This is a genomic window from Allomuricauda sp. ARW1Y1 (assembly GCF_013407935.1).
Classification (GTDB): Bacteria; Bacteroidota; Bacteroidia; order Flavobacteriales; family Flavobacteriaceae; genus Flagellimonas.
In genome coordinates, this window is sequence record NZ_JACBZU010000001.1 from 115,343 (window position 1) to 230,685 (window position 115,343).

Consider the following 115,343-nt stretch of genomic DNA (forward strand, 5'->3'; position numbering starts at 1 on the left):
TTGGGCAACCTGCCCGCAGGACCACCGGACTTTGCGAAAGTGAGTGAAATCTGCGGTCGATATGGTATATCATTCATATCCTAAGCAAAAAGCCATCTTTAAAGATGGCTTTTAATTTATTCACCCACTACCAACACAAAGTAATTTTTTTTGCCTCGTTGTAACAGCACAAATTTATCATTGATCAAATCGGCCGAAGTAATCAAATAATCTTCCTTTACTTTTTCTTTGTTGACCGATATGGAATTTTGTTTCAACTCTCGTCTGGCCTCGCCATTAGAACCCAAAAATCCAGTTTTGGCGGATAATGCCCCTATCATATCCAAACCGGGTTCAAGCTCTTTCTTGGAAATAGTAGCTTGAGGAACACCATCAAAAACATCTAAAAAAGTCTTCTCATTCAATTTTTTTAAATCTTCAGAGGTGGATTTACCAAAAAGAATATCGCTGGCCTTAATAGCATTTTCCAAATCCTCTTCAGAATGTACCATAGTGGTAACTTCTTCCGCCAATTTCTTTTGAAGTGCCCTTTGATGTGGTGCCTCTTTATGCTGTTCCACAAGGTCTTCAATCTCATCTTTGGTCAAAAACGTGAAGATTTTGATGTATTTTTCGGCATCCTCATCCGAAGTATTCAACCAATACTGATAAAATTTATAGGGCGAGGTACGTTCCGCATCCAGCCAGATATTTCCTCCTTCGGTTTTTCCGAACTTAGTCCCATCGGCCTTTGTAATCAACGGGCAGGTTAGGGCAAAGCCTTTCCCACCGCCAATTCGTCTGATCAATTCCGTTCCCGTGGTGATGTTGCCCCATTGGTCGCTACCGCCCATCTGAAGGGTACAATCGTGGTTCTGGTAGAGATACAAAAAATCGTAGCCCTGAACCAACTGATAGGTAAACTCGGTGAAGGACATCCCTTCCTTTGCATCGGAGGACAACCGCTTTTTCACGGAATCCTTCGCCATCATATAATTGACCGTTATATGTTTTCCCACATCGCGGATAAAGGCCAAGAACGAAAAGTTTTTCATCCAATCGTAATTGTTCACCAGAACCGCGGCGTTGGGTGCACCACTCTCAAAGTCCAAAAAACGGCTCAATTGACCTTTAAGGGCCTCTTCATTATGGCGAAGTGTTTTTTCATCCAAAAGATTCCGCTCCGCGGATTTTCCGGAAGGATCACCGATCATCCCAGTCGCTCCGCCCACGAGTGCATAAGGCTTATGGCCTGCCAATTGAAAATGCTTGAGCATCATTACACCCACCAAATGTCCAATGTGCAACGAATCGGCAGTTGGGTCGATACCCACGTATGCGGCCCTCATTTCTTCCATTAGGTGTTCCTCGGCTCCTGGCATCACATCGTGTACCATTCCCCTCCATTGCAGTTCTTGAACAAAATTCTTCGTCATGATCGGTTTTTTGGAATAGCTGCAAATATAAAATGAAGTTGGCATTTTGCTCCATATTTCCGCAACAAATAGGTACTTTTACCTTATGATTTTGGTTACAGGAGGTACTGGACTTATCGGTTCCCACTTGCTTTTCCATCTGCTGAAAAATGGGAACAAGGTGAGAAGCAACTTCAGGACAAAAGAGTCCATCGACAAGGTTCGCAAGGTTTTTGGATATTATTCGGGCAATGCGTCCCAACTCGTTGATCAAATTGATTGGGTCAAGGGAGACATTACTGCTTTGGGCGGTTTGGACGCCCTATTTGAAGGTGTTGAGCAGGTATACCACTGTGCCGCCCTAATTTCTTTTGATCCGAAGGATTACAAACTTCTGAAACAGACCAATGTTCAAGGCACGGCCCATATGGTAAACCTATCCCTAAAATATGGTGTAAAAAAACTGTGCTATGTGAGCTCCATCGCGGCTATTGGTCCCAGTCTGAAACAAGCTAAGGCCACCGAGGATACCGAGTGGAACGATGCCAACGCTACGGTATACGGTATCACCAAATATGATGCTGAACTGGAAGTGTGGCGGGGATCACAGGAAGGGCTCTCCGTGGTGATCGTGAATCCCGGAGTCGTAATCGGGCCCGGCTTTTGGAAATCGGGAAGTGGCAGCTTTTTTTCCTATGCCTCCAAAGGAAAAAAATATGTTATCCCTGGCGGAACTGGTTTTGTAACGGTAAACGACGTTATCAAGGCCATGACGCGTTTGATGGACTCCAACATACAAACGGAGCGTTTTATTTTGGTCGACCAACATATGAGCTACGCGACCCTCTTAAAGAAAATCGCGCCCCAATTGGGAGTGGAGCCCCCTCAAAAAGTAATTCCTAAGTTTTGGTTGGAACTCTTTTGGCGCTGGGATTGGGTCCGAAGCACCATTTTTGGCAAAAGAAGACGCTTGTCGAAAGCGGTGGCAAAGGGACTGTATCAGGAGGAATACTACAGCAACGAAAAAATCAAATCCCAACTCAATTTTACCTTTGAAGATATGGACGAGTCCATCGCGTTCTGCTGTCAAATGTTCACAGGGAATCGGTAACGACCTTTTTTTTGCCCACTCTTTTTTCCTTGACGGACTGCAAAGAATCACGCCGTTGTAGCCCAGCCTCTCGAATACTGTCATTCAAACGCTTGCTGATGGCTTCCAACGTATCTTGTTTCTGTTTCAGCATCGCTTCAACATTTTGATAGATCTTTTGGTATTCAGAGGGCAAAGAAGCGTAGTACAGGTCACTCTCAGCAAATTGGGTGCTATCGATACTGTACTTGTTATAGATAAATCCCATGACATCGATATGTGCATCATCAAATTTTCTTTTGGCCCCGGATTTGGCCGCATTCAATATGGACAGATCATATAATATTTCGATCATTTGATCTTGGGGTATGAGGTTTTCCGGTTCCTCCACTACTTTCTCGGCACAGGAAACCAAAACCATCAAACTTAAATAGACAAGTACCGCCTTCTTCATTATTTACCTGTTAAAGGTCAATCTTTTCGCATGTTTTTTGTCACTGAAGGTACCATTGTCGTACGCCAAATGCCCATTCACAAAAGTACGTTTCACTTCAGATTCAAAAGTAACACCTTCAAAGGGTGACCAACCACATTTATAGAAAAGATTGGCTTTTGTTACCTCATTTTTAACGTTTCGGCCTACTTGGACCAAATCGGCAAAGTACCCCTCCCGGATATATCCCCTGCGGTCAATATCAAAGAGTTTTGCAGGGTTATGGCACATCTTTTCTACCATTTTTTCCAAGCTGATGATTCCTTCCTTTTCTTTTTGCAGCATGGCCAAAAGCGCATGTTGGACCAAAGGTCCACCCGATGGGGCACTGGTATAGGGATTATCTTTTTCTTCCAAGGTATGGGGCGCATGGTCGGTCGCAATCACATCAATGCGGTCGTCCAAAAGAGCTTGCCAAAGTTGCTCCCTATCCGTCTTGGTCTTCACGGCGGGGTTCCATTTAATATGGGTTCCTTTGGTCGCATAATCCTCGTCGGAAAACCAAAGATGGTGAATGCACACCTCAGCCGTAATCTGTTTCTTTTCCAAAGGTATTTCGTTGGTGAACAGATCGGTCTCAATTCCTGTGGATAAATGGAACACGTGCAATCTGGCGCCTGTTTTTTTCGCCAAGGCAATAGCTTTGGATGAAGAGAGATAGCAGGCTTCGGCACTTCGGATGATGGGATGCAGTTCTATGGGAATATCATCCCCGTACATGGCCTGGTACTTTTCCATATTGGCCCTAATGGTACCTTCGTCTTCGCAATGTGTGGAAATGACCATCTCGGTATTACTGAAAATCTTTTCCAACACCTCCTCATTATCTACCAACATATTTCCTGTGGAAGACCCTAAAAACAACTTTACCCCGGAACAGGCGTTTCGGTCCAGTCGCTTTAATTCCTCCAAATTGTCGTTGGTTCCCCCAAACAAAAAGGAATAGTTGGCCGAAGCATCTTTGGCCGCCATGGCAAATTTTTCCTCCAATTTTTCTATGGTCGTGGTCTGTGGATTGGTGTTGGGCTGTTCCATGAACGTAGTTATGCCCCCAGCAATGGCCGCTCGGCTCTCCGTGGCGATGGTGCCCTTATGGGTAAGCCCGGGCTCCCTAAAATGGACCTGATCATCGATGACGCCTGGCAATAAAAGGTCGCCTTCCAAATCGATGACCTGGGCATTGGCATCTGAAATATCGGAATCTATTCGAGAAATAAAGTCCCCATCCAACAACACATCGGATTCGAAAATGCGGTTTTCATTGACAATCTTTGCATTTTTCAGCAGGATTCTTGACATAACTAAAAGCTCTTTTTAAAAAATATACTTCTGAATTTCATGGCGATGACCCCAAAAACGGCCTCGCGGATAATGGCGGAGTTCATTTTTGACTTTCCGTTTACCCGATCGGTAAAAATAATCGAAACCTCTTCAATTTTGAATTTTTTGAGGTAGGCCCTGTACTTCATCTCTATCTGGAAGGCATATCCGATAAACCGCACATGGTCCAAATTGATGGTCTCCAAAACCTTTCTTCGGTAACAAACGAATCCCGCTGTAGGATCGTGGACCTTCATCCCAGTAATCAGTTTTACATAGAACGAAGCACCGTAGGAGAGCAAAATACGCGCCAAGGGCCAGTTGACCACGTTTACCCCTTTTTTATAACGGGAACCCACGGCCACATCGGCCCCGTTCAAACAGGCGCGGTGCAGTCTTGACAGGTCGGCAGGGCGATGCGAAAAATCGGCATCCATCTCAAAAATGTACTCATACCCTTTTTCCAAGGCCCATTTAAATCCATGGATATAGGCCGTGCCCAATCCTGATTTCTCCTTGCGCACCTCCAAAAATAGCTGGTCTGAAAACTCCTCTTGTAATTTACGAACAGCATCTGCGGTACCATCTGGAGAGTTATCATCCACTACAAGTACATGAAAATCCTTTTTTAGGTCGAAAACCGTTCTTACAATGGCCTCGATGTTTTCAATTTCGTTGAATGTGGGTATAATGACCAAGCCGTCTGCCATTCGCGCTAGATTAGAAATTCAAAAATACGGTTTTCTATCTTGCCCGCACAAGTTCCAGTTCACATGCTTGCTCGGAACAAACCCAATATTTGTAACTTTGCCGCTTAAAACTCACTTGAATGTCGCAAAAGTTTCCCAGACTTTTTTATGTGCTCTTAGCGGTCCTTTTGGTACTTAACTTGATTCAAGCATCCGTAACAGAGCTCATTTATGATGAAGCTTATTATTGGTATTATGCCCAAGAGTTGGCGTGGGGCTACTTTGACCATCCTTCCATGGTGGCTTTTTTGATCAGATTGAGCAGCTTATTTTTCGACGGTGAACTTGGCGTAAGGCTAATGAGTTGCATACTATCGGCAGGCACTTATGTATTGCTCTGGTTGATGGTGGACAACCCCAAAAAGAAGGAATATGTCATCCATTTTTTTCTATTGGTATTCTCCTTCACTTTAATGAACGCTTATGGGTTCTTGACGCTTCCCGATACCTCCCTCTTGTTTTTTACCGCCCTGTTCCTTTGGTTGTACAAACGTTTTTTGGCCAACGAGAGCATTGCAACAGCGCTTCTATTGGGAGTGGTTATGGCGGCACTTATGTACAGCAAGTACCATGCGGTTTTGGTCATCTTTTTCGTGCTGCTGTCCAATTACAAACTGGTCCTCAATAAAAAAGCTTGGTTGGCAGTGGGTATTGCACTGGCGTGTTATCTTCCTCACTTTGTGTGGCTCTACCAAAATGATTTTGTATCTATCACCTTTCATTTATATGAGCGTCCCAACCAACCCTATTCGTTTGACGAGTTTACCTTGGGCTACTTTTTAAACATCATCGTGATTATAGGCCTATTGTTTTACTGGGTCTATGGTGCCTTGTTCAAATTTAGGGCCACGGATAAGTTTTCCAAAGCCTTGGTGTATTTGATTTATGGGGTTTTGATTTTCTTCTTTATCTCCAGCTTCAACCGTAGGGTACAGGCACAATGGGCCATTGTTATCTCCATACCATTGGCCATCATTGCCTTCAATCATCTATTGACGCATGCCAAAAGCCGAAAATGGATGTATCGTGTAGGTTTGGTGAGTTTGGTGCTCTTGCTGTATGCCCGGGCATGGATGGTGTATTATCCCTTGTTTCCCATGTTTTTTGAAACCCATGGCAACAAGGAATGGACCAGTGAACTCAAAACAAAGTCCGGTGGAGTGCCCATTATTTTTGAGAATTCCTATCGTCGCGCCTCGATGTACGAGTTTTATGCCGATGTTCCTGCCATTTCCCTTAACAATTTTATGTACCGAAAAAATCAGTATTCCATTGATGGTTCGGAAGAGCGGGTAAGGGGCAAAAAGGTTCTGTATGTTTCCAAATACCTTAAAAAAGGTGAGGTGAGTTATATGCATTTGGACAGTACTATCTTTTATGGAAATTTTATCGATGATTTTCAATCCTATCGAAGGTTGGAATGTATAGTTGAAAAACCAAGCGCAGGCATCGGGTACGCATTAAAAGTGTACAATCCCTATCCTTTTGATGTTCCCTTGGAGCAATTAAAGTTTACCATTTCATACTCGAACGAGCACAAACAGGTGAAACAAACACAGCGATTAAAAGTTAAGAGCAGCGAGCCACCACAGGTGCTCCTTAAATCCAAGGATACGCTCCACTATACGTTTCAGTTGCCGCTGTCGTCCATGGAAAATCCGTCGTACTTTAGGATTGGGATTTCGGAGAACAACCTTCCCGCTGGTCTCAACGGCAAACCGATTAAGATTGAATAATGGAACCCATAGAAAAAACAATCATTTCGTTGGATTGGATGACGTTAACACTGTTTGTCGGTCTGGTTGTTTTGGCACTTGGCAAATATCTTTTCCACAAAAAGTTCCTCAATTTCATCATTCTTCCCTTCAACGATAAGTATATCCTACTCCATAATAAAAAGGGACAGTTCTCCCATTGGTTCCATTTGCTCTTGACACTATTCCAGCTCATCAATATATCACTCTTCCTATTTCTTATTTTACAAACTTTTGAGCTTGCCCCGGTTCCAAATTCGTTTCTCTCCTACCTCATTGTTTTAGGGTTTTTGGCCCTGTTCGAATTGGTTAAATTTCTGGTTCAAATGTTTACTGGATTTGTGTTCAATAACCTAGGGCTCTTTGGAAGTGTGGTCTTCAGTAAAATCTCATATCTCAATTATAGCGGCATCATCATCGCTGTTGCCAATATTTTATTGATTTACATTACTCCCCTTTCAAAAACCACTATTTATGTGGTTTTGGCACTTGTTTTCTTGATTAATGGCATCGGTATCACAAAGCTGCTGAAGAACCATCAAAAAGCACTCTTCCCGTTTTTTGTGTATTTTATTTTGTACCTTTGCGCACTCGAAATTGCGCCCTTGGTGTTAATTGGAAGCTATTTTAAAGGTTGAAAACTTATGAAAGTAAAAACAATTTTGGTTTCCCAACCGGAACCCAAAGTCGAAAACTCACCCTATTCAAGATTAATTGAAAAGGAGAAAGTAAAAGTAGATTTTAGACCTTTCATACACGTTGAAGGCGTAGAAGCCAAAAATGTGAGACAGCAGAAAATCGACTTGAACAACTTTACGGCAATCATCCTAACGAGCCGAAACTCCGTGGATCACTTCTTTAGAATTGCCGAGGAAATGCGCTTCAAAGTTCCGGATTCCATGAAATATTTTTGTCAGTCGGAGGCGGTGGCCTACTACTTACAGAAATATGTGGTATACAGAAAAAGAAAGATTTATGTTGGGAAGAGAACGTTCAACGAATTGATTCCCTTGATCAAGAAGTATAAAGACGAAAAGTTCCTTTTACCTTCTTCTGATTCCCTAAAGCCCATCGTCCCCGAATTGTTGGACGAGGTCGGCGTCAATTGGACCCGCGGTATATTCTACAAAACGGTGATCAGCGACCTGTCGGACCTAAGAAATGTGTATTATGACATCTTGGTATTCTTTAGTCCCTCAGGAATCGAATCCCTAATGAAGAACTTCCCCGATTTTGAACAGAACGATACTAGAATTGCCGTTTTTGGCAACAGTACGGTAAAAGCAGCCACCAATGCAGGCCTTCGGATTGACATTCAGGCACCAACGCCCGAAACACCTTCCATGACCATGGCTCTACAGAAGTACATTACCAGTGTGAACAAATAGTTCGCAGCACAAAAGAATAAAAAAGCCCCGTGAGAACGGGGCTTTGTTTTTTAAAAGGCATATCGTTGTGGTCCGCCCCGCCTGATCTCTTCACTGGCGTAAGCTTCAAACTTTTTAAAGTTTTCCCTAAAAGCATTGGTCAGCTTAAAGGCCGTTTTGTAATAGGCTTCATCATTGTTCCATGTTGCCCTTGGGCTGAGCACCTGGGTAGGTACGCCAGGACACTCCCTTGGCTGTGCCACCCCAAACACGGAATGGATGTGGTATTTCTCATAATTGTACAGACCTAGTTCTCCGCTGAGGGCAGCACTGATCATGGCGCGCGTGTACTTGAGCTTCATTCGGGTGCCCACACCGTAGGGTCCACCGGTCCAACCCGTGTTCACCAACCATACATCAACCCCAGACTCTTTCATCTTCTTGCTCAGCATCTCCGCATATTTCGCAGGATGCAAAGGCATAAAGGGAGCGCCAAAACAGGCCGAGAAGGAAGGTTGTGGTTCCACCACACCAGCTTCCGTACCGGCAACTTTCGCCGTATATCCCGAAATAAAATGATACGCGGCTTGGGCCGGGGTCAATTTGGAAATTGGAGGTAACACCCCGAAGGCATCCGCCGTTAAAAAGAAAATATTCTTTACGTTCTCTCCAATGGAAGGCCACTGTATGTTTTCAATATGGTGGATGGGGTAGCTTACCCTTGTATTTTGTGTGATGGAGGTATCTCCGAAATCGACCACGCCATTGTCGTCCATGACCACATTTTCCAAAATAGCTCCTTTTTTGATGGCCCCGTAGATTTCAGGTTCCTTCTTTTGGGAAAGGTCAATGACCTTGGCATAGCAGCCTCCCTCAAAGTTGAAAACCGTATTGTCTGGTGTCCAGCCGTGTTCATCGTCCCCGATCAATTTTCTGTCTGGATCGGTGGACAAAGTAGTTTTTCCAGTTCCGGACAGACCGAAGAAAATGGCAGTATCGCCAGATTCGCCAACATTGGCCGAACAGTGCATGGGTAGCGTATTCTTATAAACGGGAAGAATAAAGTTCAAGGCGGAGAAAATACCTTTTTTGATTTCGCCGGTATACCCTGTTCCTCCGATCAAAGCGATTTTTCGGGTAAAGTTAAGGATGGCAAAATTATGCTGACGGGTTCCGTCTTCTTCAGGATTGGCCATAAAGCCAGGTGCATTCACCACGGTCCATTCCAGGTCAAAATCCTCTAACTCATCCTCCGTAGGACGCAGGAACATGTTATAGGCAAACATATTGGACCAAGGATACTCGTTGATTACCCGAATGTTCAACTTATAATCCGCATCGGCACAGGCATAGGAATCCCGAACATACAATTCTTTGGTATTGAGGTAGGCAATGACCTTGTCGTACAGTTGGTCGAACTTTTCGCTCTCAAAAGGAATGTTGATGTTTCCCCACCACACCTTATCCGAAGTTATATCGTCCTTAACAATGAAGCGGTCCATGGGCGACCTACCTGTAAACTCTCCAGTATTTACTGCCAAGGCCCCGGAAGAAGCTTCTTGGCCCATTTCCTTTTCAATGGTAATGTCGTGTAATTCGTCTGGGGAAAGCTGGTAATTCACATTGTCATGGGTTATTCCATAGGAGTGTAACGAAATCGTTTTCGTAATTGAAGTGGAATCCTTCATAGTTTAGATTTTTATGTTGGTACAAAGCTAGAAAATAATAGCTTTTCGTCCTTTTAAATCTTGCTTAATTGAGTGTTTTCTTGGTTAAAATGTGATATCCCAATAAAATCCAACCTAAGATCAGCAAAACCCCTCCAATAGGTGTTAAAAAACCTATGATTTTAAAGTCAAAAGCAGTCAAACTGTTCAATGCCAAAAGGTAAATTGAGAAGGAGAATAGCACCACGCCTGCCACAACCAGTCCATAAATGTACCTTTTTGGCTTACTGGACAAACCATCCCACATTCCCAAAAAAAGAAGGAACAGGGCGTGATACATTTGATACCTCACGCCCGTTTCAAAAGTGTCGATAGCTTCCGCATCTACCAATTTTTCCAATCCATGGGCACCAAAAGCACCCAAACCAATGGCCAACAAACCGAATACCGTTCCCGTCAACAAAATTGTTCTGTTCATAACTTTAACATGCTATTTTTTTAGAGATATAACATTTTAATACCTTAGTGTCCCGAATATCAAAAGTAAACAAAACACATGGCCCGTACTATTTTAGTTGTTGGAGCAGGCAAATCAACCTCTTACCTCTTGGATTATCTCCTTGAAAAATCAGCAGAAGAACAGATTCACCTCAATATCGGGGATCTTAACCCGGAGAACATTCCCGATAAATTTGCTTCACATCCCAACTGTACGGTCTTTCAATTGGATATTTTCAACGAGACCGAACGCAAGAAAGCGGTTTCCGAAGCCTCCATTGTGGTTTCCATGCTGCCCGCCAGTCTGCACATCAATGTCGCACAAGACTGCTTGGAGTTTGAAAAGCATTTTATTACCGCTTCCTATGTCAGCGATCAATTGCGGGCATTGGACGAGGATGTCAAGAAAAAAGGACTAGTTTTTATGAACGAAATCGGTCTTGATCCCGGTATCGACCACATGAGTGCAATGGAAGTCATTGACCGGATTCGCGATGCGGGTGGAAAAATGTTGTTGTTCGAATCCTTTACAGGTGGATTGGTTGCTCCGCAAAGCGATACCAATCTTTGGCACTACAAATTTACCTGGAACCCTCGGAATGTTGTCTTGGCTGGCCAAGGAGGGGCTGCCAAATTTATTCAGGAGGGCACTTACAAGTATATTCCTTACCAAAAGCTCTTTAGGAGAACCGAGTTTATGGATATTGAAGGATACGGCACTTTTGAGGCCTATGCCAACAGAGATTCGCTAAAATATCGTGAGGCCTACGGGTTAGAAGATGCATTGACCCTATTCCGTGGAACCATGAGGCGCGTCGGCTTTTCCAAAGCGTGGCAAATGTTCGTGATTTTGGGCATGACGGACGACAGCTACTCCATTGAAAATTCGGAAGGTATGTCGTACCGTGAATTCGTCAACCTCTTTTTGCCCTATTCCCCTACCGATTCCGTAGAACTTAAAATGCGGCATTACCTTAAAATTGACCAAGATGACATTATGTGGGGAAAACTGTTGGAGCTGGACCTCTTTAATCCATCCAAAAAAATCCCATTAAAAAATGCGACACCTGCCCAGATGCTCCAATACATTTTGGAAGATAGCTGGACCTTGAAAGAGGATGAAAAGGATATGATCGTGATGTACCACAAATTCGGCTACGAACTGAACGGTAAAAAGAAGCAGATAGATGCCAACATGGTCGTGATTGGAGAGAACCGTGCCTACACCGCTATGTCCAAAACGGTTGGATTGCCGGTAGCCATGGCCACGTTGCTCATCCTTAATGGAAAAATAACCACCCCAGGGGTACAAATACCCATCTTGAAAGAGGTGTACGGACCTATTTTAAAAGAGTTGAAAAACTATGGCATCAGTTTTAAGGAATATGACAAACCCTATTTGGGATATAATCCAGACTCTGTTGCAGGATAGTCAACTGAAAGTTTTTCTATACCTTTGACTTCAAATCAACATCCATATTGTGAAAAACAATAACAATTCGGTTAAAATAGATGGTATTGACAAGAAAATCCTAAGATACTTGATGGAAGATGCGCGAAAGCCCATCTTGGAGATTGCGAGGAACATTGGGATTTCTGGAGCGGCCATTCACCAGCGGCTTCGCAAATTGGAAAGCTCGGGGCTTATCGCTGGGTCCAAGTTTGTCATCAACCCTAAAGTGTTGGGCTACTCTACCATGGCCTATATTGGTATTTATCTGGATAAAGCTATGACCAACCCAAGGGCTGTAAAGCAGCTCAAGGAAATCCCTGAGGTCTTGGAATGCCACTATACCACGGGAAACTGGTCCATACTCATTAAAGTATTGTGCCAGGACAACGAACATTTAATGCAGGTCCTCAACAAAAAAATACAGCAAATCGAGGGAGTTTCGAGAACAGAGACCTTCATCTCTTTAGATCAACAAATCGATCGTCAAATACGGATTTGATATTTGTATTAAATCTAAATAAGCATTACATTTGTCCCCATGAATGTAATAGTTCAATCTACATATTACACCCTCTACCAAGCTGCGGATGAACGCTGTTTTTATCTTGACTTTGGTCAAAAAATAGTACGTATGTCCTTATGTCAGCTTCTTTCGCTTCGCCATAAGGTGATGAGCATCAATATTGAAAACCACTTTGATAGCGACCTCAACGCCCACGGTTTCGAGGTATTGATGCTGTGCAATAAAGAACACCTGTTCATTCTAAACACTTTGGAGGTGTTGGATTTGAAAAAATTGGTGTCCAACAGTTTTGTATCCCTTGGTCTTTCCGCCGATGTTGCAGAAATGGCAGTTTCCTAGACAAGAATAACCCTTTATTTTTAATGAGTCTTAAACCGCCTTAAAACAAAGGGCTCATTTTTAAAAGCCCCTAAAATTCAGTACCTTTATAGGGTATAATTGGATTAAAATCATAGTATTTATGAAAGACATAGCAAGACAAAGTATGAGCATTAAAGTGGAGTCCATGGATTTGCTCAACGGACAGATAAAAATGGAGGCCCACGCCTCGGCAACCTATTTGGCCATGGCCTCTTGGTGCGAACAGAACGGTTTTTTCACCAGCGCCAAATTCTTCTTCAAACAAGCTGAGGAGGAACGTGAGCACATGATGAAAATCTTTAACTTTTTGGTGGATACGGGTGGCAACCCCATTTCTCCAGAGGTTACGGGCATCAATCACGATTATTCCTCCATCGTCGATGTTTTTGAATCTACCTTGGAACACGAGGTGAAAGTGACCAAATCCATCCATAACATCGTAAAAAAAGCTAGGGAGATTGGTGATTTTGCCACAGAGCGCTTCTTGGATTGGTTTGTAATGGAGCAGGTAGAAGAAGAAAACACCATCAGGGATATCTTGGATATGATCGAAGTGACCGGCACCGAAGGTGTAGGCCTGCAAATGATTGACAACCAAGTTGCCAATTGGATTGAGTAGACCACAAAATTAAGTATAAAAAAAGGGGCCGCTTGGCCCCTTTTTATTTTATTTCATTTAGCTGTTAATCCCTGCCACCGAAGACCTGAACGGCCCAGTACAACAAGGAGGCCAATGCACCCAAAGCAGCAACCACATAGGTCCTTGCGGCCCACTTTAGGGCATCTTCGGCGCCTGCATATTCTTGCTGGCTTACCATGTTCTTCTGCTTGAGCCATACCAAGGCCCTTTTACTGGCATCGTATTCAACGGGAAGGGTCACAAAACTGAACAAGGTCGCAAAACCCATCATGATCAATCCGGCTACGGCTATGTAAAAACCGATGCCTCCTGCCACGCCTGTGGCGGCCATCAGCATAATACCCCCAAATACCACCCATGTCGACATACCGGAGGTAACGCTTACCACGGGCACCAATTTGGAGCGCATGGTCAACCACTCATAAGCTTGTGCATGTTGAACAGCGTGGCCGCATTCGTGGGCCGCTACCGCAGCTGCAGCTGCATTGCGCTGATTGTACACTCCTTCACTCAGGTTTACAGTCTTATCCTTTGGATTGTAATGGTCTGTTAGCATTCCGGGAGTGGATATCACCTTTACATCCCGAATACCATGGTCATCGAGCATTTTTTGGGCGATTTCGGCACCGCTCATGCCATTCCTCAAATGAACCTTGGAATATTGCTTAAACTTACTTTTCAATCGGCTGCTTACCAACCAGCTCACTAGGGCAATTCCACCAATCAATATATAATATGTCATCATAGCTTTTTCATTTTATACAAACTAATATACTACATAAAAGCAAAAACCCCGCCAAATAGGGTCGGGGTAATTTTGCTGTCAAAATGTTAGTGAATCATGCCATCACAGGTTCCAACTGAAAGGTTTCGGCTATTTCTTTGTATACTACCTCACCTTCTACCACATTCAATCCCTTTTCCAATGATTTGTCCAATTTACAGGCACTTCGCCATCCCATGTTCGCCAATTTTAGCACATAGGGCAGTGTTACATTCGTCAAGGCAACAGTAGAAGTATAAGGCACTGCCCCTGGCATATTGGCTACACAGTAATGGACCACATCATCAATTATATAGATGGGATCTTCATGTGTGGTTGGTTTAGTGGTTTCCACACATCCGCCTTGATCTACCGCTACATCAACGATTACGGTTCCCGGATGCATGTCCTTGAGCATATCCCTAGTAATTAAGTTGGGTGCTTTTGCTCCTTTCAGCAAAACCCCACCAATGATCAAATCATGCGTCTTTATATATTTTCTGATATTGAATTCGTTGGAAAAACCGGTGATCACATGGCTGGGCATAATATCGTTGACATATCTGAGACGTTTCATGTTCACATCCAAAATCGTGACCTGCGCCCCTAATCCTGCTGCCATTTTAGCAGCCTGAATGCCAACCGTACCGGCACCAAGGACCAAAACACGCCCAGGGGACACCCCTGGTACTCCGCCCAAAAGCACACCTTTACCTTTTACGGGCTTCTCCAAATATTTTGCTCCCTGTTGTATCGCCATACGCCCCGCCACTTCGGACATTGGAGTTAGCAATGGTAATGTACCGTCCTCATCTTCAACCGTTTCGTAAGCTATGCAGATGGATTTACTCCTGATCATAGCCTTGGTCAAGGCCTCGCTGGAAGCAAAATGAAAATAGGTAAACACTATTTGACCTTCCTGAATCAAGTGATACTCCTCCGCAATGGGCTCTTTCACCTTTACGATCATATCGCTCATGGCATACACCTGACCGATGGTATCCAAAATAGTGGCCCCTGCCTGTTGGTAATCCTGGTTAAAAAAACCACTTCCTTCGCCAGCACCCGATTGCACATACACGGTGTGGTTGTTCTTGACCAATTCAAAGACCCCGGCAGGCGTCATGCCGACCCGACTCTCGTTGTTCTTGATTTCTTTTGGTATTCCAACAGTCATTTTGTTGCTTTTAATGGTTGATGGGTCAAAGTTGAACAAAAAAATCAAATTAAAACGCAAAAATTCGATAAAATACAGGGGTCAATGGTTAAAAAAGATACTTTTTAACATCTATACCCTATTTTAATAGGGGTTAATTATTCTTTCTTTATATTTCATAATGTGTACACCCCTATTTTTTATAGCTACCCTGTTCTGAAAATAAAAAAGCATGCCGAGTGGCATGCTTTTTTAGGGTATTTCTATAAGAATCGTATTGATTTTATCGTAAGGTGACGTTTTCATCAACCTGAACTTGATTCAGGTTCCGATAAAACTGATTTAATTGTATGAGATTCCGAATCAAGTTCGGAATGACAGCAACGATGTATCGGATTACCCGACAATATTCACAATCTTGCCCGGCACCACAATGACTTTCTTGGGTTCCCTGCCCTGTAACTGCTCTTTTGTTTTTTCATGGGCCAAAACAGCGGCTTCAATCTCATCCTTGCCCATATCCAACGGTAATTCCAATTTGAAACGCATTTTCCCATTAAAGGATATCGGATATTCCTTGCTGCTTTCCACCAAGTACTTTTCCTCAAACTTCGGGAAAGGCGCTTCCGCAATAGATTCCGTATGCCCCAAACGACTCCACAGCTCTTCGGCTATATGTGGCGCATAAGGTGATACCAAAATAGCCAATGGCTCCAGAATAGCTTTACTGGTACATTTCTGGGCCGTCAATTCGTTTACACAGATCATAAAGGTGGATACAGAGGTGTTGAACGAAAAGTTCTCGATATCCTCTTCCACCTTTTTGATGGTTTTGTGCAAGGTTTTTAGATTTTCGGCAGTGGGTTCCGCTTCGGCTCCGCTCAGCGACCCATTTGTATATGGCGCATACAACTTCCATAGTTTCTTTAAGAAGGAATGTACTCCTGTAATCCCCGCCGTATTCCAAGGCTTGGATTGCTCCAAGGGTCCCAAGAACATTTCATACAAACGCAACGAGTCTGCCCCGTACTCCTCACAAATGGCATCGGGGTTGACGACATTGTATTTGGATTTGGACATTTTTTCGATTTCTCGATAGGTTTTATTACTATCAAAGAATGCATATTTATAATCTTTCCCATAGGGACTATTAACAAATGCTTTTACATCCAATTCATCAGAAGCATTAACGAATTCAACAGGTACTCTTATTGAAAGGTGCATATTGGAAGTATCATAATTTATTTCAAGTACTTCAATACTTTTACCTTCTTCTAAAAGGAATTTATCAAACTGTTCTTTAGCAATTTTTTCAAGCTTCGCTTCTTCATACTTTAGAACTGAATCCTCATCAGTAATTATTGTTGCTTGAAAAGTTATTTCTTCAATATCCGAATTACTTTTAACAACTGCATTTACATCAATAATCTTCCGAAGCATAAACGCACTCGTCCCCGTAATCATCCCTTGGTTGATCAACTTTTTGGCAAATTCGTCTTTGGGCACATAGCCCATATCAAACATAAACTTCTGCCAAAAGCGGGAATACAACAAGTGGCCCGTTGCGTGCTCACTTCCTCCGATATACAAGTCTACATCTTGCCAATAGTTGATGGCTTCGGGAGAGAAAATAGCGTCATCATTCCGTGGATCCATATACCTATTAAAGTATTGGGAACTTCCTGCCCAACCTGGCATGGTATTCAATTCCAATGGATAAATACCGTCATGCTGAACTTGATTCAGCATCTCATCCCCCTTGTCTGACCCATCGACTGCGCTCAGGGTGACAAGGTCATTGGAAACTACTTTATTGTTCTTCGCGTCCCATGCCCACTCGGTGGCATTGCCCAATGGTGGCTCGCCTGTTTCGGTGGGGAGGTATTTTTCTACTTCGGGCAGTTCTAAAGGCAAATATTTTTCATCGATCATCTGCGGCATACCGTCCACATAATACACGGGGAAGGGTTCGCCCCAGTACCGCTGACGGCTAAATACGGCATCACGCAAACGATAATTCACTTTGCCCTTGCCATGTCCGATTCGTTCCAATTCAGCAATGATTTTCTTCATGGCATCTTTATAAGAAAGACCGTTCAAAAAATCAGAATTGGCAATAACAGTTGTTTCCTTGTCGGCAAATGCCTCTTCGGAAATATCGACCCCTTCGAAAATGTTGGGAATAGGTATGTTGTAATGTTTGGCAAAATCGTAATCGCGTTGGTCGCCACAGGGTACGGCCATTACCGCTCCTGTTCCGTAGCTGGCCAATACGTAGTCTCCAATCCAAATAGGAATGGGTTCCTTGGTAAACGGATGCTCCGCATACGCTCCCGTGAACACCCCCGAAATGGTTTTTACATCGGCCATACGGTCGCGCTCGGACCGTTTTGCCGTGGCTTCCACATAAGCATCCACCTCAGCTTTTTGTTCTGGCGTAGTGATTTTAGCCACCAACTCGTGCTCTGGGGCCAAGGTCATAAAACTTACCCCAAAAATGGTATCGGGGCGAGTGGTGAAGACTTCTATCTCGTAAGGCTTCTCGACTGCGCTCGAAGTGACATCGTCATTCGTAATCACCTCTTGGTCGCTTCGACTACGCTCAGCGTCCAATACATTAAAAGTAACCGAAGCCCCAACGGAACGTCCGATCCAGTTGGTCTGGGAATCCTTTAAAGGTTGTGGCCAATCAATTTTGTCCAATCCGTCCAACAAACGCTGTGCGTAAGCGGTGATGCGCATACTCCATTGCGTCATTTTTTTGCGGATTACAGGATGTCCACCGCGCTCGGAAACTCCGTTTACGATTTCATCGTTCGCCAACACAGTCCCCAAAGCGGGACACCAGTTCACTTCGGTACCGGCCAAATAGGTCAATCTATATTTTAAAAGGATTTCTTGCTTTTCCTTATCGGAATAGCCATTCCAGGTCGCTGCATCAAAACTTGGAGTGTCATCATCACAAGCGGCTTCGACATTGCTATTTCCCTCTTTTTCAAAAATGGAAATCAAACTATCAATGCTTTCCGCTTTATCGGATTTCTTGTTGTACCACGCATTGAACAATTGGATAAAGATCCATTGCGTCCATTTATAATATTGTGGGTTGGAGGTACGTACTTCGCGGCTCCAATCAAAAGAAAAACCGAGCTGGTCCAACTGCTCACGGTATCTGTTGATGTTGTTTTCCGTAGTGATGGCAGGGTGTTGACCCGTTTGGATGGCATATTGCTCTGCGGGCAACCCGAAGGAATCGTAGCCCATGGGATGCAACACATTGAACCCCTTGTGACGTTTGTAACGTGAATAGATGTCCGTTGCAATGTAACCCAGCGGATGCCCTACGTGCAAACCTGCACCGGACGGGTAGGGAAACATCGACAATGCATAAAATTTAGGTTTGTCGGAATCGTTGGATGCCTTAAAGGTTTCGTTTTCTGCCCAATACTTCTGCCATTTGGCCTCAATCTCGCGGAAATCGTAATTCATTGTTAATCTTGTTCAATTTCGTGTGCAAAAATAGGTTTAATCCCCTAAATACAATTTACTTTTCTATTTTTACATACTGATTCTACCGTATGAGCCAATATATTGAACGATATCAGCGCCGAAAACTGATCTCCTCCTACTTTTCCGTGGCTTTGAGCATTGCCTTGGTCTTGTTTCTTTTAGGTGTCCTGGGTCTTTTGGTGCTCAACACCAAAAAATTGGCCGACCACTTTAAGGAACAGATTACCATTTCAGTGTACTTGAAGGATACGGCCAAACCCGTTGAAATCGACCAATTGCAAAAAAGCCTTGCCCTTGCCGAGTACACCAAATCAGCAGCCTATATTTCCAAAGAAGATGCCGCAGAGCAGTATAGTGAGGACATCGGAGAAAACTTTGTGGAGTTTTTGGGGTACAACCCCCTTAAAAATTCCATTGATGTCAACTTAAAGGCCGACTTTGTATCGCCACAACAGATTGATGAGATTGCTGCGGAGATAACCGAAAAAGCATACGTGGATGAAGTAAGCTACGATAAGCCCTTGATTTCGTTGCTGAACAACAATGCTCGGAAAATAAGCCTTTGGATTTTGGTGGCCAGTGCTGTGTTTACACTCATTGCCGTGTTGCTTATCAATAGCTCCATTCGCCTGTCCATTTACTCCAAACGGTTTATCATCAAAACGATGCAAATGGTGGGTGCCACCAAGACCTTTATCCGCAGGCCCTTTATTTGGACCAACATTAAGCTTGGTATGGCAGGCGCTGTTGTTGCCCTTATCGGGTTGGGCGTTTTGGTATATTATATCGATAAAAATTTCCCCGAACTGAACTTGTTGCAGGATTACATCGTCCTCATACTTTTGTTTGTTGGCGTTTTCGGTTTGGGCGTAATCATTTCTTGGGCCAGCACGCATTTTGCCACCCAACGTTTTTTGAACTTAAGGACGGACGATCTTTATTATTAACTTTGCGATATGAGCAAGAACAACAAAAACGGTCAAAAACCGACAAAGGAGTTCGTTTTTCAACGAAAAAACTACCTCTTTCTCTTTATCGGCATTGCCTTTATAGCCCTTGGTTATATTTTGATGAGTGGAGGCGGAAGCGACAACCCAGAGGTTTTCAATCCCGAAATCTACAATTTTAGACGGATACGCCTTGCGCCGACCTTGATTTTGATAGGGCTTGGCATTCAGGTCTATGCCATTTTGTTGAATCCTAACAAGAAAAACAAAGAGTAATTTGGAATTGATTGATGCCATTATCCTTGGGATTATTCAGGGATTGACCGAATTTTTGCCTGTTTCCTCCAGCGGTCATTTAGAATTGGGAAAAGCCATTTTAGGCGCTCAGGCCGTTCCCGAAGAAAGTTTGTTGTTCACCGTGATCCTTCACTTTGCCACTGCCTTGAGTACGTTAGTGGTATTTCGGAAAGATGTTTTTGACATTTTCAAGGGCCTATTTCAGTTCAAATGGAACGAGGAAACCCAGTTTTCCTTAAAAATTATCATCTCCATGATACCTGCCGCCTTGGTCGGTCTTTTTTTGAATGATTTTATCGAGGTCTTTTTCGATGGTGCTATTGTGATTGTGGGCATCATGTTGATCATTACTGCATTTTTATTGTATTTGGCAGATTTGGCGAAAACCACCGATAAAAACGTATCCTTCCGCAGCGCATTTGCTATTGGCATGGCGCAAGCCGTAGCCATACTTCCCGGAATTTCCAGAAGTGGCGCCACTATTTCAGCTGCGGTTCTCTTGGGGGTTGATAAGACCAAATCAGCTCGTTTTTCCTTTTTGATGGTAGTTCCGTTGATCTTGGGCAAAGTGGCCAAAGATTTGATGGGAGGGGAAATTTCCTTTCATGGCGACCAAGCTGTGGCCATGGGTGCGGGATTTGTTGCCGCCTTTATCGCTGGACTGGCCGCCTGTACGTGGATGATCAAACTGGTGCGCCAAAGCAAGCTAACCTATTTTGCCATCTACTGTTTGGTTGTGGGCCTCATCGCTCTTGCGTGGAGTATTTGGGGATAGATGAGTATATTTGCCCCAAACCCCAAGTTTTTGAACACCAAAGAAGATTTTTTAGAGGGTCAGATTTTATTGATCGACAAACCACTGGAATGGAGCTCGTTCCAAGCGGTAAATGCCCTGAAGTGGGCCATCCGCAAAAAATTTGGTCTCAAAAAGATAAAAATTGGCCATGCCGGAACCCTAGACCCCTTAGCCACGGGCTTATTGATTATATGCACCGGTAAATTCACCAAAAAAATCCCCGAGCTTCAAGGACAAGTGAAAGAGTACACAGGAACCTTCACTTTGGGCGCCACTACGCCTTCCTACGATATGGAAACCGAGGTTAACGAAACCTTTCCCACAGAACATATTACAGATGATGCTATCAACGAAGCCACCAAACCATTTTTGGGCGAAATTGAACAAGTGCCGCCTATTTTTTCCGCCTTAAAAAAGGACGGAAAACGATTGTACGAATTGGCCCGTGAAGGGAAGCAAGTGGAGATAAAATCACGGAAAATCGAGATTTTGGAGTTTGAGATTACCCGAATTGCCCTTCCCGAAGTGGATTTTAGGGTGGTGTGCAGCAAAGGAACCTACATCCGTTCCTTGGCCCACGATTTTGGAAAGGCAGTGGGTTCGGGTGCCTACTTATCCGAGCTCAGAAGAACCAAAATAGGGGATTTTAACGTAGATAATGCTACAACGCCCCAAATGTTCAAGGAGAGATTAGGGGTAAACACCTCAACCTAGAGGGGTTGGGATAAAATATTTTAGAAAAAAAGCGGTTATAAGTTAGACCATGAACCTTAACAAGAGCCAGTTATCACTTTTGATTACTTTCTTCGCTATGTCCATAGTGGTTTTGTTGCTTTTCAACATTCACTTAGGAGGTATGAAGGAGGATGAATATGTGATTGAAATGAGCTTGGCCGACGAGGATATCGAAAAACTCCTGGAAGAAGAGGAACAACGACTTGAGGAGATGGAGGCCGCCAACGACCCTATCAAAAGCCATATGGCCCTCAATGAAACTGCAAAGCCAAGTGTGGGCAATCCGGAACCTCTGAAGACACTGGAGGAACTTATGGAAGAAAGGGCGCTGAACAGCGAAACGGGCGAATATGCCGATAATTCAGGATTTGAGGAGCAACTGAAGCAGTTAAAGGCCCAACGGGACGAAAAAAAGCAAAAGCTCGGCGAACGCGACGCCCAAAAAGAAGAATTCACCAACTACTTGAAAGATAGACGCACCTCCATTTCGTACTCTTTGGTGGAGCGCAATGCCTATTACCTCCCTCCGCCCATCTACACCTGCATTGAAGGCGGCAAGGTAGTGGTGAACATTACCGTAGATAACAATGGCTATGTTACCGAAGCAAGTTTTAATGATAAAAGTTCGGGGACGGACAACGGTTGTTTGGTAGACAATGCCATCGCTTACGCACTTAAGGCTCGATTCAGTCCCGATTCCAAAGCAGCACAGATCGGAACCATCACCTATCTATTCCAGAGCAAGTAGCTTTAGGATATCCTGTAGTATATTTTGTCCCTTGTCCTTATTGTACCAAAGCTGTAATTCCTGTTTGAACTCATCGGTAAGTTTACCGTGTTCCGCTTTATAATCTTCCACCATTTTGGTGGCAAGGCTTGGTCTTGGACCCCACTCACCAACTATTTCTTGCTGGGAGTTGTCTAAAACAATCACTTTGGGAATGGAACGGGCACCATTGGTCAAAAAAGCATCCATCAATTCCAGGCTTTCATCCCTCAGCACAACTTTGAGGTCGATTTTAGGTGTTGATTCCGCAATTTTTTGAAGTATGGGCAAGCTTGCCGCAGCATCTCCGCACCAGCTTTCGGTGAGCACCAAGAAAGTTAATTCCCTATCCAAGTGGGTCAACTTTTCTTGAATTTCCTCAGAAATGTTGAAGGTTTTCTCCCAGCGAACCATTCTACGGTCGCTCAACTTGGTATAGTTGATCATGGCTTCGGACTGGTTGGGACCGGTTGTCTTACCCAATTTGGCCAACTCACTTACCAGTTTACGGTATCTGGAATAATCCATCGCCTTGGGAATAAAATCCTGTACCAACTCCAACTTATCGTTCTCCAAAACTTCCATAAAAAATGTTTTTGCAAAAGTAACCATGAGCTATCGCCTATTTGGTGACTTTTATCATTGGTTGTTTTTGAAACGGATTCCTTACAGTGCCTCCGGGTTGATGGCCAAGCTCTTGAACAGCATCGCTTTGGTGTAAAAGAACTTGTTCTGCATCTCGTTCTGTTTCAGATAGGCATCAATGAGTTTGCTTTCCCGTGAGTTGATCAAAAAGAGGGAACTTTCCCCAAAACTGAACTTTCGTTCCTCCGCCTGAAGCAAAGTGCCGTAATCCCTCACGATATTGGCGATCAATGTATTTTGGGTAATGTAGGAGTCCAACTCACGATAAATGGCGATTACCTTATTCTGAATTTCAACTTGGGCATTATCGCGATCAAATTCCGCATCCCTCAGTTTAAATTTGGCCAATTTTAAATCTCCCCTCTCTTTTCGTAAAAATAAGGGTACGCTGAAGGTGAAACCTCCCTTGAAGTTTTCAGTGACCAAGGAATTGATCAATTCAGGGGTTTCGGTAATAAAATTGTATTCCACATCCAGTTTGGGCAGCAGTTTATTGGCTTTTAGGCGGCGGTCCACCACAAGTCCATCGATTTTGAAATCGAGGGAACGTATTTTGGGATGGTTCTCCAAGGTAAAGCTGTCCAAAGGTTTGCCCAAAATCTCCAAAGTGGTGTCAATTTCGCCTTCCACGTCCAAATTGGGCACAATATTTTCCTGTAACTCAACAGGGACATCTTCTATCCAAAGAAAATTGGATAGCTCCAATGATCGTTTCATCAACTTCACATTGGCTTGCTCTAGGCTCAACGCCCTATTTTCGACAGCGATTTTTGCTTCAACCGTATCGATAATGGAAATATCGCCTGCAAGGGCACTGCTCTTAACGCCCTGAAACCTGACCTCTGCGTTTTCCAAGAAATCCTCAAAAACCTGTGCATCGCGATAGGCGCGTAACCAATCGAAATAGGCAAGGGCGGCGTCATACAGCACTTGGTTCACCAATAAATCCTGATCTGCCTTGGACTGCTCCCTAAAGAATTTGGCTTTCCTGAGGGTGGCCATGCGCTCATTGATCCAAAATCCCTGCAAAACGGACATGGATACCCCTGCACTGTACAGACCATCATCGGGAACAGTTGCTTCATCACTCAAAAAACTGCCCTCATTCTGTTCCAAGTTCCCCTTAAGTTCTATTCCGAACCAAGTAGGTATTTTGAAGGTTGCATTTAACTTGTCCCAGTATTCTGTTCCCTTGAACTCTTTCCGATTGTAATCCACCTCGACTTTGGGGTCAAAACCTCCCCTGGCCTTCATTAAATTCGCCTGACCAATGGCGATGGTCAGCTGGGCCTGCTTGGCCACGGGGTGGTATTTTTTTACATAGCCCAAATACTCCTTAAACCCGAGGACCATTAACGAATCCTGTTGGGCATGAGAAAAGCTTATATAAAAGAAAAAGAGGGTACAGTATAAAAGTAAACTTCTATTTCTTTGCAGCATTTGCACTTTTGTTTTCGGGTTGATAATAATTGGGCGGGAAGCCGTTCAACTGTCTCCATAATTCAAACCAGATGGGGACATCCTCCAATAGGGCAATGGTATTGGCACCCGACCCTACTCTAAGGTCTTTGGGCCAGGGATGGTCCTCCGGGTCTGGAGCCAACAAAACCCTATATTTCCCATTATCGCTAATAAAGGTCTCAATCGCGACGACTACCCCACCGTAGGTTCCATAGGACACATTGGGCCATCCGCTGAAAATAATCACGGGCCAACCATCAAACTGTATCCGTACTTTTTCCCCAAGGTGTATCAAAGGCAGGTCTATTGGCTCCACAAAGGTTTCTACCGCCATATCGTACTTTGCCGGCATAATGCCTACCAATCGGTCGCCTTCCTTGAAGGTTTCCCCTATACCTCCTTGAATGGCCCTGTTTATGAATCCACTTTGCGGCGCCCGAATGTAGTACAAGTCATTCCGAATGGAATAGTTGGTAAATTCGTTCTCCAGCTTGGTCACTTGGGCCTCTGAGTCGAACTGATTGGATTGGGCGGTGAACTTCTCACTTCGTGCCTTGGATATTTTGTCGGCATACTCCGCTTCTACCCTGGTAATTTCCACTTGGGCGTTCAACACCTCATTTTTACTAGCCAAGAGTTTGTTTTCCTGCGAAATCAATTTAGCCTGTGTCTCTTGCAGCTTAAGGCGTTTTTCCTCCACATCGGTCACTGCCTTAAGTCCCTCGGACTCCAATTGTGTGGTACGATCAAACTGCCTTTGGGCAATCATAATGTTTGTTTTGGCCGCTTCAAAATCGATGCTATCGCTCTCCACTTTTAAATTGGCCTGTAACAATTTGTTCCGCGCTTGTTCCAATTTCAAGGCTCTTTCGGTGGTCAAAGCCGCTATTTGGGCATCCAAAGCCCTTACCTTTTCTTGATAGGAGGTAACCGACATTTCTTTGGCCCTGATCTGTTGCCCTGTCCGTTCCACCAAATTGGGGTCGAAATACTCATTCTTGATTTCAGAAATATGCAAAATCGTATCGCCCTTCTCCACAAAATCCCCTTCACGAACAAACCATTTCTCAATCCGACCCGGTATTGGGGATTGAATGGTCTGTGGACGTTGGTCTGGCGTTAAGGTGGTCAAAAAACCTTTGCCTGACACGTTCTGGGTCCAAGGCAGGAATAAAATGATTACAAGAATAACGGTGAACACCACAAGGAACCGATTGAAATGCTTGTAATGTCTTCGGTGGGATACCCTTTGGACTGCCCTGAAGTGGGAAAGGTCTACCTTTCTATTTAAAACTGATTTAGAAATATTCAACATGGCGTTTCGCGTTATTGCTTAATTGTTCCATTTTCAATGGTCAGGATACGACCACATTTGTTTACCCATTTTTTATCATCGCTTACCACGACCAGACTCCATGGCTGGGCCGGGTCGGTTAAAAAGTCCATGATACGCGTGGTCTCATCTTCGTCAAACTGATCTAACGGATCACGTAGCACCAAGAGCTTAGGTCTTTTTACCAAGCTTCTTGCAAGCACGATCTTTTTGGCCACGGTATATGAAATTTGCTTTCCTTCGGGAAAAATAACCGTATCGATACCATCTTCCATATCCTTGACCACTTTGCTGAGTCCCGTAACATCCAGCACCCAAAGTATGTCTTCCTTCGTAATTTCAGGGTTACCGAATGTGATATTTTCCTTAAGAGTGCCCTCAAAGGGGGTCTCCAATTTTAAGGATTGTCCTATTTTGGACCTAAAGTGGTTCAAATTTTCGGATTTCAAGCGTACACCGTTTACATAGATGCTTCCCCTAGTGGGTTCAATAAGTCCAGAAATAAGGTGCAACAAGGTGGATTTTCCGGATCCATTGGCCCCTGTAATCAATATCCGATCTTTTTTCTCAATACTCATCGAAAGTCCGCTGAGTATATTGATATCGGTTTTTGGAACATTGTAAACAATATTCTCCAAGTCCATTTTAAAATCTTCTTGTTCAAAAAGTTCCAAATCCTTCTGATCCGTTTCTACTTCTTTGTCCACCACTTGGCCCAACTTTTCCAATGCAGTAAGCACGTCGTAAAAGGATTCCAATCCAACAATAAGTTTTTCCACCGAACTGATCACCAATAAAATGATAATCTCTGCGGCGACAAACTGCCCAATGTTCATCTCTTGGTTCAGTACCAAAAGCCCTCCTATGATCAGCAAGCCAGCGGTGACCAAGATTTTAAATCCGATCATCTGGATAAACTGCAGCACCAAAATGCGGAAGTGGCTTTCCCGTGCCTCTAAATAGCCACTTACCAAATAGTCGTTCTTTTGGAGTGCATGGCTGGTTTTACCGGAAAGCTTGAAACTGACAATGCTTCTGGCCACTTCCTGGATCCAATGGGCGACCTTATATTTTTGTTTGGATTCCGCAAGGCTCGTCTCCAGACCCCTTGATATGGTATACTTAAAAACCACATATATCAATCCCAAAAGCAACACACCATAAACAATAAAGAAAGGGTGATACAGGGACAATAAAAGCAGTCCAAAAACAATCTGCAGGAGTGCCGTTGGAAAATCAATCAAAAGTTTGGATACCCCTTTTTGTATGTTGAGCGTATCAAAAAAGCGGTTGGCCAATTCCGGGGGATAGTAATTCCGAAGCTCGGACATCTTTATTTTGGGGAATCGATACGTAAATTCAAACGAACTCCGCGTAAATATCTTTTGCTGGATATTTTCAATGATGCGTATTTGCATCAACTGTAAGACACCCGAAAAGGCAACCCCCAAGGTGACCAAGATTACAAGTATAATCCATGAGGTACTTACCTGTGCGCCTTGAATCAGGTTGATAATAGCCTGAATACCCAATGGAAGTGATAAACCCACCAAACCTGAAAAAATAGCGTAGTAAAAGACCTGAAGTACATCTTTTCTGTCCAATTTTAACAAGTTGACGAGTCGCTGCCAAGAAGTAAGTATTTGTTTTGCCATCTATTTTTTATTTAAAGTACGGAAAATGAGGTCTGTAAAAAACTCGGTTGGTGAAATGGTGCTGTTGCAATTGGTAAGCGTGGGAAAATGCTCCTTTAAAAAATACTGGTGGAGCGACCCTTCCATGACATTGCTTGCCAAACTTATGGGATAGGGGTACTTTTGGTCCACGGCAGAAATCATATCGCTCAAGCGATTGACCAATCGTTTACAAACGATAAAAAAACTATCCTTATCCTCTTGATTGACCTCCTTCACCAAATAGGATTTTGAGTACTCGTTGATGATTATCCGGTTCAACACTACTTCGTTCACATGCGAAATGGTGCTGTCCTCCTCCACATTCTGGGTCAAAACCTCCACGGCTTTCTCCAGCTTTTTGACGGGATCATCTATACCATTGGTGGCAAATACCATGCGATACTCTACCCAGCCCCAGTACCAAGTGGCCAAATACAGCAAAAGTTTGTGTTTGTTCTCAAAATATCGGTAAATGGAGCTTTCGTTGGAGTTGATCTTTACGCCCAATTTCTTGAACGTAAAACTATCAAAGCCAAGTTCATCGATCATCAGGATACTGTGTTCAATAATATTCTTTCCCAAAGTGGAGGACTCGGGGTCTTTAATGTAAAGTTTTTCGTTAACCCCGATCTTCAGGGACTGCATCAATAAATCCATCGCACATCACTTTTAAAATTTTGCCTCGCAAATATAAAAGTATTACTATCGATTAGTAATACTTTAACTTTCAATTAACGCTTCGATTTTTCCCTTACTTTTGATAAAAATTCTAGCACTATGGACAAACATCGGTGTGGTTGGTGCCTTGGCGACCCCTTGTACGAAGCTTATCACGATACGGAATGGGGCGTTCCCGTGCGGGATGATGATACACTCTTTGAATTTTTGATATTGGAGACCTTTCAAGCCGGATTGAGCTGGATTACCGTATTGCGCAAACGAGAAAATTTTAGAAAAGCCTTCGACCGGTTCAATTACCGAAAAATTGCTGCCTACGACCAAAAAAAGGTCGATTCCCTGCTACAGGATCCCGGCATCATCAGAAATAAATTAAAAGTGAACGCTACCATATCCAACGCCAAAGCTTTTATGGAAATCCAAAAAGAATTTGGTAGCTTCAATACCTACATTTGGGATTTTGTGGATGGTGAGCCCATCAAAAACCAATGGAAAAATTACAAGGATGCCCCTGCGACCACAGCTGTTTCCGATGCCATTAGCAAAGATTTAAAGAAAAGAGGCTTCAAGTTTGTTGGTAGTACCGTAATTTACGCCCACATGCAGGCCACCGGTATGGTCAACGACCACGAAGTAAACTGTTTTAGATACCATGAAGTTTAATCCCATACTCCTTTTTATGCTTCTGATAATGCAATTTGGTGTTGCACAGAACAAGTACGAACGTGAATCAAGGATAGATGAGGAAGAATTCCCCAAAGCTTCCTACCTGTTGATACAAGATTACTTGGACGATGCCAAACGCATCCGTTTTTATAAAGAAACGGACAGCATCAAAAAAAGCTACGAAGCAAAGTTTAAAAAAGGAAGGCTTCACTACAGCGTGGAATTTGATGAAAGCGGAAAATTGGAGGATGTGGAGTTTATCATAAAGGAGCAGGATGTTCCCAACGACACTTGGGGCACCATTCTGTTCTATCTTGATGAAAACCATGCCAAATATCGAATCAAAAAAATCCAACAGCAATATCCTTTGCTGGATGGGCAATCCGAGAAAAAGCTCCTGCACAATGCCTTCCAAAACCTGATTTTGCCAGAGGTGAACTATGAACTGATTTTTTCCGCCAAAAAGGACAAGGAATTTCAAGAGTACGAAGCGCTGTTTGATGCAGCGGGCCAATTGATACAAATCCGCAAATCGTTCCCACCAAGTTATGACCATGTACTTTACTAGGTGGTTTTTTGGTCTGCTGCTGTTGTTGTCTTTGGCCAGCGTTCGGGCCCAAGAAAACCTTACAGCCTATTGGCAGCCACAAGTGGCCGTCAATTACAAAGTTTCCGGGTCCTATTCGCACAATTTTTCATTGGCCAACCGAAATTACATTTTTGACGATGAAGTGGCGACCTTGCGGGTGAGGCAATTGGACCTTGCGCATTTTTCCAACCTAAAGATTCAGGGAAACCAAAGTGTGGCCCTTGGCATCCAATACCGTTTCCGAAATACCTTTGAGGATCGGGAAAACGAACTGCGGCTCACCCAACAATACAACATTACCCACAAACCTCTCGCTATCCGCTACGGGCACCGGTTTAGGGCAGAGCAGCGCATTACCAACTCCTTGACCACACATCGGTTCCGATATCGCTTTGCAGTGGATTTTCCTTTACAGGGCGAAAAATTGGACCCTGGGGAACCTTACTTTGTGGGCAGTCTGGAAAGCCTATTGAGCGTGGCGAAGCAAAACGTCCCTGAGTACGATACCCGATTATCGGGACAGATTGGCTGGGAACTTAACGGTGGCCTTAAGTTCCAGATGGGCGTAGAATATCGGATAGAGGATTTTACGGCCAGTCAACCACAAAATGTGCTTTTTTTATTGACGAGTGCGCAGCTCTCCCTGTAAAATTTTTACGAATTCCGCTCGCGGGACCAATTCTGCTCCCAAACTCTCCAAATGGGGGGTGTACACTTGACAATCGATGGCCAAGTATCCGTTCTTATCCAGTTCCCGGGCCATTTGGATGAACGCAAATTTGGACGCATTGGGCCGCAAACTGAACATACTTTCCCCGCAAAATACGTGTCCAAGGTCAACCCCGTAGAGTCCGCCCACCAGCTCACCGTCCTCCCAGACTTCATAAGAGCGTGTATGGCCTTTTTGGTGCAAATTCATATAGGCCGTTTTCATTTCGGGGGTAATCCAGGTTCCGTCCTGACCCTTTCGTAGGACCTTGGCGCAATGGTCCATTACCTTTTCAAAACAAGTATTTTGGGTCAAGGTAAATTGGCCGTCACGAATCACTTTTCGCATGCTTTTGGATACTTTCACCTTCTTAGGAAAAAGAACCATACGGGGGTCGGGGGCCCACCATAAAATCAAGGAATCATCGTTGAACCAAGGAAAAATTCCATTTTTATAGGCCAACAACAACCGTTCCGGAGAGAGGTCTCCACCTACCGCTAGTAGGCCATCCTCACTGGCCCGATCCACCGGGGGGAACTCCAACCTTTTGTTCAAAAAGTATAGGGGCGTGTTTTCCACGTGCATTTTTTTCTAAAAATACAAATCGGGCCAAAAACAAGAAAATCTGGACGGTAGGGTCCAGATTTTCAGTAAAATTATTATTAAACGTGTCGATTAAAAAGGCAAATCGTCGTGATCTTCATCGTTATAATCGTCCGCAGGCTCAAAGGCCTCCATGGGAGGAACAGGTGGCATATTGTCGGCACCGGACTGTTCCGGCTGAAGGTTTTCGATGCGCCAACCTTGGATGGAGTTGAAATACTTGGTTTCGCCCTGTGGGTTTACCCATTCCCTGCCCCTTAGGTTGATGCTGATCTTTACCATTTGTCCAACACTGTAATTATTCAGTAAATCGCATTTATCCTGCACAAATTCCACCAAAATATGTTGTGGATATTGTTCCTCTGTGGTAACGACCACTTCTCTTTTTCGGAAACCGTTGTTACCGTAGGTCTTGGTTTCGTCTATCATTTTGATTCTTCCCTGAACTTCCATGCAATGTTAATTTTTGTTGAAAACCCAAAAGTACATAAAATGAATTCCATTGGCATCCGTTATTTCAACGAACTATCAACATGTTTTCCATTTCCCTATCTTTAAAAACAATTTGACCATCCATGAACTTTAGCTCAAAACGGAAAACCTCCAATCTTATCCTCTTGATCTCGGCATTCGTAATTGTGAGCCTTATTTTATGGAACACCAACAGTTTTTTTAAAAAATTCAAGGAGGAAGAGCGACTCAAAATGGAAATATGGGCCACGGCCCAATTGGAGCTGGTGCAATCTTCGGTGGACCAAGAGCTGGGAAACCTTACCCTAAAAGTTTTGGGTAACAACACCTCTACTCCCATGATTTTGGTGAACGAAGAGGGCTCCTATAAAACCCACAACATTCCGGAGGACAAAATCGGTGACAGTGTCTACATCCGAAAAAAAATCGCCCAATTCAGGAACGAGAACGAACCTATACAGATCATACAGGAAGATGAACTCTTGGAAACCCTGTATTATGGTAACTCCGAGGTGCTGAACAAGTTAAAATATTATCCACTTGCCCTATTATTGATCATTTTTCTATTTGGTGCGGTCATTTTCTTTTTCTTCAGGACCAACAAGGCATCGGAACAGAACAAACTATGGGCGGGAATGGCCAAGGAAACCGCGCACCAGATCGGAACGCCCCTAACTTCTTTATTGGGCTGGAACGAACTGTTGAAATCTGAGGCCATCAACCCAGAGGTAACCCGTGAAATCGCAAAGGACATCAGCCGACTGGAAACCATTACCGAGCGCTTTTCCAAAATAGGTTCCGTGCCCGAACTGCGAAAACACGATATTGTTTCAGAAACCAAAAAGGCCTACGACTACCTCAAGCAGCGCAGTTCCAAATTGGTGCATTTTTCCTTCAGCTCCAATGTAGAGGAAGCCGCGGTGCTAATGAACCCTCCTTTGTACAATTGGAGTATAGAAAACTTGGTAAAAAACGGCATCGATGCCATGAAGGGAAAGGGCAATATCACCATCCAAATTGAAAAAAAGGGCCAAAACATCAACATTCTGGTCTCCGATACCGGACACGGCATCCCAAAAAGCGATTTCCAGAACATTTTCAATCCTGGGGTCACTTCCAAGCAAAGAGGCTGGGGTTTAGGGCTTTCGTTGGTAAAAAGAATCGTGGAAGAGTACCATAAAGGAAAAATTAAAGTATTTTCGTCAAGCAAGGAAGGAACCATCATGCAAATTTCCCTGAAAGCACTAGAAAATTGAATTATGGCCGAGGAAAAACAACTTGTAATACAGGAAGCTGACATCACCAACAACTGTCCCGAGTGTTTTAATCAGGAACTCAAGATCACATTTTACCAAAAACATACGTATAATGCCTTGTACCATAGAACCACAGGAATGGTAACCCACGAGATCAAGTGCAAAAAATGTAACTCTGTTATTTACCCCGTAAACTGGACCCCAGACATTGAAAGGGTATTCAATTATTACAACAAGTTGGTAAAACCAGACCGGCCAGCGGTACGGTTCACCATGTTGTTCTTCATTATTTTAATCCTGATGCTGTGCTTAGCGGCGGCAGGTGTTTACTTTTATTTGGAAAGTTAAAGTTTGGACCGGATGGCTTCCGCCACGGCTTCAAATTCTTCTTCGCTAAGTTTCTCTTTGTGTTGAAAAGTGGCATTGGCCATGCTTTGAAGTGGAATCAAATGAACGTGCACATGGGGCACTTCCAAGCCTATTACGGACATGCCCACCCGCTTACAGGGCACTGCTTTCTCCAAGGCCATCCCCACATTTCGTGAAAAGCCCATCAATCGCATGTACGATTCCTCATCCAGGTCCATGATCTTATCCACCTCTTTTTTGGGAACGCACAAGGTATGTCCCTTGGCATTGGGGTTGATGTCCAGAAAAGCAAAATTGTACTCGTCCTCAGCTATTTTGTAACTTGGAATGTCTCCATTGATGATTTTTGTGAATATACTGGCCATTTTGATTCGGTTTTAAAATAAAAAATCCCGTATTGCAACGGGATTAAATATAACCAATTAAGTTACGCTTACTCTCTTGTAATCTCCAAAATTTCAAACTTCAAGGTTCCGTTGGGTACTTTGATCTCGGCCACATCGCCCACCTTTTTGCCCAACAGCCCCTTTCCTATTGGAGAGGTTACGGAAATTTTTCCTTTCTTCAGGTCTGCTTCGCTCTCCGCCACCAAGGTGTACTTCATTTCCATACCATTGTTCTGGTTCTTGAGCTTCACGGTAGATAGCACCAATATTTTAGAGGTATCCAATTGGGATTCATCGATTAAACGAGCGTTGGCCAAGGTTTCTTCCATCTTGGAAATTTTCATCTCCAACAATCCCTGTGCTTCTTTGGCCGCATCGTATTCTGCATTTTCGGATAGGTCTCCCTTGTCCCTTGCCTCTGCAATAGCTTGTGACGCTTTGGGGCGCTCCACATCCTTCAGGTAGTTTAGCTCGTCCCTCAATTTTTTCAGTCCTTCGGGCGTATAATATGAAACTTTGCTCATGACGTTTAGTTTTAATACAAAAAGACATCGAAGAAAATCGAAAAATTTCCCCAATGTACACTTCCTCTACAAATACAAAAAATCCTCAACGATTCCCATGACCTGCATGGTTTTTGCGAGGATTTAACGCAAATATAGGCAATTTTTGATCAACTTTGCGCCTGTAACCCTTTGAAATCAATTACCATGAAGCATCTCTGGGCCCTTGTTTTGCTTGTGCTTATGCTCGCCTGCAGTTCGGATACGACCAACCGCAATCCTTATTTGCAAGAGGTTCGGTTTCGGTTTGAAATCAACCTGAACCTACCGCTTTACAACGACTTGAACAACATTGGAAATCCCGTATATGTGGGCAACAATGGCGTGGGAACACGAGGAGCTTTTGTTATCAAGGCCAGCTTAAATACCTTCTATGCTTTTGAGGCCAGTTGCCCCAACCACACGCCCAATGAATGTTCTACCATGACCATAGATGGACAGAACGTGGTCTGCGGCTGCGAAGGATACACCTACAGCCTTTTTACGGGACAACAATTGGACCGACCCAATGATGGCAACCGCTACTATGACCTGTTGTTTTACAATGCGGCCCAAAATGGCAACACCGTGGTCATTTCCAATTGATCTAACACTATGGTTAAAAAAGAGGTCCTGCACCTAACTTGCAGAACCTCTTGTCTTACAGTCTTACATTAAAAATTGATAGTCGCACCCACTAGGAAATTGATGCCTGCCTGCGGATAGTAACCCGCCCCTTCAACAGTGGTAACCGTTCCGGGATTGGAAAAATCATCATTAAAAGTGAAAAAATAGCCATTGGACACGATATCCGCGTCAAAAATATTGTTGACCAATCCAGAAAGCTCAATACTCTTCACAAACGAATTCATGTTGATGGTGTACTGGAGATTGAAATCGGTTTGGGTATAGCTATCCAAGACCGAATTCTCGGAATCGATATTGCCCATGTACTGTTTTCCCACAAATTTTGACAATAATGATACTTGAAGATTCGCATTGGGTTGATAGGAAAGAATATTCCCTGCAATCAAACGCGGTGAGTAGGCAATACGGGTATTTCCCAAATTTTGAAGCTCCCCGTCACGTTCAAAAAAGAAATCGATATTGCGATTATCACTCAAGGCAATATTCGGCCTCCATTGAAAGGTTCTGGATAAGCGAACGTTGGCATCGATTTCCAGGCCTAACCTATAGCTGTCACCCACGTTGGACCGCAGCGGAGCGCCAACATCGTTCAATTCACCCGTTAGCACCAACTGGTCTTTATAGCGCATGTAGTACACGTTGGTGTTCAACTGAAAACTTGGGGAAACATACCTCCACCCCAACTCAAAATCGTTCAGCTTTTCGGGCTTTGGACTTCCATTTTCATAATCGTTGCGGTTAGGCTCCCGATTGGCCCTGGCATACGAAAAATAGAAGTTGTTGTTTCTGTTCAAATCAAAAGTGATACCCGCTTTGGGGTTAAAAAAATTGAAGGTGTCATCCACCAGTCCGGTATCCTCACCATTCGCCTGATAGGTAACCCCTCGATACTGCAGGTCGCCAAACAAGGACCATTTATCCGTTAATCTATAATTGGCCTTGGTGTAGATGTTGAAATCCGTTTTGGTGGAGTTGTCATCATAATACCTATCGCGTATCTCGCTATTGCTGGCAAACTCGGCCCAGATAATTTCCCCAAAATGGTCGCCTTTGTATTCGTTGTAGCCACCTCCCATGATGAGTTCCAAGTTTTCGTTGTTGTAAGTGGCCGAAAAAATGGTTCCATAAAAATCATTGTCCAACCATCGACGACGAATCAAATCTGTGGTTTCCACCAGTTCTCCGTTCACCGTAAGGGGCTCCAAACCATAAGTGGCAAAATCATCGTCCTCTTGGTATTGCTCAAAGAAGCCACGTCCCCGTGTATAATGAACCGCCAAATGGGTGTTCCAAGCAGCGTTCCAGGTTTCGTACCAGTGCAACTGAAAATGGTCTTGTTTGTAATTGTCCACTTCATTCTCATAATACTGGATATTGCCATCGTCATCCGTGTACTCACCTGCTGAATTATACGTACGGTCGTTCACCAACTGATCGGCGGTAATTCCGTTCCAAGCTTGATAGGTGATTTCGTGCCCTCCAAAGAGCAAGGCCTTTACCAAAGTATTGTCATCATTGTAAACTCCTTGCAAAAAATAGCCGTCCAATTCGGAGGATGCCCTGTCCACATAGCCATCTGAGGTTATCCGTGACAATCGGCCTGAAAACTCCACATGATCATTCATTAGCCCCGTACTGAATTTCACATTGCTTCGTAAGGTATTGAAGCTTCCAACGGAGGAGGAGATACGGGCATACGCTTCTTCGGAAAAAGCATCGGTCAGCATGTTCAAACTCGCACCGAAGGCTCCGGCCCCATTGGTAGAGGTTCCCACACCTCGCTGCAATTGCAAACTTTCGGTGGACGATGCAAAATCGGGCATGTTTACCCAAAATGTCCCTTGGGATTCGGCATCATTGTAAGGGATACCGTTAATGGTTACGTTTACCCGGGTAGCATCGCTACCACGAACACGGATACTGGTATATCCTATCCCCGCCCCGGCATCGGAGGTAGTGACCACGGCTGGCATAAAATTCATGAGGATGGGAATATCCTGCCCGAGGTTTCGTGGTGCAATTTCTACCTTATCCAAGTCGGAAAAGGTGATGGGAAATTCCTTGGTCGCCCGTACACCTTGAACAAGTACCTCATCGAGCACTACTTTTTCACCTTCGAGGCTATCAATGGGCTCCTCTTGGGCACTCATGGTGCCACTTAGGCCAATCAAAGCCAAGGCAATAGTGAACTTTTTGAAATGGTTCCGTTTGTTGTTCCGCCGTTGTTGCGAAGAGCCCGAAATGGCCCTTTTCTGAATAATTGAATAAAATTTCATTCGTAAAAATGTTACGAATAAAAGGGGTCATTATTCTGTGTTAGTAATTGATTTTTGTTTCTTGAAGAAACATAGAAATTCCAAGATGCGGCTTGCGCATTCCCTTGGCGGCATTACCCGCCCAGGTTCATTGGGTATAATCTCAGCCTTTTGGTAAAAGCACCCCTTTGAGATGCCGCAAATGTAAGATGTTGGTTTTGGTTTTCAAAGAAAAGAGAGCAAAAAGAAAGGCTGCCGAAGCAGCCTTTCATACTTGCCAATAAATGGTCACAAGGAAAAAAGACCACGGTACAGATTGGCAGAAATGGATAATACATGGATAGTGTTTACATAGCATCATCCTGCTTCATTATGTTTTCGTCCTTTTTTCTGTCTTTTAAATGTTTTATCAAAATGTACAAAGCCAAGCCCAAGGAGAATAGATTTAAAAACAGTATTATTTTATAAAACATATAGCCCTTGCATTCATTGATTGGTCTATCAAAAGAAAGCCGTACGTATTGCACGGCCTTCTTACCAAATCAACCAACCTAGTTGAGACAACCCCTAAGGATTATCGTATTTAATCATGTCATCGAAAAGAATCCCGACTGTACTTTATAAGACACAACTTTTACCGGTGGGTCACTTTTGGTCAAAAAAAAATCCGCTTTTTGTTCAAAAAGCGGATCAATTATCTTGTTGAAAACCTTTAGGCTTGATGCGAAGGCTTTAAAAGATCATTTACGGTTTTAACAGGGTTAAAGGTCACCAAGGGCACCTCCACAAATATGGTGTTCCAGAAAGCCATGGCTCCGTTCCATAGTCCCGGTAGCTCAAGTGCTTTCAATTCTTTTCCTTCCTTGGTTTTTCCAGTGATGAAACCTTGTTTGGGATCCACATATTTCAACAGGTCGAATTTTTCGCCTTTGTGGTTCCGCACCCCACAGACCAAATCGACAGGGTTAAAGTGGGTCGAGTTTTTAAGAATGGCCACTTGCGCATCATCTTCCATATCTATTTGCGCCGATTCAATGATCTGAAGGGATACATTTCCGTCGGCATCCTTGATCCAAAAGGGTCCTCCACCGGGTTCGCCTTCATTTTTTACCATGCCACAGATTCGGATGGGACGATTGAGTTTGTTCTTGATTTCGGCCTTTTGCTCCTCCACGCCAAGGTCGTCATAGTTGCTTGGCATGCGTACATTGAGGTCTTTCTCCAAGAAAGCCTTGATCTCGTCCGCCTTTTCAACAGAAATATCTCCCTCTTCCATTGACTTAGCGTAGGCAAACGCCTTATCCTGAACTTTTTTGAGGACCCCTGCCAACATTTTTTTGCTATTGGCCACTGCTTCCAAATTCTTATCGATGACCACGTTGTCAATATTTTTGATGAAGATGATATCCGCATCCTGATCGTTAAGGTTTTCGATAAGTGCCCCATGGCCACCTGGCCGGAACAGAATGGAACCATCGTTGTTTTTAAAAGGCTGGTTGTCCATATCTACCGCAATGGTGTCTGTGGAAGGCTTTTGATTGGAGTAAGAAATTTGAAAACGGGTATCCGTTTTCTTGGAAATCTTTGGGCTCACCACGACCTCCTCTTTGGCGAACATTTCATCATGCTGTTCCGAAACGGTAAAGTGCAGATTGGCAACACCCTTGGTTTTGGCGTAAAGTGCCGCTTCCTTTAAATGTTCCTCGAATGGTGTGGCAGCCCCTGAATCGTATTTATGGAACGGCAAGAGTCCCTTGGGATAAAATCCATAATCAAGCCCACTTTCCTGTAGCATTTCCTTCACAAAAAGATAGGCCTGCTCATCCTTGTTGGATGCTTTGCCTTCAATTCGCGCCATGATCACATCATAAAATGGAAAGTCAGAAAGATTATCCGTAAACTTTTGGGCATCGGTATCGCCGGTACGTTTTATGTATTCGGAAAGTTTTTCTTTTGATGGGTCGTAGCTATCCAAAAAATTGAACATGGCTTTGAACATCCGGGATGCGGCTCCCGATGCTGGCACAAACTTCAACAGCTCCAAAGCGCCCCTGTTATCCTCAAAATATTGAATGAGATCCAGCCGCTCTTTTTCGGAGAAGCGCAATATGCCGTTGCCCACCACCGCGGCCTGCGATAAGTTTACAAAGGGAATGCCTTCTTTAAATGTTTCTATTTGGTTCGCTACTTTTTCTTTGGAAATTCCTTTGGAATCGAGTTGTTCCAAGTCTTTAGGACTTAATTCGATCATGTTTTTGGAGAAGTTTATCTATGTGTTTAACTGCTGTGGAAAGCCTTGACGCTTTATCCCCCCTTAAATTAATGAATTTCCTGTTATTTTTCTCCAAAGCTTCCTTGAAATGTAGAAACATTCGTTCTCTTTCATCGGGCTTGTCCCGCAAATCGTCCGCCACCCAAGGTGTATCGATATAGGTCAAAAAATAGAGGTCGTAGCTGTTCTGCAGTGCATATTTTTCTATGAGTGGGTCGCAGGTGCTATCGTAATAGGCCTCTGAGTACACTTTGGTCTCCAAAAGATCGGTATCGCATATTAGTACCCTGTTCGCTTTCTGTGCCAACTTGTTCTCCAACTGCATTTGGCCATAGGCAATGGGCAGCAGATCTTGGGGCTCGCAGGTCTTTTGTTCTCGATCCCATTTATCTTGAAGGTATTCCCGTGCGTATTCCGGCACCCATTCCGTATGGTAATGTTCGGCCAGTTGTTTGGAGAGTGTGGTCTTTCCTGTGGATTCAGGTCCAAAAAGGACTACTTTGATGAGGTTTGAAGGCTGTTGCCCAAGTTTTTCTTCCATGCTAGATATCCCTGTACAGCTAAAACGGTAAAGATGAGGTATTGCAAAGAGAACATTCCCCATCCCCGGTATGCATACAAAGGTACGGTTATTAAGTCACCCAAAATCCAAAGGGTCCAGTTTTCCAGTTTTTTGTTGGCCATGTACCACATAGCGGTAAAGAAAATACCAGATGTGAAGATATCCACATAGTTGGTAGGGCCAATTTCGGCACCAAAGGCCCTGTAAACCCCATAGGTTACCAACATGGTGAGTAGAAAAAATCCGAACCCGATCCATTTCTCCTTGGTGTTCGTTCGGGTAATTTGCACCACTGGGTTTCTATCATCCTTTCTTCTGGCCCAGTTCCACCAACCGTAAATACTCATGATGGAATAGTAAAAATTCATCATCATATCGCCATATAAACTGTCCACCAAAAAAATGTAGGTCGTGATCACCGTGGCCACGAGTCCCGTAGGGTACACTAAAATATCTTCCCGTTTGGCATACACCACACTGGCAATACCGAAGAAGAAGGCCGTAGCCTCCAAAATGATCAGGGATAGCTCCCTACCTTGGTATGGGCCAAGGAAAAAATCAAAAATGGGGTTCATAGTCGCTACGGTCGGATTTTACCACTTTCATTGTAAGCACCACATGGTCCAAGTTTTCAAAGCTTTCCTTAATCTCGGAATTCAATAATTCCATCACCTTGTCATAATCGCCAAATACTTGAGTGCTCAGCGGGTTTTCCAAAACCGTAAGTCCCGAAGCGCGAAGTTTTTTGATAAACTGAATGATGGGGGTTTCAAAATCGTCCTGCAACGGGGAAAGGGTAAGTTCAACAGATATGTTCATGGCCAATAGGTTTCGCGACAAAACTACAAAAAGGAATTATCCTCCCATCATTTTAAGTGCATAAACACAGGTGAAGCCCTCGAACTCCAGAAATTCGATTTCGTAGTGCGATTTTTTGCCCTTGTACATAATTTCCGCCACCGTTCGGGTGTCCTCGAAGGAGAAATCAATCACATTGATGTGCCTTAAAAAACTAAGGCCCTGTTGTGCATAGATTTTGTAAAGCGATTCCTTGGCACCCCAAACAATGGTCAGTTTTCGCATCAAGGCTTCCGAATTGGCCAAGGTCTTATATTCTTGGATTGGAGTGAACTTATGGGCAATCTTTAGAATTTTGTCCCGCTGCTTCTCAATATCGATACCCACCTCATCCGTTTCGCTTACGATGATTCCTGTAAAATGGTGGGAATGGGTGATCGAAATGTACTTTCCATCCTTTAAGTGTGGCTTTCCAAAATCGTCATAATATAAATCGCTGTCCACATAACCCGCCTCGGCCAAAAGGTGGCGAATGCTCAAAAATGCCCTGCGATGGGCCTCGGATTTCATACCGTCCATCCGATTTTGACAATGCGCCGTAAGCTCCACATCTTTAGCCAGTTCAGCTTCTGGCTCGCTCACTTTCCAAATATAGACCTTGGTGGTGGGTGAAACTGTTATTGTTTTATAAATGGGCATGAGCAAAAGTTATGCGAATTCGTATCTTTGTGCCAAAATATAAGCGAAGCTACAAAAGTAAAATTAGATAAAGTATGAGCACAAAGACAATTCCATACGTACCATATAAGGTAAAGGACATCTCTCTTGCGGATTGGGGAAGGAAAGAAATTGAGCTTGCCGAGGCCGAAATGCCAGGGCTAATGGCCCTGCGCGAAGAGTACGGTAGCGAACAACCGCTAAAAGGCGCTAGAATTGCCGGTTGTTTGCACATGACCATTCAAACGGCAGTACTCATTGAAACCCTGGTGGCCCTAGGCGCGGAGGTAACTTGGAGCTCCTGCAACATTTTTTCCACCCAAGACCACGCTGCTGCGGCCATTGCTGCTGCAGGTATCCCCGTGTATGCTTGGAAGGGGATGAACGAGGAGGAATTTGACTGGTGCATTGAACAAACGTTGTTCTTTGGTGAGGACAGAAAGCCCTTGAATATGATCTTGGACGATGGTGGGGATCTTACCAATATGGTTCTGGACCAATATCCTGAATTGGCCGCTGGCATCAAAGGTCTTTCGGAAGAGACCACCACAGGAGTTCACCGTTTGTACGAACGTATGAAAAAGGGAACACTTCCCATGCCCGCCATCAACGTGAACGATTCCGTAACCAAATCCAAATTCGACAATAAGTATGGGTGTCGTGAAAGTGCCGTGGATGCTATCCGAAGGGCTACCGATACCATGTTGGCCGGAAAGCGTGTCGTGGTTGCAGGTTATGGTGATGTGGGTAAAGGAACTGCCGCCTCTTTCCGTGGAGCGGGCGCCATTGTCACCGTTACCGAAATTGACCCCATCTGTGCACTACAAGCTTGTATGGACGGTTTTGAAGTGAAGAAATTGGAAACTGTGGTTCCCAATACGGATATCGTTATTACAAGTACGGGAAACAAGGACATTATCCGCGAAGAGCATTTTAGGGCCATGAAGGACAAAGCCATTGTTTGTAACATTGGGCATTTTGACAATGAAATCGATATGGCTTGGTTGAACGGTGCCTACGGAGATACCAAAGATGAAATTAAACCACAGGTAGATAAATACACTATCGACGGAAAGGACGTGATCGTACTGGCGGAAGGTAGATTGGTGAACCTAGGTTGCGCCACGGGCCACCCAAGTTTTGTGATGAGCAACAGTTTTACCAACCAGACCTTGGCTCAAATTGAACTTTGGAAGCACAGCGATAAATATGCCAATGAGGTGTATATGCTACCCAAACATTTGGACGAAAAAGTGGCCAAATTGCACCTAGCTCGTTTGGGAGCTGAATTGACAGAGCTCAATAAAGAACAAGCAGATTACATTGGTGTGGAAGTAGAAGGGCCGTTTAAGCCAGAATACTATCGATACTAATCAAGATTTGATATAAAACAAAAAACCCATGGCCAAAACCATGGGTTTTTTATTGCTATTCTACTTTTATTAATCGGCCAATAAGGTCTCGCCATAATAGCAAGTCTTACTTTCATTTAGCAGAGCCAATCCTTCTTCCCTAGTGCTCATTGGGTCAATTTTTACCTTCTCCCCGTTTGGCATATACACAATATAGAAACCTTCTTCAAACGAAGATAGTTTGATGATTTCCCCATTGGGACGAACGGCGTTCCAGGATTTTTCATCTGGCTTGTACACCAAATCAATTTTCTTTCCTTTTTTAGGTCCTTCCACAACGGTCACCTGAATCCTGTTTTTGGTGGCGACCATCTCAAAGGTATTGCCATCATGCTCCACCATTTGGATTTCGGATTCCCCATCCTTCATGGCTATAGGGTTGGAGCCGGACCAGAACTCTATTACGTTGAATATTAAGGCATCCCCAAGAAAGAACAATCCATACACAGGAACAATGTTCAATCCCCAAAAAATCAAGTTGTCCAAGAACTTGCTATCGGTCAGTCCTTGGTTCCAATCCTTCAGGTTGTTGAATGCCCTAAAAGAGCCCAAACAGCTAGTGAATAGTATGGAACAGGCCAATAATGAAGAAATAATTGCTTTTTTCATAATATAAGTTTTATAGTTAATGGTAGTTAAGGTACAAAAGATTTTGATGGAAAGTCTTCCCGCTTAATTAGCGCCCCGATTTCTTGACAGCTGCCATTCCATATCCATACATCGGATCGGGATTGTTACCTTTATGCATTCAAAAAGGCAAAGTGATGGACAATACGTGGTACCATATTGAAAATATAGAAACTGTGGATTCCCCTTCCATAGCATTGTACAAGGAGCACTTAGAATACAACATCGGTAAGATGGTTTCTTTGGTGGATGGTCAAACCGACAGGTTGATGCCTCATATCAAGACCAATAAAATGCCCAAAGTGATGCAGCTGATGTTGAAATCCGGAATTCAAAGATTTAAGGCCTCTACCATTGCCGAAGCAGAGATTGCCGCCGAGGCCGGTGCCGCCACCGTGCTGATTGCCCATCAATTGGTTGGGCCCAAAGTGGACCGTTTATTGGAGATGATACCGCATTACCCCAATACGGAGTTTTCCGCCCTTCTGGACAATGTGGACAGCGCCGAGGAACTCAATCAAAAAGCTGAGGAAAAGGGACTGAAGGTCCAAATTTATATCGACATCAACAACGGCATGAACCGTTCGGGTATTGAAATAGGCCCTCGACTGGATGAACTGATTGCCTATTTAAAAATCTGTAAATCCTTAGTCTTGAGTGGACTTCATGCCTACGATGGGCATTTACGGGACTCCGATTTTGAGTTACGCAACCAACAGATAGAAAAAGGGGTACAGGATGTGGAAACCTATTTTGATGCGCTCCGAATAGATTATCCCAAAGCCCAGCTTATCTGTGGGGGAACGCCCTCGTTTACCTCACATCTACTTCAGGAAAAACGGATTACCAGCCCGGGCACCTGTGTGTTGTGGGATTGGGGATATGGCGAGAAACTAAAAGAACAGGACTTTAAGCATGCTGCGCTTTTGATTACCCGAATCATTTCAAAACCCACAGAGGGCATCATCACAGTAGATCTTGGTCATAAATCGGTCGCAGCTGAAAACCCGATTGATAAGCGAGTCAAATTCGTGAACCTTGATGGCTACGAACTGCTTTCACAAAGTGAGGAACATGGGGTTATTAAAGTAAAGGAGTGGGACAACTACAAAGTGGGCGATGTCCTCTATGGCATTCCCTATCATATTTGCCCCACTATCAATCTCCATGATGAAGTTTCCGTAATTGAAAACGGGGAAAAAGTGGATACTTGGCAAATTACCGCCCGCAAACGAAAACTTACATTTTAGACCCGTAGTGCATTTTGTTCTTTTAACTTGAAAACCGTCAATTCGAGTGAAATTTTGAAAATTTTATATCCAGAATACGGTTTTCTAGGGAAAATCCCGTTCTCGATACTCGTTTTCTCCACTGAGCTCCAAAAACAAACTCGAACTGACGAATTTTTCAACCAAAATGCACACAAGAACTATTTCAGGTCGAGCGCTTTGTTCAAATCGTAAAAATAAAAGTTCTTTTCGTCGTTCATAGCGACAAAAAGCCCGTTCGAAAAGGTATCGTTCAATGAAACCGTTACCACATCGCAACCATCGGTTTCCAAAGTGGATAGATTGACGGCTTTGATGAAACTATTGTCCTTTCTGGAAAAAATATTGAACTGCCCCCGTTGCTGGTCGGAAACGATGATATATCCCTCCCCGTTTGGATACCGGGCGATGGCAATGCCCTCGATATCCTCCAAGAACAGCTCGCCGCCAAAGCAAGCCAACTCCTCATCGCCCATACTCGGTTCTGCATAGTACTTTTTGATGCACTCGCCTTCGTCGGAATAATATACAAAGCCCATCTCGTGATCTACAGCAATGGCCTCGATTTCCTTTCCGCCCGTAAAGCTTCCGAACTTACGTACCAAATTAGCAGTAACCCCAATACTATCTGCTTCTAACTTATATTGATAGAGATAGGAACCGCTTGGACCTATTTTTCTACCAACAATGGCATACAGGGAAGAGTCCTTCGGCGATTTGTAGAGGCTGATACCCATGGCCAAACGCTGCTCAATATTGGCTTCATCTTCAAAAACGGGAAAGCCCCCACCATCCAATGGCTTCATATCCGGAACAGAAAACAGTCTGATCTGTTGCTTTTCTCTTTCGGTAAAGGCAATTACATCTACCGCAACGGAATCGTTCAACTGGAAACCGTAGGCCAAATCCACATTATTGGGGCGTTCTATGTTTTTGATGGATTTTTCCTGAATAATCTTTCCATCCAAATCAAAGGCATATATTCCTCCGTTCGTCTCTTTATCGGTTCCAAAGACAATGCTTTTGGAGACATCATCGGGATTCACCCAAATGGCGGGGTCATCGGTGTCGTTCGGGGTTTTTTCGGTAATCACATCGGGCGCTATGGCTGGCAGTTTACTTCCTTGTTGACAGGAAACCATGGCTAAAATGGCAAATAGTGGAATGTATGTTTTTCTCATAGTTATGGTTAAGATAAAAATACCAGTTCCAAGAACCTACCAAAAGGCAGGTTCTCGTTGTGGCACCGTATATAAAATATACTACCTGATTTTATTTTTTGAACAAATCGTACTTCAAACCAAAGGTCAATCGAAGTCCGTAGTACTCCGCTTGTTGCGTACGTTCGCTTACGCCTTGGAAAAAGCGTAGGGGTTGGTTAGTGATGTTGTTCAAATCGGCATAGATCCTGAGCTTGTTATTGATGGCAAAACTAGAATTGAAATCCAAGAAAAACTGCTGATCATAATACCTGTCTTCAAAGGCGTTTCCTCCACTTTCATCCACGTAGGAGTCTGAAAAGTTCGCAGACAAACGGGCACTGAATCGCTTACCGGCGTAACCCAAGGAAGCATTGAACATATTGGGTGCGGTATTGGGCAAGTCCAAGTCGGTTCGCTCATCCCCATCCTCGTTTCGTATGCCATCGGCACTGGAAGTAAGATATGTATAGTTCAAGTAGATGTTGAAGTTTCTAGCGAAGCCCGGTAGAAAGTCGAGTTGCCGCTGGAAGGCAAATTCCATCCCAAAAATAGTGGCATTGTCCCCGTTCAATGGCTGGAATACATCAAAACCTTCTGTATCTGGGCCAAAGGAGTTGTCCGGAGCTTCAGAAATGAAGGTATAAATAAAATCGTCGATATTTTTATAAAATAAACCTCCCGAGATTACCCCAATACTTTCAAAATAATGCTCTGCCATCAAATCAAAGTTCATGGAAGTGGTCGGGTCCAAAGCTGCGTTACCCAATATAATCTCGTCATCAGCATTGATAATTTCCGCTCTTGGAATCAAGTCTTCATAGTTGGGTCTGGCCAAGGTATTGGTCCACGCAAAACGTAAAATAGTGTTGGTACTAAAATCATATTTAAAATGTACACTGGGCAAAATGTTGGTGTATGAGTTATCGGCACTGACTTCTTGGGAGACGATGTCATCTTCCGTAAATGTTACGCTAAAACCATCGGATTCCAATTGGGTGTGTTCCAAACGAACCCCTGCCAATACGCTCAACTTATCCGAAAGTTTTTGATTGGCCATCATGTATCCTGCATATACGTTTTCTGAAATATCGAAGTTTCCGGGAAGAAATTCCTCGATGATGGATTCTCCGTTGTCCGCGTTCAGATTGAGACCGCCGAGCCATGCAGGGTCTGCGTAGAATCCTGCTGCATATTGGCCTCCGGCCAAATAATCCGGGTCGGTAAAATCCCGATTTGGAACTGCATCCAGCGTAGGGAAGGTGTCTTCCAAATCATACTCAAAAAAATCATTGTTCCTATTCTTGTTCTTAAAGCGTCCCCTTGCCCCAAATTTTACGGTCCCATCTCCTTTTCCAAAAAGGTCCGCAGGAATTTCAACATTGACAAAAATATTGAGGTCATCTTCCTCCGTATATTGGGTTTCGTTGGTAATCTCATCAAACTCAAAAGCCGATAGATTGTTGGCGTCTCCTGGGTTTGCAGCGGTCATGATGGGGAACTCTGGGTCGCTATTGTCATTGATTACGGTGTATTCGGTAGCAAACTGCGCATAGCGCTCGTCCAATCGCTCTTCGGATGCCTTGGCGTACGATGTCAACCAATCTACTTTTACGTTGCCCCAAAGGTGGTTTCCCCCAAGGGTATAGTTTTGCATACGCTGGTCTTCCAAACGGGCATTTTGGTTTCGGTTATTGTCTATTCCCCCCTTGGTTTCTCGGGCTATCTCTGCCGGAAAACGGGTCGGGATACCGTTGGTGATGGTAAAATCATCAGGGCCAATATCCTCCGCATCCAAAATCTCTTGGGCCAAGACATAACGGTTCTCCCTATCATCCCTCCAGTTGTACATGGTTTTAAGGTAGATGGAGTTATTGGCATCGAACTGATAATCAAAATTGGCAGAAAAACTACGACGTACGCGTTGCACTAAATAGGTCCGTTGCTCGGCCACATTGGTGTATGGATTTACATCCAATTCTTCTTCCTCTCCTTCTGCATTGGTAAATGCGAATTCATCCGTCCATTCTGCCTCGATATTATCGGAACCAAAATCGTTATCCTGAATCACAGCACCCAACATCCATCCAAATTTTCCGTCCTTGGTACGATCCCCTACTAGGAACGAAGCATTTAAGTTTCTTTTATCTGTTATGAAATTTATCCCGGAGCCCAAGGTTGCCGAAAGTCGAAACCCTTGCGGGGCTGTTCGGGTAACCAAATTCACGGAACCTCCCAAGGCATCGCCATCCATGTCGGGGGTTACGGCCTTGTTCACCTCTATGGTCTGGATCATATCCGATGGAATCAGGTCCATTTGAATGTTACGATTATCAGCTTCGGCAGATGGAATACGACTGCCGTTCAAGGTCACGGAGTTGAGTTGTGGCGAAAGACCCCTCACAATCACATTACGCGCCTCCCCTTGGTCCACTTGCATGGTGATACCCGGTATACGTTTTACCGCATCACCGATATTGGCATCGGGAAATTTTCCTATCTGGTCGGTGGAAACCACGTTGGTAATGTTCAAATTGGTTCGTTGCGTGTTCAGCGCCTTGGCTTGGCCGCTCAAACCTTGTGCAGCGACTTCCACTTCGTCCAATTGATAATTGGTAGGCATCAATTCTACCACCACACTGGCTGTTTCTCCAGAGGCAACCGATACTTCTTGATCTACATTTCCATATCCTATGTAGGTAATCTGAAGTGTATAGGTTCCTTCTGGTACACCCACCAAAGTAAACCTTCCATCAAAATCGGAAATGGTTCCTTTGTTCAGCGTTTCGATAAAGATGTTGGCACCAGAGACGTAAATTCCGTTTTCATCGGAAATGGTACCCTGAATATTTCCTGTTTGGGCTTGTGCTGTGGCAAAGCCAAAGACTAAGAACAGCGTTACAAACAGGTAATTTTTGATATGCATTAGTTTCATTTCAATTTGCGTTTTGGTTTTCTCAAAACTATGTATATCAATTCGTTATGGTTTGAAATAAAGGGAAACAAAAAGGAAACAAAAGGGAAAATGCACAGAAACAAGAGGGCAACAATTACAGTTATTTTACATTGGCATAACCTTTTCCATAAAACAGGGAGGAAATGGTGCTAAAGATCGATCATAAAGTTTACCAATTCTTCTTTTTGATCTATGGGCAGTTTTTTGCGAAGTCGATGGCGGGCCACACGGACACTATCTGGGGTTACCCGTAAAATGGATGCAATTTCCTTGGAGGAAAGATTCAACCGCAACAGCATGCCCAAGCGGAGTTCGGCGGGCGAAAGGGAGTTTTGGGACAATGAAGATAATTTCTTGACGAATTCGGGATGGATTTCCTTAAAAAAGCTCATAAACTCATCCCACTCCTGTTCCTGTTTTAGATTGAAGTCGATTTCCTTGACCAACTCCTTGATTTTGCTCGAGGTGTCCATGTGCTTGCGTGAAGCTATGTTTCTTAAGGTGTTGGACATATCCAGTAAGATTTTGTTTTTCTGGGAAAGGTGCAGGCTGTATCGGGACAAGGAGGCTGCCTTAAGCTGTACCTCGTGTTGGAGGTTTTTTTCTTCGATGGCCTTTTTGTCCAGTTCCGCCTTTAGCATGCGTTGTTTGTATTCCTGAATCTTGAGCTTGGCCTTTCGCTTTCTGCCCATGTAGTAGTACATAATAACGAAGATGACCGCAATTGAAAAGAGGGCTACCCAAAGTAAATTCTGATGGGCCTCGCTCACCTTGTTCTGCTCTTTGAGCAGCTCAATCTCTGCTTCCTTTTTGTTGGTTTCGTAAATGGTCTGGAGCACGTTCAGCTGATCGCTGTTCTGGGACGTGAGCATATCGCTGTTGTATTGCTCGGCCAGCAGCAGATGGGCATGTGCCTGTTCAAAATTACCCATGAGCGCATAGGTTTTGGAGAGGTCCTTGTGCGCACTTTCCATTTGATGAAGGTCGTTGATTTGGATGGCAAGTTCCAGTGCCAAGGTGGTTTTTTCCAAGGCGGACGGATACTCCCCTCTTTTCCGAAAAACATCGCCTAGATTGTTCAATACATTCGCCTCGGCTTCGGTTCCGGTCCCTTTGAGATGGCCATAAGCCCTGTTGAAATAATCATAGGCAAGATCAAATTGTTCAAGGTCTTCATAAATGCTTCCGATATTTTCGTTGGTCAGTGCCGTGCCCAAATCATCACGAAGCTCTTTGAAAAGCGCCAAGCTCCTTCTTTGATCTTCCAAGGCTTCCTCGTATTCCGATTGCTTTTCGTGGCTTGCCCCCAAAAGTCCCAAAGATGTGGCCAGACCTTTTTTGTCGCCTAGTTGCTCGCATGCTGTTTTGGTCTCCTCAAAATACTGTTCAGCAAGTTCAAAATTGATTAGGGAAAGGTAAACTTTGCCAATGTTGTTGTTGAGTTCCGCATACAACATATCATCGGGATGATGAACCAGTTGTTCAAGGGCAAAATTATATTGTGCCAATGCTTCTGTATACAGACCAAGGGTATGATAATATGCTCCAAGTTCTAGATGTCCAACGGCAATCTGTAGCGGTGATTCAGGGTGCTGCTTGGCCGTTTCCAACTGCTTCTGAAGTATATGATAGGCTTCTCCAGCCAGTCCCAAATCCAAATAATCATCTGCTTGTTGGCCATACAGTGAAATTGGCAACATACAGACTGTCAAAAAAAACAATACAAACCCGAAAATCTTTTTCATGATGCGTACTTGGACAAGCAAACAATGAAATTCGTTTTTCAGGCTAACCCTAACATCACCGTTAGGTTATAAAACCATTAAAATTTCTCAAATAAAAAAGCCCCGCATTTGCGGGGCCCTTGTATCAATTCTGTTGTGATTGATTATGCTTGGAAAGGCTCGATGGATACAAATGATTTTCCACCAGCTTTTTTCTCAAACTTCACAACACCATCTACCTTGGCATGCAAGGTATGGTCTTTTCCTGCGTATACATTTTCGCCAGGGTTGTGCTTGGTACCACGTTGTCTTACAATGATGTTACCGGCAACAGCTGCCTGACCACCAAAAATCTTAACACCCAAGCGTTTCGATTCTGATTCTCTACCGTTTTTTGAACTACCTACACCTTTCTTGTGAGCCATGATATATAAATTTTAGTTCTTGTCTTATTTGCTTAACGCTTCGATCAACTCGGCTTTCTTCATAGAAGAGTACCCGCTGATTTCTTTGGCTTTTGCCATTTCCTTCAATTCAGCAACCGTTTTGGAACCTAAATCCTCAGTCGCCTTTGGAGCTTCTTTCTTTGGGGCTTCCGCTTTTTTCTCTGCTTTTGGTTCAGCAGCTGGTTTTGCTTCAGCTTTTGCTTTGGCAGCTTTCTTAGCGCCTTTCGCTACAATGCTTTCCACAACGATTTCGGTCAAATACTGTCTGTGACCGTTTTTCTTTTGGTAACCCTTACGTCTTTTCTTTTTAAAGACGATTACCTTATCTCCCTTAAGGTGCTTTACTACTTTGGCTTCAACAGCCGCACCTTCTATGACCGGGGCGCCAATGGTTACGTTACCACCATCTTCCAAAAGAAGGACCTTGTCAAAAGTGACCTTGCCACCTTCTTCCTCTTGCAAACGATGAACGTACACTTTTTGGTCTTTTGCAACTTTAAACTGCTGCCCTGCCATCTCTACAATTGCGTACATAATGCGTTAATTAGATTAAAAATTCTTTCGCTTTGTCAAAATTAGCGGGTGCAAATATACTGCTAAATCCTTAATCTACAAGTATTCTATTTGATTTAACCCATTATTTTTTTGGAGTTGTTGCTGGTTTTGAACAATTGCATAAAGGAAAGCGTTAAAACCAAAGTTGTGGCAAACCCCATGATGGCCACCGTAAAAAAGACGATGCCCTCGAAGTTCTTATAATCACTGGACCAAGCGGTGGAAAGTTCCCCTAAAAAGGCACTGTCCAGCTCCGTGGCATAAAATGCAAAGAAAATGGTGAACAGCAAGGTGGCCACAAACCCTGTTGTGATACCTGCCGTAAACCCGCTCCCATACGTAAAGTTTTTACCTTTCCGCAGTTTGGTGTATTTAATGGTCTCATAAATCCCAAAACCCGTAATCACCCCATTGAACAGACTAAAAAAGACGTTCGTGTGCTTGCCCATTAACGCCAAAATCAAAAAATAGGCAATGAGCACCGCACTGGTGACAATTCCGAAACGGATTGGAAGGGTAATGTTTTTCATAGTATTGTTTTTGGATTCATGTATTAATTTACTGAATGTTTGCCAATTATGCTAAATTTTAAATCTAAAGACTTTTATAAAACTTCTGCCCACCCACAAAATATTTTATATTTTGCGTAACATCGAGCAAGAAATCGATACCAACCCCGTAGCAACATCAATTTTTAAATACTGACTATTACAATGAAAAAACATTTGTTTTCTGCATGGCTCATGCTCTTTGGAGCGACCACGCTTTCTGCACAGGAAGTCGTTTTTGAAGAGTATGACCTGGACAATGGGCTTCACGTTATCCTACATCAGGACAATGGCGCCCCAGTAGTGACCACATCGGTAATGTACCATGTGGGATCCAAGGACGAGGATCCCAACAAAACAGGTTTTGCCCACTTTTTTGAACATTTATTGTTCGAGGGTACCAAAAACATCGAACGTGGTGAATGGGACCAAATCGTAGCTTCCAACGGGGGCAGGCACAACGCCAATACCTTTTTGGACCGCACCTATTATTATGAGGTGTTCCCATCCAACAGTTTGGAGGTAGGCCTTTGGCTGGAATCGGAGCGATTGCTGCATCCCATTATAGGCCAAGTGGGGGTCGATACCCAAAAAGAAGTGGTACAGGAAGAAAGAAGGCTCAGAACGGACAATGCTCCTTACGGTGCCTTTTTTGAGCAAATCCTGAAAAATCTCTACACCGAACATCCATACCGTTGGGGCGTTATCGGGTCGTTGGACCATTTGGCCAGCGCCACTTTGGATGATTTCAAGAAATTCAACAAAACCTATTACGTGCCCAACAATGCCGTTTTGGTGGTAGCTGGTGATTTTGATACCGAAAAGACCAAAAAAATGATTCAAGATTACTTTGGCCCTATCCCTAGAGGCGCCGAAATTCAGCGACCCAACGTAAAGGAAGAGCCCATCACCACCACAAAATTTGCCAAGTATTACGACCCCAATATCCAAATCCCAGCCATCTTATTGGCTTACCGGACTCCTGGGCAAGGTCAGCGCGATGCCTATGTAATCAACATGATCTCTACCTATTTGAGTGACGGGGAAAGCTCCAAACTTTACAAGAAACTGGTGGACGAGAAAAAAATGGCATTACAAATACTATCGGTACCTGTGGATGCGGAAGATTACAGCTCTTACATTGTTGGAGGACTTCCCGTGGGAGACAATTCCATCCAGGACATCAAAAAGGAAATCGATGAGGAAATCCTAAAGCTTCAGATGGAGCTCATTTCTGAAAAGGATTACCAAAAACTCCAGAACAAGTTCGAAAACCAATTTGTAAATGCCAACAGCAGTGTTGAGGGCATTGCCAATTCCTTGGCCGAAAACTACATGCTCAAGGACGACACCAACCTCATCAACACGGAAATCGACATTTACCGCTCCATTACCCGAGAGGAAATCATGGAAGTGGCCAAAAAATATTTGAAGGTGAACCAACGCTTGGAGTTGGAATATTTACCAGAACAAAAAGACGCTAATTAAGATGAAAAAGTATTTAGTTTTGACCGTGCTGTCGCTTTTCATGACAGCATCGTACGCACAAATAGACCGAAGCACACAGCCCAAACCAGGCCCAGCTCCCAAAATCAACCTGAAAGATCCTGCCCGTTTTGAATTGAAGAACGGCCTGAAAGTACTGGTGGTGGAAAACCATAAATTGCCAAGGGTGCGTGTACAGCTCTCGATTGACAACCCTCCCATTATGGAAGGGGACAAAGCAGGTCTTTCCGCACTCACGGCGAGCATGATGGGAAAAGGATCCAAAAACATCCCAAAAGATGAATTCTACGAAGAAGTGGATTTTTTGGGCGCAACAGTGTTTATAGGTGACCAAAGTGCCTTTGCCAGCTCCTTGTCCAAATATTTTCCAAGAATTTTGGAACTGATGGCAGATGCTGCCCTTAACCCGAACTTTCTTCCCGAAGAGTTTGATAAGGAAAAGGAAAAAATCATCACAGCGATCAAATCCGAAGAAAAAGACGTTTCCGCGGTGGCAGACCGAGTGCAATTGGCCCTTGCCTACGGAAAAAATCATCCTTTTGGTGAATTTATGACAGAGGAAACGGTGAACAATGTTACCCTAGCGGATGTTGAGCAATTTTATCGTTCCTATTTTGTGCCCGCCAATGCCTATTTGGTGGTCATCGGGGATGTGGAATTCGAAAACGTAAAAGAATTGGTGACCAAGGCGTTCACTCCTTGGTCGAAAGCGGCTCCGCCTTCCTTCACCTATTCCGACCCCAAAGATGTGCAGTACACGCAGATCAACTTTGTGGATATGCCCAATGCCGTACAGTCCGAAGTGGCCGTGCAGAACATCACCGATCTGAAAATGAAGGACGAAGATTATCTGGATGCCTTGTTGGCCAACCGAATCTTGGGCGGCGGCGGACAGGCCCGATTGTTCAAAAACCTACGTGAGGACAAAGGATACACATACGGTTCGTACTCTGGCATCAGGGCGAACAAATACAGCCCTATGCGATTTAATGCCTATGCACAGGTAAGGAATGCGGTGACCGACAGTTCCGTAGTTGAAATTTTAAAGGAAATCGACAAAATTACTACCGAACCCGTATCCGATGAAGAGCTGGCCAATGCCAAGGCAAAATACGCCGGAAGCTTCGTTATGGCACTTGAAAAGCCCGAAACAGTGGCGGAATATGCCCTGAACATCGAAACAGAGGACCTTCCAAAGGATTTTTACGAGACCTATTTGGAACGATTGGACGCTATTACCAAAGAGGATGTGCTCCAAGCTGCCCAAAAGCATTTCTCCACTACAAACGCCAGAGTGGTGGTCACTGGAAAAGGAAGCGATGTATTGGAAAATTTGGAAAAAGTGACCTTTAAGGGCAAAGACGTTCCCGTGTTGTATTTTGATAAATATGCAAACAAGACAGAAAAGCCCGATTACAATGCTGCAGTTCCCGAAGGAATGGATGCGAAAACAGTACTCGAAAACTACATCCAAGCGATTGGAGGCAAAGCCAAGCTTGAAGGGGTAGAATCGTATTCCATGGTGGCCGAAGCAGAGATGCAGGGCATGAAACTGGAACTGGAGATGAAGAAAACAGCTCAGGACCAATTCATGCAAAATGTGAAAGTGCAGGGAAATTCCATGCAAAAACAAGTGTTGGATGGCGATAGTGGTTATATGGTAGTGCAGGGCCAACGCAAGGACCTTTCCCCAGAAGAGATTTCCAAGATCAAGGAAGAATCAGCCGCGTTCCCCGAACTTAACTATTTGGCCGCAGGTGATGTTTCCTTGGAAGGGATAGAGCCCGTGGGCGATAAAAAAGCATACAAATTAAAGATTAGTGACAACAAAACGGCTTTTTATGACGTAGAGACCGGGCTTAAAGTTCAAGAAATCAACACTCAAGAGATGCAAGGCCAACAAATGACCAGCACTCTAGGCTATGGTGATTACCAAGAAGTTTCCGGCATCAAGTTCCCGTTTAAGTTGATGCAAAGCATGGGGCCCCAAAACTTTGAGTTTCTTGTGAAGGAAATCAAAGTAAATGAGGGGGTAGATGCCTCGGATTTTAAATAAAAAACAGTCCCTTACAAAAAAAGGCGCTCCAGTGGAGCGCCTTTTTAGTTTTGGGAAAGGACTAAAAACTATATTGAATAAAGGCAGAAAGATTTCTTCCCGGGTCGTTGATCGGTACTCTGCCAAAATCCGCTTGGTTTACAAATGAAAAATTCAAGTGGTTGTTATAGGTTGTATCAAAAACGTTGGATGCAGCTACCCCAACGGTTAGGTGTTCAAAAGGTTTTGCACCAAAGCGAAGGTCCAACACCCCGTATCCATCCGTGACCTGCTCCCCGAAGGAAAGCGCAATGTTCGATTGTTCCGAAGTGAGGGTGTAGGTGGCTTTGGCCCATATGGTTTCCTTTTCAAAATCGAGATTAAAGCGGGTCACCAAAGGTGGCGTTAAGGGCAAAGATTCGTTCAGATCTTGGTTTTTGGCATACACATAAGCCAATTCTGTTTTAAAACTAAAATCCTGCAAAAAAGCCAACTCGGCAAACAGTTCAAATCCCGTTTTATAGGCACTTTCCAAATTGGTGAATCTTTTTACCGCTGTTGGTTCCGCCATGGGCATATATTTTTTGTCCAATTCGGGGTCGATAACTGCCACGATGTAGTTTCCGTAATCCGAATAATAAACGGAAGCCCCAAAATCCAATCGATTCAGCGCATAGCCCTCAAAATCGGTATTGCCCTTTACGCCCAATTCAAACTGATTGTTCACCTCGGCATCCAAGAAAGGGTTGCCCACATATTCGAAAGGGTCTTGCCCCACGGTAAAATGGTTGATGAAACGCTCAATCATGTTGGCGGAACGCACTCCTCTTCCAAAGGCCAATTCAAACAGTAAATGCGATGAAGCCATATACTTTACCGAAGCCGTAGTGCTGATATTGTGTTCGGTGCGGGTGTCCAAGTTAGGGTATTCGGCTACAAAATCATCCGAAGGGGAATCGGTTCGGGAACGGACCATATCATACCTGGCCCCAACATTCAACAACAGTTTTTGACTCAAGGGATACTTGCCCTCCACAAACGCTCCATAATCCTCAATTTGGGAATCCTGCCAAACCTCATCCACAAATTCCATGGGCATGGGTAGCGGGTTCCCTGTCATCATGTTCATTTTTACCAAGCGGGTCCTGTTCCCTGTTCTTCCGACCGAAAAGGCATCAATCCCAGTGTACAATTTAACATCCTCAGCGGGTCTCCATTCCAACTCCATCCTTCCACCCACTGTGGTCGCATCCACTTCGGACACTGCCTCGGTCATCATAAAGCTCGGACGCAACTCGTTGGTCATCACGTGGTCGACCCTGGAACGGTACACCTTGGCGCTCAGCGTCCGCAAACCATCAGAAATATTATCCAATTTATAATCCAAAGAGAGTACGTTGGAATCGTCGATTTCGGTATCCATGGGTAATCCTGCGTGCAATACATCCCTTCCGAACGACTGCCGGAATCCTAATTGGATCCTTTGGTTGTCGGTTGGGTTGTATCCGACCTGAACTCCGTAATCCGTGCTTTTGAAAGAAGATGGTATTTCGTTGCCGTCACCATCCACATAGTTGCCAAAATCACGTAGCCCAAAATTAAGGTTGGCATCGAACTGCTCACCCACATATTTAACATTGGCAAAACTGGTTATGGCGTTACCGTTGTTCTCACCCCCAAAGTTTACCTTGCCATGGTACCCTTTTTCCTGTTTCTCCACTTCTTGCGTGACCAGATTCACGATACCTCCAAAGGTGGGGCCATACCTAAAGGTATAGGGGCCCTTTACCACTTCCACACGTTCAATCTCTTCCGGTATTACATGGGTGGTTATAGGGTCCATTCGGTTGGGGCAAGCGTGCATCACCTTGGTTCCACCATTGAACTGCACGTTCAACTGCTCATATTGGGTCGCCCTAAAGGAAGGGTCCATGGCATAATTGCCCCGTTTGATAAGGTTGAAGCCATTAATGTCCTTAAAAAGGTCGGCCACATTTTTGGATTGGACTATCTTTTTTTCCTGTTCGCTCTTAAAGGCCGAAAAAACGGGGTCTGACTTTCTTTTTCCTTGTACCAATACTTCGTCCAGTTGTACCGGTTTTCTTTCGAGGGAATCCTGAGTGTTGGACTGTTGCGCATAGGACACAGCTGTCCCGAAAAGCAAAACACTAAGTTTTGCCATTGTACTTGTATTCATTTTGATTTTGATTTAAGATTATACATGTTCGGTAGGGTTTGACTACCGATTCGTGGGGCATCTTAAATCATTGGAGGCTTTATAAGCCTTGGGGTATAGTGATAGGTATATAGGTCTACATACTGGACTGTATGTATTTCATGATTCTTTTCAGGACTCATACTGTAGCTGGGAAGAACTACAAAAAACACCAAAACCTCTTCCCAACCTATAATGGGCATGGGTTCATCATCTTCCGATTGTGCTTGGAGCATCTGCGCCAACATACATTTTCCATCGCAATTGAGTTCCGGTTTATCCTTGTTCTCGCAGAGTTGTTCAATAAAGCCTTCCCTATCCAAACTATAGTAAACATACATGGACGAAAACCGTAGGTTGCTAATCAGTATCATACCGATGAACAACAAGGCAATGCCAATTTTGTTGATGGTCCTATGTTGGGAGCTAGACTGCACTTTTTGCCTTTTGACGTAAACTTTTTAGCAAAATTAGGTACTCTTTGTATTCCCTAATGTGATAAAAGTCACATTTCGTCTTTTTTTAGGATAAAAATGTCTTTTTTTGTTTTATCTGTTCTGAAACCCAAAATTGTTCATTATTAACATTTATTAAAGTTCCCTTACTCTTTGGCTAAGCAATTCCTGTTTATTTTTGTGTTCAAATTCGAGATCATGAAAAAATTTGTTTCCTATTTGGCTTTGGCCTGTCTATTGATCAGCACCTCCTGCAAAGAGGAGAAAAAGGCCCCCGAGGGTCCTACACAAATGGAAAAGGTGATGGCCATCCACGACGAGGTGATGCCCAAAATGAGCACCATTGGTAAATTGGTCGGTGAGCTTCGACCTAAGGTTGATTCTACAGAAGTTGGCCAACAGTACGAAGAAGCTATGAAGGATCTGCAAGACGCCAACACTGCCATGATGGATTGGATGAAGGAGTTTGGTGATCGGTTCAACCACGACGAAATCATGAACGGCAAAGAACTTTCCGTAGAAAAGCAACAACTACTGGACGAGGAAGAGGAAAAAGTGAAGGTGGTAAAGGAAAAAATCAACGGTAGTATTGAACGTGCCCAGGCCCTGTTGGCCAAGGATACGTTGCAATAACTATTCCTTCCATCGCAGGCTTTCCATAATCCTCCGGATATCGTTTTGGAGGTACATGGCCGCTGGCAGTATGGAGTCGTAGTTCGGTTTGGCGTAAAAATACAGTGACCCAGTCACAAAATGATCGGTACTGTCGGTCACATAAAATTGTGATTGGGAGGCGGCGTTGCCACTCACTTCGTAGAACATGCCATACACTCCATCTTCTTGGTTGATAAAGGGTTGTTCCACAATATTATCGGCCTTCACCACGTGTTCGTACGACAATTTTTGGGCATCTACCAGTAAGGTGTCCAAATTTCCTTGAACGGGCTTATAGGTTAGGTAAATGGATCCTTTCATCATGGGATAGTCCAGTACAAGGGAACAATCCTTGTTTTCCTTGATATTGGACAGGCTGTTCTGGTCGAAGGTGTACACACAATCAGTATCCGCGGTTTGGTAGTCGGCCGTCGGATACTCCAATCGGAGCATGGCTTTCGGTTTGGGCAGTACCTCCTCCTTACAACCAATCGAGAATATGGCGAGCGCCAAAAATAGGAACATCTTATGCTTCATGTGGTAAAGTTACTTTAATACGTTTTAATCGTTTTTTATCCATGCTTTCCACTACAAACAGATAGTCCTTGAAAGGTACTTTTTCCCCGATTTTAGGAAAGCTACCTGAAATTTCCAGCACGAATCCGGCAATGGTCTCGGATTCCCCTTTTTGACTCTCAAATTCGTTCTCCTCCTCTATTTTGGCCACGCGGTAGAAATCCTTGAGGGCGGTTTTGCCATCGAACACAAAATTGTAATCATCCAATTTAGAAAAGACCAAATCTTCATCATCAAACTCATCGCTGATATCTCCCACGATTTCTTCGATGATATCTTCCAAGGTAACGATTCCAGATGTACCTCCGTACTCATCCACCACAACGGCCAAGTGGTTCTTCTTATCCTGAAATTCCAAAAGCAGGTCGTCCAGTTTCTTGTTTTCGGGAACAAAATAGGGTTCGCGTATCAACGACATCCAATTAAAATTCTTTCTTTCTATGTAGGGCAACAGATCTTTGACGTACAAAACCCCAAGCACGTTGTCCATATTTTCGGAAAAAACTGGGATTCGGGAATAGCCATTTTCTTTTATTTCTTCCATCACTTCTGGAAACTTCATTTTTTCGTTGAGCGCAAAAATATCGATGCGTGGGCACATTACCTGCTTGGTATCGGTATTCCCGAAGGTAACGATGCCCTCGAGAATCTTCTGTTCCTCTTTGGTGGTGTCCCCTTCGGAGGCCAGTTCGAGCGCTTGGGATAGATGGTTGATGCTCAGGTTGGATTTTTTCTTGCCCAATTTGTCTTCCATAAAAAGGGTCACGGATCGCATGGGTGAGCTCAAGGGAGTGAAGATATAGTTGAGCACCTTAAGCGGCACGGCTATGAACTGGGAAAACTGCACCCTATTGCGGTTCGCATAGATTTTTGGTAAAATTTCACCAAACATCAATATTAAAAAGGTGGCCACTACCACTTCCAACAAAAAGCGGAGGGTGCCATCGATTTCTGCAAAAATGGTATTGCCGATGGAGCTAAAAAGCAATACTATCCCAATATTGATGGCATTATTGGTAATCAAAATGGTCGCCAATAACTTTTTCGGCTTTGCCAGTAGCTCCACGATCAATTTGCTTCGGGACGAATTGCTTTCCTGCATTTCGTTCACATCGGTCTGAGATAGGCCAAAAAGGGCCACCTCTGCTGCCGAAATAAGGGCTGAGCAGGCCAACAACAGCACTAGCACAACTATTTTAATGGTAAAGACTCCACTAAAAGTGGAAAGGTAAAATGCCAAACTATGGGGCTCGGGATCCAATGTAGTATTGCTTTAAACTTTGTATTTAGAATGGTAGGTCATCATCCTCTTCGGTATCTTCCATGGGTGCGGTCGAACTTTGGCCACCCGCAGGTTCTTGGTAATTGGAAGGCGACGAACCGGATGACTGTGCATTGGCCATACTCTCCTTTTTAGTGGTCAAAAAGGTAAAATCCTGTACATGCACTTCGGTAGTGTACCGCATATTGCCATCCTCTCCTTGCCATTGCCTGTTTTTTAAACGCCCCTCCACATAGACTTTGTCCCCTTTACTGAGGTATTTTTCACAAATCTCGGCGGCCTTATTGCGGACCACAATGTTATGCCAATCCGTATTGGTGACCCTCTCCCCAGTTTGCCTATTGGTATAGGTTTCGTTGGTGGCCAAAGGGAATCTGCCAATACAGTTTCCTCCTTCAAAATAGTGCATTTTCACTTCGTCTCCCAAATGCCCGATCAGCATTACTTTGTTCAATGTTCCGCTCATATCTCTTTAATTTGTCAAAAGTACTAAATTTTAAATGTCTTGATAAAATCAGCTATCAAAACCGGTACGGGAAAATCATCGATTTTTTTCCACGGTATTCCTTCCTCTAATATATGGGAAGTTTTTAGGATCCAAAACTGTGTATGCAAATGTTGATGTGAAAGTTTGTGAATGATGGGTTCATTATTATATAAGGACAGTGTCTCAATTTCTAACGGGGTTTGGTTCACTTTCATTTTTTCTTCAATTTCTCCATCCTCCAAAGGACCATCGGTTTCTAGGAGTGGAAATTGATACAGGTTTTGCCATATACCCTTGCCCTTGCGTTGCTCCAAAACGGTATTCCCATTTCCATCCAACCATACCAAATAATTAAAGTACCGGTTCCGCACCTTGGTCTTGTTCAGTTTTATGGGCAGTATGTCCACCTTGTTCTCCTTAAGGGCCACACAACTTTCCTGCAACGGACAAAGCAGGCAGTAAGGTTTTTTGGGAGCACATTGTATGGCACCAAACTCCATGATGCCCTGATTGTAGTCTCGAATGTTCTCGGCATCCATCACCTCTCTGGCCAACTCCTTAAAATAGGTAATGCCTTCGGTACTATTAATAGGAAGATCTACGCCAAAATATCGGGAAAGTACCCGGTACACATTTCCATCCACAACAGGTTCGGGCACATCAAAACAAAAAGAGGCTATGGCACTTGCCGTATAGTCGCCTACTCCTTTTAATGTTTTAAGTTCTTCATAGGTATGTGGAAACTGACCATCAAATTCGGTAACAACCATTTTGGCTGTGGTATGGAGATTACGCGCCCGGGAATAATATCCCAGCCCCTGCCACAACTTCAGCACCTGTTCCTCTGGAGCTTCTGCTAAATCGTAAACCGTAGGAAATGTTTCTACAAAATTCAAATAATAGGGCATCCCTTGGGTCACTCGTGTCTGTTGAAGTATAATTTCCGACAACCAAACCCGGTAAGGGTCACGGGTTTGTCTCCACGGAAGATCGCGTTGATGTTCACGGTACCAATTCAGGATTTTTGGGGCAAAACTCATGGATGAAAGTAATAAAGCCCAAATGTATCAGTTTATATACTTAAAATTAAAGGGTTAAAGGGAAAGATTAATTATAATGTTTATATTTGCAAGCCGAAAAAAATTAGAAAATTAATAAGACGAAATGACGAAAGCAGATATTGTAACTAGGATCTCGGAGAAACTAGGTATCGAAAAAGGAGATGTGCAAGCGACAGTGGAATCCTTTATGGAAGAGGTAAAATCATCCTTGGAGAATGGTGATAATGTTTATTTAAGAGGTTTTGGTAGTTTTATCATCAAAACCAGAGCGGAAAAGACAGGTAGAAACATCTCTAAGAACACTACCATCAAAATTCCTGCGCACAATATCCCTGCATTCAAGCCTGCCAAAGTATTTGTGGAAGGCGTTAAGACCAACGTACAAGTAAAATAATATAATTAACAACACTAAAGCAAGAGCATATGCCGAGTGGAAAGAAAAGAAAAAGACATAAGGTAGCGACGCACAAGCGTAAGAAGCGTAGAAGAGCTAACCGACACAAGAAAAAGTAGTTGTTTCAACTACTTTTTCGTTTTACCCTATTACGTTCTTTGACATAGAGATTCAAGCAACGAATTTCAATCGGTTCGAAAAATGACCGATTCCATATATTGTTTAATCATTTGTCCCGAAATTGATTGTGGGACAAATAAAAATCGATTCAGGTGAATAGAGAATTAATCGTAAGATCTACTCCTGAAGCAGTCGATTTTGCCTTACTAAAGGATGGAAAATTAGTAGAATTACACAAAGAAGAAGACAATAACAACTTTTCCGTAGGGGATATCTTCCTAGCCAAAATCAGAAAACCCGTTACTGGCCTAAATGCAGCATTTGTCAATGTAGGTTATGAAAAAGATGCGTTCCTGCACTATCACGACCTGGGCCCGCAACTGTCTTCCATGTTGAAATTCATCAAAAAGATTAGAACGGGAAAACTCCGCGAGTACTCCCTAAAAGATTTTCCATTTGAAAAAGACATTGACAAGAATGGCAGCATCAACGATGTGTTGAAGGCCAATCAGTCACTATTGGTACAAATTGTAAAAGAACCCATCTCCACCAAAGGACCACGAATCAGTTCCGAGCTTTCCATAGCCGGTCGTTACTTGGTCATGGTGCCTTTTTCCGACCGGGTCTCGGTATCCCAAAAAATAGCGAGCAAAGAAGAAAAGGACAGGCTTATACGTCTTGTAAAGAGTATTAAGCCCAAAGGATTTGGAGTTATTATCCGTACCGTTGCAGAAGGCAAAAAGGTTGCTGAACTGGACAAAGATCTACAGAACTTGTTTTCCAAATGGACAAACATGTGCAAGAAATTGTACAAAGCGCCCCATCCATCCAAAGTATTGGTGGAACTGAACAGGGCATCATCCATCCTTCGGGATGTATTCAACGATTCCTTTACCGGAATTTATGTTGATGAAGAAACGCTTTACAACCAAATTAAGGATTATGTGCACGAGATTGCACCAGAGAAAGAATCCATTGTAAAGCAGTACACCGGTTCGGCCCCGATTTTTGAAAAATTCGGGATAGAGCGTCAAATTAAGACCTCATTTGGCCGAACAGCATCCATGAGCCGAGGGGCTTATCTTGTTATCGAGCATACCGAAGCATTGCACGTTATTGACGTGAACAGCGGCAACCGCTCCAACAAGGCCAAAAACCAAGAAGATACCGCACTCGAAGTCAACTTATTGGCAGCAACCGAAATTGCACGACAATTACGCTTGCGCGATATGGGCGGAATCATTGTGGTAGACTTTATAGATATGACCAAAGGTGACCATCGACGCAAATTGTTCGACCACCTAAGGAACGAAATGAAGGACGACAGGGCGAAACATAAAATTTTGCCCCCCAGTAAATTCGGACTTGTCCAAATTACAAGGCAAAGGGTCCGTCCCGAAATGAACATCAAAACCAGTGAGGAAAACCCGAACGTATCGGGTGCCGAAGTGGAAGCTCCCATTGTTTTGATCGATAAGATCCAAGCAGATTTGGAGCGAATCCTTAAACCGGACCGCAAAATCAACGGCATTGTATTGAACATACATCCTTTTATTGCGGCATACCTAACCAAAGGATTCCCATCCATTCGTTCCAAATGGTTTAAAATGTACAAGAAGTGGATTAAAATCCAACCTAGGGATGCCTATACATACCTAGAGTACCGTTTTAAGGACAAGGACGGTAAAACCATAAGACCATAACAAAAAAGCGACCCCAAACCGGGTCGCTTTTTTTGTTTTTACCAGTTACTGGCAAAATCCTATTTTTGATACTCAACATCCCTACCATGAAAAAAACACTCTTCGTACTACTAGGTCTATTTGTTTTGGCGTGTGCTCCCCAAACCCAACAGCCACTGACCGATATTTTACAAGACTCCCCGAACATATCAGGTAAAGAAGATTATTTGGAATCCCCTTTTGTTGCCGCGGGAGACAGGGTGTACATGGTGGGCCACCAAGACGGTAGTTTCCCTCCTTTGGGCTGGCATATCAAGGGAGAGATGGGAGGTATTTGGAACCATCCCATAAAACTGATGGACGGTTTTGAGGCACAATTGATCACTGAGCAAGGAGTGCTTCCTCTTGAAAATGCATCAACCTTTACCAACTACCCCTACGCCAATAAACACACCTATACTTTTAAAAATGAAGGACTGCTTATTGAACGAGTTCAATTTGTACCCGATGGAAAACAGGGCATATTCGTTCAGTTTATCCTCAAAAATAATGGAGAAGACAACTTTGAGGGGGAGTTCAACTTCGTAGGGCACTCCAACTTGAGGCCAACCTGGTTGGGAGAACGTTCCAACATGATCGATTCCAAAGATTCGGGCTCTTTTGAAGAATCGCATTGGGTGGTGAAAGACAGTATCAACCCTTGGTACACTGTGTTTGGATCTGATCAAAACCCCCTTACTTCTGAAACCCTTTCCGATTCCCTTAAACCCAATGGAGCATCCCACTCACTCACCTATGCGGTGACTATTCCTGCCAAATCGGAAACGACCCTAAATTTTTCCATTGCTGGATCCTATCATTCGAAAGAAGAAGCTATCAGTACTTTTCTTGATATTTTGACCGACCATCACGACATGGCAGCGGAGAAAAAACTTCGCTATGAACAATTGGCCCAACAGTCCAAACTGACCATCCCCGACAAACAATTGCAAGAGACCTTTGAATGGCTGAAGTACAACTGTGATTGGCTGGTGCGCACCGTTCCCGAGATAGGCACGGGCATTGGTGCCGGGATTGCAGACTACCCTTGGTGGTTTGGGGTGGACAGTGAATATGCCCTAAAAGGTTACATGGCCGTAGGCCAAGATGATATCGTGGAACAGACCATACAACTTTTGGACAGCGTTTCCATGGCGGTAAACGGCAATGGTCGGATTTTACATGAGATGTCTACCAATGGCGTCGTCTTCAATGAAGGCAACATCAACGAAACCCCTCAGTTTGCCTCCTTGATATGGGAGATTTACAAATGGAACGGCGATAAAACTTTTCTGGCGAAGTACTTTCCAACCATACAAAAAGGACTAAAATGGCTTTTGGAAGCCAATGATGCCGACAACAACTTGTTCCCAGACGGTTTTGGCATGATGGAAATTCATGGTCTGGACAGCGAAATGATCGATGTGGCCTCCTACACCCAGCGCGCTTTCTCCGATGCCGCCCTGATGGCCTTGGAACTTGACCAACCTGAACTAGCCAAGGAATATCGCGAAGTGGCGGATGAATTAAAGGAAAAAATCAACACCGAATTCTGGTCGGAAACCTTTGGGTCCTATGCTGATTTTATAGGGACAGATGCACAGGCACTTCGATTGATAGAGGATGCCTTGGTTAGAGCGGACACCTTGAACAAACCATGGGCCGTAGAGGAACTTAAGGCAACTAGGCAAGAAATTTTGAAAAACCCATCCAACAAGGCAAGGCCATTTGTGCTATATCACAATTGGGTAGTGAATACGCCAATGGAAATGGGAATTGCCGACAGTACCAAGGCGATTACAGCTTTGGACAACGCCAAAAAATTTACGAATCCCTTTGGTATGTTCGTAACGGGAATCGACCGTGATGAGACCGCTGGGGAGGACGAAGGCTCGTTCCAAGGCAGCAAGGTGTTTTCGTATACGGGAGCCGTAATGACCTTGCCCACCGGCGTACAAGCCGTAGCTGAAAATAATTATGGCAGACCGGACCAAGCCTTGGACTATTTAAAGCGGATGTCACGTTCCTTTAGCTATGCGCTTCCCGGCAGTATTTACGAGGTTTCACCAGATTATGGGATGATGACCCAGGCATGGAACATCTATGCCTTTGCGGTTCCCATTGTGAACCAATTTTTTGGTATCAAGCCCATGGCGCACCAAAAAACAATCATTATAGAGCCGCAAATGCCAAGTGAGTGGGACAACGCCTCTCTCGAAAATGTCAAGATTGGGAATAACCTTATTTCGGTGTGGCATAGCACATCGGAAAATGGGCATCAAATCAAAATCACACAAACACAGCCCGATTGGAAAATTGAAGTTGTTTTACCAGATATTGGCTACACCGTGCAGGAAGGCAACCCTCAAACTGAAACCAAAAACGATAAAACCGTATTTACGTTTACCGAACCCTCTATGATTATTGGAAAAAATTAGGATGATGGCCACGTACGAATCCCCAAAAAAATATTATTCGGTTCAGGAAGCTACGGCTAAAATGGAGCATTATTGCGCCTACCAAGAACGTTGCCACAAAGAGGTGATGGACAAACTGAAGTCCATGAACATGATTCCTGAGGCCATCGACCAAATTGTGGGACATCTTATCCAAGAAAATTACCTGAACGAGGAACGCTTCGCCAAAGCTTTTGCCCGAGGTAAATTCCAAATCAAAAAATGGGGTACGAACAGGATTGTTCGGGAACTTAAGTTTAGGGATATTTCTACATACAACATCAAAAGTGCCTTGGCAGAAATCCAGAACGAAGATTACCTAAAAACGTTTGATGAATTGGCCAAAAAAAGGTTGGGTCAAATCAAGGAGACCAATCCGTTCAAAAAAAAGAAAAAATTGGCCGATTATCTGCTCTATCGGGGTTGGGAAAGTCACTTGGTCTACGAAAAAGCGAACGAACTCGTGAAATAGGTTCAGTTCTGCAGCAATAGTTTTTGGGTGCGCTCCACGGCCTTTTCATTCTTCCAATCAATCCATTCCTGCCCTTTGATTTTGCGCATCAAATTATCAAAATGACGCATCACGAAGATGTTATAGATCGCCCTGCCCAGGTTTTTGGGTTTTCTGGCGATGGCCCTTAGGCTCATCGAAAAACCAGGGGTCACATATTTCATATAATGCCAGTACCCTTCAGGGATGTACAACACATTTCCGTGTTCCAAACGGGTTACATGTCCCTTGGCATGTTGTAACGCTGGCCATTGTTCCAAATCGGGATTGGCAAAGTCGATATCCTCCCTCGTGATCAAGGAGTGGGGCACCTTGTACAAAAACTTGGTTTCTTCCTGAGAAAAAAGAATACACTCCTTCTTCCCTTCAAAATGAAAGTGAAAGATATTGGCCAAATCAATGTCATAGTGCATGAAGGTGTAGGAATCCTCACCTCCAAAAAAGAGCATGGGCAGTCCTTTCATCAGCCGAAGTCCAAAATCGGGATAGGAAAAATCCTTTTGCAATTCGGGGACTTCCTTTAAAATATTCCAGAGAAATATCCGGTATTTGGTAGGGCCAGTTTTTAGAAGATCCACATAATCCGCCATTTTCATTTTGGCATGTGGTTCGTTAAAGCCTTCGTCGTGCTTCACAGGGCGGTCATCGTACAAAGGAACTTCCTTGTGACCCGCAATTTCTTTCATGTAGTCCAAACTCCATTTGGAATACGCTGGCCAATCCTCAATAAACCGTTCGATGACCACCGGTTTTTGGGGCTTGAAATAGTTTTGGAGAAACGCTTCCTTGGAAAGGGTCTTCTCCCGAGGTATCTGTTCAAGATTCAGCTTCAAAATTTCAAGGAATTAGCAAAAGCTAAATTACGAAAACGTTTTGAAATGGTTACGAAAACCCATCCTTTTGAGACTGGCCTGACTTATACTGGGATACTTCGTTTGGTGCTATTTAAAACTATAGCGCAAACCAAATAATACATTGCTTGGCGGCATTGGAACAAATCCTGCTTCTATGTAATCCGCATCGAAAATATTGCTTGCGGTAATGGTAAACTCTGCCTGCTTTACTTTGATTCCCAACGAAGCGTCCCAAACATTATAGGTTTGCCCTGTAGTCCGTTCTGCATACTTATAGATGATATTCTGGCGCACATTTTTAAACAGTTGGGTACTCAAGCGAGTGGTATATTGATGCTTCAGCGTATTTAAAGAGTAACGGGATAGTTCCTCATTTTGATCTAAAATATTGTCATCTAAAAACGCATAGCCCACACTTAAGGTTTGCGTAAAATCCTTGAACAAAAAATTATAGGCAGCGTCCAATTCCAAACCTTTGGTATTTACCTCTGTAATATTGGTTGCCACAAATACATCCTCAGAAACATCGTTTCTGATATAATCTATAAGATTATCCGCGTCTCTATTGAATACAGCGATACTGGCGTTAACTTTAGGCGTAGTATACTTTAGACCAAATTCCTGTGCAAATGCTTCTTCTGGTTCCAAATTTTCGTTACCACTGGAAACAGGGTCATTGTAAAACAAATCGGTATAAGTGGGTATGCGATAGGTATAACCAATATTCCCATATATCTTAAAATTATTGGTAAGGCTATACCCTATATCCAAACCAGGAAAGGCACGGAATTTAAAATCGGAAAAGTAAGTTAGCGCCACACCCGGAGTAATATCCAACTTGTTATCCGCTATACTAAAGCGATGCTCCAAAAACACATTCGACATGAAACGGTTTCGATTGCCCAGGTTATTACTTCTTAAATAGATTTTAGAAAATTCCACTCCAAAACCAGTAATTCCCAATTTAGAGGCATAAGAAGCATTGGTTTCCACGCCAATCTTATTGGAAATATGCATGTTTCTGAAAAAACTGGGGTCATTTCGTCTCAAGAGAAACAAGTCTTGGTTACGTTTCCAATAGAGTCTTGGCTGTATTTTTAGGTTATTTTTCTTGAAGGTGGTAGATAACGCCAAAAGACTATTTTGGGTTTCCTCGTACTCGTTAAATGTAGGATTGGTGGTGTAAAAGTTCTCAGCCCCAAAATTACGCTCCAAGAATGAAGCTGTCAATATAATGGGCTGCGCATTTTTATTAAAAGTGCTTTTTAAAAAGTAATTGGCATTATCGTAATCCGAGTTATTTCTATATCCTTCGGAGGTTACCCTTCCCACATGTATGATATGCGAAGAGTTTTCCTTATCCACCCCTGCAGTTACGCTACCATTTAATTGACCAAAAGAACCCGCTTCCACATTTAAGGAAACGGAATTGTTCAAACTCTTCTTTGTAATGATATTGATGGCGCCCGTGAAGGCGTTTTGTCCAAAAACCCGAGCTGCTGGACCTTTTATAATTTCTATCCGTTCGATAACCTCTAAGGGCAAAGCTGCGTTCATGGTGTGGTGACCCGTTTGCGGATCGTCCATTTTAACGCCATCTATAAGCAATAAGGTTTGGTCAAAACCACCACCTCGTATGTACAAATCAGCTTGGCTACCCCCTGTACCGCGCCTTCTAATATCTACACCTGCAACTTGTTGCAATAAATCCGCTACATTAACCGCTGCACTGTTTTTAATTTGAGCGGAGGTTACAATGTTTATGGTTCTAGAATTTTCCTTGAATGGAAGGTTGATTCGGTTGGCGATCACTACAACTTCGCTCAACGAATCTATCTTGACAGTATCGTCTTCTTGGGCTTGTACTTGAAAAGCACCAACTAGGAGCATCGTAGAAAGTAAAATTAACTTCTTCATTATTTTGAGCTTGTAACGTATGTTTTTAAGTCGTTTCCATTAGAACTGCAAAAGTCCTAACTTTCCGGACGATTAAACTAGTCCACTTTTAAAATAATGAATAGTCCGGTTTTAGATTTGTTGACCCAGCTTGTATCCATAGATAAGTCTATTGTACAGCCTGTGTATGTGCAAGTGGCACAGCAAATCATGAACGCCATTCAGAGAGGGTATTTGGAAAAAGGCAGCAAATTGCCGGGTACCCGGATTTTAAGTGAGTTATTGAACGTTCACCGCAATACTGCTGTGGCCATCTATGATGAATTGGCCTCGCAAGGATGGGTAAACATTATTCCCAACAAAGGAACTTTTGTGGTGGTGCCAGAAGGTTCCGAGGTAAAGATCAAGGCAAATACACAGCATATTAATCAGGCATACCAGTATCCCATAAGTCCGGGATTTCCATTCCAACAATCCTTTAATTTAGCATCTACCAGAGAGGAGACCACCGCCAAATATTCTATAAATGATGGTAAGCCCGATTTAAGATTACATCCTGTGCACCAATTTTCCAGGTGGTATAGCGCTGCAATGAAACGAAAACCATTGATCAACAAATGGAATAGAACAAGCGCCTTGGTTCCTTCAGTTTTTAGCAAACAACTTTGCAATTACTTAAATGCCACCAGGGGCTTTCATATCAAACCAACCAATTTATTGAATACCCGGAGCACCGAAATGAGTCTGTATATAGTTTCGCGGGTACTGATACATCCGGGCGATTTGGTACTGGTAGGACAACTGAGCAATTACGTGGCCAACATGATATTTCAACAAGCAGGGGCAAAAATAAAAACAGTACCTGTAGATGATGAGGGAATGGATGTGGGCTATATCAAAAAGCATTGTGTACATGGGAAAATTCGGTGTATTTATGTTTGCTCCAATCGGGACTACCCTACCACCATCACCTTAAGCACCAAAAGAAGACTGCAATTATTGGAATTGGCCAAAATCCATGGTTTTGCCATAATTGAGGACGATTTTGACCATGATTTTCAGTTTGAGGGTTCTTCGATGTTGCCCATGGCCAGTGCAGATGCCAATGGTAATATGATTTATTTGGGCAAACTGGGACAATCTTTATTTCCGAGTTTTCATACTGGGTTTGTCGTGGCACCCGAACAGGTCATTACAGAGGCCCATAATTACTTGCAATTATTGGACACCCAAGGCGACCTCATACAGGAACAAATGCTATCCGAACTGATATCCGAAGGTGAAATATACCGGCTCACGAAGAAAAATATAGTAACCTACAAACAACGTAGAGATGCGTTATGCACTTTATTAAAAGAACATTTTGACGATATACTTGATTGGCAAATACCCTCTGGAGGACTTGCCCTATGGCTGCGATTTAAAAATCCCATATCTCTGGTAAAACTAGCCGAAGAGGCTGAAAAATTGGATTTATTCCTGCCAAAAACGATTCTCTATCAAGATAAAAATACCTGCGCCATACGTTTTGGTTTTGGCCATTTAAGCGAGGAAGAGCTTAAAATCGCAATGGAAAAGTTAAAACAAGCGTACCATCAGTTGATCGCTGCATAAAATAAAAGAGACCGTTTAAAAATGGTCTCCCTAAACATTCAAATTTATATCTTGCACAGAGGATAATAAATGACCAAAAAAGCTGAATACCACCGTGCTTAAAAAATTACGTTCCTTAAGGTATCAAGACCTGGACTGGAAAACAGTCGTCTTTGTTTTGGTCGTAGTCTCAATTTTCATCCGTTTCCCTTTCTTTTTTAGGGATTACGTGGACCGGGACGAGAGCACTTTCATTTTGATGGGACAATCTTGGGTGAACGGGTATTTGCCCTACACCCAATTGTGGGACCTGAAACCACCGATTACATTTCTCTATTTTGCCATCATCATCAAAATTTTCGGGAAAAGCTTCTTTGCCATTCGTTTTTTTGGTTCGTTGTTGGTTGGGCTTACCGCCTTATTTACCTACGGTATTGCATCAAAAATCACCTCAAAAAAGATAGCCTTTTGGGTGGCGATATTCTGTGTTTTTTTTCAAAGTCTGTTTGGCAGTTTGCAAGGAGTGATGTCGGAGCACATTTGTACTTTCTTTTTTGTGGCAGCGCTCTTCATTCTGTTCACCAAAGAGGATAGTAAATGGTTTTTTACGGCCGGACTCCTGTTGGGGCTTTCGGTAATGAGCAAGCTCAACATGGCCTATCCCGTTTTAAGTTTGGGCGTTTTTTACCTCTGGGAGGGATTTCATACCAAACGGCTTTGGATAAATTTGAAACATCTGGTGTTCATGGGAGTCGGCTTCATGGTAACAGTTCTTTGTACACTACTCCCCTATTATCTTCAAGGAATTTCAGACGTTTGGTGGAAATCCATTTTTGAAGCGCCTTTGGCCTATTCTAAGGGGAAATTTCATTCACCATGGAAAACCTTGCCTTACGTTGGAACCATTGCGCTCTTGTTGGGTGGTATTTACTATTTTAAGTGGGCGGATTGGAAATCAAAAGGAATACAACTGTTAACCATTGTAGTTGTTGGAATATTGTTTTCGTATGTTCAAGCAGGGAAAGTGAACGGGCATTATCTCATCCAACTATATCCATTTATTTTGATTCCCTTGGGCATGGCCGGGAGCAAACTACCTGTGATTCCGAAAAAGTTTAGCCCGATTGTTATCGTACTCCTTATTTTGATTCCGATGGAATCCTATTTGGAATATGGAAACATTGTTTCCAACAAGTTGAAAAAGGGCTCCTTTTACAATGGGGAAGGGATAGACGTGCCAAGGTATATTTTGGACCATAAGCTGGAAACAGAAAACATCTTCTTTACGGAATACCATATTGGGTATTGGCAGTTGGATGAATTGCCTCCGACCTCAGCCGCAACCCACCCTAGTAATATTGCCCGCGAAGAATTGTTTCCCTACATGAACAATCCCAGTAAATCAGGTCTTGAGGAACTACAATACATCATGGAGGTCATTCAGCCCAAAATCGTAGTAGCTAGAAAGGGAAAACGCATTTTTTACGAAAAATTAGTCCAGTACAACACCTATATCGACGCCTACTTGGCCCAACATTACGAGTTAAGGGCTACCGTAGACCGTGGGCTTATTTACCAGCGATTAGAGTGATGATAAAGCTCCCTCAACAACAGTAGAAATCACGGTTTTAACTGCCGCTGTTGAAATTCCAGTCGCAAATACGTTCAACTTGCCGGGCGTGTAATAAAGTTACAGTTCATACATTGATACTTCCTGGGCTCAAAAAACGGGAACAATTTATAGAAGACATTGCTACGGGAATAATAAATTTCGGATTTGGTCGCCTTGCAATTGGGGCATACCACTGGATTGCCAAATTCGTCCGTGGCGTAGTTGCGCACTTCGTCAAAAATTTCCTTGGCCCGTTCCCTATCGGTGGAATAGACTTGGAGCTTGACCCCACCAAGGGCCGCACTGATTAATGGGTCGGAATTAATGGTAGCCTCGTCCCTTAAAAAAACAGGGATGCCTTCCGCTTCCAATTTTCCCTTAATGACCACGGCATCGGCAGGAAACTCAAACGTACCCAATGTGTGAAATTCTGTTTTCATGCTTCCTTATATTTTTGACTTATGGCAGCCCCTTTGTTATTTCTTCCTTCGTACTAAAACGTACAAACAATATGGCAATCGCTCATTTTCTTGTTAAAATAGTCGATTTTTTCAAATAGCTGCCAAAAAGTTTCTCCTTCCCACAAATCTAGCACTTACGCAGATTAAACCGTATCTTGGTTGCTCTTAAACCTTTGCCAAAAATGAGATTTACCCTTACTTTTTTCGCTCTATGTGTTGGGCTATTCATAAATGCCCAGACCAATACCTATCACATTTCCTTTGAGAACGCCGTACACCACGAGGCCGTCATTCAAGCCACTTTTCCCAACTTGGCAGAGGAGACTGTGGAATTCCGGATGAGCCGTACCTCTCCAGGTCGCTACGCACTCCATGAATTTGCCAAGAATGTATATGATTTCAAAGCCACGGACAGCAAAGGGAAAGCTTTAAAAATTACCCGTCCCAATCCCTATGCATGGGAAGTCAGCGGGCACGATGGCACCATCAACATAAGCTATATTTTGTTTGCCAATCGGGGCGATGGTACTTATTCCCAAGTAGATGAAACCCATGCTCACTTGAACATTCCAGCTACCTTTATTTTTGCTCCCAAACTGAGCGAACGCAACATCGAAGTAACGTTCGACCTCCGCGAGGATTTAGATTGGAAAGTGGCCACCCAGTTGCCTTTGGTATCTGGCACCACCTATTCCGCCTCCAACCTCCACTATTTTATGGACAGTCCTACGGAAATCAGCAATTATATGCTTCGCTCTTTTGAAGTAGATGGGAAGACCATCAACCTTGCGCTGCACCATAACGGTACCGAAGCGGAAGCAGACGAATATTTTGAAAAGGTGAAAAAGGTCGTTATGGCCGAGAAAGAGGTATATGGCGAACTGCCCGATTTTGATTATGGAAGCTACACCTTTTTGGCCTGCTACATTCCCAATGCTTCGGGCGATGGCATGGAGCATCGGAACTCTACTATTTTGACGAGCACCCGTAGCTTGGCCAACGGAGGCATGGAACGTAACATTGGGACGGTTTCGCACGAGTTTTTTCACGCATGGAACGTGGAGCGTATCCGCCCAAAGACCTTGGAGCCCTTTAATTTTGAGGAAGCCAACATGAGCGGTGCACTTTGGTTTGCCGAAGGATTTACCAGCTATTACACCGGTCTTATCCTGTGCAGAGCAGGGCTTTCCTCACCTAAAGATTATGTAGAAGGATTGGCCGGAACTTTTAATTATGTTTGGAACTCCCCGGCGCGACAATTCTTTAATCCCATGGAGATGAGTTTTCAGGCCCCTTTTGTGGATGCTGCTACGTCTGTAGATCCAGTCAACCGGGAAAATATGTTCATTTCCTACTACTCCTACGGCAGTGTTTTGGGCTTGGCCCTGGACCTTTCTCTTCGCGAAAAAGGATTGAATCTGGATGATTACATGAAATTGGTTTGGAACAAATACGGAAAACCAGAAATTCCCTATACCATTCAAAATTTACATGATGCGTTGAATGCGTACGCAGGCAAAACTTTTGGCGACGACTTCTTCAACCAGTATATCTACAAAAGTGATATGCCCGACTACAAAAACTTAATGACCTCCGTTGGTGTGGTTTTGGAACAGCCTGAAGCCTCGGCCTATTTTGGGGCCTATGTTTCGATAAATCCTGATAAATCGGGTTATATGATTCTCAGGAACACGAAAATCGAAAGTCCAGCGTACAAAGCCGGGTTGGACAATGGTGATTTGATTTTAAGCATCAATAACGAACCTTTTCTGGAAGAACAGTCGTTTGATGACTACTTGAAACAATTTGCTTTGGGCGAACCATTAGAGGTGAAATTCACCCGTTTTGGAGAAGAAAAAACCACCGAAATAACCTTGACCCCCAGTCCAGATTATGTCTTTAGTTTGATGGAGGACAAGGATGAAATACCATCCAAACAAGTCCTGGAGCACCGCAAAGCTTGGCTCAAAGTGAAGTAAATGATCATTTACAGGCAAGCAAAAACGGTGAGGGAGCTGGAACAGATTCTGGACCTTCAGCAGCGTAACTTACCCAAAAATATCAGTAAAGAAGAAAGGGAGAAAGAAGGATTTGTGACAGTGGAGCATGATTTAGATCTCCTTAGAGCCATGAACGCTATGTGTGGACACATTATCGCGGTGGATGAACAGGTTGTTGTAGGCTACGCACTTTGCATGCACCCCAATTTTGCAGATGCCATTGAAGTACTCCGACCCATGTTCCATGAAATCGAAAAAGTGCTTGGGCCTAAGGACAATTACATGGTGATGGGTCAAATTTGTGTGGCCAAGAGTCATCGGAGACTAGGTATTTTTAGAAAGTTGTACCGAACCATGAAGGAAAAATTGCCGAAAGGCTTTGACAAGGTCATTACGGAAGTGGATGGCAAAAACAGGAGGTCCCTTGAAGCACATAAAGCGGTTGGATTTAAGCCTCTAACTATTTATCAAACTGGTGAACGGGAATGGTGTATCTTACTCTTGGAACGCTGACCTAAAGAAACCTTTCAAAAAGCCAGCTTGGCCTGCAATAATTCATCGTGATGATGAGTTATACTAGTGGTTTCAAACTAGGTTTGAAACGGTTAAAATTCCTCAACCTTTATTTTACGGAACGCTTGAATATCAAACATACCCATTAAAAATGGGTTCTAGATTAACAGTATAGCGGATATGAAATTCATATTTTTAAAAAAGCGAAAGTTTTGGTTGCGGTTGATCATTATCTCCATCCTATTGCCCACAATGTTCTTTGGGGCTTTGTTGCTCTATATCCATAAGGCGCAAAAAGACATCATACAAGACCAGATATCCGCGCTCAATGCACAGCACGAGGGTCGTATTGCTTTGGCTGATTCCAAGTTGTCCTTGTTTGGCAACTTTCCGTACATCTCCATGAAGTTGTACCATCTTCAGATTTACGAGAACAAAACCGAGTCCGCTCCATTGATTGCAGAGGTGGACAATCTCTATGTCGGCCTAAATCTTTGGGATATCGTACAAGGAAACTACGACATTCAGTCGCTACGGGTTAAAGAGGGAGTTTTCAATCTGGTGATGCATACCGATGGTACCAACAATCTTCAAAACGCGCTCCAAAGTGCCAGCGAAACCGAAGAAGTCGAACCTTTCCACATACATCTGAAAAAAATCAAACTGGAAAAACTAGATATCCACAAGTTGGACGAAGCTACAAACATGGATATTGAAACCTTTATCCATAAGGCCGATGGCGGATTCCAGTGGGGTGATGGCCTCATCAATGCACATATGGAGACCGAGTTTCTGTTAAATATCTTCGACAACGGAAACCAGACCTATATCCATAATAAAGATTTTAAGCTCAATACCGATATCAACTTCAATGAAGAAACAGGCGTTCTTCAGATAAAGCCGTCCAGTATTACCATGGAGCATGGCGACTTTGAATTGGATGGTTCACTGGAAACCAAAAACAACATGAACATTGACCTAAAGGTCAAGGGAACCAAACCCAATTTTGATGTGTTCATCGCGTTTGCTCCGGATGACCTTATCCCAGTTTTGGAACGGTACAAAAACCAAGGGAACATTTACTTTAACGGCGTGGTACAAGGGCCGCTCAAGGATGGAAAGATGCCTTTTATTGAGGCTGAATTTGGTGCCAGTGAAGCCTTTCTCGAAAACACCAAGGAGCGAAAGCGCATCAACCAAATGGGGTTTAATGGGTATTTCACCAACGGGAAAGATCGTAGTTTAAAAACCATGAAATTTTCCTTGGCCAATATGAACGCAAAATTGGAATCGGGAAATTTTTCGGGCTCCATTATGGTCGAAAACTTTGAGCAACCTGAGGTGGATATGCGATTGGATGTGGATTTCAATTTGGCATTCATGACCAAGTTTTTAAACCTTACCGAAATTGAAAATGCTTCGGGGAATGTTTCACTAAAGATGAATTTTCATGACGTTATAGACCTGGACAATCCCGAAAGTGCGCTTAGCGACCTGAATCAGGCGTACTTCAGTGAGCTCAAAGTAACCAATTTAAGTATTGCGTCATCCAATATGCCGGCTCCCCTAAAACAACTTGATGTGCATCTTATTATGAAGGGCAAACAGGCGACTATGGACACCTTCAATATATCCATGGGCAATTCCGACCTTTCCATGACCGGTTATATTTCGGACTTGCCATCCATCGTACACCATACAGAGACACCTGTAAAAGTGCATCTGGATCTTCAATCGAAAATGCTCGACCTTGCCGAATTGACGGGATACTCTGCGACAGCAAACAAGGGCATCAATGAACAGATTACCAACTTAAGTGCTGGCTTTTCCCTTGTTGCATCCGCTAAAAACTTTACGGAAACCGAGCATTTGCCCAAAGGTGAGTTCTTCGTGGACAGCCTGTATGCAGAACTCAGACACTACCCCCACCGATTGCATGATTTTCATGCGGACGTCCTCATTGATGACAAAGATCTTAAAATAGTGGATTTTATCGGAGAGATAGACGATTCCGATTTTCACTTGAACGGATTGGTCCACGACTACCGGTTTTGGATGAAGGATACGCTCAATGGGGATGTAGACCTCGATATCACCTTGGCATCAGACCTATTACGACTAGAAGATTTGTTCTCATACAACGGTGAAAATTATGTCCCTGAGGAATACCGACATGAAGAATTTGAAAACCTGACCATGCACATCAATTCCAGTATGCATTACAAGGATTCGGCATTGCATTCCATTGACTTGGATGTGGATAGATTGGATACCAAAATGCACCTACATCCCATGCGGTTTCAGGATTTCAACGGTCGCATACATTACGAGGACGAACAGTTGGTCATCGAAAATCTACATGGCCAAATTGGAAGAACGGTTTTTGACGTAAGCCTCAACTATTATTTAGGGCAGGACCAGAGCATTAAAAAACGCGATAATAGTTTAACGCTGAATGCCAACTATATCGATTATGACCAGCTTTTCAGTTTCAATACCGCAGCCCCAACACCAAAAAACAACTTGGAAATCGATTCCAGCACCGTATTGAAACATGCAACAGCATTCAATATTTATGAATTGCCTTTTACCGATATGCAATTTGATGTCCGCGTAGGGCACTTTATCCGCAATCGAATCGATTTTAAGAATATCAATGCCAGTTTGCGCACCACACAAGACCATTATGTATATGTGGACACCTTGAGCATGGAGGCTGCCGGTGGACAGTTTAATCTGTCGGGGTACTTTAACGGTAGCGACCCAAAGCAAATTTACCTGAGTCCCAACCTAACACTTAAGGATGTGGATTTGGACCAATTGTTGTTCAAGTTTGAAAACTTTGGACAAGACCATCTGGTATCAGAAAATTTGCATGGAAAGGTTTCATCACAGATTAAGGGGAAAATCAGGGTTTACCCCGATTTGGTTCCCGATCTGGACGAATCGGAAATACACATGGAAGTTCAAGTACTCAACGGACGTTTGGTGAATTATAAACCCATGCTTATGCTGTCCGACTATATGGGGGATAAAAACCTGAGAAATGTCCGGTTCGATACCCTTCAGAATCGTTTGGACATTACCAAAGGAAAGATGACCATCCCCGACATGACCATTGAATCTACCCTCGGACATATGGAGCTTTCCGGCACCCAAGATATGGAGCAGAATATAGAATATTACGTCAGAATCCCATGGAAAACCGTGAAAAGGGCAGCAGTATATAAGTTGTTCGGCAATAAAAAGGACAAGGACTCCATTCCCACAGACGACAAGATTATTGAAGTGGACCCTACCAAGAAAATTCGCTACCTCAACTTAAAGATCCACGGGAATATCGACGATTATAAAGTTTCTTTGGGGAAGGATAAATAGCAATTTTCATTCTATCTGTCATTTTACCAATACTTGGGTACCAAAAACAAAAAAGCCGCTCCCATGGGAACGGCTTTTACATGAATGAATTCATTTATTTTAATCGGCTAGGACGATGACTTTATTGTCCTTCATCTCCACGGTTCCACTACTGATGGCCAAAATAGTCTCTCCATTATTTCCTTTGGAAAATTTATTGGCAAATGCTTCATCAATGGTGATGTTACCTTTCAATTTAACCTTTCCAGCTTGTAACAGGGATACTACTGGTGCGTGGTTCTCCAACATCTGGAACTCACCGTTTACTCCCGGAACGGTAACTGAAGTTACGTCTCCTGAGAATAAAGTAGCTTCGGGTGATACGATTTCTAGATACATATTTTCTTTTGTCATTCCCGTGCAAAAGGGAATCTTTTAACTTTGACTAAATTTCCGATGAGATTCCTGCTTTCGCAGGAATGACATTATGCTTCCGCGAGCATTTTCTCTCCAGCTTCAATGGCTTCCTCGATGGTTCCTTTAAGGTTGAAGGCAGATTCTGGAAGGTGATCTAGTTCACCGTCCATGATCATGTTAAATCCTTTAATGGTCTCTTTAATATCAACCAATACCCCAGGAATACCGGTAAACTGCTCTGCTACGTGGAATGGCTGAGACAAGAAACGTTGTACACGTCTAGCTCTACCTACGGCCAATTTATCTTCTTCAGAAAGTTCTTCCATACCCAAGATGGCAATAATATCCTGAAGCTCTTTATATCGTTGCAACAACTCTTTTACACGCTGTGCACAATCGTAATGCTCTTTACCCAAAATCTCAGGGGTCAAAATCCTAGACGTTGAATCCAAAGGATCCACAGCGGGATAAATACCCAACTCGGCAATTTTACGGGATAGTACGGTTGTTGCATCCAAGTGAGCAAATGTGGTCGCCGGCGCAGGATCCGTCAAGTCATCCGCAGGAACGTAAACCGCCTGTACAGATGTAATGGAACCTCTTTTGGTGGATGTAATCCTTTCCTGCATGGCACCCATCTCTGTTGCCAATGTGGGTTGGTAACCTACCGCAGATGGCATACGACCTAAAAGTGCGGATACCTCAGAACCTGCCTGGGTGAAACGGAAAATGTTATCTACGAAGAAAAGAACGTCTTTTCCTTGTCCTTCGCCTGATCCATCACGGAAATACTCTGCAATGGTCAATCCAGACAATGCCACACGGGCACGTGCCCCTGGTGGTTCGTTCATCTGACCGAACACGAAGGTCGCCTTGGATTGTTTCATGGCAGCTTTATCTACTTTGGACAAGTCCCATCCTCCTTCTTCCATGGAGTGCAAGAAATCGTCACCGTATTTGATAATACCGGACTCCAACATCTCACGAAGCAAGTCGTTTCCTTCACGTGTACGTTCCCCAACACCGGCAAACACGGACAAACCTCCGTGACCTTTTGCAATGTTGTTGATCAACTCCTGAATCAATACCGTTTTACCTACCCCGGCACCACCGAACAATCCAATTTTACCACCTTTTGCGTAAGGCTCGATAAGGTCGATTACTTTGATACCCGTAAAAAGTACTTCGGTTGAAGTGGAAAGATCTTCAAATTTTGGAGCTTCCCTGTGAATGGGCAGTCCGTTGTCTCCAGTTTTAGGCAGTTCCTCCAAACCATCGATTGCATCACCGATTACGTTGAATAGACGTCCGTACACCTCTTCGCCAATCGGCATTTGAATTGGGTTTCCGGTAGCTACGACCTCAACACCCCTACTCAATCCGTCGGTTGAGTCCATGGAAATGGTTCTTACAGTATTCTCACCAATGTGTGATTGTACTTCCAAAACCAATCTTGAGCCATCAGCTTTTGCAATTTCAAGGGAGTCATAAATTCTTGGGATTTCTACCCCTGATTCAAACTCAACATCAATGACCGGGCCTATAATTTGGGCAACCTTACCTGTTACTTTAGACATTAGTATGTTTATTTTTAATTGAATACGCGGAAAATATCCGCTGATTTTTCGGCTGCAAAGATATGCTTTTACATTTTTATTCAGAAACCGATTTCAGCTTTTTTTTAAATAAAAAAGGCGTTGGAAAACCCAACGCCTTTTTTCAATCTTTTCAACTGTAGTTTAAGGGTTTATGGTCCATGACAAATAGTAAATGGAACCGATAAAACCGGTACCTACGGCCGTAAAATATTCGTCTCCCAAAATATTGGACCCGCCCAGCTTAAAGATAGACTTGATGCTTGGTACAGCATAGTTGATCTGTGCATCCAATACGGTGAATGCTGGGACAGTACCATCCGCAAAAGAGGCTTCCCAGAAATAGGTATCACTCCAACGATAATTCACATTAAACCCAAAATTCTTGAATAATGCTGTGTTTCCGAAAGATGCTTTGACCTTATGTCTTGGCGTGTTGAAGTTGGTTCTCAAGTCTGGGAAACGTCCTTCATCGATATCCAATTCGGCAAAAGTGTAGTTGACGCCTAAATCAAAATTACCCAGTTTGGTATCTACACCAACGGTTGCTCCATAGGAATTAACGTCCGCTTCGGAGTTGGTATAAGTTTGGTAAACCTGAAAATCCCCGTTCTGTAAAGCCAAGAGAGATAGACCTCCATCCCCTGCTTCACCATAAAAGGGTACCGCTGTGGTGGTATTGGCCAAGAAATTACTGTAGCTGTTGTAATAACCGCTCATATCAATGGTAAACTTACCTACTTGGGCTCTATATCCTAACTCGTAGGCTGTAATTTCCTCTGGTTGAACCAAAGGTGTATTTACTGCTTCAGGTGCACCAGCCTGCAAGGAACTGGTGGAGTAAGCGTTTTCATATGCTTCACGTCCTACGATTTCCACAGTAGACTGTCCAATTAAAGCCTGTCCGCTTTCACTAACGTCGAAAGTACGAACATCCCTATCCAAGTTATCGGGTGCAGAACCTACCAAAATGGCACGACCGGCATTCAACCCAATGAATAAATCCTGTGTGGTAGGGTTACGGAAACCCTGCTGTACGGAAACCCTTAGGTTATGGTTACGCTCCTCTCCCAAGGTGTATGCCAACGATACTCTCGGTGAAAGAAATCCATCAAAAAACTCATTTTTATCGTAACGGGCAGAACCTGTAAACTTTAAACGGTCATCCAAAAACTTCTTCTGCACTTGAAGATAAGCACCGTATTCGTTATAAGAAATTGGTCCATCTATATCGGTAAAAATAGTACCATTGGAATTCAACACATACTCTCTAAATGATCCGCCAATTTGAACATCGGCCCAATCATCAATAAGATGTGCCAAATTGTAATTTCCGTTCACGTGACGGAATTTGGTCCTATCGATAAATTTAGCTCCCGTAGTCAAGTCACCATCATTGATCACTCTATTGAATGTACTCTCAAAAGCTGGTGTTCCCGGAATCAATCTACCTTGGTCGGCAGCTTGTCGCCCTGCAATATGTGCTTGGGCAGATGCCTCATCTGGGCTAAGACCAGCTCCTTGAATACCGCCTAAATAAGTTGGAATATAGGCTTGCGCATAATCAGTAAACCATTGGGTATCCGACTTCCAGGCCCTATTTACGTTAATCGCCGCAAAACGGGTATCGTAAGCATCTCCAGAATTTTCGGAAACGATATAACCCCTAATAAAGAAGTTATCGTTTTTGATTTCCAATTTATGTTGCTGCATGGTAAACCCGGCTACTGCGTAACGGTTGGCACCCTGATAGATAGTGGTACCACGACCAATCCTACTATTCAAGATAATCTCCAAATCGTTGGCAAACGGACGGTAGTGCACAGCAAAATCGGTCTTCACACTTTCCGCATTATAGTTCGCCAAATCTGCTTCATCATATCCTGTTCTGGAAATTAGGGCTGATCCAACGGTTCCGGAAGGAAATCCTGCGGCAGCGTCAAAATTCAAGACTGTGGATACCTCATCACCATATACGTTCAATCCATCATAAGCCGGATTGGAACGGTCGGCGCCTGGGTTGTTCAAGTCCACACGACTGTTGGCGTGCCAATCTTCACCGGTCAATACGGAAAGGTTGGCCTTAACTGCCAATTTATCGCTAAAGGCATGGGCAGCTCGAATACCAAAATCCTTATAAAAATTGCTTCCTGCAGCGTCTTGGGTAGTTACCCCACCCTTGGCGTAAGCACTGATTCCTTGAAAGTCAAAAGGACTTTTACTGGTCATGAACAAGATACCGTTAAAGGCACCTGCACCGTACAATGCGGAAGAAGCTCCCGGAAGGATTTCCACACTTTGTACGTCCAATTCGGACATCCCCACCAGGTTACCCAAAACGAAGTTCAGACCGGGGGCGGTGTTGTCCATTCCATCGACCAATTGCAAAAATCGGTTGTTTGCAAAAGTTGCAAAACCTCTAGTGTTGATGGATTGAAAGGTTAAACTGTTGGTGTTGATATCAACCCCTTTTAAGTTTTGAAGTCCACCATAAAACGATTCGGCGGTAGTATTCTTGATTTCCTTGAGTCCGAATCTTTCTACGGATACGGGTGATTCAAAAATACGTTCAGGCGTCCTCGAAGCGGATATCACAATTTCGTCCAGCATGGTGTTTGCTTCGGAAAGTGTGATATTGAGTGTTTGGTTGTTTGAAGTGACATTCGCTGTGAAATCCGAGAAACCAATACTGGAAAATTGAAGTTTAAATGGGGGCACTTCACTTGTATTAAAGGTAAAATTCCCATCAAAGTCCGTAGTGGTTCCTTCCGCTTTTCCAACCAAGACCACGTTGGCCCCAGGAATGGGGGCATTGTTTTCATCAACTACCGTTCCCCTTACAGTGGTTTGGCCGTAGGTGGTTGCCAAACCCAGTAGCATTAGGGAAACAAACATAAGTCTTTTCATTTGCTATGGATTAGAGTTAAATTAGTTTTTTGTGCATGTTAAGTATCAATCGGGAAGATACATTTTTTTTTATTTCAATAATACAAATTTGAAAAAAATTATGCATGCATAATACTTTATTGGCAAAAATTCTTCCACAAATCTAAGCAATCAACAAAAAAGGCGCTTTTAAAGCGCCTTTTGGTTTTGTTTTAAGTTGATATTGGATTATTCCACTGTCACGGACTTCGCCAAATTCCTTGGCTGGTCCACATTGCAACCTCGCATTACGGCGATATGGTAGGACAATAGTTGCAACGGTATGGTCGTCAACAATGGTGATAAACTTTCCGAGGTATCCGGTACTTCTATCACATGGTCGGCAAGTTGCTTTACCGTTTCGTCTCCTTCGGTAACAATGGCAATGATGCGTCCCTTTCGGGATTTTATTTCTTGGATATTGCTCACCACCTTTTCATAATGTCCCTTTCGGGTCGCAATCACCACAACGGGCATCTGTTCGTCGATCAAAGCGATGGGACCGTGTTTCATTTCAGCCGCCGGGTATCCCTCGGCATGGATATAACTGATTTCCTTCAACTTTAAGGCACCTTCCAATGCCACTGGAAAATTATAGCCTCTTCCCAAGTACAAACAGTTTGTGGAATCTTTGTAGGTCTCGGATATTTCTTCTACCAATGGGTTGGATAACAGTGCTTTTTCTACCTTGGTTGGTACGGCTTCCAGTTCCGCTAAATACTCATGAAACTTGCTTTGCGAAAGGGTTCCTTTTTCTTGCGCCAATTTGAGGGCAATCAAAGTGAGCACTGTAATTTGTGTGGTAAATGCCTTGGTGGATGCCACCCCGATTTCCGGACCCGCATGTGTATAGGCACCGGCATGGGTTTCCCTAGCAATGGAAGAACCCACCACGTTGCATACCCCAAACACAAAGGCCCCTTTTTCTTTGGCCAATTTAATGGCCGCCAAGGTATCAGCCGTTTCACCTGATTGGGAGATGGCAATCAAAACATCTTTTTCCGTAATTACCGGATTTCGGTACCTGAACTCCGAAGCGTATTCCACCTCTACAGGTATCCTCGCCAAATCCTCAAAAATATATTCGGCCACCAGACCCGCATGCCATGAAGTTCCACAGGCCACAATAATAATTCTGTTGGCGTTTAAAAACTTTTCAAGATTTTGGTCGATTCCTGACATCTTAACGATGCCCTTATCGGCCAACAAACGGCCTCGATAGGTATCCAAAATCGCTTTGGGCTGCTCGTAGATTTCCTTCAGCATGAAATGGTCATACCCCCCTTTTTCTATTTCTTCCAGATTTAGCTGTAGTTCTAGAATATTGGGATACGCAATGGCATCGTCCTTGATTTTGCGCAGCTTGATTTCCTTTCCTATCCGAACAATCGCCATTTCCTCATCTTCTAGATAAACGGCGTTGTTGGTGAACTCTATAAATGGAGATGCATCGGAAGCGATAAAGTACTCGTTCTCCCCAATTCCAATGGCAAGTGGACTACCTAGTTTGGCCACTACTATTTCATCGGGCTTGTTCTTGTCAAAAACGGCGATAGCATAGGCACCTACCACTTGGTTCAATGCAATCTGAACCGCCTTTCCCAGTTTTACCCCTTCTTTTTTCTTGACTTCCTCGATGAGATTGACCAGTACCTCTGTATCAGTATCCGACTCAAAAGTATAGCCTCTTTTTGTTAAAGCCTGTTTGATGGACTCATAGTTTTCGATGATGCCATTATGAATGATCACCAAGTCTCCTGAATTGGAATAATGCGGATGGGAGTTCACATCATTGGGAACACCATGCGTGGCCCATCGCGTGTGGCCCAATCCCAATTTTCCTTCGGTAGGAATGGTCGATTCGGCCTTATTTTTTAAATCTTCTACTTTGCCCTTGGTTTTGGCCAAGTGAATGGTATTGCCATCAAAAAGAGAGATGCCCGCACTGTCGTAACCTCTGTACTCCAGTCTTTGCAGACCTTTTATAATTATCGGGTAGGCTTCCCTATGACCGATGTAACCTACTATTCCACACATAAGATTGTTTTTAGCTGTTAACCATTTGGGGGTTGGTCATCAAAATTAATAGGTATACGTTAAAATCATAGGTTCTGGTTCGTTAAAACGACGAAAGTCCAAAAACCACGATAAAGCTAACCTCTAATTTGCTTCTGTGTAAAAGATTTCCAATTTCAACTTCATGGCCTCTTCACTTGGAGCTAGATTGCTTCCGTAAAGAACCGTACCCAATGGGCTCATGGATGCGGCGATGGGATAATCCACCCCTTGCATATCGCTGCCGATTGCTTCTCGAAGTCCCACTAAGTTGATGTTGGGCGTAGCGGTCAGCCCCAATCTGGCATTGGCGGAATCCCGTACAATGATGTTGTTAATGTGCTCCGTGATACGCACGGTATATTTTACGCCCCTATCGTTTTCCTTTTCCAACAAACCGCCATGGTTAAGAAAGTATCGCAATGGATTGGGACCTGTATTGATCGCCGGATCTTCGTTAAGTGCATCGAAAAGCGGACGATTGGTCTCTGCATTGAACAAATAAATTCGCGGTGGCTCCACTACGCTAGGGCCTACCGTTTCACGGTCCACATAAAACACCAAATTGGCCTCGTTGATGACCCAATTGTTCTGTTTGATTTCATTGATGATGGCAGACCCTCCATTCTCCAATTCATCAAAAAGACGTATCTCTGCCAAGGTGGCACCGCCCTTAACATATATCCTTGACGCATTTTCGTCGCTGTCGAGGGCACCTGCTACGTCGGGAGGCAACATTTCATCCTCAAAAACATTTACCGCATTTCCGTTGATTCCTCCAGCTTGTGTCCCGGACAAAAGGTTGATAACGTAATCTCTTTCCGATGTGACCGTTTGCTCTGTCTCTGGATCAAAATCATCGTAGGTATAACTAATAGTGATATTGGCCTGGGTTAGGTCCAAAAGGAACATAAGTTCTTCCATATCGGTACCCGTTAAGTGGATGCCTCGCAAAAAGTTCCTGAAATTGGACTGCGTCAATAACTCTGGTTGACCTTCCTTGTCCAAAATATTCTGCTGAAAGAAATCTGGATTCAGCGGGACTCGGATTCCAGGGTTCAACCTATTGGTTATTTCTTGGGATTCATCGATATCCGGAGTGTCAGGGTCGTCCTCATTGTCCCTAAAAAGCAGTTCTTCGTCACTGATGGTAACCTCGCCATTAAATAATTCTTCACCAATAAAACTAGAAAAATCTTGGTTGGAGTAGTACTCTTGAGCTTCTTGAAAGTTAGAATTGGGATCTAAGTCCCTCAAAAAATAATTGGATTTGGACACCACTAAATTAAAGGACTGTTCCCGATTTCCATAAATACTGTCCAAATCAAACCTTTGTGGATATGTATTGGCTACAAACCCTTCGCCTGTTCCATCCTCATCTGGATCAAATGGGTTGGAACCAATGGCTCTTTCTTGGTTATCGGTTACGCCATCGCCATCCAAATCCGAGTTGGGATCGGTGGCCGCATCGCCGGGCTCAAATACATCCGGTACTCCGTCGCCATCCCTATCACCAGAGGGGGATCGCTGGAAAGGAATATACAAATAAACTTCGCTTACCGTTTCGTTTTCCTGATCGTTGTCCGGGCCATCCTCACTAGCTTGGGAAATATCTCCAAAACTAGGCGAGGGAGTAGGCAGGGTAAGTTGTGAAATGATACTCGCATTTCGCTTGCCATAAATGGGGTCGTTAAAAGTTCCCAATTGGTACAGCGGCAATTTATTGGTCTGTACAGCGGTGATTCCCTTGTTGAAGGCAAACACATCGTATTCCACTTTACCAGTACTAAAGGGCTCTCCACCAATAACACCTTCTCCTATGGTATCCAGCTCCTCTTCACAAGAGACAAGTAGTAAAAACAAAGTTCCAACCAGTGCTGAAACTTTGAAAATATGGGAAAATCTCATTCAATCTATTTTAAAACCTCTGTGTTATAGAAATTTGTGTACGCCTCCTCCGCTTCTTGAAGCGAAACATAGGGAAGTACCGGAACGGAAAGATTATCGATATGACTTTTTAGGTCGTCGGACAAATCCTCCGCGGCTAAAATAACGGCATCGGAATGATCTACGGCAACCTTTAACAAATTATTATACTCGGGCTTGGACAGGGCGGCAATATCCTCTTTGGCTATGCCATCAAAGGTGATTTTATCGATCATTTGGCTGTCCAGTTCACCTTCAAAATCCTTTCCATAAACAGATGTCACTATCCTACTTTCGGAGAACAGGGGCTCATCTGCATAATACTTTCTCAAATAAAGTGGCACCATGGAAGCCATCCAACCGTGTACGTGGATGATGTCCGGTGACCAATTCAGTTTTTTCACGGTTTCCACCACTCCTTTGGCAAAGAAAATAGCTCTCTCATCATTATCCGGGAACAGTTTTCCGCTAGAATCCACAAATGTTGCTTTTCTTTTAAAGTATTCGTCGTTGTCTATAAAGTAAACTTGGATTCGTTCTTTGGGTATGGAGGCTACCTTGATAATCAAGGGCATATCCATGTCGTTGATGACCAAATTCATCCCCGATAAACGGATGACCTCGTGTAATTGATGCCTTCTTTCGTTAATGTTTCCATACCTTGGCATAAATATGCGTATTTGGCCACCATTACTGTTCACCATTCTTGGCGCTTCGTACGACATTAAGGAAACAGGATTCTCTGGGAGGTAGGGAACTAATTCAGAAGATACAAACAATACCTTTTTACCATTCATAAACACTTTCTTTTGTTTATCCGAAAAACATAGCTGCAAAAGTACAAAAATTATGCTGATTCATAGTATTTATAGTATTTTTGCACCCTTTTGTACCTGTATATGAAGATATTCGACCGAAAAAAAGACCTCAACACCTTTACGCTGCAACAGCGGAAAAAAGACTGTACCATTGGTCTTGTGCCCACCATGGGAGCGTTGCACAGCGGTCATATCTCTTTGGTAAAAAAAGCCCTCTCCGAAAATGACCTAGTGGTTGTTAGCATTTTTGTGAATCCCACACAATTTGATAAAAAAGACGACCTAGAAAAATATCCCCGCACTTTTGAAAAGGACATCGATTTGTTGCGACAAGTATCCGATAAGATTGTGGTTTTCGCACCTACCGTGGATGAAATCTATGAAGGCAAGGTAGCATCCGAATCCTATGATTTTGAGGGCTTGGACAAGGTAATGGAAGGAGAATTCCGGTCGGGGCATTTTGATGGTGTTGGCACCATTGTGGAACTTTTGCTCCGAACCGTGGCCCCGGACAGGGCTTACTTTGGTGAAAAGGATTTTCAGCAATTGCAGATCATTCGAAAAATGGCCGAAATCAAGCATTTGCCGTATACCATCATAGGGTGCCCTATTGAACGGGAGCCCCATGGCCTGGCCATGAGTTCACGTAATGAAAGACTGTCAAAAACGACTAGGGAACAGGCTGGCTTCATCCACAGTACGCTGCAAACTGCCAAAACAAAATTTGGCACGGAAAGTGCACTGGATATAAAGGATTGGGTAGCCTCCGCATTTAAAGGAAACCCACTGTTTGAGCTTGAATATTTTGAAATTGCCGACGAGCATACCTTAACACCGGCATTAAAAATTCAAGACAACCAAAAATATAGAGCGTTTATCGCCGTTTATGCGGACGGTGTTCGCTTAATTGATAATCTAAGATTGAATTGATAATTTTGCACCATGCAAGTAGAAGTCGTAAAGTCCAAAATACACCGAGTAAAAGTAACCGGAGCCGACCTTAACTATATCGGAAGCATCACTATAGACGAAAATCTGATGGATGCCGCCAATATTATTAGGGGAGAAAAAGTCCAGATCGTGAACAACAACAACGGTGAGCGATTGGAAACTTACGCCATACCAGGCCCCAGAGGTTCTGGCGAACTCACCCTGAACGGTGCCGCTGCCCGAAAAGTGGCCGTAGGCGACGTTTTGATCTTGATCACCTATGCCTGGATGGATATCGAAAAGGCAAAGACATTTAATCCTGCATTGGTATTCCCCAACGAGGAAACCAATCTACTCCAATAGATTTTGGGCAAATCCCTAAAAAAATTCCTTAAACTTTTTGTACCCATCGCTTTTGGGCTCTTCTTGGTTTGGTACTCCTACAACTCCACCACACCTGAAGAACGGGATCAAATCCTCCACTATATTTCCAATGCCAGTCCATTTTGGGTGGGTATTTCCGTGATTATCGGGATTTTGAGCCACATTTCCAGAGCGGTCCGTTGGAAATATCTGTTGGAACCCATGGGATATCGCCCCAAAACCATCAACACCATATTCATCGTATTGATTTCCTATTTTGCCAACTTGGGCATACCCCGCTCGGGCGAAATTTTAAGGGCCACCGCACTCACCACCTACGAAAAGGTCCCTTTTGAAAAAGGCTTCGGAACCATTGTCACCGAAAGAGTTATAGACCTATTGATGCTTTTGATCATCATTTTGGTCACCCTCGTACTTCAAACGGATTTTATTCTAGGATTTCTGGAGCAACGAGGAGTAAACCTCATAGGGGCCATTGGAATTTTATTTGTTGGGATAGTCGGTCTTTTTCTGGGGTCGTATATCATCCGAAAATCAAAATCGCCATTGGCGTTAAAGTTGAAAGGCTTCTTGGGCGGACTTCAAGATGGGGTGCTCAGCCTCTTCAGAATGAAAAACAAATGGCCGTTCATCCTTCACACGGTTTTTATCTGGGCTGCCTATTTTGGTATGTTCTGGGTGATAAAATACACGGTCGAAGAAACCGTTCCGCTCTCCATGGGCGAACTATTGGTGGCCTTTGTCGCTGGGGCCTTCGCCATGTCGACCACCAACGGCGGAATTGGCCTGTACCCCATAGCCGTAAGTGCCGCCTTGGGCATCTATGGCATCAGCTCTGTTTCTGGTGATGCTTTTGGTTGGATCATGTGGATCGCACAAACCATGATGGTCGTTCTTTTCGGTACAATATCCTTCATCGTATTACCGTTATTGAATAGAAATCGGTAAGCCCCTACCGCCCAAAACTTAACCAATGAAAAAATGTCTATTGCTACTGATAGGCTTCACCTGCTTGAACCTAGGCGCCCAAGTAAAAAAGGAAATATTCGAATCCTTTAAACTACAGGAACGACGCGATGTTTCCTACTACTTTCCAGAAGATTACGACGAAGAAAAATCGTATCCACTCATCGTGGTACTCGACGCCGAACATTTGTTCGACCTTGTCGTGGCCAACGTAAAATTCCAAAGCAGCTTTGATCGCATGCCCCAAGCTATTGTAGTAGGCGTGAATCAATTGGAGAATGACATTCGCTGGGAAGATTGCGCCTTCGAAGAGGTTTCGGGCCTACCATCCGAAAAAGGAAAGCTGTTCTTTGAGTTTTTGGGCACTGAAATCATCCCATATCTAGAGACCACTTACAATGTGGCTCCATTCAAAATGTTTGTGGGGTACGATATCACCGCCAATTTTGGCAACTACTATTTGTTCAAGGATAGATCATTGTTCAATTCGTACATCAGCATTTCGCCCGTTTTGGCCACTGAAATGGAAAGTAGGGTGCCTGCACGCCTATCGGAGCTCGACCAGACGATTTTTTACAACTTGATCGTGGAAAAAGCACCCACCGATGATCGCCAGCGCGTACTTCAAATGAATGCCAGCATCAAATCCATCACCAAAGAATCCCTGCATTACTTTTTTGATGAATATGAAAATGCCGACCACACCTCCATTGCCGCTTATGGGATAAGCAAAGCTTTTGATAATGTTTTCCGGATATATCGCCCCATTACCCCTGCGGAATACAAATCGGATATTTTGACCTCCGAAGAGCCCGTTTTCGACTATCTGGAAACACGATATGGCACAATCAAAGACCTCTTTGGTTTTGAAAAACCCGTGGAACTCAACGACATCATGGCCATTTATGCGGCATGCCTTAAAAAAGAGGATTACGAATCCTTAAAACCACTGGCAGAGCTTTGCAAAAAGGAATTTCCAGAAACCATGATGGGCTTTTATTTTGAAGCAGAACACTATGAGTTCATCGGAGAGCCAAAAAAGGCATTCAAGACCTTTGAAAAAGCCTTCCAAATGGAAGAAATCGACTTTTTGACCAAGGATTTGGCACTTCAAAAAATAGATGCGCTCAAGGAAGACTTTGGGTATTAGTGAGCTGTATTTCTTAATGATTTGATTGTTGGGTGGTTTGCTTCAGAAAAAATCAAACCAATTATTAAGACATCAATCCAACAATCAAAATCCATATCTTTAGGCCCCTCATTGAATTCTGAATGGCCAAGACCAAAACAACATTCTTTTGTCAAAATTGTGGCACCCAATTCCCTAAATGGATCGGACAATGTTCCTCCTGCAAGGAATGGAACACCATTGTGGAAGAAGTCATCCAAAAAGAGGATAAAAAAAGTTGGCGAACCGACACCGTTGCCAAACAGGCCAATAAACCGCTTCGCGTTTCCGAAATCACCCAAGAAAAGGAACTGCGCTTGGATACCTTGGACCAAGAGTTCAACCGTGTGTTGGGCGGTGGGTTGGTACCAGGCTCATTGACCTTGTTGGGCGGGGAACCAGGTATCGGAAAAAGTACGCTGTTGCTTCAAATTGCGCTAAAACTGCCCTACAAAATCCTTTATGTGTCGGGAGAGGAGAGTCAGCGACAGATAAAAATGAGAGCCGACCGGATTCAGCCCAACAGCGAGAATTGCTATATCCTCACTGAAACGAAAACGCAGAATATATTTCAACAGATCACTACCATAGAGCCCGATTTGGTAATCATCGATTCCATCCAGACCTTACATACCGATTATATCGAATCCGCTGCGGGAAGCATTTCCCAAATCAGGGAATGCACCGCGGAACTCATCAAGTTTGCCAAGGAAAGTCATACCCCTGTTATTTTGGTAGGACACATCACCAAGGATGGCACCATTGCAGGACCCAAAATTTTGGAACATATGGTGGATACCGTTCTCCAATTTGAAGGTGACCGTAATTACGTGTACCGCATTCTTCGTTCCCTTAAAAACCGTTTCGGTTCCACAGCTGAACTCGGCATTTATGAGATGCAGGGAAGCGGCCTACGTGAAGTGAACAATCCATCGGAAGTGCTCATTTCCAAAAATGACGAAGACCTCAGCGGTACTGCCATCGCAGCCACTGTGGAAGGTATGCGACCTTTGTTGATAGAGATTCAGGCTCTGGTCAGCACAGCCGTCTACGGCACACCGCAACGTTCCGCCACAGGCTTCAATGCCAAACGTTTGAACATGCTCTTAGCCGTTTTGGAAAAAAGGGCAGGTTTTAAATTGGCCGCAAAAGACGTTTTCTTGAACATCACCGGTGGCATCTCCGTAGATGACCCTGCTATCGATTTGGCCGTAATGGCCGCTATCCTATCCAGCAACTCCGACATTGCCATTGAAAAAGGTGTTTGCTTTGCGGCAGAAGTCGGACTTGGAGGAGAAATTAGGCCAGTTCAACGAGTGGACCAACGCATACTCGAAGCTGAAAAATTGGGCTTCTCCAAAATATTTGTCTCCAAAAACAACAAAATCGGTTTAAAACAATCTGGCATACAGATTCAAAAAGTATCCAAGATCGAGGATGTAGTTGCCCATCTGTTCGGGTAAAACCGTAATTGCAGGTTTCTTTATATATTTAGGAAACTTTCAAACTGCACATGAAAAGATATTTCCCCCTAGCCTTATTTACGCTATTGACAGCGTGCTCAAACTTTGACAAAAACAAAGCGGACAAGCCCTATTTTACAACCTGGGAGCACTATTTGGGTGACCCCGAACGCACACACTACTCCAATCTTAATCAAATTGACACAGCAAATGTTTCCCAATTAAAATTGGCATGGAGCTATAAAAGTGGCGGACTTCAAGAGGGCAGAACAACTCAGATTCAAACCAGTCCATTAATGGTTGATGGGGTCCTTTATGGCGTCAATGCCGCCATCGAGCTGTTTGCCCTCGATGCAACTACGGGCAAGGAAATCTGGAAATTCTCGCCAAAAACCAAAGATGAATCAGGTTTGGGGCTTAATCGGGGCCTAAATTATTGGAAATCCGATGGAGAACATCCCGGCCGTATCTTTTTCTCATCGGGACCCAAACTTTATGCTGTAGACATAATCACTGGCGAACCCATTTCCTCATTTGGCAACAATGGCAGTATTGATTTAAGGGAGGGACTGGGCAGGGACCCCAGCAAATTATCCGTGGTATCGAACACGCCCGGCGCAGTTTTTCAAAATATATTGATTCAAGGTACCCGAGTGGGCGAAGGTCCAGGCTCCTCACCAGGACATATCCGTGCCTATGATGTGCTCACAGGTGAAATTTTATGGACCTTCCATACCATTCCACAGCCCGGGGAATTTGGTTACGATACCTGGCCAGCGGAAGCATATAAAAAAGTAGGAGGCGCCAATAGTTGGCCCGGTATGGCCTTGGACACCGAACAGGGCATTGTTTACATTCCCACGGGCTCAGCGGCTTTTGATTGGTATGGGGGCGACCGGGAAGGTGCCAACCTTTTTGCCAATTCCCTCTTGGCCCTCAATGCCAACACAGGCGAACGTATTTGGCATTTTCAAATGGTGCACCACGATATTTGGGACCGTGATTTGCCTGCGCCACCCAATCTAGTTGATATTGAACGGGACGGACAAACCATTCCTGCTGTGGCTCAAGTTACCAAAAGTGGGCATGTGTTCGTGTTCAACCGCATCACGGGAGAACCTTTGTTTCCTATCGAGGAGAAAGCATATCCCAGTTCTACATTGCTTGGTGAAAAGGCATTTGAAACCCAACCCTTACCTCTTAAACCTGCTCCATTTGCACGTCAGATATTGACAGAAGACGATTTGTATGCACCCGACCGCACCGCATTTGTGGATGATTTGGTTTCAGGGAACAAAACTGAAAATGCACCCACCGTGCTTGAAAAGTTCAAATCCATCACATCCAAAGGACAATTTATTCCTATGGATACCACAGGGGTAATCTTATTCCCCGGTGCCGATGGGGGAGCCGAATGGGGCGGGGCTGCCCTCGACCCTCGTGATGGCGTGATGTACGTAAATTCCAATGAAATGGCTTGGATCATTAAAATGAAAGAGGTTGGTGGCGGTGCCGAAGGCTCCAGCGTTGGACAAAGTCTGGCACAAATCCATTGCGCCCGATGCCATGGTGGAGAACTGCAAGGTTTGGCCGGTATTCCAGCACTTCAGAATATAAAGTTGCGTTTGGAAGCCGATTCCATAAAGACCATCATCCAAAAAGGGCGTGGTGCCATGCCGGGCATGCCCAACCTTTCCACGGATGAAACGGATGCCATTACAGAGTTTCTTATGGGTATGGAACAAGCAAAAGACCACCGGGTGGAAAAAATAAATGTAGATGTGCCCTATTCGGTCGCTAGTTTCGCAAGATTTAAGGATGATAGGGGCTATCCCGTTGTGAAACCGCCATGGGGAACATTGAATGCCATCGACCTCAACACAGGTGAGTATCTATGGACCGTGCCTCTGGGCCACGAGGAAAGTTTAAAGGACCCGAACGTACCCGTTTCCGGACTGGAAAATTACGGCGGGCCTGCCATCACAAAAGGTGGGGTGCTTTTTATTGCTGCCACAAAGGATGAAAAAATCCGTGCGTTCCATATGAAAACAGGTGAACAGCTCTGGGAAGACAGACTTCCCACAGGCGGTTATGCCACTCCCATCACCTATCAAGTGGATGGCAAGCAATACCTTGTCATTTCTTGCGGGGGCGGAAAAATGGGAACTGCCTCGGGTGATGAATATCGGGCATACGCCCTCGAATAAGTTTAAGGTGCGGGATTTGGAATGGTGTTGTGGATTTCCTCAATGCCATCCAACACCTCATCGGAAAGGTCTACATCGATACTGGCGATGTTTTCCTTGAGTTGTTCCATACTGGTTGCACCAATGATATTACTCGTTAAAAATGGCCGGGTATTTACAAAAGCCAATGCCATTTGGGCGAGGCTAAGGTCGTGTGCTTTGGCCAATTCCGCATAAGCTTCGGTAGCTTGGGTGGCAGTCTCCCCACTATATCGGTTATAATTTGGGAACAAGGTTACCCTGGCCTTTCTTGGAGGAACATCTGTAAGGTATTTACCGCTTAGCACTCCAAAACCTAAGGGAGAATACGCCAAAAGTCCGATTTGTTCGCGCATGGAAATTTCGGAAAGACCCACCTCGAACAAACGGTTCAGCAAACTATAAGGGTTCTGGATGGTCTTCATCCTCGGCAAGGATTGATGCACCTTGCTTTCTTCCAAATACCGCATGGTACCCCATGGCGTCTCATTGGAAATCCCAACGTGGCGGATTTTGCCTTCCGCAATTAGGTCACGCAACGTTTCCAATACTTGATGGATATTGTCATCCCAAACATCAACGGCATGGGCATTATACCCGCGTTGTCCAAAATAATTGGTCTTCCGCTCTGGCCAGTGCAATTGGTATAGGTCGATATAATCCGTTTGAAGGCGCTTTAAACTGCCCTCCACCGCACTGATGATGGATTCCTTGCTGAACCCCGAGTCACGAATATGCCGTGCTGCGTGCCCTGGCCCTGCAATTTTGGATGCCAGCACCACTTTATCCCGATTGCCAGTTTTTTTGAACCAGTTTCCAATCAATTCTTCGGTAACGGCATAGAGTTCCTTTTTTGAAGGGATTGGGTATAATTCCGCGGTATCGAAAAAGTTCACCCCTTGATCCAGGGCATAGTCCATTTGCTCATGGGCATCATCTTCATTATTCTGGCGGCCCCACGTCATAGTGCCCAAGCAAATTTTACTGATGCGGATATCGGTATGTGGAATTCTGGTATATTTCATCGTTTACTATTTAAGACTGTTAAAGGTAAGGAATCAGAAATATCGCCCTTTACGGGAACGTTATTTTTCCACTTCCAACAAAATGGGACAATGATCACTGTGCTTGGCTTCGGAAAGGATAACGGAACGCTTTAATCGATCTTGCAAAGGCTCGGCCACCATGCCGTAATCCAAACGCCATCCTTTATTATTGGCCCTGGCATTGGCGCGGTAACTCCACCAGGTATAATTGTCGGGTTCCTTGTTGAAATGTCGGAAGCTATCAATAAAGCCACTTTTCATAAAATTGCCGATCCACTCGCGTTCTACGGGCAAAAATCCGGACACATTCTTGTTTCGGACGGGGTCATGGATATCGATGGCTTCGTGACAAATATTGTAATCCCCGCATACAATAAGATTGGGGCGTTCCTTTCGAAGCTCCTCGGAATATTTTTGAAAATCCGCCATGTAGGTCAATTTAAAATCCAAGCGGTCCATATTGGTCCCGGAAGGCAAATACATGCTCATTATGGACAGATCTCCGTAGTCGGCTCTGATATTGCGCCCTTCATGATCCATATAGTCGATACCCGTACCAAATTCCACATGGTCCGGCTCCGCTTTACAAAGTAAAGCCACACCACTATACCCTTTTTTCTGGGCACTGAACCAGTAGTGATGGGGATACCCAGCCTCCTCAAAAAGTTGGGTGTCCACCTGGTCCTCCATGGCCTTGGTCTCTTGAAGACAGATGATATCGGGGGAAACCGTTTGTAACCAATCCACAAATCCTTTGTTCATTGCGGCACGGATTCCGTTGACATTGTATGATGCGATTTTCATAAAATCAAATTTCCTCAAAAATAGCCATTGTGGCCGGCTCCTTAAAATTGATTTTAATGATCATGGCATCGAATAATAGAATCGCAGTCCAACTCTTGATCTTTTCCCTTAATTTTATGGCAAAATGGCCAGCATGACCTCACTTGTTTTGATAGACATCCAACTCGGTCTTCAGGAAACTTCCTTTTATGGCACGGAACGGAACCATCCAAACGCCGAAGAAAATTGTGGCAGGCTACTACACTTTTTTAGATCCAAACAATTGCCCGTTTTCCACGTAAAGCATAACTCCAGCAATCTAAGTTCGCCCTTGCACCCCAGCAAGATGAGCAACAATTTTCATCCAGCCGTAGAACCTTTGGTGAGTGAGCCCGTATTGGAAAAAACCGTGAATAGCGCTTTTATCGGAACAGACCTTGAGCTTCGTTTAAAAGCTTTGAACATCACCGATATCGTAGTGGCAGGGCTCACTATGGAGCACTGTATTTCCACCTCGGTGCGAATGGCCTCCAACTTGGGCTTTCATGTGACCTTGGTCTCCGACGCCACGGCAGCTTTCGACAAAGTGGGGTTTGACGGGAACCGATATGGCGCTGATGTAATCTTCCATACCGAATTGGCCAGCTTAAAAGATGAATTTGCCACCATCAAGGATACAGCGACCTTGTTGGAAGAACTCGATAAATCAGTTTAATGAAATTGAAAACAAAAGGACTTCCCTTATTTGCTCTTTTATTTGTACTCCAAAGCTTTTCACAACAGAATCAACCCAAGGATTCCATTACTGCCCTGGAAGAAGTGATATTGACCCAAGATGCCATTCCCAAAAAGGCAACGGGCGTCACTTCCTCGTCGAAAATTTCGGCCCAGACCTTTGAGCGGTTCAATCCTACCGACATTCCCTCGGCCATAAACCAGATTTCGGGCGTATACATTTTGTCTGGTGCCATCAATACCAATCGTATCACCATACGGGGCATTGGGGCCAGAACTCCCTATGGCACAAACAAACTACGGATGTATTTTAACGGTATTCCAGTAACCAATGGAACCGGAGTCTCTACCATTGAAGCCTACGACGTTGAGGATTTGGGCGCCGTTGAGATCATCAAGGGACCAAAAGCCACGGCTTATGGTTCCAATTTGGGAGGAGCCATTTTATTGGACACCAAAGCTTCCGTCGAGGACAAGACCCAGCTTATCAATTCCTTTACCGTGGGATCCTACAATATGCTCAAGGACAACTTGACCTTTTCCCATTCCGAAAGTGGATTGAACATTTCCTTGAGCTACAATCATTTGGAAACGGATGGGTTTAGACAGAATAGTCGGTTTGAGCGTGATGGTCTATTGCTGAACACCCAGTTTCGAACCGGACAAAAAAGTAGCATGGCCCTTTTGGTCAATTATATCGATTATACGGCCCAAATTCCGAGTTCAATCAATCAGACGGACTTTGAAGAAGATCCTACCAGAGCACCCAATAACTGGCTGGAATCACAAGGTTTTGAGGCGAATAATTATATTTTGACAGGTTTGTCCCATACCTATCAGTTCTCCGAAACGTTTCAGAATACCACCAGCATTTTTTATACCTATCTGGACCATTACGAACCCAGACCGTTCAATATATTGGATGAGTTTACCAATGGTTTTGGAGTACGGAGCCGCTTTACAGGGAAATGGGAAAAGGCCGATTTCTCCTTCGGAGGTGAGTTGTACAAAGATGAATACCACTGGGGTACTTTCGAAAATTTGTACGAAGAAAACAATGGCAATGGCAGCTTACAAGGTGAACAATTGAGCGACAACACCGAGTTTAGGCGACAGCTCAATCTTTTTGGAACGATTACCTACCCCATCACCACGCAACTTACCGCGCAATTTGGCCTCAATGTGAACAAGACACATTACGATTTTAGGGATCTATTCAATCAAGGGGATGCCAATGCATCCGCCGAGCGCGATTTCGATGCCATCGTATTGCCCAATCTGGGCATTCGCTATCAACTGAAAAACGGGGAACTCTACGCCAACCTGAGTAGGGGTTTTTCCAACCCCAGTTTAGAGGAAACTTTAACGCCTGATGGCGTCATCAACCCAGATATTGCCCAAGAAACAGGAACCAATTATGAACTGGGCAGTACCTGGCAGCTATGGGGAAACAAAATCTCGGCCAACGTGGCCCTCTATCGAATGAACGTCAAAAATCTGCTGGTGGCCCAACGGGTGGGTGAAGATGAGTTTATTGGCCGAAATGCAGGTGAAACACGCCATCAAGGCTTCGAGGTGGATGTGCAGTACCGGGAAAAACTTTCCCCGTCCATCACCTTTTCGCCCTACCTGAGCTACACGCTTAACGACCATAGTTTCGTGGATTTTGTGAATGGAGACAATGATTTTTCGGGCAATCCGCTTACGGGAGTCCCTAAAAACCGGTTGAGCTCTGGTATCGATTTTAGGCATTCCAGTGGATTACAACTGAACCTCATCCATCAATTTGTGGATGACATTCCGTTAACGGATGCCAATACCCTCAGCAGCGATTCTTTTAATGTATTCCATGCCAAAATGAGCTTTGCCACTTCGATCTCAACCCATGTGAATTTGGGGTTGAATGCTGGCATCAACAATATATTTGACACGAACTATGCCCAATCGGTACTGATCAATGCCGTTGGATTTGGCGGTTCACAACCCCGATATTATTATCCGGGCAATGGTCGGAATTATTTTGGAGGGTTCCGATTGAACTACGTATTTTAAGGTGGAAGAAATTTGAATGTGAACGAAATCGATCAGTATATAAGTCAGTTTCCGATGGAGGTCCAAAAGCAATTACAGCGTATACGGACCATCATCAAAAAGGCAGCGCCCGATGCAGTGGAGCAAATAGTTTATGGTATGCCTGGATACAAAACTAATGGTAAACCTTTGGTTTACTTTGCTGGATATAAAAACCACATCGGTTTTTACGCAACCCCATCGGGACACGAGGCATTTCAAAAAGAGCTTTCAAAATACAAACAAGGAAAGGGTTCCGTACAGTTTCCTTTGAACCAGACTATTCCTTTTGACCTCATTGAACAAATTGTTAGGTTTAGGGTCCAAGAGAACGCAGAAAAATCATGACGCCAAACATAACAACTTTACCCAAGATCCATTTAATAGGCCAGAACATCAAAACATCCTTTGCCAACGACGAAACCGTTGAGCTCTGGCGCAGTTTTATGTCTCGTAAAAAAGAAGTACGACACCAAAAGGACGATAATCTCTATTCCGTTGAAATCTACCCCAACTCTTCCTTTTTTGATGCTTTTGACCCAACAAAGACATTTGAAAAATGGGCGGCTATTTCAGTTTCTAAAATAGAAGAAATACCAATGAACATGGAAGCCTTGACCATACCCGAAGGACTATATGCGGTATTCCATTACAAAGGAAAGCCAAGCGAGGCCATGGATACCTTCCAATATATGTATGGGGAATGGCTACCAAATTCAGCATACGAGATGGATGGCCGACCATTTTTTGCACTCATGGGTGAAGCTTATAAAGGAGAGCATCCAGACTCGGAAGAAAGCTTTTGGCTTCCGATAAAGCATAGGTCATAGTTCAACACCTTTCCTTTAAATCCAACTTTGAAAATTGAAATTTTATTTAGATATTTATCTAAATAACTAAATGGATGAACAAACTGTTCAAAGCCCTGAATGATGAAACTCGAAGACAAATTGTGGAACTCCTCAAAGAAAAGGATATGAATGCCGGGGAAATTGCAGAAAGATTTGATATTTCAAAACCGAGTATTTCGCATCATTTGGACATACTGAAGCAAGCCGACTTGGTGAGTAGCGAAAAAAGGGGGCAGTTTGTGGAATACTCCCTCAACACCACCATTTTGGAAGATTTAATCAACTGGATACTAACCTTAAAGAAATAAATTATGAATCTTAAAAAGGAACTACCGCTTATCGGAATCGTGCTACTACCCTTTGTTTACCTAGCCTATGTCTGGAACCAACTGCCGGCCCAAGTACCTATGCACTATAATATTGAGGGTGAAATAGACCGGTATGGCAATAAGTCCGAACTCATCTTGATTCCAATTATGACCTCGTTGCTCATCTATCTGATTTTTTTGGCAGTTCCCTATATCGACCCCAAAAAACAGATTCAAAAAATGGGCGGCAAGTATGATACCTTAAAATTCATCATCACCACATTCATGTCCATCTTGGCGCTGTTCATCATCTATACTGCCAAAAATCAAACCTTGACAGACCCAGATTATATTTTGTTAGGCTGTGGAGTTCTCTTCCTTATTTTAGGAAATTACTTTAAAACCCTAAAAGCGAACTATTTTATCGGTATCCGAACTCCATGGACCTTGGAATCCGAAAGTGTCTGGAAACAGACCCATAAACTTGCCGGTAAAATTTGGTTCTTGGGCGGGCTGCTCATCATCCTATCCTGTCTCATTCTGGATGGCAAAACCAACTTTATTGTTTTTATATGCATAACCGCAATAATGGTATTGGTACCCGTGCTGTATTCCTATCTATTGTTTCGGAAACAGGAGGCATAATTTCAATCATTCGACAAAAGCTCCCCCAAGGTTTCCCACTAATCCGTATCTTAGATGAGCTATTGAAACCTAACATGAAAAGACTTGTCTTCCTTATTTTCCCCATTTTGATTTTTTCCTGTGTTGAAGACACAAAGCAAGAGGTAAGTTCCATCGACCCCGTGAACTGGAACAATAGAACGGCGTCGATTTCTGTGCAAGATTCACTAATGCAAGGCATTTCATATCTATCGGTGTATTCGGAGATTTACAGCGAAACGGAACATCGCACGCATAATTTGACGAGCACCATCAGTATGCGAAATACCAACCTAAAGGATACCATCTACATCAATAAGGCCGAATATTTTGATACCGAGGGAAGTCCCATCCGTAGCTATTTTGAGAAACCCATCTTTATCAGGCCCATGGAAACCGTGGAAATCGTAATCGATGAAAAGGACCGTTTGGGAGGAACAGGTGCCAACTTTCTTTTTCATTGGTCCATAAAACCCACCTCCAACGAACCTTATTTTGAAGGGGTCATGATTTCCACCTCGGGCCAGCAAGGCCTCTCCTTTACCACCCAAGGACGACGGGTGGAATAAGCCTAACACGTACAAATATCATAGTTTTACTCCCTCAATTATAGTATCTTGTCTATTGAATTTTTGGGAAATCCCATCCCAATTGACAAACATCAAGACTATGACCGATTTACAGATTGCCAAAGGTGTTTCATTAAAACACATCTCTTCCATTGCCCAAAAATTCGGAATCGACCCCGAACAGATTGAAATGTTCGGAAAATACAAAGCAAAGCTTCGGTTAAAGGCCATCAACCGCGAAAAGGCACAACAAAGTAATTTGGTTTTGGTTTCAGCCATTTCGCCCACACCTGCGGGAGAAGGGAAAACCACCATGTCCATAGGATTATCCGAAGGGTTGAACCGCCTAGGAAAAAAATCTACCGTTGTTTTGCGTGAACCATCGCTGGGACCCGTTTTTGGGATTAAGGGCGGAGCTACAGGTGGTGGTCATTCCCAGGTCCTGCCCATGGAGGACATCAACCTGCATTTTACAGGCGATTTTGCGGCCATCGAAAAGGCGCACAACCTCTTATCGGCCATTATCGACAATAATATTCAAAGCAAGACCAACTCCTTGATGCTCGACCCACGTACCATTGGATGGAAACGGGTGATGGACATGAACGATCGTTCCTTACGCCATGTAATTGTTGGCTTGGGTGGAACTACTTCTGGCGTTCCCCGGGAAACAGGCTTTGATATTACTGCCGCATCGGAAATTATGGCCATCTTATGCTTGGCCGAGAGTCTGAGCGACCTCAAAACACGATTGGGCAATATATTCGTTGGTTACACTTATGATAAGAAACCCATCTACGCCAAGGATTTAAAGGCCGAAGGAGCCATGGCAGCACTATTGAAGGATGCCATTAAACCGAATTTGGTACAGACCATTGAAGGGAATCCTGCCATTATCCATGGAGGTCCCTTTGCCAACATTGCCCAGGGAACCAACTCGGTGATAGCTACGCTAATGGGGATGTCCCATTCAGAATACACCGTTACAGAGGCAGGGTTTGGATTTGACCTCGGAGCCGAAAAATTCTTTGATATCAAGTGTCAAAGTGCTGGCTTGACGCCAAAGGCAGTTGTACTCACAACGACCATTAGAGCCTTAAAATATCATGGCGGTGCCGATTTAAAATCGTTGACCGAACCCAATGTGGCTGCCTTGAAAAAAGGATTGCCCAATTTGGAAAAGCATCTGGAAAACATCGGAAAGTTTAAGGTGGTGCCCGTAATTGCCATCAATAAATTTACTACCGACACGGATGAAGAAATCGCCGTTATTAAAGAACTGGCAGCATCCAAAGGTGTACGCGTAGCGGTTGCCAATGTTTGGGCCAAAGGTGGCGAAGGAGCGGAAGACTTGGCAAAGGCTGTCATCGATATTGTGGATTCCGGCGCTTCGGCATTCCAACCCCTTTACGATTGGAAGTCGGCCGTGAAGGACAAAATATCTACTATTGCCACCGAGATTTACGGCGCAGAATATGTGGACTATACGGCCAAAGCCAAGGCAGACCTTCGTAAAATTGCGGATTTAGGGCTGGAACAATTGCCCGTTTGTATTGCCAAGACACAGAAATCGCTATCGGACAACCCAAAGCTTTTGGGTAGACCCAAGGATTTTATCATCACGGTACGCGAAATAGAAATAGCTGTAGGCGCGGGATTTTTGATTCCGATTACAGGCGACATTATGCGCATGCCCGGATTGCCAGCGCATCCAGCATCCGAGAAAATCGACATCAATGATGATGGTGAAATTACAGGTTTATTCTAAAATCTAAATGGTTTGCAATGTCATCTCGAGCGGAGTCGAGAAATCAAAATCTTAGCACTAAAACAGGTCTCGACTGCCTGCCCGTCCAGCAGGCGGGCGCTCGACCTGACACCTTTTATAAAATTGTAAGCTTAGATTTTCTGCAGCCAATAGCGCATATCCACTTCCTTGGAGATGATATCTTTCACCTCTGAAAGTTTTACGCGTTTTTGGTCCATGGTATCCCTGTGGCGGATGGTCACTGTATCATCTTCCAAGGTTTGATGGTCCACTGTAACACAAAAAGGTGTTCCTGCAGCATCTTGACGACGGTAGCGACGACCCACGGCATCCTTCTCATCATACTCTACATTAAAATCCCATTTAAGCTCATCCACCAACTTTTGTGCGACTTCAGGCAAACCATCACGCTTAAGCAAGGGTAGAACAGCCACTTTGTTCGGTGCGAGCACTGCTGGAATCTTAAGTACGGTGCGCGTAGTCCCGTTTTCCAACTCTTCCTCTTGCAGAGCATGGGAGAATACCGCCAAGAACATACGGTCTAATCCGATAGAAGTCTCCAACACATAAGGTGTATAGCTCTTATTTTCCTCATGGTCAAAATACTGGAGTTTTTTGCCCGAGTACTCTTCATGCTTGCCCAAATCGAAATCCGTACGGGAATGGATCCCTTCCAATTCCTTAAATCCAAAAGGGAACTTGAATTCAATGTCAGCGGCAGCATCAGCATAGTGGGCTAATTTTTCATGGTCGTGGAAACGATAGTTCTCCTCTCCCATACCCAAAGAAAGGTGCCACTTCATCCGTTTTTCCTTCCACGCTTCATACCATTCCATTTGTGTGCCCGGTTTGATGAAGAATTGCATCTCCATTTGCTCAAACTCCCGCATACGGAAGATAAACTGACGGGCCACGATTTCGTTACGGAACGCTTTTCCTGTTTGGGCTATCCCAAACGGAATTTTCATCCTTCCCGTTTTCTGTACGTTCAAAAAGTTGACAAATATACCTTGTGCGGTCTCCGGACGTAGATAAAGGTCCATGGCATTATCTGCAGAAGCGCCCAATTTGGTACCGAACATCAAGTTAAACTGCTTGACATCGGTCCAGTTTTTTGATCCTGATAGTGGACAGGCAATCTCCAACTCCTCGATCAGGGCCTTTACATCGGCCAAATCCTCATTGGCAAGGGATTGTCCCATTCGCTTAAGGATACTATCAGCCTTTTCCTGATAATCCATCACCCGTTGATTGGTGGACAAGAACTGCTCCTTATCGAAACTGTCACCGAATCGTTTGGCGGCCTTGGTCACCTCTTTGTCGATTTTGGCTTCAATTTTGGCTACGTAATCCTCGATAAGGACATCGGCACGGTATCTTTTTTTGGAATCCTTGTTATCGATCAATGGATCGTTGAAGGCATCCACGTGGCCTGAGGCCTTCCAAGTTGTAGGATGCATAAATATGGCTGCATCGATGCCCACGATGTTCTCATTGAGCTGCACCATGGCCTTCCACCAATATTCGCGAATGTTTTTCTTTAGCTCCGCCCCGTTCTGACCGTAGTCGTAAACAGCACTGAGTCCATCATAGATCTCACTGGATTGAAATACGTATCCGTACTCCTTTGCGTGGGAGATAACCTTCTTAAAAATGTCTTCCTGATTTGCCATTGGGCAAAAATAGAATTTTACCCAAAAAGTAGTATGCTATTTCAGCTGAAATTCGGTGGAAGCCAACAATCTTTCGTCCTCGAATACATTTAGGGTGTAAATTCCTTCCGCCAAAGAACCTTCGGGCACGGTAATGGCGTCACAGATACTGATTTCCTTCCCAGTGTACACAATTTCCACCTTTTTGCTGTAGGTGTTGCCACTCACTGAAATGGTGCTGGCATTGTCCTCGATGATGGCCATGTTCGGGTCCAAAAATTGCAGGTAGAGTACCTTGATGTCTCCTTTGGAATTGGGATCACTTAAGATGGTGACACATCCCCGTAACTTCTCTATTACCGATGCTTTATTAGTCTTGATGGGACGGCCGGCCCGCAATCTAAAACCGCTTCCCTCGGCATCCTGTAATTTAAGGTAACTTTTAATACGTAATTCCCTTGTCAACTCCTTATTGGTCTCCCGCAATAACGATTCGGTCTGTTGCATGCTACTGGCCTTTCCCCTGAGCTCTTCCAGTTGCTTAATGGTCTCGTTGTACTTGTTTGCCAAGAGGCTATTGTTGTACCGAAGAAAGTTGTTTTTTAGCTTAAGGCTGTCAAATCTCAACTCCAACTTTCTCAGTTCCTTTCGTGTCTCCTTCAGTTTGGTGATGCTAAAATTGAGCCTGCCTACGGAATCCAGCAATTGCTGTACCCTAAAACGGGAGGTCTGTAGTTCGATTTCGTTGACCTCGTTCAACCCGGACAAACGGTCCACTTCGGCACGCATCAATGTCAAATCCTTGACCAAAAGTGATTTTTCTTCCTCTAGGTAAATCATTTGGTTTTTGGACTGGGCGTAGCTGTAATAAAATGCAATAAGAATCCCCACAATTACCGCAACCATAGCGGCAAAGATAATTTTGTAGTTAAAAGTGTTATCTTGGGAGTTCATGGGGTTGACAGACTACGCTAAAAATGTATAAGATTTGACACCAAAAAGGTTGGCTAAGATAATAAACGAGATTAACAACATCCTATTGCCAAGGGCATGTTTTGGATGTAATGCCCAATTATTTAGGGGAGAACACGTTTTGTGTGCCGTTTGTCGACATGATGTGCCACTCACCGATCATAACTATCTGGAAGAAAACGCTGTGGACCGCATATTTTATGGTAGAATCCCCATAAAAAAGGCGGCATCTTTTGTTTATTTCTCCAAAAATGGCCTGATAAAAAATGTGCTGCATTGGCTGAAGTACAAAAATCAAGAACAGATCGGTGGTTTTTTTGGGGATTGGTGCGGCGCCCTTTTGAAAGAATCTGGCCAACTGAAGGATATTGATGTTGTAGTGCCGGTTCCCTTACACCCCAAGAAATTGAAAAAACGGGGGTATAACCAAGTAGCATTGTTCGCCCGCCACGTAGCGCAGCATATCGGAGCGGATTATTGCGACAATTGGCTGATCAAGACCAAGAACACCAAAACCCAGACCAAAAAAGGCAGGCAAACGAGATGGGAAACTTCCAAGGATGCCTTTGCTCTTGACCTTTCCAAAAATATCTCCTATACAAGGGTTCTATTGGTCGACGATGTGATTACAACGGGTGCCACCATCGAGTCCTGCGCTCGGGCCTTGCTGCAGGTAAAGGGATTGGAAGTTTATGTTTTGAGTATGGCGGTGGTGCCAGAGGGTTAAATTTTGCCAATGCGGTATCGCATTTTTTAAATTAGTTGTTTCTTTGTTCCACAATGTTTTCGGCATGGTTTATTTGAAAAAATCGTTGGGACTTCTTTTTTTCGCATTTATGGTGATGGCCCTTTGGCAATGCGCCAAGAGAGGTTCTCCCAGCGGCGGTCCCAAGGATACTACGCCCCCCAAGTTGGTAAGGGCCGAACCAGAAAATTTTACCACCAATTTCAAGGCAAAGAAAATACGCCTCTATTTCGATGAGCTTATCAAACTGGAAGATGTCCAAAACCAGTTGGTCGTGTCGCCCCCATTTAAAAACCCGGCTACCATAACACCCATGGGTGCTCCCAGCAAGTATATCGAAGTGGAGATAAAGGATACGCTAAGGGAAAACGCTACCTACACCATTAATTTTGGACAAAGTATAGTAGACAACAACGAAAAAAACCCAAACAGTTTTTTGACCTATGTGTTTTCGACAGGAGATTATTTGGATTCCTTGACCCTGACCGGGGCTGTTTCCGATGCGGTCAACCTTAAGGCAGATGAATTTATCAGTGTGATGCTCTACGAGATGGATAGTACCTACACAGATTCCACGGTGTTCAAACAGCCACCTTTGTACATCACCAACACGGGAGATAGTTTGCCCTTTTTTGAACTAAAAAACCTGAAAGGGGGTAAATATGCTCTTTTTGGGCTCAAGGATGTGAACAAAAACAATATGTTCGATCAATCCCAGGATAAAATCGGTTTTATTGCCGATACCATTACCGTACCAACAGATTCCATATATGTATTGAACCTGTTTAGGGAACAGCTTAATTACAAGGCATCGGTACCCAGTATGGTGGCCAAGAACAAAATCATATTTGGATACCAAGGAGATTACAGGGACATGGTCATCGAATCCTTGACCACCTTGCCGGACTCTGTGAGCACTACCCTTTTAAAAGAAAGGGACAAAGACACCTTGAATTATTGGCTTAGCCCGACAGAATTGGACTCGATTATCTTCACTGTTCAAAACGACAAAGTCGAGGCCATCGATACGTTTACGGTAAAAATGCGTGACCTTCCCATGGATTCCTTAAAACTATCCACCTCTGTAACGGGGAAGTTCAATTTTGAGGACAAATTCAGCATATTGGCCAATACTCCCATTGTTGCGTTGGATACGAGCCTAGTTTCTCTCAATGTGAGCGATTCCATTCCCATGTCTTACACTTTTGTCTTGGATACCCTTAAAAACAAGGTAGATTTTGATTTTGAGGTAGAGCCCAATCAAAAGTATTCCTTCTCGCTAATGCCCGGTGCCATCACTGATTTTTTTGGGATGCAAAACGATACCTTGGACTACAACCTATCAACTGGAAGTTTTGCCGATTACGGCAACCTTAGGATGATCTTGGGCGGCGACGTTACCTATCCCATCGTTGTGCAGTTGACCAATGAAAAGGGTGTGGTACAACGGGAAATTATTGCTTCGGAAGCCCAAATCTTTGAATTTAACCATCTCAACCCCGGGAATTATATCGCCCGCGTTATTTTTGATTCGAACGGAAACGGAAAATGGGATACGGGAAATTACTTGAAAAAACAGCAGCCCGAAAAAATCAGCTATTATCCGGGCACCATAGAAATCAGGGCAAATTGGGAAAAGGAAGAAACCTTTATTCTATCAAACTAAAGTGGTCCCTGTCCTCTAAAAATCGTAATTGTTTTCTGGTATCTTCGATATGGGCCTTGTCCAAAGTGGCGTAAAGTACCTCTTCCTTTTCGGAATAACATAATTGCTCTCCAAGGACATCGTATACTGCGGAATGCCCAGTGTATTCGAAATCAGCACCATCCAAACCTACACGATTGACACCGATACAATAGGCCATGTTTTCAATGGCCCTTGCCTTTAAGAGTGTGTCCCAAGCGGCGATTCTTTTCTTGGGCCAGTTGGCCACGTACATCAGCACATCGTAATCCTCCGAATTTCTGGACCACACTGGAAAACGCAGATCGTAACAAATCATGGGGCAGATTTTAAATCCTTTAAAGTCCAAAATAAGTTTTTCTTTGCCCGCCTCGTATACTTCATCCTCTCCTGCCAAGGTAAAGGTGTGTTTTTTATCGTAGCTTTTGGTAGCGCCATCAGGATAGACAAAAAACAGGCGATTAAAAAATTGGTCCGCTTCTTGGAAGACAATACTTCCAACAACTGCTGCGTCCTTTGCTTTGGCCAAGTCTTGCATCCATTTTAACGTAATCCCACCTTCAGATGCCTCCAAATGCCCGGGCTTCATGGTAAAGCCACTGGTAAACATTTCAGGGAGAACAATAACATCCACATCGGATCGTACGCCAGCTATCTTTTCCTTAAACATTTTTCGGTTACTTGCTGGGTCTTCCCAATGCAAATAGGTTTGAATCAAAGCAATGTTCAAGCTTTTAGGCATCTTGATATTGTTTTAGGAGTTCCACCAATTCCGCATTTCCTTGTTCCTTTACCAAGTCCATGGCGGTGTTGCCGCGTGCATCCTTCACCGATGCATCGGCCCCATGCTTTAACAGCATTTCGGCAATATCCTTTCGGTTAAAAGTGACTGCGTAGATGAGACAGGTAGCGCCCATAGCGTTTTTTTGGCTCACATTGGCACCAGCATCAATCAGTTTTTGGGCAATATCCGTATAGCCCTTAAAACAAACTCCCATAAGTGCGGTATTGCCCGAACCGTCCAACGCATCGACTTTGGCACCTTTTTTAAGTAAAAAATCCACCATATTGGTATGGCCATAATATGCGGCCAACAATAATGGAGTGGAGCCCCTTTCATCTTTGACTTCCAGCAAAGCTGGGTCGTTGTCCAGTAGCTTTTGTACGGTCTCCAAATTGCCCGACCGTATCTGATTGAAAAGTTCCTGCTTGTTGTTCATAGCTCTGTGAAAGTTATAAAAAAACTGCCATAACCTTGTGGGGTCATGGCAGCATTTAATTCAATTCTCTTTTTCTATTCACTCGCTCCGATAGGCCTAGGCCACATCAAAACGATCTAAGTTCATTACTTTGGTCCATGCAGCAACGAAATCTTTTACAAATCGCTCTTTGTAATCGCTGCCCGCATACAATTCGGCCAAGGCACGTAGCTCGGAGTTGGAACCAAAAATAAGGTCTACACGGGTTCCTGTCCATTTTACCTCTCCAGTTTTACGGTCCTTACCTTCAAAAACCTCTTCGGCTTCGGATGTTGCCTCCCACTGGGTCGCCATATCCAAAAGATTCACAAAGAAATCATTGCTCAAGGTACCGGGCTTATCTGTAAATACGCCATGGTCGGAACCATCAAAATTGATGTTTATGGTTCTCAAACCACCCAAAAGAACGGTCATTTCAGGAGCGGTCAAGGTCAATAACTCAGCCTTATCCACCAACATGGTCTCTGGCGTGGTCTCAAAATTTGGCGCAAAGTAGTTGCGGAATCCATCGGCCTGAGGTCTCAACCATTCAAATGATTCAACATCGGTCTGGTCCGCAGAGGCATCGGTACGGCCTGGCGTGAAGGGTACGGAGACATCATAACCAGCATCTTTTGCGGCTTTTTCGATACCTACTACACCTCCCAAGACCACCAAATCGGCCATGGATACTTTTTTGTTTCCAGATTGCTCATCATTGAACCCCTGCTGGATCACTTCGTAGGTGTTCAATACTTTTTTCAACTGCTTTGGATTGTTGACCTCCCAATCAATTTGAGGGGCCAAACGGATACGCCCTCCATTGGCTCCACCACGCTTATCAGAACCCCTAAAAGTAGAGGCTGAAGCCCATGCTGTTGAAACTAGTTCTGACACACTCAATCCGGCGCTTACGATTTTACCTTTCAAATTGGCAACATCGTCATCGTTGATGGTTTCGTAATCTGCCGCTGGAATGGGGTCTTGCCACAACAGTTCTTCTTCTGGCACTTCTGGTCCATACAATACGGCTTTGGGTCCCATATCCCTGTGGGTCAACTTGTACCAAGCACGTGCAAAGGCATCTGCAAACTCATCTGGGTTTTCGTAAAATCTACGTGAAATTTTTTCGTATTCCGGGTCAACACGCAAGGCCAAATCCGTCGTGAACATCATTGGAGCGTGCTTAAGGTTTGGGTCGTAAGCATCTACTACAGTTCCTGCTCCACCGCCATTTACGGGTTGCCATTGTACATCTCCTGCCGGACTTGTTGTTTTTTCCCATTCGTAACCAAATAGGTTTTCAAAATAGCCCATATCCCATTTGATGGGGTTGCTGGTCCAGGCGCCTTCCTCACCATCGGTAATGGTATCGGGTCCTTTTCCTGATTTGAAATCGCTCATCCAACCAAATCCTTGATTGGCCATGGCAGCACCTTCTGGCTCTACGCCTTTGTGCTCATGGGGTCCCGCTCCGTGTGCTTTACCAAAGGTATGTCCTCCAGCAATCAAGGCTACGGTCTCCTCATCGTTCATAGCCATACGGCCAAAGGAGTTCCTAATGTACTTCGCTGCTTTAAGAGGGTCTGGGTCTCCGTTAGGTCCTGCTGGGTTAACATAGATTAATCCCATGTGGTCGGCAGCAAGGTTACCTTTCAACATACCGTCATCATCGTGACGCTCATCTCCGACCCATACTTTTTCAGGTCCCCAGTTTGTGGATTTGTCAGCTTCCCAGTCGTCCCTACGTCCTCCAGCAAAACCAAAGGTTTTAAAGCCCATGGATTCCAAGGCAACGTTTCCGGTCAACACCAAAAGGTCGGCCCAAGAAATTTTGTTCCCATATTTCTGTTTGATGGGCCACAAGAGGCGACGTGCCTTATCCAAGTTGGCGTTATCCGGCCAACTGTTCAATGGAGCAAAACGCTGTTGTCCTCCAACCGCTCCACCACGGCCATCCTGCACACGGTATGTACCGGCAGCGTGCCATGTCATACGGATAAAAAACGGTCCGTAATGTCCATAATCTGCAGGCCACCAATCTTGACTGTCCGTCATCAAATCGGTAAGATCTTTTTTTAGGGCATCCAAATCAAGTGATTTAAATGCTTCTATGTAATCAAAATCTTCACCCAAAGGGTTGGTCAGGTTCGAATGTTGGCGCAAAATGCCCAAATTTAATTGCTCTGGCCACCAATAATCGATGGAAGTTCCTTCCCCTGCAGCTTGGTTCATCGCATTGAGGTGTGGGCACATGCTTGCATCTGCCCCGTTTGCCAATTCTTTACTCATGATTGTATCGTTGTTTTATATTAATTTTCAGTTCCTTAAAGATACTAAATTGCTTGCCTAGACCATAGACGTTTGATATTAATATATTATTAAAACATAGTTTTTCTCTATTGGTTTCACCTCCTTTGATCGAGTTCCTTGATTTTCTATATTTTCCTTAACACTATTTGGCAAACCCTTTCCAAATTGGAGCAAGTTGTTTGGTTACTTTTGATTGAACCTTAATAATGACACTATGAAATTGATAAGAATATGTGCCTTGGCAACCCTATTGTTAACAACAACCGTTGCCTCGGCCCAAAGTAGAAAGGACCAAAAGATTATGCAGGATGCCCAAAAGGCCAAAACGACCCTACTGGAGACCAGTCCGGGCTTGGAACGCTTTTTTGAAGATTCCGCTGGCTACGTAATTTTCCCGAATGTAGGGAAAGGTGGTTTTATTATTGGCGGGGCATCCGGTAACGGCGTAGTCTACGAAAATGGCGAAGCAGTGGGCATGGCCGATTTGAAAAAGTTGAACATTGGACTGCAAGCGGGTGGTCAGGCCATTATCGAGGTCATCTTTTTTGAGACCAATGTGGATTTACAGCGCTTCAAAACCGAAAAATTCCAATTTGCGGCCGAGACTTCGGCGGTTGCCTTAAAATCCGGTATTGCCTTTAATGCCAAATATAAGGATGGTGTAGCCGTTTTTGCCCTGCCCAAGGCTGGCCTTATGGCCGACGCCTCGGTAGGTGGACAAAAATTCAGTTATAAAGCATTCTAGAAAATTAATCCCGAACCCCCGGGGTAAAATCCTCGGGGGCGTTCTGGGGCTGTAGTATGGTTCCCGCCTCTCCGGTATCGTTAAAGATAGTCCATTCCGAAAAGGTATACACGGGGTTTGCGGTGGTAATTTCGATGTTCCGTACCGCACGGCCATCCTCAAATTCGTGATTGGTTCCGGAACCATCCTCTCCAATGACCCCAAACGCATCGATGACCGTTCCAAAGGGGTCCACTAGCTCCAAATTGTCATCACCGTTAGAATCGGCCGGACTGTTGGTGGACACCCCTAAATCGGGAGCAAAACCGTACACCAGTTCAAATTCCGTAGCGTTGGGGGATACCACCAAGGTGCTTTCGCCATTGATTATAAAGCCCGTTAAATCGATGGTAGAACTCACCTCCATATTATCGTTGGTATACCGTCGGAGCGTCCACAGGTTTAAATCCAGCGGTTCTTCACTCGCATTGTACAGTTCCACGAAGCGCGCTCCGGAATTGTTGTCCGGGTCGGCCAGTTCGGAAATAAAAATACGATTGGAAGTAAACTCGGTGATGATTTCAGGACAGCGTTCATTGATAAAGGACACATCTTCCAAACTACGAATAATCAACTGTGGGGACTTCCCATCCCGAGTGAGTATGGCCGTGAGGGTTCCATTCAAATGGGGCAAGAGCTCCGCTTGAAAGTCAGCATAACCACTGTTCAACAAGGTGATTTCATTTTCCGCACAATCGACCAAGGTACGTTCGGTTTCCTCCTCGGGAATGGCGTAGGGTTCTCCCAATGTATCCTCTGCAAATTCCAACGAATCCAACTGTACCAATATTTCCGTAGGAATACTGTCAATTTCTGCGATGGTCGTCTTGAGCGGTTGAATCGTACCCGGCCCTTCACAGGAGGTAAATACGTGCTCCAACA

105 protein-coding genes and 1 riboswitch (2 of these 106 running past the window's edge) are annotated in these 115,343 nt (G+C 44.0%); of the genes, 51 read left to right on the top strand and 54 right to left on the bottom strand.

The genetic code is table 11. From position 1 onward, the window contains the following. Positions 1–84 carry the 3' portion of a quercetin 2,3-dioxygenase gene (locus GGE08_RS00475; protein ID WP_179382958.1) on the top strand. 462 nt of this gene lie to the left of the window's left edge, so only the last 84 of its 546 coding nucleotides appear in the window; its start codon lies off the left edge, out of view; the stop codon is at positions 82–84. 32 nt (positions 85–116) lie between these two features. On the opposite strand, the gene tyrS is transcribed toward GGE08_RS00475, so the two are convergent. Then, the gene (gene tyrS / locus GGE08_RS00480; protein WP_179382959.1) at positions 117–1,415 is read right to left on the bottom strand and encodes a tyrosine--tRNA ligase; all 1,299 of its coding nucleotides are present in this window, start codon (positions 1,413–1,415) and stop codon (positions 117–119) included. An 85-nt stretch (positions 1,416–1,500) separates the two neighbouring features. Between tyrS and GGE08_RS00485 the strand changes: the two genes are divergently transcribed. Continuing rightward, positions 1,501–2,505: an NAD-dependent epimerase/dehydratase family protein gene (locus GGE08_RS00485; RefSeq protein ID WP_179382960.1), complete on the top strand. Its 1,005-nt coding sequence runs from the start codon at positions 1,501–1,503 to the stop codon at positions 2,503–2,505. Here the strand turns inward: GGE08_RS00485 and GGE08_RS00490 are convergent. The 3 genes from GGE08_RS00490 to GGE08_RS00500 are packed head-to-tail and all read right to left on the bottom strand — an operon-like array spanning position 2,489 to position 5,007. Continuing rightward, positions 2,489–2,938: a DUF4296 domain-containing protein gene (locus GGE08_RS00490; RefSeq protein ID WP_179382961.1), complete on the bottom strand. Its 450-nt coding sequence runs from the start codon at positions 2,936–2,938 to the stop codon at positions 2,489–2,491. The two genes, GGE08_RS00485 and GGE08_RS00490, sit on opposite strands and share 17 nt — an antisense overlap. Before the next feature lie 3 nt (positions 2,939–2,941). Continuing rightward, positions 2,942–4,276, bottom strand: coding sequence for a dihydroorotase (locus tag GGE08_RS00495; protein WP_179382962.1), 1,335 nt, complete (start codon positions 4,274–4,276; stop codon positions 2,942–2,944). Positions 4,277–4,278: 2 nt separating this feature from the next. Then, positions 4,279–5,007 (bottom strand): polyprenol monophosphomannose synthase, encoded by a 729-nt coding sequence (locus tag GGE08_RS00500; protein ID WP_179382963.1) that lies wholly within the window; start codon positions 5,005–5,007, stop codon positions 4,279–4,281. A gap of 119 nt (positions 5,008–5,126) precedes the next feature. Here GGE08_RS00500 and GGE08_RS00505 point away from each other — a divergent pair, with 119 nt between their 5' ends. From GGE08_RS00505 to GGE08_RS00515, 3 genes are read left to right on the top strand one after another with little or no spacing between them, the layout of a single operon-like run. Beyond that, a complete protein-coding gene (locus tag GGE08_RS00505; RefSeq protein ID WP_179382964.1) occupies positions 5,127–6,782 on the top strand; it encodes an ArnT family glycosyltransferase in 1,656 nt (551 codons plus the stop codon). Beyond that, positions 6,782–7,438, top strand: coding sequence for a DUF4271 domain-containing protein (locus GGE08_RS00510; protein WP_179382965.1), 657 nt, complete (start codon positions 6,782–6,784; stop codon positions 7,436–7,438). The genes GGE08_RS00505 and GGE08_RS00510 overlap by 1 nt, the downstream gene beginning before the upstream one ends. Positions 7,439–7,444: 6 nt before the next feature. After that, the gene (locus GGE08_RS00515) at positions 7,445–8,188 is read left to right on the top strand and encodes a uroporphyrinogen-III synthase (RefSeq protein WP_179382966.1); all 744 of its coding nucleotides are present in this window, start codon (positions 7,445–7,447) and stop codon (positions 8,186–8,188) included. Between the two features lie 50 nt (positions 8,189–8,238). Here the strand turns inward: GGE08_RS00515 and pckA are convergent, their stop codons facing one another. Then, positions 8,239–9,855: a phosphoenolpyruvate carboxykinase (ATP) gene (pckA, locus tag GGE08_RS00520; RefSeq protein WP_179382967.1), complete on the bottom strand. Its 1,617-nt coding sequence runs from the start codon at positions 9,853–9,855 to the stop codon at positions 8,239–8,241. Between the two features lie 64 nt (positions 9,856–9,919). Then, positions 9,920–10,312, bottom strand: a complete 393-nt coding sequence (locus tag GGE08_RS00525) for a DUF423 domain-containing protein (RefSeq protein WP_179382968.1) — start codon at positions 10,310–10,312, stop codon at positions 9,920–9,922. A 78-nt stretch (positions 10,313–10,390) separates the two neighbouring features. Between GGE08_RS00525 and GGE08_RS00530 the strand changes: the two genes are divergently transcribed. The 4 genes from GGE08_RS00530 to GGE08_RS00545 all read left to right on the top strand — a co-directional run bounded on the left by GGE08_RS00530 (position 10,391) and on the right by GGE08_RS00545 (position 13,287). Further along, the gene (locus GGE08_RS00530; protein WP_179382969.1) at positions 10,391–11,764 is read left to right on the top strand and encodes a saccharopine dehydrogenase family protein; all 1,374 of its coding nucleotides are present in this window, start codon (positions 10,391–10,393) and stop codon (positions 11,762–11,764) included. Positions 11,765–11,813: 49 nt separating this feature from the next. Next, positions 11,814–12,284, top strand: coding sequence for an Lrp/AsnC ligand binding domain-containing protein (locus tag GGE08_RS00535; RefSeq protein ID WP_179382970.1), 471 nt, complete (start codon positions 11,814–11,816; stop codon positions 12,282–12,284). 132 nt (positions 12,285–12,416) lie between these two features. Next, a complete protein-coding gene (locus GGE08_RS00540) occupies positions 12,417–12,647 on the top strand; it encodes a hypothetical protein (protein ID WP_257023920.1) in 231 nt (76 codons plus the stop codon). A gap of 121 nt (positions 12,648–12,768) precedes the next feature. Next, a complete protein-coding gene (locus GGE08_RS00545; protein ID WP_127142451.1) occupies positions 12,769–13,287 on the top strand; it encodes a ferritin in 519 nt (172 codons plus the stop codon). A gap of 64 nt (positions 13,288–13,351) precedes the next feature. Here GGE08_RS00545 and GGE08_RS00550 read toward each other — a convergent pair whose 3' ends face one another. From GGE08_RS00550 to GGE08_RS00560, 3 genes are all read right to left on the bottom strand, one after another. Continuing rightward, positions 13,352–14,053, bottom strand: a complete 702-nt coding sequence (locus GGE08_RS00550; RefSeq protein WP_179382972.1) for a zinc metallopeptidase — start codon at positions 14,051–14,053, stop codon at positions 13,352–13,354. Between the two features lie 94 nt (positions 14,054–14,147). After that, a complete protein-coding gene (gene ald / locus GGE08_RS00555; protein WP_179382973.1) occupies positions 14,148–15,248 on the bottom strand; it encodes an alanine dehydrogenase in 1,101 nt (366 codons plus the stop codon). A 375-nt stretch (positions 15,249–15,623) separates the two neighbouring features. Beyond that, on the bottom strand, positions 15,624–18,716 hold the full coding sequence (locus GGE08_RS00560; RefSeq protein WP_179382974.1) for a leucine--tRNA ligase: 3,093 nt from the start codon (positions 18,714–18,716) through the stop codon (positions 15,624–15,626). An 89-nt stretch (positions 18,717–18,805) separates the two neighbouring features. Between GGE08_RS00560 and GGE08_RS00565 the strand changes: the two genes are divergently transcribed. Genes GGE08_RS00565 through GGE08_RS00585 form a run of 5 tightly spaced genes read left to right on the top strand, consistent with a single transcriptional unit; the run spans position 18,806 to position 22,260 of the window. Beyond that, positions 18,806–19,684: a cell division protein FtsX gene (locus tag GGE08_RS00565; protein ID WP_179382975.1), complete on the top strand. Its 879-nt coding sequence runs from the start codon at positions 18,806–18,808 to the stop codon at positions 19,682–19,684. A 9-nt stretch (positions 19,685–19,693) separates the two neighbouring features. Next, complete coding sequence (locus GGE08_RS00570; RefSeq protein WP_179382976.1) at positions 19,694–19,960, top strand: DUF3098 domain-containing protein; 267 nt, start codon at positions 19,694–19,696, stop codon at positions 19,958–19,960. A gap of 1 nt (position 19,961) precedes the next feature. Then, entirely contained in the window at positions 19,962–20,756 is a 795-nt protein-coding gene (locus GGE08_RS00575; RefSeq protein ID WP_179382977.1) for an undecaprenyl-diphosphate phosphatase, read from the top strand. Between the two features lie 30 nt (positions 20,757–20,786). Beyond that, positions 20,787–21,491, top strand: a complete 705-nt coding sequence (gene truB, locus GGE08_RS00580) for a tRNA pseudouridine(55) synthase TruB (RefSeq protein WP_257023921.1) — start codon at positions 20,787–20,789, stop codon at positions 21,489–21,491. A gap of 49 nt (positions 21,492–21,540) precedes the next feature. Then, on the top strand, positions 21,541–22,260 hold the full coding sequence (locus GGE08_RS00585) for an energy transducer TonB (protein WP_179382979.1): 720 nt from the start codon (positions 21,541–21,543) through the stop codon (positions 22,258–22,260). Here GGE08_RS00585 and GGE08_RS00590 read toward each other — a convergent pair. The 5 genes from GGE08_RS00590 to GGE08_RS00610 form a co-directional block, all read right to left on the bottom strand. Continuing rightward, the gene (locus GGE08_RS00590; protein WP_179382980.1) at positions 22,243–22,863 is read right to left on the bottom strand and encodes a thioredoxin family protein; all 621 of its coding nucleotides are present in this window, start codon (positions 22,861–22,863) and stop codon (positions 22,243–22,245) included. The two genes, GGE08_RS00585 and GGE08_RS00590, sit on opposite strands and share 18 nt — an antisense overlap. A gap of 81 nt (positions 22,864–22,944) precedes the next feature. Further along, the gene (locus GGE08_RS00595) at positions 22,945–24,363 is read right to left on the bottom strand and encodes a TolC family protein (RefSeq protein WP_179382981.1); all 1,419 of its coding nucleotides are present in this window, start codon (positions 24,361–24,363) and stop codon (positions 22,945–22,947) included. Next, positions 24,347–25,699, bottom strand: coding sequence for an HlyD family secretion protein (locus GGE08_RS00600; protein ID WP_179382982.1), 1,353 nt, complete (start codon positions 25,697–25,699; stop codon positions 24,347–24,349). The genes GGE08_RS00595 and GGE08_RS00600 overlap by 17 nt, the downstream gene beginning before the upstream one ends. 11 nt (positions 25,700–25,710) lie before the next feature. Then, the gene (locus GGE08_RS00605) at positions 25,711–27,372 is read right to left on the bottom strand and encodes a peptidase domain-containing ABC transporter (RefSeq protein WP_179382983.1); all 1,662 of its coding nucleotides are present in this window, start codon (positions 27,370–27,372) and stop codon (positions 25,711–25,713) included. After that, positions 27,373–28,050 (bottom strand): TetR/AcrR family transcriptional regulator, encoded by a 678-nt coding sequence (locus tag GGE08_RS00610; protein WP_179382984.1) that lies wholly within the window; start codon positions 28,048–28,050, stop codon positions 27,373–27,375. Positions 28,051–28,170: 120 nt separating this feature from the next. On the opposite strand from GGE08_RS00610, the gene GGE08_RS00615 reads away from it, so the two are divergent. From GGE08_RS00615 to GGE08_RS00625, 3 genes are read left to right on the top strand one after another with little or no spacing between them, the layout of a single operon-like run. Continuing rightward, positions 28,171–28,734, top strand: coding sequence for a DNA-3-methyladenine glycosylase I (locus tag GGE08_RS00615; protein ID WP_179382985.1), 564 nt, complete (start codon positions 28,171–28,173; stop codon positions 28,732–28,734). Between the two features lie 16 nt (positions 28,735–28,750). Further along, positions 28,751–29,305, top strand: coding sequence for a hypothetical protein (locus tag GGE08_RS00620; RefSeq protein WP_257023923.1), 555 nt, complete (start codon positions 28,751–28,753; stop codon positions 29,303–29,305). Continuing rightward, positions 29,292–29,975 (top strand): DUF2490 domain-containing protein, encoded by a 684-nt coding sequence (locus GGE08_RS00625; protein WP_257023924.1) that lies wholly within the window; start codon positions 29,292–29,294, stop codon positions 29,973–29,975. Before GGE08_RS00620 ends, GGE08_RS00625 begins: the two co-directional genes overlap by 14 nt. Here the strand turns inward: GGE08_RS00625 and aat are convergent. Beyond that, positions 29,946–30,620 (bottom strand): leucyl/phenylalanyl-tRNA--protein transferase, encoded by a 675-nt coding sequence (gene aat, locus GGE08_RS00630; protein ID WP_179382988.1) that lies wholly within the window; start codon positions 30,618–30,620, stop codon positions 29,946–29,948. The genes GGE08_RS00625 and aat overlap by 30 nt on opposite strands. A gap of 90 nt (positions 30,621–30,710) precedes the next feature. Then, positions 30,711–31,091 (bottom strand): DUF3127 domain-containing protein, encoded by a 381-nt coding sequence (locus GGE08_RS00635; RefSeq protein ID WP_179382989.1) that lies wholly within the window; start codon positions 31,089–31,091, stop codon positions 30,711–30,713. A 122-nt stretch (positions 31,092–31,213) separates the two neighbouring features. Between GGE08_RS00635 and GGE08_RS00640 the strand changes: the two genes are divergently transcribed. Both GGE08_RS00640 and GGE08_RS00645 read left to right on the top strand, forming a co-directional pair. Then, positions 31,214–32,365, top strand: coding sequence for a PAS domain-containing sensor histidine kinase (locus tag GGE08_RS00640; protein WP_179382990.1), 1,152 nt, complete (start codon positions 31,214–31,216; stop codon positions 32,363–32,365). 3 nt (positions 32,366–32,368) lie between these two features. Further along, positions 32,369–32,713, top strand: a complete 345-nt coding sequence (locus GGE08_RS00645; RefSeq protein WP_179382991.1) for a hypothetical protein — start codon at positions 32,369–32,371, stop codon at positions 32,711–32,713. Here GGE08_RS00645 and GGE08_RS00650 read toward each other — a convergent pair. Next, positions 32,710–33,099 (bottom strand): HIT family protein, encoded by a 390-nt coding sequence (locus GGE08_RS00650; RefSeq protein WP_179382992.1) that lies wholly within the window; start codon positions 33,097–33,099, stop codon positions 32,710–32,712. The two genes, GGE08_RS00645 and GGE08_RS00650, sit on opposite strands and share 4 nt — an antisense overlap. Before the next feature lie 68 nt (positions 33,100–33,167). Continuing rightward, a complete protein-coding gene (gene greA / locus GGE08_RS00655) occupies positions 33,168–33,644 on the bottom strand; it encodes a transcription elongation factor GreA (RefSeq protein WP_179382993.1) in 477 nt (158 codons plus the stop codon). 186 nt (positions 33,645–33,830) lie between these two features. Between greA and GGE08_RS00660 the strand changes: the two genes are divergently transcribed. Continuing rightward, a complete protein-coding gene (locus GGE08_RS00660) occupies positions 33,831–34,268 on the top strand; it encodes a hypothetical protein (protein ID WP_179382994.1) in 438 nt (145 codons plus the stop codon). 68 nt (positions 34,269–34,336) lie between these two features. On the opposite strand, the gene GGE08_RS00665 is transcribed toward GGE08_RS00660, so the two are convergent. From GGE08_RS00665 to GGE08_RS00690, 6 genes are all read right to left on the bottom strand, one after another. After that, the gene (locus GGE08_RS00665) at positions 34,337–36,586 is read right to left on the bottom strand and encodes a TonB-dependent receptor (protein ID WP_179382995.1); all 2,250 of its coding nucleotides are present in this window, start codon (positions 36,584–36,586) and stop codon (positions 34,337–34,339) included. 83 nt (positions 36,587–36,669) lie between these two features. Further along, positions 36,670–36,763, bottom strand: a riboswitch (TPP riboswitch). A 514-nt stretch (positions 36,764–37,277) separates the two neighbouring features. Then, a complete protein-coding gene (locus tag GGE08_RS00670; protein WP_179382996.1) occupies positions 37,278–38,816 on the bottom strand; it encodes a DUF4301 family protein in 1,539 nt (512 codons plus the stop codon). Then, positions 38,797–39,378: an AAA family ATPase gene (locus tag GGE08_RS00675; protein WP_179382997.1), complete on the bottom strand. Its 582-nt coding sequence runs from the start codon at positions 39,376–39,378 to the stop codon at positions 38,797–38,799. The genes GGE08_RS00670 and GGE08_RS00675 overlap by 20 nt, the downstream gene beginning before the upstream one ends. Further along, positions 39,333–39,974, bottom strand: coding sequence for a nicotinamide riboside transporter PnuC (gene pnuC, locus GGE08_RS00680; RefSeq protein WP_179382998.1), 642 nt, complete (start codon positions 39,972–39,974; stop codon positions 39,333–39,335). Before pnuC ends, GGE08_RS00675 begins: the two co-directional genes overlap by 46 nt. Beyond that, on the bottom strand, positions 39,958–40,218 hold the full coding sequence (locus tag GGE08_RS00685; protein ID WP_179382999.1) for a YkoF family thiamine/hydroxymethylpyrimidine-binding protein: 261 nt from the start codon (positions 40,216–40,218) through the stop codon (positions 39,958–39,960). Before GGE08_RS00685 ends, pnuC begins: the two co-directional genes overlap by 17 nt. A gap of 36 nt (positions 40,219–40,254) precedes the next feature. Further along, the gene (locus GGE08_RS00690; RefSeq protein ID WP_179383000.1) at positions 40,255–40,896 is read right to left on the bottom strand and encodes a 4'-phosphopantetheinyl transferase family protein; all 642 of its coding nucleotides are present in this window, start codon (positions 40,894–40,896) and stop codon (positions 40,255–40,257) included. A 74-nt stretch (positions 40,897–40,970) separates the two neighbouring features. Here GGE08_RS00690 and ahcY point away from each other — a divergent pair, with 74 nt between their 5' ends. Next, the gene (gene ahcY / locus GGE08_RS00695) at positions 40,971–42,287 is read left to right on the top strand and encodes an adenosylhomocysteinase (protein ID WP_179383001.1); all 1,317 of its coding nucleotides are present in this window, start codon (positions 40,971–40,973) and stop codon (positions 42,285–42,287) included. Between the two features lie 69 nt (positions 42,288–42,356). Here ahcY and GGE08_RS00700 read toward each other — a convergent pair whose 3' ends face one another. Beyond that, complete coding sequence (locus GGE08_RS00700; RefSeq protein ID WP_179383002.1) at positions 42,357–42,935, bottom strand: DUF3332 domain-containing protein; 579 nt, start codon at positions 42,933–42,935, stop codon at positions 42,357–42,359. Positions 42,936–43,090: 155 nt separating this feature from the next. Here GGE08_RS00700 and GGE08_RS00705 point away from each other — a divergent pair, with 155 nt between their 5' ends. Next, positions 43,091–44,203 carry a D-TA family PLP-dependent enzyme gene (locus GGE08_RS00705; protein WP_179383003.1) on the top strand — a complete coding sequence of 371 codons (1,113 nt, stop codon included), beginning with the start codon at positions 43,091–43,093 and terminating at the stop codon, positions 44,201–44,203. A 179-nt stretch (positions 44,204–44,382) separates the two neighbouring features. Here GGE08_RS00705 and GGE08_RS00710 read toward each other — a convergent pair whose 3' ends face one another. The 6 genes from GGE08_RS00710 to GGE08_RS00735 all read right to left on the bottom strand — a co-directional run bounded on the left by GGE08_RS00710 (position 44,383) and on the right by GGE08_RS00735 (position 51,631). After that, positions 44,383–45,402, bottom strand: a complete 1,020-nt coding sequence (locus GGE08_RS00710) for a phytase (RefSeq protein ID WP_179383004.1) — start codon at positions 45,400–45,402, stop codon at positions 44,383–44,385. A 91-nt stretch (positions 45,403–45,493) separates the two neighbouring features. Continuing rightward, complete coding sequence (locus GGE08_RS00715; RefSeq protein ID WP_409553420.1) at positions 45,494–48,355, bottom strand: TonB-dependent receptor; 2,862 nt, start codon at positions 48,353–48,355, stop codon at positions 45,494–45,496. 170 nt (positions 48,356–48,525) lie between these two features. Beyond that, the gene (locus GGE08_RS00720) at positions 48,526–50,121 is read right to left on the bottom strand and encodes a tetratricopeptide repeat protein (RefSeq protein ID WP_179383005.1); all 1,596 of its coding nucleotides are present in this window, start codon (positions 50,119–50,121) and stop codon (positions 48,526–48,528) included. Positions 50,122–50,264: 143 nt separating this feature from the next. Further along, complete coding sequence (rpmA, locus tag GGE08_RS00725) at positions 50,265–50,525, bottom strand: 50S ribosomal protein L27 (protein ID WP_127142388.1); 261 nt, start codon at positions 50,523–50,525, stop codon at positions 50,265–50,267. A 24-nt stretch (positions 50,526–50,549) separates the two neighbouring features. Beyond that, entirely contained in the window at positions 50,550–51,080 is a 531-nt protein-coding gene (gene rplU / locus GGE08_RS00730; RefSeq protein ID WP_179383006.1) for a 50S ribosomal protein L21, read from the bottom strand. A 95-nt stretch (positions 51,081–51,175) separates the two neighbouring features. Further along, positions 51,176–51,631 carry a DUF4199 domain-containing protein gene (locus GGE08_RS00735; protein WP_179383007.1) on the bottom strand — a complete coding sequence of 152 codons (456 nt, stop codon included), beginning with the start codon at positions 51,629–51,631 and terminating at the stop codon, positions 51,176–51,178. 183 nt (positions 51,632–51,814) lie between these two features. On the opposite strand from GGE08_RS00735, the gene GGE08_RS00740 reads away from it, so the two are divergent. Both GGE08_RS00740 and GGE08_RS00745 read left to right on the top strand, forming a co-directional pair. Next, positions 51,815–53,137 carry a M16 family metallopeptidase gene (locus GGE08_RS00740; RefSeq protein ID WP_179383008.1) on the top strand — a complete coding sequence of 441 codons (1,323 nt, stop codon included), beginning with the start codon at positions 51,815–51,817 and terminating at the stop codon, positions 53,135–53,137. Between the two features lies 1 nt (position 53,138). After that, positions 53,139–55,211: a pitrilysin family protein gene (locus GGE08_RS00745; RefSeq protein ID WP_179383009.1), complete on the top strand. Its 2,073-nt coding sequence runs from the start codon at positions 53,139–53,141 to the stop codon at positions 55,209–55,211. A gap of 61 nt (positions 55,212–55,272) precedes the next feature. Here the strand turns inward: GGE08_RS00745 and GGE08_RS00750 are convergent, their stop codons facing one another. Both GGE08_RS00750 and GGE08_RS00755 read right to left on the bottom strand, forming a co-directional pair. Next, entirely contained in the window at positions 55,273–57,387 is a 2,115-nt protein-coding gene (locus tag GGE08_RS00750; RefSeq protein WP_257023925.1) for a TonB-dependent receptor domain-containing protein, read from the bottom strand. Positions 57,388–57,449: 62 nt separating this feature from the next. After that, positions 57,450–57,842, bottom strand: coding sequence for a hypothetical protein (locus GGE08_RS00755; protein ID WP_179383010.1), 393 nt, complete (start codon positions 57,840–57,842; stop codon positions 57,450–57,452). A gap of 216 nt (positions 57,843–58,058) precedes the next feature. On the opposite strand from GGE08_RS00755, the gene GGE08_RS00760 reads away from it, so the two are divergent. Beyond that, entirely contained in the window at positions 58,059–58,493 is a 435-nt protein-coding gene (locus GGE08_RS00760; protein WP_179383011.1) for a hypothetical protein, read from the top strand. On the opposite strand, the gene gldD is transcribed toward GGE08_RS00760, so the two are convergent. From gldD to mutY, 4 genes are read right to left on the bottom strand one after another with little or no spacing between them, the layout of a single operon-like run. Then, a complete protein-coding gene (gene gldD / locus GGE08_RS00765) occupies positions 58,494–59,051 on the bottom strand; it encodes a gliding motility lipoprotein GldD (RefSeq protein ID WP_179383012.1) in 558 nt (185 codons plus the stop codon). Further along, positions 59,041–60,351 carry a gliding motility-associated protein GldE gene (locus GGE08_RS00770; RefSeq protein WP_179383013.1) on the bottom strand — a complete coding sequence of 437 codons (1,311 nt, stop codon included), beginning with the start codon at positions 60,349–60,351 and terminating at the stop codon, positions 59,041–59,043. Before GGE08_RS00770 ends, gldD begins: the two co-directional genes overlap by 11 nt. Before the next feature lie 25 nt (positions 60,352–60,376). After that, positions 60,377–60,838 carry a single-stranded DNA-binding protein gene (locus tag GGE08_RS00775; protein ID WP_179383014.1) on the bottom strand — a complete coding sequence of 154 codons (462 nt, stop codon included), beginning with the start codon at positions 60,836–60,838 and terminating at the stop codon, positions 60,377–60,379. Between the two features lie 23 nt (positions 60,839–60,861). Continuing rightward, positions 60,862–61,899 carry an A/G-specific adenine glycosylase gene (gene mutY, locus GGE08_RS00780; RefSeq protein ID WP_179383015.1) on the bottom strand — a complete coding sequence of 346 codons (1,038 nt, stop codon included), beginning with the start codon at positions 61,897–61,899 and terminating at the stop codon, positions 60,862–60,864. 124 nt (positions 61,900–62,023) lie between these two features. On the opposite strand from mutY, the gene GGE08_RS00785 reads away from it, so the two are divergent. From GGE08_RS00785 to GGE08_RS00800, 4 genes are all read left to right on the top strand, one after another. After that, positions 62,024–62,314 carry an HU family DNA-binding protein gene (locus GGE08_RS00785; RefSeq protein ID WP_014032385.1) on the top strand — a complete coding sequence of 97 codons (291 nt, stop codon included), beginning with the start codon at positions 62,024–62,026 and terminating at the stop codon, positions 62,312–62,314. A gap of 272 nt (positions 62,315–62,586) precedes the next feature. After that, a complete protein-coding gene (locus GGE08_RS00790; RefSeq protein ID WP_179383016.1) occupies positions 62,587–64,137 on the top strand; it encodes an Rne/Rng family ribonuclease in 1,551 nt (516 codons plus the stop codon). A gap of 86 nt (positions 64,138–64,223) precedes the next feature. Further along, the gene (locus tag GGE08_RS00795) at positions 64,224–66,593 is read left to right on the top strand and encodes a glycogen debranching protein (RefSeq protein ID WP_179383017.1); all 2,370 of its coding nucleotides are present in this window, start codon (positions 64,224–64,226) and stop codon (positions 66,591–66,593) included. 4 nt (positions 66,594–66,597) lie between these two features. After that, positions 66,598–67,083, top strand: coding sequence for a regulatory protein RecX (locus GGE08_RS00800; protein ID WP_409553421.1), 486 nt, complete (start codon positions 66,598–66,600; stop codon positions 67,081–67,083). Between the two features lie 2 nt (positions 67,084–67,085). Here GGE08_RS00800 and GGE08_RS00805 read toward each other — a convergent pair whose 3' ends face one another. Both GGE08_RS00805 and GGE08_RS00810 read right to left on the bottom strand, forming a co-directional pair. After that, positions 67,086–67,955, bottom strand: coding sequence for a cupin-like domain-containing protein (locus GGE08_RS00805; protein ID WP_179383019.1), 870 nt, complete (start codon positions 67,953–67,955; stop codon positions 67,086–67,088). A 108-nt stretch (positions 67,956–68,063) separates the two neighbouring features. Continuing rightward, positions 68,064–69,893: a TonB-dependent receptor plug domain-containing protein gene (locus GGE08_RS00810; protein WP_179383020.1), complete on the bottom strand. Its 1,830-nt coding sequence runs from the start codon at positions 69,891–69,893 to the stop codon at positions 68,064–68,066. A gap of 96 nt (positions 69,894–69,989) precedes the next feature. Between GGE08_RS00810 and GGE08_RS00815 the strand changes: the two genes are divergently transcribed. Together GGE08_RS00815 and GGE08_RS00820 are read left to right on the top strand one after the other, a co-directional pair. Beyond that, positions 69,990–71,486: a PLP-dependent aminotransferase family protein gene (locus tag GGE08_RS00815; RefSeq protein ID WP_179383021.1), complete on the top strand. Its 1,497-nt coding sequence runs from the start codon at positions 69,990–69,992 to the stop codon at positions 71,484–71,486. Between the two features lie 94 nt (positions 71,487–71,580). Further along, a complete protein-coding gene (locus GGE08_RS00820) occupies positions 71,581–73,056 on the top strand; it encodes an ArnT family glycosyltransferase (RefSeq protein WP_313790876.1) in 1,476 nt (491 codons plus the stop codon). A gap of 74 nt (positions 73,057–73,130) precedes the next feature. Here GGE08_RS00820 and GGE08_RS00825 read toward each other — a convergent pair whose 3' ends face one another. After that, positions 73,131–73,517, bottom strand: coding sequence for a DUF2007 domain-containing protein (locus GGE08_RS00825; protein ID WP_179383022.1), 387 nt, complete (start codon positions 73,515–73,517; stop codon positions 73,131–73,133). A gap of 203 nt (positions 73,518–73,720) precedes the next feature. Here GGE08_RS00825 and GGE08_RS00830 point away from each other — a divergent pair, with 203 nt between their 5' ends. The 3 genes from GGE08_RS00830 to GGE08_RS00840 all read left to right on the top strand — a co-directional run bounded on the left by GGE08_RS00830 (position 73,721) and on the right by GGE08_RS00840 (position 79,429). Continuing rightward, positions 73,721–75,517 (top strand): M61 family metallopeptidase, encoded by a 1,797-nt coding sequence (locus GGE08_RS00830; protein WP_179383023.1) that lies wholly within the window; start codon positions 73,721–73,723, stop codon positions 75,515–75,517. Then, positions 75,518–76,051: a GNAT family N-acetyltransferase gene (locus GGE08_RS00835; protein WP_179383024.1), complete on the top strand. Its 534-nt coding sequence runs from the start codon at positions 75,518–75,520 to the stop codon at positions 76,049–76,051. 180 nt (positions 76,052–76,231) lie between these two features. Next, the gene (locus GGE08_RS00840; RefSeq protein WP_179383025.1) at positions 76,232–79,429 is read left to right on the top strand and encodes an AsmA-like C-terminal region-containing protein; all 3,198 of its coding nucleotides are present in this window, start codon (positions 76,232–76,234) and stop codon (positions 79,427–79,429) included. A 99-nt stretch (positions 79,430–79,528) separates the two neighbouring features. On the opposite strand, the gene GGE08_RS00845 is transcribed toward GGE08_RS00840, so the two are convergent. The 6 genes from GGE08_RS00845 to GGE08_RS00870 all read right to left on the bottom strand — a co-directional run bounded on the left by GGE08_RS00845 (position 79,529) and on the right by GGE08_RS00870 (position 89,123). Next, positions 79,529–79,807, bottom strand: coding sequence for a F0F1 ATP synthase subunit epsilon (locus GGE08_RS00845; protein WP_127140606.1), 279 nt, complete (start codon positions 79,805–79,807; stop codon positions 79,529–79,531). Between the two features lie 86 nt (positions 79,808–79,893). Next, entirely contained in the window at positions 79,894–81,402 is a 1,509-nt protein-coding gene (gene atpD, locus GGE08_RS00850) for a F0F1 ATP synthase subunit beta (protein ID WP_179383026.1), read from the bottom strand. A gap of 162 nt (positions 81,403–81,564) precedes the next feature. Next, positions 81,565–84,327: a TonB-dependent receptor gene (locus GGE08_RS00855; protein ID WP_179383027.1), complete on the bottom strand. Its 2,763-nt coding sequence runs from the start codon at positions 84,325–84,327 to the stop codon at positions 81,565–81,567. A 207-nt stretch (positions 84,328–84,534) separates the two neighbouring features. Next, the gene (gene glmS, locus GGE08_RS00860; RefSeq protein WP_179383028.1) at positions 84,535–86,382 is read right to left on the bottom strand and encodes a glutamine--fructose-6-phosphate transaminase (isomerizing); all 1,848 of its coding nucleotides are present in this window, start codon (positions 86,380–86,382) and stop codon (positions 84,535–84,537) included. Between the two features lie 123 nt (positions 86,383–86,505). Next, the gene (locus GGE08_RS00865) at positions 86,506–88,308 is read right to left on the bottom strand and encodes a DUF4270 domain-containing protein (protein ID WP_179383029.1); all 1,803 of its coding nucleotides are present in this window, start codon (positions 88,306–88,308) and stop codon (positions 86,506–86,508) included. 5 nt (positions 88,309–88,313) lie between these two features. Beyond that, complete coding sequence (locus tag GGE08_RS00870; RefSeq protein ID WP_179383030.1) at positions 88,314–89,123, bottom strand: glycogen/starch synthase; 810 nt, start codon at positions 89,121–89,123, stop codon at positions 88,314–88,316. A 102-nt stretch (positions 89,124–89,225) separates the two neighbouring features. On the opposite strand from GGE08_RS00870, the gene panC reads away from it, so the two are divergent. The 6 genes from panC (at position 89,226) to GGE08_RS00900 (ending at position 96,262) form a co-directional block, all read left to right on the top strand. Next, complete coding sequence (gene panC / locus GGE08_RS00875; protein WP_179383031.1) at positions 89,226–90,074, top strand: pantoate--beta-alanine ligase; 849 nt, start codon at positions 89,226–89,228, stop codon at positions 90,072–90,074. Between the two features lie 12 nt (positions 90,075–90,086). Next, entirely contained in the window at positions 90,087–90,437 is a 351-nt protein-coding gene (panD, locus tag GGE08_RS00880) for an aspartate 1-decarboxylase (protein ID WP_179383032.1), read from the top strand. A gap of 3 nt (positions 90,438–90,440) precedes the next feature. Next, positions 90,441–91,406, top strand: coding sequence for a lysylphosphatidylglycerol synthase transmembrane domain-containing protein (locus GGE08_RS00885; protein ID WP_179383033.1), 966 nt, complete (start codon positions 90,441–90,443; stop codon positions 91,404–91,406). 25 nt (positions 91,407–91,431) lie between these two features. Next, entirely contained in the window at positions 91,432–92,574 is a 1,143-nt protein-coding gene (locus tag GGE08_RS00890) for an alpha/beta hydrolase (RefSeq protein WP_179383034.1), read from the top strand. Between the two features lie 122 nt (positions 92,575–92,696). Next, the gene (gene radA / locus GGE08_RS00895; protein WP_179383035.1) at positions 92,697–94,055 is read left to right on the top strand and encodes a DNA repair protein RadA; all 1,359 of its coding nucleotides are present in this window, start codon (positions 92,697–92,699) and stop codon (positions 94,053–94,055) included. A gap of 50 nt (positions 94,056–94,105) precedes the next feature. Then, complete coding sequence (locus tag GGE08_RS00900) at positions 94,106–96,262, top strand: PQQ-binding-like beta-propeller repeat protein (RefSeq protein WP_179383036.1); 2,157 nt, start codon at positions 94,106–94,108, stop codon at positions 96,260–96,262. Between the two features lie 2 nt (positions 96,263–96,264). Here GGE08_RS00900 and GGE08_RS00905 read toward each other — a convergent pair whose 3' ends face one another. Together GGE08_RS00905 and GGE08_RS00910 are read right to left on the bottom strand one after the other, a co-directional pair. Then, complete coding sequence (locus GGE08_RS00905; RefSeq protein WP_179383037.1) at positions 96,265–97,305, bottom strand: NADP(H)-dependent aldo-keto reductase; 1,041 nt, start codon at positions 97,303–97,305, stop codon at positions 96,265–96,267. A gap of 60 nt (positions 97,306–97,365) precedes the next feature. Then, entirely contained in the window at positions 97,366–98,130 is a 765-nt protein-coding gene (locus GGE08_RS00910; RefSeq protein ID WP_179383038.1) for an exodeoxyribonuclease III, read from the bottom strand. 133 nt (positions 98,131–98,263) lie between these two features. Here GGE08_RS00910 and GGE08_RS00915 point away from each other — a divergent pair, with 133 nt between their 5' ends. The 8 genes from GGE08_RS00915 to GGE08_RS00950 all read left to right on the top strand — a co-directional run bounded on the left by GGE08_RS00915 (position 98,264) and on the right by GGE08_RS00950 (position 105,073). Beyond that, positions 98,264–98,824 (top strand): cysteine hydrolase family protein, encoded by a 561-nt coding sequence (locus tag GGE08_RS00915; RefSeq protein ID WP_179383039.1) that lies wholly within the window; start codon positions 98,264–98,266, stop codon positions 98,822–98,824. Then, the gene (locus tag GGE08_RS00920; RefSeq protein WP_179383040.1) at positions 98,824–100,896 is read left to right on the top strand and encodes a TonB-dependent receptor; all 2,073 of its coding nucleotides are present in this window, start codon (positions 98,824–98,826) and stop codon (positions 100,894–100,896) included. Before GGE08_RS00915 ends, GGE08_RS00920 begins: the two co-directional genes overlap by 1 nt. Positions 100,897–100,914: 18 nt before the next feature. Continuing rightward, positions 100,915–101,262 carry an iron chaperone gene (locus GGE08_RS00925; RefSeq protein WP_313790878.1) on the top strand — a complete coding sequence of 116 codons (348 nt, stop codon included), beginning with the start codon at positions 100,915–100,917 and terminating at the stop codon, positions 101,260–101,262. Beyond that, positions 101,259–101,744, top strand: coding sequence for a GyrI-like domain-containing protein (locus tag GGE08_RS00930; protein ID WP_179383041.1), 486 nt, complete (start codon positions 101,259–101,261; stop codon positions 101,742–101,744). Before GGE08_RS00925 ends, GGE08_RS00930 begins: the two co-directional genes overlap by 4 nt. 74 nt (positions 101,745–101,818) lie before the next feature. Beyond that, positions 101,819–102,073: an autorepressor SdpR family transcription factor gene (locus GGE08_RS00935; protein WP_179383042.1), complete on the top strand. Its 255-nt coding sequence runs from the start codon at positions 101,819–101,821 to the stop codon at positions 102,071–102,073. Positions 102,074–102,076: 3 nt separating this feature from the next. Then, entirely contained in the window at positions 102,077–102,718 is a 642-nt protein-coding gene (locus GGE08_RS00940) for an SdpI family protein (RefSeq protein WP_179383043.1), read from the top strand. 74 nt (positions 102,719–102,792) lie between these two features. Then, entirely contained in the window at positions 102,793–103,305 is a 513-nt protein-coding gene (locus GGE08_RS00945) for a DUF3124 domain-containing protein (protein ID WP_179383044.1), read from the top strand. Between the two features lie 100 nt (positions 103,306–103,405). Next, the gene (locus GGE08_RS00950; protein ID WP_179383045.1) at positions 103,406–105,073 is read left to right on the top strand and encodes a formate--tetrahydrofolate ligase; all 1,668 of its coding nucleotides are present in this window, start codon (positions 103,406–103,408) and stop codon (positions 105,071–105,073) included. Between the two features lie 131 nt (positions 105,074–105,204). Here the strand turns inward: GGE08_RS00950 and GGE08_RS00955 are convergent, their stop codons facing one another. Together GGE08_RS00955 and GGE08_RS00960 are read right to left on the bottom strand one after the other, a co-directional pair. Next, positions 105,205–106,746, bottom strand: coding sequence for a glycine--tRNA ligase (locus GGE08_RS00955; RefSeq protein ID WP_179383046.1), 1,542 nt, complete (start codon positions 106,744–106,746; stop codon positions 105,205–105,207). Between the two features lie 36 nt (positions 106,747–106,782). Further along, entirely contained in the window at positions 106,783–107,679 is an 897-nt protein-coding gene (locus GGE08_RS00960; RefSeq protein ID WP_179383047.1) for a hypothetical protein, read from the bottom strand. 49 nt (positions 107,680–107,728) lie between these two features. Between GGE08_RS00960 and GGE08_RS00965 the strand changes: the two genes are divergently transcribed. Together GGE08_RS00965 and GGE08_RS00970 are read left to right on the top strand one after the other, a co-directional pair. Further along, positions 107,729–108,424, top strand: a complete 696-nt coding sequence (locus GGE08_RS00965; protein ID WP_257023927.1) for a ComF family protein — start codon at positions 107,729–107,731, stop codon at positions 108,422–108,424. Between the two features lie 64 nt (positions 108,425–108,488). Beyond that, positions 108,489–110,108: an Ig-like domain-containing protein gene (locus GGE08_RS00970; protein ID WP_179383049.1), complete on the top strand. Its 1,620-nt coding sequence runs from the start codon at positions 108,489–108,491 to the stop codon at positions 110,106–110,108. Here the strand turns inward: GGE08_RS00970 and GGE08_RS00975 are convergent. The 3 genes from GGE08_RS00975 to katG form a co-directional block, all read right to left on the bottom strand. After that, positions 110,092–110,868, bottom strand: coding sequence for an amidohydrolase (locus tag GGE08_RS00975; RefSeq protein ID WP_179383050.1), 777 nt, complete (start codon positions 110,866–110,868; stop codon positions 110,092–110,094). The two genes, GGE08_RS00970 and GGE08_RS00975, sit on opposite strands and share 17 nt — an antisense overlap. Next, a complete protein-coding gene (locus tag GGE08_RS00980) occupies positions 110,861–111,346 on the bottom strand; it encodes an ankyrin repeat domain-containing protein (protein ID WP_179383051.1) in 486 nt (161 codons plus the stop codon). Before GGE08_RS00980 ends, GGE08_RS00975 begins: the two co-directional genes overlap by 8 nt. 96 nt (positions 111,347–111,442) lie before the next feature. Then, a complete protein-coding gene (gene katG, locus GGE08_RS00985) occupies positions 111,443–113,656 on the bottom strand; it encodes a catalase/peroxidase HPI (protein WP_179383052.1) in 2,214 nt (737 codons plus the stop codon). A gap of 235 nt (positions 113,657–113,891) precedes the next feature. On the opposite strand from katG, the gene GGE08_RS00990 reads away from it, so the two are divergent. Further along, a complete protein-coding gene (locus tag GGE08_RS00990) occupies positions 113,892–114,422 on the top strand; it encodes a lipid-binding SYLF domain-containing protein (RefSeq protein ID WP_179383053.1) in 531 nt (176 codons plus the stop codon). Positions 114,423–114,426: 4 nt separating this feature from the next. Here GGE08_RS00990 and GGE08_RS00995 read toward each other — a convergent pair whose 3' ends face one another. Then, positions 114,427–115,343 carry the 3' portion of a DUF5689 domain-containing protein gene (locus tag GGE08_RS00995; protein WP_179383054.1) on the bottom strand. It continues 448 nt past the right edge of the window, so only the last 917 of its 1,365 coding nucleotides appear in the window; its start codon lies off the right edge, out of view; it ends in the stop codon at positions 114,427–114,429.

Bases quoted from the DNA above. Each gene is read 5' to 3' on its own strand.
- tyrS (WP_179382959.1), bottom strand. From the start codon at position 1,415: ATGACGAAGAATTTTGTTCAAGAACTGCAATGGAGGGGAATGGTACAC.
- GGE08_RS00485 (WP_179382960.1), top strand. From the start codon at position 1,501: ATGATTTTGGTTACAGGAGGTACTGGACTTATCGGTTCCCACTTGCTT.
- GGE08_RS00490 (WP_179382961.1), bottom strand. From the start codon at position 2,938: ATGAAGAAGGCGGTACTTGTCTATTTAAGTTTGATGGTTTTGGTTTCC.
- GGE08_RS00495 (WP_179382962.1), bottom strand. From the start codon at position 4,276: ATGTCAAGAATCCTGCTGAAAAATGCAAAGATTGTCAATGAAAACCGC.
- GGE08_RS00500 (WP_179382963.1), bottom strand. From the start codon at position 5,007: ATGGCAGACGGCTTGGTCATTATACCCACATTCAACGAAATTGAAAAC.
- GGE08_RS00505 (WP_179382964.1), top strand. From the start codon at position 5,127: ATGTCGCAAAAGTTTCCCAGACTTTTTTATGTGCTCTTAGCGGTCCTT.
- GGE08_RS00510 (WP_179382965.1), top strand. From the start codon at position 6,782: ATGGAACCCATAGAAAAAACAATCATTTCGTTGGATTGGATGACGTTA.
- GGE08_RS00515 (WP_179382966.1), top strand. From the start codon at position 7,445: ATGAAAGTAAAAACAATTTTGGTTTCCCAACCGGAACCCAAAGTCGAA.
- pckA (WP_179382967.1), bottom strand. From the start codon at position 9,855: ATGAAGGATTCCACTTCAATTACGAAAACGATTTCGTTACACTCCTAT.
- GGE08_RS00525 (WP_179382968.1), bottom strand. From the start codon at position 10,312: ATGAACAGAACAATTTTGTTGACGGGAACGGTATTCGGTTTGTTGGCC.
- GGE08_RS00530 (WP_179382969.1), top strand. From the start codon at position 10,391: ATGGCCCGTACTATTTTAGTTGTTGGAGCAGGCAAATCAACCTCTTAC.
- GGE08_RS00540 (WP_257023920.1), top strand. From the start codon at position 12,417: ATGTCCTTATGTCAGCTTCTTTCGCTTCGCCATAAGGTGATGAGCATC.
- GGE08_RS00545 (WP_127142451.1), top strand. From the start codon at position 12,769: ATGAAAGACATAGCAAGACAAAGTATGAGCATTAAAGTGGAGTCCATG.
- GGE08_RS00550 (WP_179382972.1), bottom strand. From the start codon at position 14,053: ATGATGACATATTATATATTGATTGGTGGAATTGCCCTAGTGAGCTGG.
- ald (WP_179382973.1), bottom strand. From the start codon at position 15,248: ATGACTGTTGGAATACCAAAAGAAATCAAGAACAACGAGAGTCGGGTC.
- GGE08_RS00560 (WP_179382974.1), bottom strand. From the start codon at position 18,716: ATGAATTACGATTTCCGCGAGATTGAGGCCAAATGGCAGAAGTATTGG.
- GGE08_RS00565 (WP_179382975.1), top strand. From the start codon at position 18,806: ATGAGCCAATATATTGAACGATATCAGCGCCGAAAACTGATCTCCTCC.
- GGE08_RS00570 (WP_179382976.1), top strand. From the start codon at position 19,694: ATGAGCAAGAACAACAAAAACGGTCAAAAACCGACAAAGGAGTTCGTT.
- GGE08_RS00585 (WP_179382979.1), top strand. From the start codon at position 21,541: ATGAACCTTAACAAGAGCCAGTTATCACTTTTGATTACTTTCTTCGCT.
- GGE08_RS00590 (WP_179382980.1), bottom strand. From the start codon at position 22,863: ATGGAAGTTTTGGAGAACGATAAGTTGGAGTTGGTACAGGATTTTATT.
- GGE08_RS00595 (WP_179382981.1), bottom strand. From the start codon at position 24,363: ATGCTGCAAAGAAATAGAAGTTTACTTTTATACTGTACCCTCTTTTTC.
- GGE08_RS00600 (WP_179382982.1), bottom strand. From the start codon at position 25,699: ATGTTGAATATTTCTAAATCAGTTTTAAATAGAAAGGTAGACCTTTCC.
- GGE08_RS00605 (WP_179382983.1), bottom strand. From the start codon at position 27,372: ATGGCAAAACAAATACTTACTTCTTGGCAGCGACTCGTCAACTTGTTA.
- GGE08_RS00610 (WP_179382984.1), bottom strand. From the start codon at position 28,050: ATGGATTTATTGATGCAGTCCCTGAAGATCGGGGTTAACGAAAAACTT.
- GGE08_RS00615 (WP_179382985.1), top strand. From the start codon at position 28,171: ATGGACAAACATCGGTGTGGTTGGTGCCTTGGCGACCCCTTGTACGAA.
- GGE08_RS00620 (WP_257023923.1), top strand. From the start codon at position 28,751: ATGCTTCTGATAATGCAATTTGGTGTTGCACAGAACAAGTACGAACGT.
- GGE08_RS00625 (WP_257023924.1), top strand. From the start codon at position 29,292: ATGTACTTTACTAGGTGGTTTTTTGGTCTGCTGCTGTTGTTGTCTTTG.
- aat (WP_179382988.1), bottom strand. From the start codon at position 30,620: ATGCACGTGGAAAACACGCCCCTATACTTTTTGAACAAAAGGTTGGAG.
- GGE08_RS00635 (WP_179382989.1), bottom strand. From the start codon at position 31,091: ATGGAAGTTCAGGGAAGAATCAAAATGATAGACGAAACCAAGACCTAC.
- GGE08_RS00640 (WP_179382990.1), top strand. From the start codon at position 31,214: ATGAACTTTAGCTCAAAACGGAAAACCTCCAATCTTATCCTCTTGATC.
- GGE08_RS00645 (WP_179382991.1), top strand. From the start codon at position 32,369: ATGGCCGAGGAAAAACAACTTGTAATACAGGAAGCTGACATCACCAAC.
- GGE08_RS00650 (WP_179382992.1), bottom strand. From the start codon at position 33,099: ATGGCCAGTATATTCACAAAAATCATCAATGGAGACATTCCAAGTTAC.
- greA (WP_179382993.1), bottom strand. From the start codon at position 33,644: ATGAGCAAAGTTTCATATTATACGCCCGAAGGACTGAAAAAATTGAGG.
- GGE08_RS00660 (WP_179382994.1), top strand. From the start codon at position 33,831: ATGAAGCATCTCTGGGCCCTTGTTTTGCTTGTGCTTATGCTCGCCTGC.
- GGE08_RS00665 (WP_179382995.1), bottom strand. From the start codon at position 36,586: ATGAAATTTTATTCAATTATTCAGAAAAGGGCCATTTCGGGCTCTTCG.
- GGE08_RS00670 (WP_179382996.1), bottom strand. From the start codon at position 38,816: ATGATCGAATTAAGTCCTAAAGACTTGGAACAACTCGATTCCAAAGGA.
- GGE08_RS00675 (WP_179382997.1), bottom strand. From the start codon at position 39,378: ATGGAAGAAAAACTTGGGCAACAGCCTTCAAACCTCATCAAAGTAGTC.
- pnuC (WP_179382998.1), bottom strand. From the start codon at position 39,974: ATGAACCCCATTTTTGATTTTTTCCTTGGCCCATACCAAGGTAGGGAG.
- GGE08_RS00685 (WP_179382999.1), bottom strand. From the start codon at position 40,218: ATGAACATATCTGTTGAACTTACCCTTTCCCCGTTGCAGGACGATTTT.
- GGE08_RS00690 (WP_179383000.1), bottom strand. From the start codon at position 40,896: ATGCCCATTTATAAAACAATAACAGTTTCACCCACCACCAAGGTCTAT.
- ahcY (WP_179383001.1), top strand. From the start codon at position 40,971: ATGAGCACAAAGACAATTCCATACGTACCATATAAGGTAAAGGACATC.
- GGE08_RS00700 (WP_179383002.1), bottom strand. From the start codon at position 42,935: ATGAAAAAAGCAATTATTTCTTCATTATTGGCCTGTTCCATACTATTC.
- GGE08_RS00705 (WP_179383003.1), top strand. From the start codon at position 43,091: ATGGACAATACGTGGTACCATATTGAAAATATAGAAACTGTGGATTCC.
- GGE08_RS00710 (WP_179383004.1), bottom strand. From the start codon at position 45,402: ATGAGAAAAACATACATTCCACTATTTGCCATTTTAGCCATGGTTTCC.
- GGE08_RS00715 (WP_409553420.1), bottom strand. From the start codon at position 48,355: ATGAAACTAATGCATATCAAAAATTACCTGTTTGTAACGCTGTTCTTA.
- GGE08_RS00720 (WP_179383005.1), bottom strand. From the start codon at position 50,121: ATGAAAAAGATTTTCGGGTTTGTATTGTTTTTTTTGACAGTCTGTATG.
- rpmA (WP_127142388.1), bottom strand. From the start codon at position 50,525: ATGGCTCACAAGAAAGGTGTAGGTAGTTCAAAAAACGGTAGAGAATCA.
- rplU (WP_179383006.1), bottom strand. From the start codon at position 51,080: ATGTACGCAATTGTAGAGATGGCAGGGCAGCAGTTTAAAGTTGCAAAA.
- GGE08_RS00735 (WP_179383007.1), bottom strand. From the start codon at position 51,631: ATGAAAAACATTACCCTTCCAATCCGTTTCGGAATTGTCACCAGTGCG.
- GGE08_RS00740 (WP_179383008.1), top strand. From the start codon at position 51,815: ATGAAAAAACATTTGTTTTCTGCATGGCTCATGCTCTTTGGAGCGACC.
- GGE08_RS00745 (WP_179383009.1), top strand. From the start codon at position 53,139: ATGAAAAAGTATTTAGTTTTGACCGTGCTGTCGCTTTTCATGACAGCA.
- GGE08_RS00750 (WP_257023925.1), bottom strand. From the start codon at position 57,387: ATGAATACAAGTACAATGGCAAAACTTAGTGTTTTGCTTTTCGGGACA.
- GGE08_RS00760 (WP_179383011.1), top strand. From the start codon at position 58,059: ATGAAAAAATTTGTTTCCTATTTGGCTTTGGCCTGTCTATTGATCAGC.
- gldD (WP_179383012.1), bottom strand. From the start codon at position 59,051: ATGAAGCATAAGATGTTCCTATTTTTGGCGCTCGCCATATTCTCGATT.
- GGE08_RS00775 (WP_179383014.1), bottom strand. From the start codon at position 60,838: ATGAGCGGAACATTGAACAAAGTAATGCTGATCGGGCATTTGGGAGAC.
- mutY (WP_179383015.1), bottom strand. From the start codon at position 61,899: ATGAGTTTTGCCCCAAAAATCCTGAATTGGTACCGTGAACATCAACGC.
- GGE08_RS00785 (WP_014032385.1), top strand. From the start codon at position 62,024: ATGACGAAAGCAGATATTGTAACTAGGATCTCGGAGAAACTAGGTATC.
- GGE08_RS00795 (WP_179383017.1), top strand. From the start codon at position 64,224: ATGAAAAAAACACTCTTCGTACTACTAGGTCTATTTGTTTTGGCGTGT.
- GGE08_RS00800 (WP_409553421.1), top strand. From the start codon at position 66,598: ATGGCCACGTACGAATCCCCAAAAAAATATTATTCGGTTCAGGAAGCT.
- GGE08_RS00810 (WP_179383020.1), bottom strand. From the start codon at position 69,893: ATGAAGAAGTTAATTTTACTTTCTACGATGCTCCTAGTTGGTGCTTTT.
- GGE08_RS00815 (WP_179383021.1), top strand. From the start codon at position 69,990: ATGAATAGTCCGGTTTTAGATTTGTTGACCCAGCTTGTATCCATAGAT.
- GGE08_RS00825 (WP_179383022.1), bottom strand. From the start codon at position 73,517: ATGAAAACAGAATTTCACACATTGGGTACGTTTGAGTTTCCTGCCGAT.
- GGE08_RS00830 (WP_179383023.1), top strand. From the start codon at position 73,721: ATGAGATTTACCCTTACTTTTTTCGCTCTATGTGTTGGGCTATTCATA.
- GGE08_RS00835 (WP_179383024.1), top strand. From the start codon at position 75,518: ATGATCATTTACAGGCAAGCAAAAACGGTGAGGGAGCTGGAACAGATT.
- GGE08_RS00840 (WP_179383025.1), top strand. From the start codon at position 76,232: ATGAAATTCATATTTTTAAAAAAGCGAAAGTTTTGGTTGCGGTTGATC.
- GGE08_RS00845 (WP_127140606.1), bottom strand. From the start codon at position 79,807: ATGTATCTAGAAATCGTATCACCCGAAGCTACTTTATTCTCAGGAGAC.
- atpD (WP_179383026.1), bottom strand. From the start codon at position 81,402: ATGTCTAAAGTAACAGGTAAGGTTGCCCAAATTATAGGCCCGGTCATT.
- GGE08_RS00855 (WP_179383027.1), bottom strand. From the start codon at position 84,327: ATGAAAAGACTTATGTTTGTTTCCCTAATGCTACTGGGTTTGGCAACC.
- glmS (WP_179383028.1), bottom strand. From the start codon at position 86,382: ATGTGTGGAATAGTAGGTTACATCGGTCATAGGGAAGCCTACCCGATA.
- GGE08_RS00865 (WP_179383029.1), bottom strand. From the start codon at position 88,308: ATGAGATTTTCCCATATTTTCAAAGTTTCAGCACTGGTTGGAACTTTG.
- GGE08_RS00870 (WP_179383030.1), bottom strand. From the start codon at position 89,123: ATGAATGGTAAAAAGGTATTGTTTGTATCTTCTGAATTAGTTCCCTAC.
- panC (WP_179383031.1), top strand. From the start codon at position 89,226: ATGAAGATATTCGACCGAAAAAAAGACCTCAACACCTTTACGCTGCAA.
- panD (WP_179383032.1), top strand. From the start codon at position 90,087: ATGCAAGTAGAAGTCGTAAAGTCCAAAATACACCGAGTAAAAGTAACC.
- GGE08_RS00890 (WP_179383034.1), top strand. From the start codon at position 91,432: ATGAAAAAATGTCTATTGCTACTGATAGGCTTCACCTGCTTGAACCTA.
- radA (WP_179383035.1), top strand. From the start codon at position 92,697: ATGGCCAAGACCAAAACAACATTCTTTTGTCAAAATTGTGGCACCCAA.
- GGE08_RS00900 (WP_179383036.1), top strand. From the start codon at position 94,106: ATGAAAAGATATTTCCCCCTAGCCTTATTTACGCTATTGACAGCGTGC.
- GGE08_RS00905 (WP_179383037.1), bottom strand. From the start codon at position 97,305: ATGAAATATACCAGAATTCCACATACCGATATCCGCATCAGTAAAATT.
- GGE08_RS00910 (WP_179383038.1), bottom strand. From the start codon at position 98,130: ATGAAAATCGCATCATACAATGTCAACGGAATCCGTGCCGCAATGAAC.
- GGE08_RS00915 (WP_179383039.1), top strand. From the start codon at position 98,264: ATGACCTCACTTGTTTTGATAGACATCCAACTCGGTCTTCAGGAAACT.
- GGE08_RS00920 (WP_179383040.1), top strand. From the start codon at position 98,824: ATGAAATTGAAAACAAAAGGACTTCCCTTATTTGCTCTTTTATTTGTA.
- GGE08_RS00930 (WP_179383041.1), top strand. From the start codon at position 101,259: ATGACGCCAAACATAACAACTTTACCCAAGATCCATTTAATAGGCCAG.
- GGE08_RS00935 (WP_179383042.1), top strand. From the start codon at position 101,819: ATGAACAAACTGTTCAAAGCCCTGAATGATGAAACTCGAAGACAAATT.
- GGE08_RS00940 (WP_179383043.1), top strand. From the start codon at position 102,077: ATGAATCTTAAAAAGGAACTACCGCTTATCGGAATCGTGCTACTACCC.
- GGE08_RS00945 (WP_179383044.1), top strand. From the start codon at position 102,793: ATGAAAAGACTTGTCTTCCTTATTTTCCCCATTTTGATTTTTTCCTGT.
- GGE08_RS00950 (WP_179383045.1), top strand. From the start codon at position 103,406: ATGACCGATTTACAGATTGCCAAAGGTGTTTCATTAAAACACATCTCT.
- GGE08_RS00955 (WP_179383046.1), bottom strand. From the start codon at position 106,746: ATGGCAAATCAGGAAGACATTTTTAAGAAGGTTATCTCCCACGCAAAG.
- GGE08_RS00960 (WP_179383047.1), bottom strand. From the start codon at position 107,679: ATGAACTCCCAAGATAACACTTTTAACTACAAAATTATCTTTGCCGCT.
- GGE08_RS00970 (WP_179383049.1), top strand. From the start codon at position 108,489: ATGGTTTATTTGAAAAAATCGTTGGGACTTCTTTTTTTCGCATTTATG.
- GGE08_RS00975 (WP_179383050.1), bottom strand. From the start codon at position 110,868: ATGCCTAAAAGCTTGAACATTGCTTTGATTCAAACCTATTTGCATTGG.
- GGE08_RS00980 (WP_179383051.1), bottom strand. From the start codon at position 111,346: ATGAACAACAAGCAGGAACTTTTCAATCAGATACGGTCGGGCAATTTG.
- katG (WP_179383052.1), bottom strand. From the start codon at position 113,656: ATGAGTAAAGAATTGGCAAACGGGGCAGATGCAAGCATGTGCCCACAC.
- GGE08_RS00990 (WP_179383053.1), top strand. From the start codon at position 113,892: ATGAAATTGATAAGAATATGTGCCTTGGCAACCCTATTGTTAACAACA.